The sequence below is a fragment of the Pseudomonas sp. PSE1(2024) genome, from assembly GCF_050990555.1.
Lineage (GTDB): Bacteria > Pseudomonadota > Gammaproteobacteria > Pseudomonadales > Pseudomonadaceae > Aquipseudomonas > Aquipseudomonas aphyarum.
Genome location: NZ_CP158967.1, coordinates 3,294,361 through 3,408,505, shown reverse-complemented (window position 1 = coordinate 3,408,505; position 114,145 = coordinate 3,294,361). Strand labels below are relative to the sequence as shown.

Here is a 114,145-nt window from a genome sequence, read left to right as displayed (position 1 = left end):
TTGACGGCGTCGAGCAAACCATAGCATGGGTGTGGGTTCTGGCAGGTGCGGGGGGCTGCAAACAAGAAACCTTGAGACTCTGTCAGCATCGACAAGACACTCAAGGTTTTTTTGTTTCTGAAAGATGGGCGTGTAGCTGGATCAGTTCTGGATTCGAAGCGTGCCTTCGGAGATCGTCACGGTTTTCGGAGGGCTATCACCGTTCTGGCCTAGGAACTCGAATTTGGATTCAATTATCCCCTTGTCCGAGCCGAGGGCAGGAACGCTGGTAAAGGTGACTTTACCTTGAGTTGCCCTGTAGAACGGATCAATGCCAACCGCCAGAGGCTCCACGAGTACCGCTCTGACCAGACCGGAATCCGAGATCAGGTCGTAGGAGACGTCCGTTTTAGCGTCCTGTGACACGTCCAGAACAATGCTCAGATCCCGCTTCGGCCGGCCATCAATCGACCAATCTCCCCGAGCCTTCCATGCTTGCTGATTGAAAGCCGAATCGAACTGTGCCGTAAGGTGGACGGTTTTCGTTGTGTAACTGTCTTCTACCGGTGGTTCGAGTCCTTTGACATTAGCGGTCAAAGTCCCTTCGGATTTTGCTTGTGCAACATTCATGGCTTGGCACTCCCTTGGTCGTTGGGCGCCAGATCAAGTTCCCCTTCAACAGTTACTTGCTCTTTTCCGTTCTGCGACACGGCAACGAAGTTGAACGTTGCCTTGGCCTCATCGGTGGTGGCGTTCACTGTGACAGTGACGGTACCGCTTTTCGCAAGGAAGGGGGGTTCGCCGGAGCCGGATGTACTTTTCCACCAGCTAGCCGAAGCCTGAGGATTAGCATCGGCGAAATCGAAAGTCTGGTTGTCGATGTCACCCTCATTCACGAATCTCAGGGAAATGTTTCTGCGTTCATTCTGCCAGTCCGGCAATGAGGCCCACCCTTGCAGGGAGCGTCCATTACCCGTTGAATAGAGCTTTTCCTCTGCAACAAACTTTAGGAGTTCGGGATCGCTTGTGTCGGCTGTAAATGTGCCCTTTGCATTGCGATTTGCATCGTCCTTTACATTCGTCATGAGAAGCTCCTGATTCAAGTCAAAACGCTAAGTCAAACGTGACAGGAGCTAGCCTAAGGGCTTGGGGCGATCGGCGAACCTGTCAAAGTTGACAGGTGTAAAAACCGATCGCCTTATAGCGAAATTTCATTTCTTGCCGGCCCATCGGGTTACGGCTTTCACCACCACCACAAAAAACACCGGCACAAAAATCACCGCCAACGTCGCGGTAATCATCCCGCCAATCACTCCGGTGCCGATGGCTTGCTGGCTCGCAGAACTGGCGCCCGTGGCAATCGCCAGCGGCACCACTCCCAGAATGAACGCCAGCGAAGTCATGACAATCGGCCGCAACCGCAGGCGCGCCGCTTGCAACGTGGCGTCAATCAGGTCGTGACCTTCGTCATAAAGACTCTTGGCGAACTCGATGATCAGAATCGCGTTCTTCGCCGACAGGCCGATGATGGTGATCAACCCGACCTTGAAGAACACATCGTTGGGCATCCCGCGCAGAGTCACCGCCAGCACCGCGCCGAGTACACCCAGCGGTACAACGAGCAGCACGGAAGTCGGAATCGACCAGCTCTCATACAACGCCGCCAGACACAGGAACACGATCAGCAGCGACAGCCCGAGCAGAATCGGCGCCTGGCTGCCGGACAAACGTTCCTGCAGCGACAGACCGGTCCATTCCTGGCCCAGACCCTTCGGCCCTTGGGCGACCAAACGTTCGATTTCCGCCATGGCTTCGCCGGTGCTGTGGCCGGGTTTCGGTTCGCCGGAAATCGAGATTGCCGGGTAGCCGTTGTAACGGGTCAGTTGCGCCGGGCCCTGGGTCCATGTGGCTCGGACGAACGCCGACAGCGGCACCATTTTCCCGGCGTCGTTGCGCACGTGCATTTTCAGCAGGTCATCGACCTGACTGCGCCGGTCGCCTTCGGCCTGCACGACAACGCGTTGCATGCGCCCCTGATTGGGGAAGTCATTGACGTACGAAGAGCCGATGGCCGTGGACAGTACGTTGCCAACATCGGCGAACGAAACCCCTAGGGCGTTGGCCTGTTTGCGGTCCACTTCCAGCTGTACTTGCGGCGCTTCGGCCAGCGCGCTTTCACGCACGTTCATCAGGATCGGGCTTTTCTCGGCGGCGGCCAGCAACTGGGTGCGCGCTTCCATCAGGGTCGCATGACCGAGGCCGCCGCGATCCTGCAAGCGGAACTCGAAACCGCTGGACGTACCGAGGCCGTCCACCGGCGGCGGCAGCACAGCGAAGGCCACGGCGTCCTTGATCTGGCTGAGGGCGATGTTGGCGCGGTCGGCAATCGAACTTGCCGAGTCATCGCTGCCACGCTGCGACCAGTCCTTGAGTGTGGTGAACGCCAGCGCGGCGTTCTGCCCGCTGCCGGAGAAGCTGAAACCGAGAATCACGGTGCTGTCGCCCACACCCGGTTCGCCAGCGTTGTGCGCTTCGATCTGCTCGACCACCTGCACCGTACGGTTCTTGCTCGCGCCGGGCGGCAGTTGAATGTCGGTGATGGTGTAACCCTGATCCTCGACCGGCAGGAACGAGGAGGGCAGGCGCGCGAAGCACAGGCCCAGGCCGACCAGCAACACAACGTAGATCAGCAGATAACGACCGGTGCGTTTCAGTGCGTAGCCGACCCAGCTCTGATAACGATCAGTCAGTTGCTCGAAGCGGCGGTTGAACCAGCCGAAGAATCCGGTTTTCTCGTGGTGCTCGCCCTTGGCGATCGGCTTGAGCAAGGTTGCGCACAGTGCCGGGGTCAAGGTCAGGGCAAGGAAGGCCGAGAACAGAATCGAAGTGGCCATCGACAGTGAGAACTGGCGATAGATGACGCCCACCGAACCCTGCATGAACGCCATCGGAATGAACACCGCCACCAATACCAGCGTGATGCCGATGATCGCGCCGGTGATCTGGGTCATCGCCTTGCGCGTCGCCTCTTTCGGTGACAGGCCTTCGGTGGCCATGATCCGCTCGACGTTCTCCACCACCACGATGGCGTCGTCCACCAGAATGCCGATGGCCAGCACCATGCCGAACATGGTCAGCACGTTGATCGAGAAACCCAGCGCAAGCATGGTCGCGAAGGTACCCATCAGCGCCACCGGCACCACCAGCGTCGGGATCAGTGTGTAGCGGATGTTCTGCAGGAACAGGAACATCACCGCAAACACCAGCAACATCGCCTCGCCGAGGGTGTAGACCACTTTGGTGATCGAGACTTTCACGAACGGCGAAGTGTCGTAGGGAATCTTGTATTCCACGCCTGCCGGGAAGTAGCGCGACAGTTCATCCATCTTCGCCCGGATCAAAGTGGCGGTGCTGAGGGCGTTGGCGCCCGGCGCCAGTTGCACGCCGACGGCGGTGGACGGCTTGCCATTCAGACGGGTGCCAAACTGGTACTCCTGGCTGCCGATCTCGACCCGCGCCACATCCTTGATGCGCACGGTGGAACCGTCCGGGTTGGCCTTGAGCACGATGTCGGCGAACTCTTCCGGTGTCGAAAGCTGACCCTTGACCAGAATCGTCGCGGTGATTTCCTGAGTGCTCGGGTTCGGCAGATCGCCGATGCTGCCCGCCGATACCTGAGCGTTCTGCGCGACGATGGCGGCGTTGACGTCGGCCGGCGTCAGGCTGAAACCGATCAGCTTCTGCGGATCGACCCAGATCCGCATCGCCCGTTCGGCGCCATACAACTGGGCCTTGCCGACGCCGTCGATGCGTTTGATCTCGTTCATCACGTTGCGCGCCAGGTAATCGCTGAGCGCCACGTCATCGAGCTTGCCGTCGCTGGAGGTGAGGGTGATCAGCAGCAGGAAACCGGCGGAGACTTTCTCCACCTGCAAGCCTTGCTGGTTGACCGCTTGCGGCAGACGCGACTCGACCACCTTGAGGCGGTTCTGTACATCGACCTGCGCCAGTTCCGGGTTGGTGCCCGGCTGGAAAGTGGCCTTGATCGTGGCGCTGCCGAGGCTGCTTTGCGATTCGAAATACAGCAGGTGATCGGCGCCGTTGAGCTCTTCCTCGATCAGGCTGACCACGCTTTCGTCAACGGTCTGCGCCGAGGCGCCCGGGTACACGGCATAGATTTCGATCTGCGGCGGCGCGACGTCGGGGTATTGCGCCACCGGCAATTGCGGGATGGCCAGCGCGCCGGCCAACAGGATGAACAACGCGACGACCCAGGCGAACACCGGGCGGTCGATAAAGAACTGCGGCATAGAAGAGCGTCCTGCTTACTGACCAGAGGTCTGGGCAAGTGGAAGAGGGGTGTCGTCGATCTGCACCACTTCGCCCGGACGGGCGTGTTGCAGGCCTTCGATGACAATGCGGTCGCCGGCCTTCAGGCCTCCGGTGACGATCCAACGGTCGTTCTGCACAGCGCCAAGCTGAACCGGCTGTTGGGCGACGCGCATCTGATCGTCGACGGTCAGGACTTGCGCTACACCGGCGCTGTCACGCTGCACCGCACGTTGCGGCACGGTCAGGCCGTGTTGAATCACGCCTTGTTCCAGGCGAACGCGAACGTAGCTGCCGGGCAGCAGATCGAGATCCGGGTTGGGAAACTCGCTACGCAGGATGATCTGACCGGTGCCCGGATCGACCGTGATGTCGCTGAACAGCAGTTTGCCCGGCAACGGATAGAGGCTGCCGTCGTCCTGGATCAGTGTGGCCTTGACCTGATCCTGGCCGACCTGTTGCAACTGGCCGGAACGGAAGGCGCGACGCAGCTCATTCAGTTCACGGGTCGACTGGGTGAGGTCGGCGTGGATCGGGTTCAGTTGCTGGATCAGCGCCATGGGCGTGGTTTCGTTCTGGCCGACCAGCGCACCTTCAGTCACCAGGGCTCGGCCGACACGCCCGGAAATCGGCGCGGTGACGGTGGCGTAGCCCAGATTCAGCTTCGCGCGCTCGACGGCTGCCTTGTTGGCGGCCACGTCGGCGGCGGTCTGCCGGGCATTGGCGCGAGCGTTGTCGTAGTCCTGAGCGCTGATGGCCTGGTCGTCGATCAACTGTGCGTAGCGCTGTTCCTGCAGCTTTGCCTGGAACGCGTTGGCTTCGGCCTTGCGCAGGGCGGCTTCGGCGCTATCGAGGTCAGCCTTGAATGGTGCCGGATCGATGCGGAACAGTACGTCGCCCTTTTTCACGTCGCTGCCTTCGCGATAGGTGCGTTGCAGCACGACGCCAGCCACTCGGGCGCGGACTTCGGCAATGCGCGGTGCGGCAATTCGCCCGCTGAGTTCGCTGCTGATCGACAGGGGGCGCGCCTCAAGGGTTTCGATCCGCACGGTGGCCGGCGGCGCCTGTTCCTCGGCGTTCGAGGATTTATCACAGGCACTCAGCGTCAGCGCCAATGCGATCAGGCCGAGCCCGGCCAGCAGATTCTTCGACATGTACAACCCCCAATATTGATCTGCGCATCCTACGGACAGTCGCCGAGGGTAGCGGTGAAGCTTTGTAGGCGCTGTGTGAAATTGTGTAAGGGTTTTGCTCAGGGACGAGTGAGGGCGTATATCCTTTACGCCTTGATATTTATTGCGACAGATAAAGCATCGCGAGCAGGCTCGCTCCCACAAGGGATTGCATTCCAAATGTGGGAGCGAGCCTGCTCGCGATAGCGGACGATGGGTCGCCACTGTATTTCTGGATCACCTAAATGCCCAACATCCTCTTGGTCGAAGACGACACCGCCCTCGCCGAACTGATCTCCAGTTACCTCGAACGCAACGGTTACTCCGTCAGCGTGATTGGCCGTGGCGACCATGTGCGCGAACGGGCGCGGCTCAATCCGCCGGATCTGGTGATTCTCGACCTGATGCTGCCGGGCCTCGATGGCTTGCAGGTCTGTCGCCTGTTGCGCGCCGACTCGACAACGCTGCCGATCCTGATGCTCACCGCCCGCGATGACAGCCACGATCAGGTGCTGGGCCTGGAAATGGGCGCCGACGATTACGTCACCAAACCCTGCGAGCCGCGCGTCCTGCTGGCGCGGGTCCGTACTTTATTGCGCCGCAGCAGCCTCGGCGAACCGATGACCGCCAATGACCGGATCCTGATGGGCAATCTGTGCATCGACCTGTCGGAGCGCACGGTGACCTGGCGCGAACAACCGGTGGAACTGTCCAGCGGTGAATACAACCTGCTGGTGGTGCTCGCCCGACACGCCGGCGAAGTGCTGAGCCGCGACCAGATCCTGCAACGTCTGCGCGGCATCGAGTTCAACGGCACCGATCGCTCGGTGGACGTGGCAATCTCCAAGCTGCGACGCAAGTTTGACGACCACGCCGGCGAGGCGCGCAAAATCAAGACCGTGTGGGGCAAGGGTTATCTGTTCAGCCGTTCCGAGTGGGAATGCTGATTCGATGTTCAGAATCCTGTTTCGCCTCTATCTGGTGACGATCGTTTCCTACAGCGCGGCGATCTATCTGGTGCCGGATCTGGTGGTGATGGCGTTCAAACAGCGATTCGTCACCTACAACCTCGACTATTCCCGTGGCCTGCAATCGCTGATCACCAAGCAGTTTCGCGCGGTGCCGCAGGATCAGTGGCCGGCGCTCGCGGCATCGATGGACAAGGATTTTCAGCCGCTGCACATCGTGCTCGCCCGTATCGATGACGCCGGGTTCACCGACATCGAGAAAGAACGTCTGCGGCGCGGCGAAAACATGGTGCGGGTCGGCGACTGGGGCTGGCGCACGCTGGCGGTCACGCCGCTGAACGACGAAATGGCGGTGCAGATGGTGGTGCCGCCGGATCCGATGGACGTGAACCTGTTGTACTGGAGCATCAACGTGCTGATCGGCGCCAGTCTGCTGGCGTGCCTGTTGCTCTGGTTTCGCCCGCACTGGCGCGATCTGGAACGCCTCAAGGGCACGGCCGAACGTTTCGGCAAGGGCCATTTGAGCGAGCGCACGCAGATTGGCGCAAGCTCCAACATCGGCAGTCTGGCCAATGTGTTCGACACCATGGCCGGCGACATCGAAAACCTGCTCAACCAGCAGCGTGACCTGCTCAACGCCGTGTCCCACGAACTGCGCACGCCGCTGACTCGCCTGGACTTCGGCCTCGCGCTGGCGCTGTCCGATGACTTGCCGCAAGCCAGCCGCGAACGCCTGCAAGGGCTGGTTGCGCACATTCGCGAACTGGATGAGTTGGTGCTGGAGTTGCTGTCCTACAGTCGCCTGCAGAACCCGGCGAAGTTGCCGGAGCAGGTCGAAGTGTCGCTGGACGAGTTCATCGACAGCATTCTGGGCAGCGTCGACGAAGAACTGGAATCCCCGGAAATCGTCATCGATGTGCTGCTGCACAACCAGCTGGAACGCTTCTCCCTCGACCCGCGCCTGACGGCCCGAGCGATTCAGAACCTGTTGCGCAACGCCATGCGTTACTGCGAGAAGCGCATTCAGATTGGCGTGCAGGTTTGTCCGAAGGGCTGTGAGATCTGGGTGGATGACGACGGGATCGGCATTCCGGAAGACGAGCGGGAGCGGATTTTCGAGCCGTTCTATCGACTGGATCGCAGTCGCGATCGGGCGACCGGCGGGTTTGGCCTGGGGCTGGCGATCAGCCGTCGTGCGCTGGAAGCGCAGGGCGGGACGTTGACGGTGGAGGGGTCGCCGTTGGGTGGGGCGCGGTTCAGGCTCTGGCTGCCAACCCCCGTTTAGCGCCCCTGATCGTTGATGATCGTTCCCACGCTCCGCGTGGGAATGCATACCGTGACGCTCCGCGTCACAGTGGACGCAGAGCGTCCATGGCGGCGTTCCCACGCGGAGCATGGGAACGATCAGTGCTCTGGATTAGATGATCTCAGTCGACTGGATCAATCCAACCCCGGCCACCTGCATCCGCTCGATCGCCGTCGCCAGCGAGCCATTCAAATCAATCGCCCGGCACGCATCCAGCACCACAAACGCATTGAACCCCGCCGCCCGCGCGTCCAGCGCGGAGAACATCACGCAGAAATCCAGCGCAAGACCGACCATGTACACCGTGTCGATCCCGCGTTCCTTCAGATAACCGGCCAGACCCGTGGTCGTGACACGATCCGCTTCCAGAAACGCCGAATAGCTGTCGATGTCCGGGTTGCAGCCCTTACGGATGATCAATTGCGCGTGGGGCAGATCGAGGCCCGAGTGAAACTCGGCGCCGCGTGAGCCCTGAATGCAGTGATCCGGCCACAGCGTCTGCTCGCCATACGGCAGTTGAATCACGTCATAAGGCTGGCGGCCGGGATGGCTGGAGGCAAACGAAGCGTGGCCCGCCGGGTGCCAGTCCTGAGCGATGACCACTTGCTTGAACTGCCCGGCGAGCCGGTTGATCAGCGGAACGATCAGGTCACCTTCTGGCACGGCCAACTGGCCACCGGGAATGAAGTCGTTCTGCACGTCGATGACCAGCAGGGCTGTGCGTGGCGAAATCGGCATAAATCCATCCTTCTTGGAAAATCACCCGAGCAGCATAGTGACAAAATTCTTTAAACGTTCAGCCGGGATTTAAACATTTTCGCCATGTCTTCCAGCTCGGAAGCCGGGTGATGGCCGATCAGCATCCAGGCATGTTCGCGTTCGGTCCAGTACACCACGTTCATCCCGTGCCGGCGCTCATGGGCCAGCGGCTGGCTACCGCTGTTGGTGCGCGTGACGCACAGCGCCAGCGGGCCGTGGGTGGCGTCGAGCCAGGTCATCTGGGCGATGGGCACGCCGTCGTATTCAAGCAGCTGCGCGCGTTTGAACTGCGCGCCGGGCAGTTTCAGTTTCGCCGGCGACAGGCTCACGCCGAGCCGCGCATCGACGGTTCGCAGCTGCGCCAATTGCGAGGCTTCATCAGTGGGCAGATGTTCGAGGGTCTGCGGCACATACAGCGCCATGTAATCGCCCACCAGCTCGCGCCAGTTGTGCGATTGCTGCGCTTGCCAGGCCAGAAACAATCGGTCCGCCGCGACACCTGCGAGCGCCACGCCCGCTGCCGCTGCGCCGATGAACCAGCGTCGGCTGAAACCGGGCTTCTGCGGTGACGGCGCGGCATCGAGCCGGGCCTGCAGCCGATCGAGCGGCGCCTGTTGCGCCAGTTCGTCGTAGGCAGCCTTGAATGGCAGGTTGCTGCGGCTCAGCCATTGCACCCGCAGACTCAGCAGCGGATCGTCGGCGATGAGGCTGTCGAGCTGGCTGCGCTGTTCGCGGTCCAGTTCATCGTCCAGATACGCCACCAGTTGCTCGTCGGAAGGCGCATTCATTGCCGGTCTCCTGCGGGGGTGTTCGGTACCGCTTGCAGCGGCGGGTATTCGGCCAGCTTCAGGCGCGCGGTGGCCAGCCGGCTCATGACCGTGCCGATCGGCACTTGCAGGATCTCGGCGACTTCGCGGTAGGACAGGCCCTCGACGTAAGCGAGATAAACCGTTTCACGCTGGGTTTCCGGCAGCGCATCGACCCGGCGGATCACCTGCGCTGCCATCACATGAGTCTGCGCGGCGTATTCGCCATCGAACGTCAGCTGGCTTTCGGCGTCCGCCACACCCTGGCCCTGGCGCACCCGGCGGGCGCGCACTTCGTTGAGCCAGATCGAATGCAGAATGCTCAGTAGCCAGCGATCCATACGCGTGCCGGCCACGTACTGGCTCGAACGCTCAAGCGCCCGTACGCAGGTGGCTTGCACCAGATCCTCGGCCACGTGCCGATTGCGCGACAGCAGCAAGCCGTAGCGCCACAGGCGCGCCAGGTGTTGCCCGAGTTCGGCTCTGAAGGCCTGATCGCTGAAAATGTTCGCCTCCGCTGTCGTGTCAGGTTTTCGATGGATCGTTGATGGCTTCGGCCAGGTCCCGGTATTCCTCGCAGGTCGTGCCGCAGATTTTCTGGATGTGCTGCAACTGTTCCTGCGCCAGATCGACGCGGCCCTTGATCACATAGGCTTCGCCCAGATACTCGCGGACTTGCGCGTACTGCGGATCAAGCTTCACCGATTGCAGGTAATAGCCGATGCCTTCGTCGGTGCGCCCCAGTTTGCGCGTGGCATAACCGCGATAGTTGAGGGCCTTGGCGGTGTTCGGTTGTTCCAGCGTGTCGAGCAGGGCCAGGGCTTCTTCATAACGGCCGGCCTTGGCCAGGCGGTAGGCGTAATCGGTGCGGTCGGCGTCGGGCACCAGATGGCTGGTCTGCATCACGCATTTCTGCGTTTTGGTGTCGAACACCTGGCCTTTGGGGCAGTTGGGTTTCTGTACCGGCGCCTCTTCATCGCCATTGGCGAAGGCGAGGGGGCTCGCGAAAGCGGCGGCCACCAGCAACGGGGCGGCGAACATAACGGAACGGATAGTCATGGGCAAGGCTCCACAGGGGGTCATGTTTCACTTTGAACACCACAGGGTGAAAATTTATTCATTGCTTTGTCAGGCTTTGTTAAAGGAAAGCCCTTTTTCCGGCGCTATGCTCGTCAGCATTCGTTGTCGATCTGCAGTTCTACCATGGGAGTTTGGCCATGAAAGATCAGGTTCACCACTCGGCCGCCAGCGGCTACAAAACCGCTGCCGACACCTACGTCAAAGGCCGGCCCGACTATCCGCCGGCCGTCAGCGAATGGCTGATGGGCACACTGGGCCTCGATGGCCACAAGACCGTTATCGACCTCGGCGCCGGCACCGGCAAGTTCACCGGACGGCTGGTGGCGACCGGTGCCCAGGTAATCGCCGTGGAACCGGTGGCGCAGATGCTGGAAAAACTGTCACTGGCCTGGCCGCAAGTGTTGGCCGTCAGCGGTACGGCAACGGATTTGCCGCTGCCCGATGCCTCGGTGGATGCCGTGGTCTGCGCGCAGGCCTTTCACTGGTTTGCCAGTCGCGAGGCGCTGGATGAAATCGCCCGGGTGCTCAAACCGGGCGGCAAACTGGGCCTGATCTGGAACCTGCGCGACACCCGGATCGACTGGGTGCCCAAGCTGGACGCCATCGTCAATGCGCTGGAAGGCGACACGCCGCGCTTCTACACCGGCGAATGGCGCAAGGCCTTTCCCCATCCGGCGTTCGGGCCGTTGCAGGCTCAACACTTTCAGCATGGCCACACCGGCTCGCCGGAAGATGTGATTTTCAACCGGGTGCGCTCCACCAGTTTTATTGCCGCGTTGAGTGACCTGCAGCGCGCAAGGATCGACGAACAGATTGCTGAACTGATTGCCAGCGAGCCGCAACTGCGGGGCAGGGAGGTGGTGACGGTGCCTTACGAGACCGCCGCCTTCGTCGCGGTGAAGAACGGCTAGAGTCCCGCATTTGGCCGAACCGCCGTGCTGATGCCTTGTTATAGTTCGGGCCTCATTTTCAGCCCGGTAAAGGATTTCTGCCATGACTCAATACACCGCCTTCAGCGTCGAACTGGCCGACAACATCGCCCATGTGCAGATCAATCGTCCGGAAAAGATCAACTCGATGAACGCCGCGTTCTGGAGTGAAATCGTCGAGGTGTTCCAGTGGATCGACGACACCGACGAAGTGCGGGTGGTGGTGCTCAGCGGCGCCGGCAAACACTTTTCCTCGGGCATCGACCTGATGATGCTGGCCGGCGTGGCCAATGAGCTGGGCAAGGACGTTGGCCGCAATGCGCGCCTGCTGCGCAAAAAGATCCTGACCCTGCAAGCTTCCTTCAATGCCGTCGATAATTGCCGCAAGCCGGTACTCGCGGCGATCCAGGGTTACTGCCTGGGCGGCGCCATCGACCTGATCGCCGCCTGCGACATGCGTTACGCTGCCGAAGACGCGCAATTTTCTATTAAAGAAATCGATATCGGCATGGCGGCTGATGTAGGCACTTTGCAACGGTTGCCACGGATCATCGGTGACGGCATGCTGCGTGAGCTGGCTTACACCGGTCGCACCTTTGGCGCCGAAGAAGCGCGCAGCATCGGTCTGGTCAATCGCGTCTACAGCGACAAGGACGGCCTGATCGAAGGCGTGATGGACATTGCCCGGGACATCGCCGGCAAGTCGCCGATCGCGGTCACCGGCACCAAGGAAATGATCAGCTACATGCGCGACCATCGCATCGACGACGGTCTCGAGTACGTTGCCACCTGGAACGCCGCCATGCTGCAATCCAACGATTTGCGCGTGGCCATGGCGGCCCATATGAGCAAACAGAAACCCGAATTTCTGGATTGAGAAACCATGACATCTCGCTGGACCACTGCAGTACTGGACACCGATCAACCCGGCGGCTGGGCCGTGGCGCGCAGCCCCGAGGGTTTCCTGTTCGATGACAACGGCGCGCTGTTCCCCCGGGAATGGCTCAAGCGTCAGGACTTGTCGATCCTGGCCGAGCACGGTATCGGTCATCTCGATGGCGAACCGGTGTATCTGCTGGAACTGCGCAGCACCAGCGAGGTGCCGGGTTGCAACTGGAAAGGCTTGCGGGCGTTCATGCTCGACGGCGATCACACGATCTACAAAGTACTGGGCTATGCCGCACAGATTGGCACTTGGGCGCGCGAACACCGTTTCTGCGGCAATTGCGGTCAGGCCATGACCCAGGTGCCGCGGGAGCGGGCGATGTATTGCCAGCCTTGCGATCTGCGCAGTTATCCGCGGATTTCGCCGAGCATGATCGTGCTGGTGACCCGTGGCGATGAAGTGCTGCTGGCGCGTTCACCGCGTTTCGTCACCGGGGTCTACAGCACGCTGGCCGGGTTTGCCGAGCCTGGGGAATCGGCCGAGGATTGCCTGATCCGCGAAGTGCGCGAGGAAGTGCAGATCGAGGTGAAGAACATTCAGTACATGGGCAGCCAGTGCTGGCCGTTCCCGCACTCGATGATGCTCGGCTTCCATGCCGAATACGCCGGTGGCGAGATTGTCTGCCAGGAAGACGAGATCGAAGACGCCCAGTGGTTCAACGTGCACGATCTGCCGCCGTTGCCGGCATCCAAATCGATTGCCCGTTACCTGATCGACGTCTATGTGGCGCGGCGCTTAGGCCACGCTGAACCAGTGTTGCCAGGCTAGACGCACGGTCAACCCCAGCACCACGGTGATGAACACCGGACGAATGAACTTGGCGCCGCCGCTGATCGCGGTGCGCGCCCCGAAGAACGCGCCGACCATCACCGACAGGCCCATGCTCAGGCCGATGATCCAGTCCACCTGCCCGGAAAACACGAACACCGACAGCGCCGCAATGTTGCTGACGAAGTTCATGCTGCGCGCCACGCCGCTGGCCTTGACCAGGTCGATCGGGTACAGCAGCAGGCTGCTGACAGTCCAGAACGCACCGGTGCCCGGACCGGCCACGCCGTCGTAGAAACCGAGGCTGAAGCCTTGGGTCGATTGCCACTTCTTCTTGATCGGTGCGTCGCTGTCCAGCGGCGCTTTCGGCGTGCCGCCAAACAACAGGTACAGACCGCAGGCGAACACAATCACCGGCAACATCTTGTTCAGCCATTCCGCCGGCAGATAGTGGGCGACGACGGCGCCGGTCAGCGCACCGACCAGCGTGCCGACGATGGCGTGCATCCACTGTTTGGGGTGGAACAGCTTGCGTCGGTAGAAGGTGAAACTGGCGGTCGCCGAGCCGAAGGTCGAACTCAGTTTGTTGGTGCCCAGCACCAGGTGCGGCGGCAGGCCGGCGGTGAGCAACGCAGGCGTGGTCAACAGACCGCCACCGCCGGCGATGGCGTCGATGAATCCGGCAATGAAAGCGACAAGGGCCAGAACGGCCAGGGTGGTGAGGTCAACGCTGAGTTCGAAAGGCATGGAATCGGCTTATTTCGGCAGGGCGCAGAACAGGGCTGCGGGGAGGGCAGTCATGTTACTCATTTCCAAGTGTTGCGGCGACCCATAAGGCCCGGGCACCGACTGTTCAACTGTTGCCCAGCCAACACGCACACAACAAATCACCCTCCCGTCATGCATCCCGATCACCTGAAGCCTCAATAAAACCGGGCTATCGAGGCTGGCACGCTTGCTGCTCTACCTCTCTCACCTTCATCAACTGTCCCGAGGACACGCCAATGAGTCAGCAAGCCGTGAAATTTGCCTACTGGGTGCCGAACGTCAGCGGTGGGCTGGTGGTCAGCAAGATCGAACAACGCACCGACTGGGGCATCGACTACAACCGCAAGTTGGCGCAACTGGCCGAGGCGGCGGGTTTCGAATACGCCTTGACGCAAATCCGCTTCACCGCCGGCTACGGCGCCGAGTTCCAGCATGAATCGGTGGCGTTCAGCCATGCGTTGCTCGCCGCCACCAGCAAGCTCAAAGTCATCGCCGCCATTCTGTCCGGCCCGTGGCAACCAGCACTGGCGGCCAAACAGTTGGCGACCATCGATCAACTCACCAACGGCCGGATCGCGGTGAACATCGTCAGCGGCTGGTTCAAGGACGAGTTCCAGGCCATCGGCGAACATTGGCTCGAGCACGACGAGCGCTATCGTCGCTCGGAAGAGTTCATCCGCTCATTGCGAGGGATCTGGAGCCAGGACAACTTCACTTTCCGTGGCGATTTCTATCGCTTCGACAACTACAGCCTGAAACAGAAGCCGCTGGGCCGCCCGGAAATCTTTCAGGGCGGCAGCTCTCGTGCCGCGCGGGACATGGCGGCGCGGGTATCGGACTGGTATTTCACCAACGGCAACAGCGTCGAGGGCATCAAGGCGCAGGTCGACGATATTCGCGCCAAAGCGGCGGCGAACCAGCATTCGGTGAAAGTCGGGGTGAATGCGTTTGTCATCGCCCGGGATACCGAGGAAGAAGCCAAAGCGGTGCTGGCGCAGATCATCGATCAGGCGGACCCGGAAGCGGTGAATGCGTTCGGTGATGCGGCGAAGCAGGCGGGCAGGGCGTCGCCGGAAGGTGAGGGTAACTGGGCCAAATCGACCTTTGAAGATCTGGTGCAGTACAACGACGGCTTCAAGACCAACCTGATCGGCACGCCGCAGCAGATTGCCGAGCGGATCGTGGCGTTGAAAGCGGTGGGGGTTGATCTGGTATTGGCGGGGTTCCTGCATTTTCAGGAAGAGGTGGAGTATTTCGGTCAGCGGGTGTTGCCGCTGGTGCGAGAACTCGAGGCCAAAGCGCAATCGGCCCGGGCTGCCGAAGTTGCCTGAAAATCCCTCCTGCACACTGTGCAGGAGGGATCGGCTACTTAATTACAGACCCAGCTCGGACAACCCCGGATGATCATCCGGGCGGCGGCCCAGCGGCCAGTGGAACTTGCGTTCGCTTTCCTTGATCGGCATGTCGTTGATGCAGGCGTAGCGCTGGAACATCAGGCCGTGCTCGTCGAACTCCCAGTTCTCGTTGCCGTAGGAGCGGAACCAGTTGCCCGAGTCGTCGTGCCACTCGTAGGCGTAGCGCACGGCGATGCGGGTGTCTGAATAGGCCCAGAGTTCCTTGATCAGGCGGTAATCCAGTTCCTTGGCCCATTTGCGAGTGAGGAAACCCTTGGCTTCTTCGCGGTTGTTGGCGAATTCGGCGCGGTTACGCCATTTGGTGTCCAGGGTGTAGGCCAGCGACACGCGTTCCGGGTCGCGGGAGTTCCAGCCATCCTCGGCCAGACGAACTTTTTCAATGGCCGATTCACGGTTGAACGGTGGCAATGGCGGACGAACTTCGGCTGCAGTAGACATGTTTGTCTCCCGATCTATTAACAGTTAAACAACTTGTCAGGCTTATTAAGGCGTTACAGGTCCAATAACTTTCGCGCCATGCATTGCGCATTATCGGCGGCACTGTGATCACCCATCACAAGCGCTACGGTAATGGCGCCGTCAATCAGGATCAGCAGCTGTTTGGCCAACAGTTGCGGGTCCTCGGCTCCATGTTCGGTACACAGCTCGCACAGGTAGTCGAGCAGTTTCTGTTTGTGGTCTTTGGCGACCAGGCGCACCGGATCCTCTGGATCGCCGGTTTCGCCACTGGTGTTGATGAAGGCGCAGCCCCGGAAACCTTCCGAGGCGAACCAGCCCTTGAGCACGGTAAACAGGTTGAGCAGGCGGTCGGCCGGGGTTTCGGCCTGATCGACGGCGCTTCTGTACCAGTGCATCCAGCGCACGTCGCGGCGTTGCAGGGCGGCGACGGTCAACTCCTCCTTGTTGGCGAAGTAGCGGTAGATACTCTTTCTGGAAACGCCGGCGGTTTTCACCAGAAGATCCATGCCGGTGGCCGCGATGCCACTTTTGTAGATCAACTTTTCGGTGACATCCAGAATGATGTCTCGGGTCGTGTCGTTGCTTGTGATTTCGTTCATGTGGCGAACAGTAGAACGATCGTTCTCCTTGGTCAAATGTTTTTTATTGATCGTTCCCACGTCGAGGCGTCGAACCGTCTGCGTGGGAATGCCTCAAGGGACGCTCTGCGTTCCAGCTCTGGAAGGGACGCGGAGCGTCCCGGGCTGCGTTCCCACGCAGAGCGTGGGAACGATCATTAAAGGAGCGTGGGAACGATCAATCAGGCGGGAAGACCCGAAGGAGTTGATGGTGTAAGCTCTCGGGTTCTTCGGATTCGACCCATTGCGAGCCCTATGCCGTTGCTTTTCAAACGCTCTCTGCTGCCCAAACTGCGCAGCTTTCCGCTGACCGCCGAGGCCGTGACGATCCTGCCCGGTGCCGCCGATTTCCGCCGTTGCCTGCTGGAGAAAATCGCCCAGGCGACCCAGCGCATCTACCTCGTCGCGCTTTATCTGCAAAACGACGAAGCCGGCCAGGAAATTCTCGATGCCTTGCACGCCGCCAAACTCAAGCGTCCCGAGCTTGAAATCGCGGTGGTCGTCGACTGGCTGCGGGCCCAGCGCGGCTTGATCGGCGCCGGCAAACAGCCGGGCAATTCGGCGTGGTATCAGGAAATGACCCGCACCCACCAGAGCGTGGTGCCGGTCTACGGCGTGCCGGTCCAGACCCGCGAGCTGTTCGGCGTGCTGCACCTCAAAGGCTTCGTGATCGACGATTGCGTGGTCTACAGCGGTGCGAGCCTGAACAACGTCTATCTGCACAAATTCGACAAGTACCGTTTCGACCGTTATCACGTGCTGCAAAGCCGCGAACTGGCAGACTCGATGCACCATCTGGTCAAGCACGGCCTGATCGAATCGAAAGCGGTGCATCGCCTCGACCTGCCGAACCTGCCGACCACCCGCAGCCTGCGCAACGACATCGGCGATCTGCGCAGCCGCCTTAAATATGCGGCCTACGACACCAGCGCCGGCAGCACGGCGCATACCGGTCTGTCGGTCAGCCCGTTGCTCGGTGTTGGCAAGAACAACCCGCTGAACCGGGTGATTCTGGAGCTGATCGCCAGCGCCCAGAAGCAACTGACCATCTGCACGCCTTACTTCAACCTGCCGCTGGGGGTGATCCGCGAGATCAACCGGGCGCTGGCGCGCGGCGTGAAGATCGACATCGTGGTCGGCGACAAGACCGCCAACGACTTCTACATTCCGCCGACCGAGCCGTTCAAGGTGATCGCCGCGCTGCCGTATCTCTACGAGATCAGCCTGCGCCGTTTCGCCAAGCGGCATCAGCGCAACATCGACAGCGGCCAGTTGAACCTGCACCTGTGGCGTGAAGGCGACAACAGCTATCACCTCAAGGGCATGTGGATCGACCAGCGTTATACGCTGCTGACCGGCAACAACCTCAATCCGCGGGCGTTCCGTCTCGATCTGGAAAACGCCTTGCTGATCGATGACCCGAAAGGCGAGTGGCTGGAACCGCGTCGCGTGGAGCTGGAGAACATCTTCGTTCACACCACGCGGATCGCACGTTTCCAGGACCTGGAAGCCTTGCCGGATTACCCGGCGGGCGTGGCCAAGTTCCTCAAGCGTGTGAGCCGGGTGCGGGTCGAGCGGTTGCTCTATCGCATTCTCTAAGATTCGAAATCTTTAGCGCGGCAAAAATAGCTATCGCGAGCAGGCTCGCTCCCACAGGGAAATGCATTCCAGTGTGGGAGCGAGCCTGCTCGCGATGAGGCACTACAAAACGCTATAGAACTCAGTTCAGACCCAATTTCCCACGCAACGTCGACAGGTCTTCCGCCAGGGTGTTGACCGGGCCGACCAGCGCCTTGCGGTCGTTGTCCTTCACCTTGTCGTAAGTCTCGAAGCCACCGTCCCTGGTCTTGTACTTGGCCAGGATCTTGTCCACGGTGGCGAAGTTCTTGTCGACTTTGGCGACGAAGGCCTTGTCCTGTTTCTCGATCTGCGGACGGAACAGGTCGACGATTTTCTTCGCGCCGTCGATGTTGCCCTGGAAGTCGTACAGGTCGGTGTGGCTGTAACGGTCTTCTTCACCGGAGATCTTGGTCGCGGCGACTTCTTCGAGCAGCGCAGCGGCGCCGCCGACGACTTTTTCCGGCGGGAAGGTCAGGCCGGCGACGCGGGTCTGCAGGTCTTTCACGTCCTTGTTCAGGCCGTCCGCCAGAGCGTCGAGATCCTTGGTGCTCTTTTCCGAGAACAGCGAGTATTCGATGCGGTGGAAACCGGTGAAGTCTTCGGCTTTCACGCCTTGCTCGTGGTCGTCGACGCGGGAGTCGATGGACGCGTCGAGGTCACTGAACAGCTCGGCAATCGGCTCGATCGACTCGTAATAAACGCGGGTCGGCGCGTAGAGCTTTTGCGCGGTGGCCAGGTCGCCTTTTTTCACCGCGTCGGTGAATTGCTGTGTGTGGCTGGCCAGTTCATCCAGTTGTTCGGTGACGTAGATCTTGTAGTCCGACACCGGCCCCACCAGATCCAGAGGCGCGGTCGCGGCGAACGCCGACAGCGGGGCGTTGAGCAAACCAAGGGTCAGCAATAACGCGAGTGGCGTCTTTTTCATGGGGGCGGCTCCTGTTGAATGCTATGCAGTTGTTTTTGGTTGAGTAGCGTTGAGCAGCGAGCGACCGATGAAGTCCTTGTCGCCCGTGACACCCGGCAGGGTGAAGAAGTAACCGCCGCCGACCGGCTTGAGGTATTCCTCCAGCGGTTCGCCATTGAGGCGGGTCTGCACGGTGATGAAGCCTTTTTCCAGGTCGGCCTGGTAACAGATGAACAGCAGGCCCATGTCGAGCTGGCCGTTCTTGTTCACGCCGTTGGAGTAGTTGAACGGCCGGCGCAGGATCAGGTTGGCCTGGCTCGCGGCGGTGCGCGGATTGGCCAGGCGAATGTGCGCATCAAGCTTGGTCAGCTTGCCTTCCGGGTCCTTGCTGTAATCCGGCACCTCGGTCTCATGGCTGGCGCCCATCGGCGCGCCGGTCGTTTTGACCCGGCCGATGATGCTTTCCTGTTCCTGCAACGGCGTGCGGTCCCAGCGTTCGACGAAGTTGCGGATGATCCGCACCGCCTGATAACTGCCGTGGGCCGCCCAGGCCGGTTCGTCACTCCCCGGTTGCACCCAGACGATGCGGTCCATGGCTTTGCCGTCGTTGGAATCCGGGTTGGCCGAACCGTCGCGGAAACCCAGGAAGTTACGCGCCGATTGCGCCGGCACACCGGGCTTGGCCGGGGCTTGCGGCGGCACGCTGCCTTCCTGTTTCCAGCGCACCAGCAGCAGATCCGGCAGGTTCTTCACGATGTCGCGCAGGGCGTGGATGTTGGTGTCTGCGGTGTTGGAGCAGAACTGCAGGCTCAGGTCGCCGTGGCAGCAATCGGCTTCCAGCGCATCGTTGGGGAAACCGACCATGCGCACCAGACGCTTGGGTTTGGCGGACGCGAGGCCGAAGCGCTCATCGAACAGCGATTCGCCCACCGATACGGTGATGGTCAGGTTGTCCGGTGTCACTACCGGGCCGAGGATCCCGGAATCCGGCGGCGGCAACTTCGGATCGATCTGCGCCACCGGGCCGCCCTTCATCAGGAACGCGATGCGCTCGTTGAGGGTGCGGAACAGACGCTCCAGGTCTTCACGGTCGCTGGCCAGCACATCGAACGACACCAGCATGCCGGCCGCCGGGCGTGGAGTGACGATGCCGCTCTGGTGTACGCCGTGAAAGTCGTGGTGATCCTGGGTCTTGTCGCTGCTCGGCGCTTCGGTGACTTGCGCAGGGGCGGCGGCCATTGCCGGGCAGCTCAAAGCGGTGCCGGCCAGTGCGACACCGGCGGCGCCCATGCCCATCAGTACGCGGCGACGTTGCAGGTTGAAGTGTTCGGAATCGTTCATCGGTATTCGTCTTCTGCTTACAGGCCGGAGAGGCCGAGGGCGGGATCAATGGCGTCGAGGGCGTCGGCCAGGGCCTTGGCCTTGTCGGCGATCTGCTTGCGTTGCTCACCGTTGACGGTGTCGTAACTGGCGTAGCCGTCCTTGACCTTGAAGCCGTTCAGCGTGGTATCGAAATCAGCCAGCGCGCTGTCGATTTTCGGCAGCAGGTCGGCGGCGGATTTGCTCAGCAGCGGACGCAGCAGTTCGACGACTTTGTGCGCCGTTTCCTGATTGGCCGCGAAGCCGTTGAGATCGCTGTGGCTGTAGCGTTCCTCTTCGCCGCTGGCGGCGCGCACGTCGGCGAGGGTGTTGAGGTTGCGCACGACGATTTCCACCAGTTGCTCCGGCGGCAGCGACTGGGCCAGCAGCTGTTGTTTCAGCGTGGTGACGTTGTCGAGCAAGCCCTGGGCAATCGGTGTCAGCCCATCGAGTTTGCGTTGCTGGAACAGCGCGTATTCGAGGCGGTGGAAACCGACGAAGGCCGGATCCTGCTCGCGTTTTTCGAAGTAATCGGCGCGGGCGTTGATGCTGTTGTCCAGCTCGGCCAAGCGTTGTGCGGCCGGGGCCAGACGCTGGTACGCGGCACGGGCCGGCAAATACAAAGCCTGGGCCTGGGCCAGATCGCCACTGTCGATGGCTTGATTCAGCGCCGTCACGGCTTTGATCAGCGCGTTGCCCTGGCTGGCCAGGTAGACGCGGAACTCCGACAGCGGCCCGACAAAGGCAACCATCGACGGCTTGGCCTTGGCGGCGGCATCGGAGGCGGCGGTCGGCGTCACGTGCAGGGTGCCGCGCGGGTTGCTCAGCAGGCCGCAGGTGATGGCGTAATCGCCGGGTTGCAGGTTGGCGTTGATCACCTGGCTCAGGCCCGGCGCGATGTTCTCGCGCTCTTCGATCACCAGCACGCCGTCGAGGATTTCCCATTCCACCGCCCGGTCGGAACGGTTGACGATGCGGAAACTGGCACGGCCGGCCGGGACGGTGAGGGCGTTCGGCTCGCAACTGTGCGGATGGATGTTCACCACCACTTCGTCACGATTGTGCTGACGTTTGGCGGCGGCCAGTTTCGAGGCGTAGTAGAACAGGCCACCGGCGGCGATCATCACGACCACCGAACCGGCCACCGCCCAGCGCAAGGCGCGGGGAGGCGAGGCCTGAGGAGTATTAGGCTTTGACATGAAGGCCCTTATTGGCTGGAAACGGAAGACGATTGGGCAGCGGGTTTGGGTGCCGGCATGAAGAACATGACCAGCGCCACCAGCAGATAAATCAGGTACGCGCCGAGGGTGCTGACGGTCGGTGCATCCTGATAACCGAACATGCCGGCCAGCACCGAGCCCAGCGGGCCGTCCATCGGCAACGTCGCGCTGAAGTCGAAGAGCACGGTTTGCAGGTGGTTCCACACCCCGGCTTCATGCAGGGCCTGCACCGAGTTGGCGAGAATCCCGGCGGCGACCACGAGGATGAACAGCCCGGTCCAGCGGAAGAACGCCGACAGGTTCAAACGCATGCTGCCGCTGTAGATCAGGAAGCCGACAATGATCGCCAGGATCAGGCCGAGCAGGGCGCCGATCGGCGCGGCCGGGCCTTCGCTCTGCTGGAACACGGCGAGCAGGAAGAACACGGTTTCCAGACCTTCCCGGGCCACGGCGAAAAACACCATCGCGATCAGCGCGATGACCTGATGTTTCGAAGACGTCAGCGCATGATCGAGGGAGGCTTGCAGCGAATGCTTGATCGAACGCGCCACTTTGCGCATCCAGAACACCATCGAGCTGAGAATGCCCACGGCCACCAGCCCGACCACGCCTTCGAACAGTTCCTGCTGTTTCTGCGGGAATTCGGCGCTGACCAGTTCCAGGCCACCGCCGACCAGCAAGGCCAGCGCAGCGGCGAGAAACACCCCGATCCACACCGCCGGCATCCACTGGCCACGGCCGGTCTGTTGCAGGTAGCTGGCGATGATGCCAACGATCAGCGCGGCTTCGATGCCTTCGCGCAACATGATCAAAAAGGGAACGAGCATTCGACGATCACTGTGTAACGAAATGAGGTTACAAGTTGTAACATAATGAAAGTCATTCTCACATGGCATCCATTGACATTTACCTGAACCTCAGCTGAACGAGTCTGAACATCCACGTCGCCCGGCCAGCTGCGCTAAGATGCCCGCCACTCGAACAACAACAGGATTGCGCGCGTTCCATGTCGGAAAAAGACACCATCGCCATTCAACTGGTGCGCGAAGCACTGCTGCAAAGTTGTGCCCCGGGCGTGGCCACGGAAGAAGTCTTGAGCAAGGTCGGAATTGATCCGGCGCTGCTGTCCACCGATGACGCGCGCGTCCCGGCCAGTCAGTACGCACGGTTATGGCGCCTGTTGGCGCGACGCGGCGATGACGAATTCTTTGGCATGGACCCGCGCAAGCTGAAATCCGGCAGCCTGGAATTCCTCTGCCGCAGCGCCATGGCCCAGCCGAACCTGGCTGCGGGGCTGAGCGCCGGTTTGAATTTCCTGTCGCTGATGCTCGAACGCATGCCGGCGCAACTGGTGCACCAGCAGAGTCTGGCGGAAATCGTCCTGCTGGAAGACGACCCGGAACCGCGCCGCGCCTTCACCTATTTCACTTATTGGATGATCGTCCACGGCGTGGCGTGCTGGCTGGCGGGGCGGCGGATTCCGATCCTGGCCATCGAGCTGCGCTGCCCGGCGCCGGATTTCTGCGATGACTATCGGGTGATGTTCTCGGAAAACCTGCGTTTCGACCGGCCCCGCACGCGGATGATCTTCGCCGCTGACGTGCTGGATCTGCCGATCAAGCGCAGCGCCGAGGAGTTGAAGCGCTTTCTGGCCCATGCCCCGGCCAACATTCTGGTGAAATACCGCGACCCGGAAAGCCTTGCGAGCCGGATCAAGCAGGATCTGCGGCAATTATCCGCAGATAAGTGGCCGGAAACCGACGCGCTGGCCCAGCAGTTGTGCATGTCGGCTTCGACCCTGCGTCGGCGTCTGGCTGAAGAAGGGCAGACTTATCAGGGCTTGAAGGACAGCGTGCGCAAGGAACTGGCGATCACCTGGCTGGCGGAACCTTCGATCAGTTTTGCCGACATCGCCACCCGCTTGGGGTTTGCCGATGCGAGCTCGTTCTACAAGGCGTTTCGCAAGTGGTCGGGGACCAATCCGGGGCACTATCGCAGCTTGATCCTCAACGAAGCGTCCTGACCCACCACCGCCAACTCTCGTTCCCACGCTCCGCGTGGGAATGCCTCAAGGGACGCTCCGCGTTCCAGCTCTGAAAGGGACGCGGAGCGTCCCGGGCTGCATTCCCACGCGGAGCGTGGGAACGATCAGCTGCAACCGGATTCTTGGCCAAACCAGTCATCCACTTTGAGGGCTTTGACCATTGCCGCCGCCGGCGTGCGGCGCGAGTATTCCTCTGTTGTTTACGGTTCCCCAACCTAATAAGAACAGAGGGATTCTGGCAATGCGCGATTACTTGTCTGCCACCGCACAGTTTGATTATCAGCACACCGTGGACGCCGCGCTCAGCGGCACGCTCGAGGCGCTCAACGCCTGCGTCGAATGTTGTGACCGGCACGCGCTGCCTGGACGCATCGCGCTGTTCTGGGAAGGCCGCGACGGCGCCAGTGCGACGTACACCTTCAGCGACCTGCAGGACAAAGCCGCGCGTTTCGCCAATTTCCTTCTCGCCCAGGGCGTGCAGAAGGGCGACAAGGTCGCCGGCCTGCTGCCGCGCAACATCGAATTGCTGATCACCGTGTTCGCCACTTGGCGCATCGGCGCGGTGTATCAACCGCTGTTCACCGCGTTCGGCCCCAAGGCCCTCGAACATCGCCTGAACAGCTCCGGCGCCAAAGTCGTGGTGACCGACGCCGCCAACCGGCCAAAACTCAGCGAAGTCGCCGACTGCCCGACGCTGGTCACCGTCGGCGGCCCGAAAGGCCAGGGCATCGTCCGTGGCGATTTCAGTTTCTGGGCCGAGCTGCCCAACCATTCCAATGTCTGCGAACCGGTGATGCTGACCGGCGAAGACCCGTTCCTGCTGATGTTCACCTCGGGCACCACCGGGCCGTCGAAAGCGCTGTCGGTGCCGCTCAAGGCCGTCGTGGCGTTCCAGAGCTACACCCGCGATGCCGTGGATCTGCGCCCGGAAGATGCGTTCTGGAACGTCGCTGATCCGGGCTGGGCCTATGGCATCTATTTCGGTGTGACCGGTCCGTTGTCGATGGGCCACCCGATCACCTTTTACGATGGCCCGTTCACCCTCGAAAGCACCTGCCGGGTGATCAACAAGTACGGCATCACCAACCTCACCGGTTCGCCCACCGCGTATCGCCTGCTGATTGCCGGCGGCGACGAGTTCGCCAAGTCGATCAAGGGCAAGCTGCGCATCGTCAGCAGCGCCGGCGAGCCGTTGAACCCGGAAGTGATCCGCTGGTTCGCCGACAACCTCGGCGTGGTCATTCACGACCATTACGGCCAGACCGAACTGGGCATGGTCCTGTGCAACCACCACGGCCTCGAACACCCGATCCACCTCGGCGCTGCCGGTTTTGCTTCGCCGGGCCATCGGATCGTGGTGCTTGACGATCAGTACAACGAACTCGGCGTCGGCCAGCCCGGCATCCTCGCCATCGACCGCACGCAGTCGCCGATGTGCTGGTTCGCCGGGTATGAAGGCGCGCCGACCAAAGCCTTCGTCGGCAATTACTACCTGAGCGGCGACACCGTCGAGTGGAACCCGGACGGCAGCATCAGCTTCGTCGGCCGCAGCGATGACGTGATCACCACGTCTGGCTACCGGGTCGGCCCGTTCGACGTGGAAAGCGCACTGATCGAACACCCGGCCGTCGTCGAGGCAGCGGTGGTCGGCAAGCCCGATCCGGAGCGCACCGAACTGGTGAAGGCCTTCGTCGTGCTCAACCCGCAATACCGCGCGGAACCTGCGCTGGCCGAAGAACTGCGCCAACACGTGCGCAAGCGTTTGGCCGCGCATTCGTACCCCCGTGAAATCGAATTTGTCAGCGAGTTGCCGAAAACCCCGAGCGGCAAATTGCAGCGCTTTATCTTGCGCAACCAGGAAATCGCCAAGGCTCAAGAGGCCGCGGCGCACAACGTTTCAGCTTGAATCCAAGGAAACAGTCATGCAGATCGAGAACAAGGTTTTTATCGTCACCGGCGGCGCGTCCGGCCTGGGTGCCGCCACCGCTGAATTGCTGGTGAACGCCGGCGCCAAAGTGATGCTGGTGGACATGAACGCCGACGCCGTTGCCGCCCAGGCCCAACGCCTCGGCGCGCAGAGCGTGGTCGCCGACATCAGCAACGAAGCCGCCGCCGAGGCCGCCGTGCAGGCAACGGTAAAAGCCTTCGGCAGCCTGAATGGTCTGGTGAACTGCGCCGGCATCGTTCGCGGCGAGAAAATCCTCGGCAAAAACGGCCCGCACGCCTTGTCCAGTTTCGCTCAGGTGATCAACGTCAACCTGATCGGCAGCTTCAACATGCTGCGTCTGGCAGCGGCAGCGATTGCCGAAAGCGAAGCCAATGCCGACGGCGAGCGCGGTGTGATCATCAACACCGCATCGGTTGCGGCATTCGACGGCCAGATCGGCCAGGCCGCGTACTCTGCATCCAAAGGCGCGATCGCCAGCCTGACCCTGCCTGCCGCCCGCGAACTGGCGCGCTTCGGCATCCGCGTGATGACCATCGCCCCGGGCATTTTCGAAACCCCGATGATGGCCGGCATGACCCCGGAAGTGCGCGACTCGCTGGCCGCCGGCGTACCGTTCCCGCCGCGCCTGGGCAAACCGGCCGAGTACGCCGCGCTGGTGCGGCATATCATCGAAAACAGCATGCTCAACGGCGAGGTGATCCGTCTCGACGGTGCCTTGCGCATGGCCGCCAAGTAAGGAGGATTTCCCATGACCATCTCCAACGATCCGATTGTCATCGTCAGCGCCGTCCGCACCCCGATGGGCGGTTTTCAGGGCGAACTGAAAAGCCTGACCGCGCCGCAACTCGGCGCTGCCGCGATCAAGGCTGCGGTCGAACGTGCCGGTGTGGCCGCCGATGCGGTCGATGAAGTGCTGTTCGGCTGCGTACTGCCAGCCGGTCTCGGCCAGGCGCCTGCACGTCAGGCTGCGCTGGGCGCCGGGCTGGATAAATCTACCCGCTGCACCACGGTCAACAAGATGTGCGGCTCGGGCATGGAAACCACGATTCTGGCCCACGACATGCTGCTGGCCGGCAGCGCCGATGTGGTGATCGCCGGCGGCATGGAAAGCATGTCCAACGCGCCGTATCTGCTGGATCGCGCCCGTGCCGGTTACCGCATGGGCCACGGCCGCGTGCTGGATTCGATGTTCCTCGACGGCCTCGAAGACGCCTACGACAAGGGCCGCCTGATGGGCACCTTCGCCGAGGATTGCGCTGAAACCAACGACTTCAGCCGCGAGGCTCAGGACGCCTTTGCCATCGCCTCGACCACCCGCGCCCAGCAGGCGATCAAGGACGGCAGCTTCAAGGCCGAGATCGTTCCTCTGACCGTGACCGTTGGCAAAGAACAGGTTGTGATCAGTAACGACGAGCAGCCACCAAAAGCCAAGCTGGACAAGATCGCTTCGCTGAAACCGGCGTTCCGCGAAGGTGGCACCGTGACCGCGGCCAACTCCAGCTCGATTTCCGACGGCGCCGCCGCACTGGTGCTGATGCGTCAGTCGCAAGCGCAGAAACAGGGTCTGAAACCGCTGGCGGTGATTCACGGTCACGCTGCCTTCGCTGACACCCCGGGCCTGTTCCCGGTGGCACCGATTGGCGCGATCAAGAAACTGATGAAGAAAACCGGCTGGTCGCTGGATCAGGTCGATCTGTTTGAAGTCAACGAAGCCTTCGCCGTGGTCGGCATGGCGGCGATGACCCACCTGGAAATCCCTCACGACAAGCTCAACATCCACGGCGGCGCCTGCGCCCTCGGTCACCCGATCGGTGCGTCCGGCGCGCGGATTCTGGTGACCTTGCTCTCGGCCCTGCGCCAGAAAGGCCTGAAACGCGGCGTCGCGGCGATCTGCATCGGCGGCGGCGAAGCCACGGCGATGGCCGTCGAGTGCGTCTGAACCGATTTAAGGATTTGCCATGATTCCCAATGACGACCAACAACAAATCCGCGACATGGCCCGGCAGTTTGCCGAGGAACGGCTGAAACCGTTCGCCGCCGAGTGGGATCGCGAGCACCGTTTCCCGAAAGAAGCCATCGGCGAAATGGCCGAACTGGGCTTTTTCGGCATGCTGGTGCCGGAGCAGTGGGGCGGTTGCGACACCGGTTACCTGGCCTACGCCATGGCTCTGGAGGAAATCGCCGCCGGCGACGGCGCCTGCTCGACGATCATGAGCGTGCACAACTCGGTGGGTTGCGTGCCAATCCTCAAGTTCGGCAACGACGACCAGCGTGAGCGCTTCCTCAAGCCGCTGGCCAGCGGCGAGATGCTCGGTGCTTTCGCGCTGACCGAACCGCAGGCCGGCTCCGATGCCAGCAGCCTGAAAACCCGCGCACGGCTGGAAGGCGATCACTACGTGCTCAACGGCTGCAAACAGTTCATCACCTCCGGGCAGAACGCCGGGGTCGTGATCGTGTTTGCCGTCACCGACCCGAGTGCCGGCAAGCGCGGGATCAGCGCCTTCATCGTGCCGACCGATTCGCCGGGCTACAAAGTAGCCCGCATCGAGGACAAACTCGGCCAACACGCCTCGGACACCTGCCAGATTCTGTTCGAAGACGTGAAAGTGCCGGTGGCCAACCGGTTGGGCGAGGAGGGCGAGGGCTACAAGATCGCCCTGGCCAACCTCGAAGGCGGCCGTGTCGGCATCGCTTCGCAATCGGTGGGCATGGCCCGTGCCGCGTTCGAAGCGGCCCGTGATTACGCCCGTGAACGTGACACCTTCGGCAAACCGATCATCGAGCACCAGGCCGTGGCGTTCCGCCTGGCGGACATGGCCACCCAGATCGCCGTGGCGCGGCAGATGGTGCATTACGCCGCCGCCCTGCGCGACAGCGGTCAGCCGGCGCTGGTCGAAGCGTCGATGGCCAAGCTGTTCGCCTCGGAAATGGCCGAGAAGGTCTGCTCAATGGCGTTGCAAACCCTCGGCGGTTACGGTTACCTCAACGACTTCCCACTGGAGCGCATCTACCGCGACGTGCGGGTCTGCCAGATCTACGAAGGCACCAGCGACATTCAGCGCATGGTCATTTCGCGCAATCTTTGAGAAGGAATCTGCACATGAGTTACGAAACGATTTTGCTGGAAACCCATGGCCGCGTCGGCCTGATCACCCTCAATCGCCCGCAGGCGCTGAACGCCCTCAACGCGCAACTGGTGAGCGAAGTGAACCGCGCGCTCGATGGATTTGAAGCAGACGCGAACATTGGCTGCATCGTCATCACCGGTTCGACCAAAGCCTTCGCCGCCGGCGCCGACATCAAGGAAATGGCTGATCTGACCTACCCGCAGATCTACATGGACGACCTGTTCAGCGACAGCGACCGCGTGGCCAACCGCCGCAAGCCGATCATCGCGGCGGTCAACGGTTTTGCCCTGGGTGGCGGCTGTGAACTGGCGTTGATGTGCGACTTCATCCTGGCCGGTGACAACGCCAAATTCGGCCAGCCGGAAATCAACCTCGGCGTGCTGCCGGGCATGGGCGGCACCCAGCGTCTGACCCGCGCCGTGGGCAAGGCCAAGGCCATGGAAATGTGCCTGAGCGGGCGTTTGATCGACGCGGTGGAAGCCGAACGCTGCGGCATCGTTGCGCGAATCGTGCCGAGTGCCGAGTTGTTGGATGAAGCGCTGAAAGTCGCTGCAGTGATCGCCAGCAAATCGCTGCCGATTGCGATGATGGTCAAGGAGAGCGTCAACCGCGCGTTCGAAGTGAACCTGACCGAAGGCGTGCGCTTCGAGCGCCGGGTGTTCCATGCGGCGTTTGCGACGCAGGATCAGAAGGAAGGGATGGCGGCGTTTGTGGCGAAGCGGCCTGCCGAGTTCCAGGGCAAGTAATAGCGTTCGCCCCCACGCATTGCGTGGGGGCGATCAGTCAGAGCTGATAGTTCTTCAACTCCCGAGCAATCACCATCCGCTGTATCTCGCTCGACCCCTCATAAATCTGGGTAATCCGCGCATCCCGGTAGTACTTCTCAACCGGGTAATCCTCCAGATACCCATACCCGCCATGAATCTGAATCGCTGACGAACACACCTTCTCGGCCATTTCCGAAGCAAACAGCTTGGCCTGCGAAGCCTCCGACAGACACGGTTTACCTGCCGTACGCAGCCGCGCCGCGTGCAGGATCATCAAGCGTGCCGCGTTGATCTGCATCTGCATGTCCGCCAGCAGGTTGGCGATGCTCTGGTGCTCGACAATCGCCTTGCCGAACTGCACCCGATCACGGGCGTAACCCAGCGCCGCTTCAAACGCCGCGCGGGCGATGCCCAGGGCTTGCGCCGCAATGCCGATACGTCCGCCTTCAAGGTTGGAGAGGGCAATCGCCAGGCCTTTACCGCGCTCACCCAATAGATTCGCTTCAGGAATGCTGCAATTGTTCAGCGTCACCGCGCAGGTATCGGAAGCGCGGATGCCCATCTTGTGTTCGGTGCGATCGACGATGAAACCCGGCGTATCGGTCGGCACCAGAAACGCCGAGATGCCACGCTTGCCGAGATCCGGATCAGTCACCGCAAACACGATCGCCAGTTTCGCCCGCTTGCCATTGCTGACAAATTGCTTGGCGCCGTTGATTACCCATTGTCCGTCGCGCAGTTCGGCGCGGGTGCGCAGGTTGTGCGCTTCGGAGCCGGCCTGGGGTTCGGTCAGGCAGAAGCAACCGATCACCGCGCCGCTGGCCAGATCCGCCAGCCAGGTCTGTTTCTGTTCTTCGCTGCCGTAGTTGAGCACCGGCCCGCAACCCACCGAGTTGTGGATGCTCATGAACGCGCCGGTGGCGCCGTCACCGGCGGAAATCTCTTCCACCGCCAGCGCGTAGGCCACGTAGTCGACGTACGTGCCGCCCCATTCCTCCGGCACCACCATGCCCAGCAGGCCGAGTTCGCCCATCTTTGCCACCAGACCGTCATCGATCCAGCCGGCCTTTTCCCAGGCTTGTGCGTGGGGCGCGATTTCGCCACGGGCGAAGTCCCGGGCCATGTCGCGGATCATTACCTGGTCTTCAGTCAATTCGAGATCGTGCATGGCTCAGCTCCCGCTCTCTTCGAAACCGTGAAAGAAACTCGCGATGTGCTCGGCGTGCAGCGCAGCCAGGGTCGGCGGGTTCCAGCGCGGTGATTTGTCTTTGTCGATCAGCAGGGCGCGCACGCCTTCGATCAGGTCGCCGCGTTCGAACCACTGGCGATCCAGATGCAGTTCGAGGGCGAAGCAGAGTTCCAGGCTCAGGTGCCGGCCGCGACGCAGCATTTCCAGGGTCACGCCCATGGCCAGCGGCGAGCGGGTTTCCAGCAGGTCGGCGGTGGTGGTCGCCCATTCGTGGCTGTCGGCGACGGTCACGGCGCGCAGTTGCTCGACGATACTCGGCACGTCAGGCAACGCGAAGAAATGGTCGATGGCCGGGCGCAAGGCTTCAAGCGGCGCATCCGGCAGGGTTTGCACGGCGTGGCGGGCCAGCAGGCTTTGCAGATCCTTCAGCGGCGTGTCGTGCCACTCCAGGTGATCGAGCTGTTCGTCGAGGGTGCCGAGTTTGCTGCTGTCCAGATACCAGTCGGCGAGGCCGCAATACAGCGCATCCGCCGCACGAATCTGCACGCCGCTGACGCCCAGATAAATCCCCAGCTCGCCGGGAATCCGTGGCAGGAAATAACTGCCGCCGACATCCGGGAAATAGCCGATCGCCACTTCCGGCATCGCCAGACGGCTCTTCTCGGTGACCACCCGCAGATCGGCGCCTTGCACCAGACCCATGCCGCCGCCGAGAACGAAACCGTCCATCAGCGCCAGCACCGGTTTGCGGTAGTGGTGGATCGTCAGGTCGAGGGCGTATTCCTCGACGAAGAAATCTTCGTGCAGCGTGTCGCCGCTTTTATGGCTGTCGTACAGGGATCGAATGTCGCCACCGGCACAAAAGGCTTTCTCGCCGGCACCGCGCAGCACGACGGCGTGGATATCGGCATCGGCGGCCCAGGCATCCAGGTGTTGCTGGAGCTGGCGCACCATGTCGAGGGTCAGGGCATTGAGGCCGGCGGGGCGGTTGAGGGTCAGATGACCGATGTGATTGCGAACCTCGGCCAGCACTTCGTGCGGCGTGGCATCCATGGACGAAGTCCGCGGGGATGAAGCCTGAGCAGTCATCACTAACTCCCTGCTTTTATTGTCTTTATTCGAGAAGCTCGCGCGCGAGCGTTACCGGATCGTAACAGTGCAAATTTGCCGTGTACAACGGGGATATGTGCACGGGCTGTCTGCATTTTTACCTTAGGCCAAATGCACAGGATCGCGGCTTCTTTTCAATCGACAACGCTGACAGGGACTGGCTCTGGACTCAGCGGAACACCTGGCCAATGCTGCGCCGCTTGGCATGCAGTTCACTGGCATGAATCAACTGCTCCAGATCCTCCGGCGTGACATCGATGAACGCCTCCATATCGGCCAGTGCCCGTTTCAGATCCTCGGCCGTAATGGACTGAATATCCACCGGCGCCACGGCCGGCGCCGGTTCGGCGGGGCGTTTCGGGTAGCGGATGCGGGTGAGGTTGTTGTAGGCCAGTGCGGCGAGCAGCAGGCAGGCGGCGCTGAGCATCACCGGTTCCAGGGCTTTCCAGTCCATGGCAATGGTCATCGGGTCGGCCAGCACCATCGTCAATGCGACGGCGCCGGCCGGTGGGTGCAGGCAGCGCAGCCAGCACATCAGGATCAGCGCCATGCCTGCGGCGAGGCAGGCGCTGCCGAGGGTTCGGCCGAGGACGTGGGCCACCAGCAACGCGACGACGCCTGCGCACAGGTAGCCGCCGATGATCGACCATGGCTGGGCGAGGGCGCCGGACGATACGGCGAACAGCAGCACCGCCGAAGCGCCCAGCGGGCCGATCAGGTGGTAGGCCACTTCAATGCCGAACACCTGACTGCACGCCCACACGCTGAACAACGTGCCCAGGGCCATGCCGATCGCGGCGCGGCTCCATTCGGTGGGACGGGTGTTGATGGCGGCGGGCAACCAGCGAGCGAGCATGCAGAATCGATCCTTTGCGAAATTCAGGGCAAAAAAAAGGACTTGTCCGTAAACGCGGAAAGTCCTTCGAAGTGTTCCAACTATTGGGGGAGGAACGCGCACAGTGTGCCAAGCAATCACGATGCTGACAAATTCATATAAATGCAGTTTCAGTGCATTATTTATGCAGTAAAGCCACGCGCCGCCCGCTCATGAAACACAGGAAGCCGCCCATCGCAGTCAATGCGCTGAGGGCATAGAACATGGTCGGCGCCGGCGTATGCATCAGCAGGAAGCCGCAGATCACCGGACTCAGCGCGCCACCCAGCGCCGCCAGATTCTGCGCGCCGTAATAGCTGCCGCGCAGTTCTTCCGGGGCCAGAGTGTCGACGAACAGGAATTCCGACGGGTAAATGATCATCTCGCCGAGGGTGAAGATGAACATCGCGATGCACCACGTCACCAGGCTGTCCGCCAGGCTGAAGCCGATCAAACCGAGGATGAACAGGCTGGTGCCAGCGGCGATCCAGTAGCGCAGTTTTTCCCGGTTGAGGAAGCGGCCGATCTGGTATTGCAGCAGGATCACTGCGATGGCGTTGCAGGCCAGCAGGGCGGCCATGGTTTGCAGGGCGCGCTGCGAGTCTTCGACCACCAGCAGGTATTGCGACAGGTACAGGGTGAAACGCCCGTGAACCACGGTGCTGAGCAGGCAACCGCAGGTGAACATGATCAGCGTGCGGTCGTTTTTCAGGGTGATCAGGGTTTTCAGAAAGCTTTGCGGCTGGCCGATGGCGGCGACGGGGCTGGCGTCCCTGGGAATACCGATCATCAGGAAGATGCTGCCGAAAGCGATGCCGGCAGCAATCAGGAACGGCGCAATCGGGTAGACCCCGGCGATCACCACGCCCAGCATCGGGCCGGTGGCGTAGCCGATGTTGGTCAGGGTATAGCGCAGGGAAAACGCTTTGGCCCGCTGGCCCATGGGCAGGTTTTCACTGAGGATCGCCTTGGAGCCGATCAGGAACAGCGCCGAGGCGGTTTCGGTGATGACCAGAGTCGCGGTGGTCAGGTACAGGTCTTTGGCGAAGGTCAGCAGCACGAAACCGATGGAGCTGGAGAGCATCGCCAGAATCAGTAACCGACGCTTTTCCAGCCGGTCGATGATGTAGCCGCCATACAGCGCAAGCAGGGTGGCGATGAACACCGCGATGCCCAGCAACAACCCGACGTCCTGTTGGTTGAGGCCGAGCTTGTTGCTCAAAAACAGGGTGAGCAACGGACTGGTGATGGCGCGGCTGACGACGATGGTCAGCGAGACGATCATCAGGCGGCGGATAACGAGCGAGTAGGTGGCCACGGAAAATCAAATGTCCTTATTCGGTTAACAGGTGCTCGAGATCGCGCACGGAATCCAGCGTTTGCAGTTGCCGCAGCTGCGCCAATAAAGGCTCGGCCTTGACCGGTGAAATCACCCGCAACGCCAGACTGAAAAACTTCTCCTCCAGCGCCGCCTCGCTCAGCGGATTGCCCGGCGCCCCCAGCGGCACCTCGACACACAGACTCGCCTGACGTCCGTCGCGGGTTCGCACAACGACCACCGGTTCGCCATCCTCCGACAGTCGCTCATCCACTTCAAGGCGAATGCGCGCCAGCCAGTGAGCGATGCACGGATCGTTGCGTGGCTGCTCATCGTAAGCCTCGAGTCGGCAATGACCGTGCACCAGTCGCGCGGCGAGGGCGTAGGGCAGGCTCATCTGCGCAGCGGCCAGACTTTTGATGTCGCGACCGCCGCACATGTCGAGCAGAAACCCGCACAGGTTGACCTGAATGTCTTCCACCTGATCCGCGCCGACCTGCAATTGCTCCAGCAACAACCCAAGCGCATCGATGGCCGAATGGGTGCCACGGCAAGCGGCGTAGGGCTTGATCGAACAGCGCGCGAGTTTCCAGACGCGCCCCAATTCGGCATCCAGCGCATCCGGCTGCGCGCTGCCCGGCGCCAGCGTCTTGAGAAATCCACCCCAGACATCCTCGAACAACACCGACGGCCCACTGACACCTTCACGAGCAAAACGCGCGGCGAGCAAACCACCTTCGGCCGCACGGCCACTGTGCAGTTTCTTGCTTTGCGAACCGTCGTGAATGAACGCCCACAACCCGCCACTGAAACTGCCGGCGATGCCGAGTGCCGACACGGTTTGCCCGACATTCAGCGCAAAGATCCGTGCACAGGCCGCCGCCGCGCCGAACACGCCGCAAGTGGCGGTCGAGTGCCAACCGGCGCCGTTGTGCGCCGAATAACTGCCGCAGGCTTCCAGCACCCGCCGGCCGATTTCGTAGCCGATCACCACGGCAGTGATGAACTCGTGACCGTCCACCGGCCGGTCCACCAGCGACAGCGCCGCCATCACTGCCGGCAACACCACCGCGCCGGAGTGATCGCAACCACCGGTGTCGTCCAGCTCCAGCGCATGGGCGGCGATGCCGTTGAGCAACGCCGCATGTCCCGCGCCGACCCGCAATGACGAACCCCAGACCAGCGCGGTGCCCGGCTCTGCGCCGAACACCTGCCGCGCCTGAAGCGCCACCGCGCTGTCGGCCCCGGCCAGTGCTGCGCCGAAGGTGTCGAGAATGTGTCGCTTGGCCTGCTCCACCAACGCTGGCGGCAGGTCTTCAAACCCTGTTTCGACGCAAAACCGCGCCAGCCGCTGCATGCGTTCCGTCATACGAGGTAGTCCCGATAATGGCGCTCATACACCGACGCCGGATGATCCTGCGCGACCGGCGCCGCCGTTTGCGCCCACCACTGCGCGACCTCAGCGCCGGTGGCGATCCACACATCGTCATGCTGCTGAATGCCTTGCAGCAATTCCCGCAGCACGCCGATGCGCCCCGGTGTGGCGATGATTTCCGGGTGCAGGCGCAGCACGTAGCACAGGCCGAAGCGGTGGAATCCGGCGAAGTCCATTTGCAGGTTGCCCAGGGTGTGGCTGTAGGAAGCGATCCGCGATTGCGCCGGCGGCACGGCCGGGCTCAGGTTGAAGGCGAAGTAAGGCTCGTCTTCCAGTTCGTAATGCAGCGGCAACTCGACCACCTCGGGGGCCGTCGGGTGCAAGAACGGCAGGTCATCGCCACGCCATGACGAAGACCAGAGAATGCCGTGATCTTTCAAGGCTTCTATGAATCCCGGCGCGCCGTTACCCGCCGGAATCCGGAAACCGGTTGGACGCACGCCAGTCAACGCTTCCAGTGCAGCACAACCCTTGGCGACTTCCGCGCTTTGCGCCGCCAGATCCAGCGTGTCGTAATCCTGATGGCGGTAACCGGCGCAGGCGATTTCATGGCCGTCAGCCAGAATCGCGGCGATGTGCTGCGGATTTTCCTCGGCGACGATGCCGGGCACGAACCAGCTGCTGCGCACCCCGAGTTCCCTGAACAGGCCGAGCAAACGCTCGACGCCCCGTTGCGTGCCGTAGCGCCACACCGACAGCGTCTTGTCGCGCCCGGCGACTTCCGGGGCCTGGGTGAGAATGCCGTGGATGTCGTTGTAATCGACGGTCAGCACCACCGCGCAGCGTTTGCCGGCGGGCCAGAGGTTGTCAGCGTCAGCCATGGTGATGCTCCTTCAGCCACCAGCGGGCGACGTCGCGGCAGGTGGCGAACCACACGTCATCGCGCTGGCGCATGTGTTCGAAGAGTTTCTCCAGCAACAGGATGCGCCCCGGTTTGCCGGTGATTTTCGGGTGGAACAGGGTGGTCAGGCACAGGCCTTCGTCCATCGCGCCGTCGTACTCGCGTTGCCAGTTGTCGAGGGTCAGCTCGTAGCTGGCGGTGCGGTCGAGCCCGGACGGAAAGTTCGGTGCGCGGGTGTAGGCGAGGGAGGCGTAGTCGTCCATTTCCCAGCGACCGGGGATTTCCACCAGCGGCGTGTCGTGGCCGGGGACGTTGACCAGATACGGGCGATCATCGCCGCGCATGCTGCTGGAATAGATGACGCCGTTGTCGGCCAGCATCGCCGGGGTTTCGGCACGCCAGTCGCCGGACGGGGTGCGAAAACCCTCGGCGCGGATGTGCAGGTATTGCCAGAACACGTCGCGGGATTTGTTCATCACGGCCTGCTGCTGGTCCAGCGTCAGGGCGTAGAAGGATTCGTGCTTGTAGCCGTGGTAGGCGACTTCATGACCGCGCTCGACGATGGCCTGACATTGTTTCGGCCAGTTTTCCACGACCCAGGCGGGGACGAAGAAGGTGGTCGGGATCTTGAAGGCGTCGAGCAGGTCGAGCAGGCGTGGCAGGGCGCGGTAGGGGCCGTAGCCGCCGAAACCGAAGTATTCGGGTTTGTGCCAGATCGAGTTGTTGAGCATGGCATCGCCGGTCGGGCCGTCGAGGTCGAAGGCCAGGGCGAGGCAGGCTTTGTGCTGGTCGGGCCAGGTGGGTTGCAAGGAGGACATCAAGGGCGCTCCAGCTGTTCATGAAAAAGCGCCGACCGGTTGGGTCGGCGCTGACCGGATTACTTGCCCGCGTTAATGGTCACGTCCTTGATCGCACCCAACTCCAGATCCCACTTCTTCAGAATCGCGTTATAGCTGCCGTCATCCACCATGCTCTGCAACGCCACTTTCACCGCTTCACTCAGCTCAGGCTTCTTCTTGCTCACACCCAGCCCGGTGAACTGCACGGAGATCGGCTGGCCGACCGTCTTGTACATGTCCTTTTCCTGGGTCTTGAGGTACGACAGAGTCTCGCTGCCCTGCATCGCCGCATCGATTCGGCTCTGGCGCAGTTGGGCGCGGGCGTCGGCCGAGCCTTCGGTGCCGATCACGTTGATCGCAGGTTTGCCGGCGGCTTCACAGTTTTCCTTGCTCCACGCGGCGATTTCCGCCGGGAAGGTGGTGCGGCGGCTGGTGCCGACTTTCTTGCCGCACAGGTCGATGATCTCGTTGGTCGCTGCATTTTTCTGCAAGGTGTAGAACTGCGGGCCACTGGTGAAGTAGTCGACGAAGGTCACGCTGGCCTGACGCTCGGCGGTGTCAGTCATGCCCGACAGAACCATGTCCACGCGGTCGGTGGTCAGGGCGTTGATCATTTGCTCGAAGCCGGTTTCCTGCCACTTGATCTTCACCCCGAGGCGTTCGGCCAGGGCGTTGCCCAGGTCGTAGTCAAGGCCGGTGAGCTTGTTGGTGGCCGGGTCCTTGAAATCCATCGGCGGATAGTTGGGCATGATCGCGACGACGATCTCGCCTTTCTCCTTGATGCTGGCCGGCAACTCGGCGGCCACGGCGAAACCGCAAGACATGAGGGAGGTGAGTACTGCTGGAATGACGAAGTTCTTCATGGACGTTCTCTTATGAATGTTGTGAAGGCCAAAGGGGCCTCAGGTTCGAACGGCAGAAATGAAGCTTTGGGTGCGCGGGTTTTGCGGACTTATTAGTATTTCTTCGGGGCTTCCAGCCTCCACGATCTGCCCGCCGTCCATGAACACCATGCGGTTGGAAACCTCCCGGGCGAAGCCCAGTTCATGGGTGACGACGATCATGGTCATGCCGGTCTGCGCCAGATCGCGCATCACCGACAGCACCTCACCGACCAGTTCCGGGTCGAGTGCCGAAGTGGGTTCATCGAACAGCATCAGCTTGGGTCGCATGGCCAGGGCGCGGGCAATCGCCACCCGTTGCTGCTGACCGCCCGACAGTTCAATCGGGTAGCTGTTGCGTTTGTCGGCCAGGCCGACCCGGGCCAGCAGTTCCAGGGCTTCTTCGTGCGCCTCCTTGGGCGAACGCTTGAGCACCTGGCACGGGCCTTCGATGATGTTTTGCAGCACAGTCATGTGCGGGAACAGGTTGAAGCGCTGGAACACCATGCCGGTGGCCAGGCGCTGACGGGCGATCTGCGACTCGTTGAGTTCGTGCAGCTTGTGCCCGACGACACGGTAGCCGACCAGTTCGCCGTCGACCCAGAGGCCGCCCTTGTCGATCTTTTCCAGCTGGTTGACGCAACGCAGCAGGGTGCTCTTGCCCGAGCCGGACGGGCCGATGATGCACAGCACTTCGCCTTGCTCGACCTCGATGTTGATGTCCTTGAGCGCGTGGTACTGGTCGTAATATTTGTTCAGGCTCACGGCCTTGACGATGCTTCTCATGACGAATTCCTCAAGAACGCTTGCCGGCGCCGCGAGCGAAACGACGCTCCAGACGGCTTTGACCAAAGGACAGGACGGTGACGGTGGCCAGGTACCAGATACCGGCGACGATCAGCAGCTCCATGACCCGGGCGTTGGCGTAGTAAATGTTCTGGGCGTTGTAGAGCAGTTCCGAGTACTGGATGACGCTCGCCAGCGAGGTCATTTTCACCATGCCGATGAACTCGTTGCCGACCGGTGGAATGATGATCCGCATGGCCTGGGGCAGGATGATCCGGCGCAGCGCTTGCAGGCGCGGCATGCCGATCGACTTGGCGGCTTCGTACTGGCCGGTGTCCACCGACAGCAGGCCGGCGCGCACCACTTCAGCGGTGTAGGCGCCCTGGTTGATGCTCAAGCCGAGCAGGGCAGCCACGAACGGGGTCATCAGGCTCACGGTGTCGAGTTCGAACAGACCGGGAATGCCGATGGTGGGGAAGATCAGCGCCAGGTTGAACCACAACAGCAGTTGCAGAATCAGCGGCGTACCGCGAAACAGCCAGGTGTAGGTCACGGCCACGTAGCGCAGGATCGGGTTGGCCGACATGCGCATGATCGCGGTGATCACCCCGAACACGATGCCCAGCGCCATGGCCAGCACGGCCATGACGATCGTGTTAAACAGGCCCCACATGATCGCTTCGGAGGTCAGGAACTGGCCGATGTACGACCATTCGATCTTGCCTTCGGCGAAAGCCCGCACCAGACCGATGATCGCGATGACGATCACGGTGGCAAAGAAGATCCGCCCGTAATAACGCCGTGGCACGTGCTGGTACTGGGTAATGTCGAACTGGTTTTCCGCCAGTTTGCGCTCCGCCTGGAGTCGTTCTGCCTGAGTCTGGCTCATGGTGTTTCTCCGTACACTGTACTTTTCGATCAACCCCCTCCCGGTGGGAGGGGGACCCGGCTTAGAGGCGGAAGCCCTGGTAGTTTTCGGTCCACTGTTGCTGCGCGGCGAGGGCGGTTTTCAGGCGGCCGATCTGCTCGCGCACCTGTTGCGGCGCGGTGCCGCCCCAGCCGCTGCGGGCAGCGATGGCGGCTTCCAGGGTCAGGCTGTCACGCACGTCTGCCGTGAGGCGCGGGTCGATCTCGGCCAGCAATGCCGGCGAGGCTTCCCACAATTCGAGGTCGTGTTTTTCGCAGGCCTGCACCAGTGCACCGGTGATTTCGTGCGCTTCCTTGAACGGCACGCCGCGCACCGCCAGCCAGTCGGCGACTTCGGTGGCGAGGGTGAAACCCAGTGGTGCCTGACGCCGCAGTTCCTCGACGTTGACAGTCATGGTCGCGACCATCCCGGCCATCGCTGGCAGCACCAACAACAAGGTATCGACGCTGTCGAGCACGCCGTTCTTGTCTTCGCTCAGGTCACGGTTGTACGACAGCGGCAGGGATTTGAGGGTCGAGAGCAGGCCGGTCAGGTTGCCGATCAGACGCCCAGCCTTGCCCCGTGCCAGTTCGGCGATGTCCGGGTTTTTTTTCTGCGGCATGATCGAGCTGCCGGTGGCGTAGGCGTCGTCCAGGTCGACCCAGCGGAACTGGCGCGACGACCACAGGCAGAACTCTTCAGCCAGACGCGAGATGTTGATCCCGAGCATGCTGGCGATGAACAGGAATTCGGCGACGTGATCGCGGCTGGCCACGGCGTCGATGGAGTTTTCGCAGACCCCGGCGTAGCCCATTTCCTTGGCCGACTGCTGCGGCTGGCGAGCGATCGCGGAACCGGCCATGGCCGCAGCACCGAGGGGCGACAGCGAAGTGCGGGTGTCCCAGTCCACCAGTCGCTGCACGTCACGCAACATCGATTGCGCGTGGGCCAGCAAGTGGTGGGCGAACACGATCGGCTGCGCCTGCTGCAGGTGAGTGAAACCCGGGCAGATGCTCTCGACGTGCTGCTCGGCCTGACCCACCAGCGCGGTTTGCAGGGCCAGCACTTCCACGGCCAGGGTGCGGACGTGGTCACGCAGGAACAGGCGTAGGTCGTTGGCGGTCTGGTCGTTGCGTGAACGGCCGGCGCGCAGCTTGCCGCCCAGTGCGCCGAGGCGCTCGGTCAGCAGGCGCTCGATGAAGGTGTGAACGTCTTCGTCGTCCAGCGTCGGGGCGATGCGCCCGGCAGCAAAATCGGCACCGATGCCGTCCAGGGCTTCGATCATCGTGCGGGTTTCCTGCTCATCCAGCAGGCCGGCACGTTGCAGTTCCCCGGCGTGGGCCTTGGAGCCGGCCAGATCGTACGGCGTCAGGCGGAAATAGCGCTCGGGGCAACGGGACAGGGCCGCCAGGGCTGCGGACGGGCCGCTTTTGAAACGGGCACCCCAGAGGCGGTCGGTGGTTTGAGACATTTGTTGTTTTCCTCGTCGGTAACGCGAACTGAAATCGGTGTGCATGGCCCTGAAAAATCGTGCCGAACAATCAGCAGACGGAATCAGGCCAAAGCAGTTTTCAAGAGGGCAGTTGCAAAGAGACAAGAGCTGATCGAAGTGTCAGCTTTTAATGTTTGGCGATCAGTGAGTTGGCACTGATGTTCGGGATTTTTTGGCGGTTGCCAAGGCTTGTTTTCTGTGATCATTATTATTAGCCGGCGATGTTTTTGTTGTTGGACACAGATTGTTGAACATTGCGCCAGAGGTAAATCAGCATTATGGAAACCCCACTTTCCAATTCCGGAAACCCACCGGTCAAAACCGCTCACCGGGCACCTTTGGCCCTCAGCGGACTGGATTTCAAACTGCTCAAGGTGTTCAAGGCGGTGGTCGAGGCCGGCGGTTTCAGCGCGGCGCAAAACGAGCTGAACGTGGGCCTGGCCGCGATCAGCAAGCAGATCTCCGACCTGGAAATCCGCATCGGCATGCGCCTGTGTACCCGTGGCCGCGAGGGGTTTCACCTGACCGAAGAAGGGCGTCTGGTGTATCAGGCGTCGATCGATCTGTTTGCCTCGGTCGACAACTTTCGTGATCGGCTTAGTTCGGCGCAGAACGAACTTATCGGCGATCTCGGGGTGGGGGTGATCGATAATACGATCAGTGACGATAATTCGCCGTTAGTTGCTGCGCTTAGAAAGATAAATGAACATTCACCGAAAGTAAGGTTTCAACTTCAAGCCACCCAGTTGGATGAAGTAGAAAGAGGCGTAGTAGAGGGGCGCCTAGTTGCGGGAATAGTCCCGGTTTATCAGAAGCGCGAAGAGTTCGATTATTACCCTCTCTACGAAGAACGCTCGCAGGCTTACTGCGCCGTCGGCCACCCGTTGTTCGAGATGCCGGCGGAGCAGATGGGCGGCAACGTGCTGCAGGAATACGAGTGCATCAACCACCGCTACGCGATCCATCGCGACAAGCTCAACTTCGCCCGCTACGACAGTTTTTCCGCGTCGGCGACCCAGGTCGAAGCCGTCGCGTTGCTGATCAAGACCGGGCGTTTCGTGGGCTTTCTGCCCCAGCACTACGCCGCCACGCTGGTGGCCGCCGGGCAGTTTCGCGCGGTGTGCCCGGAGCTGATTCACTTCGACACGCCGTTCAATCTGATCCTGCGGCACAACACCGTGCGCAGTCCGCTGGTCAAGGCGTTCGCCCAGGCGCTGGGGGTTGATCTCAAGCCGACGGCGTGAGTATCAGGCGCATGGCGCAACGTCGCTCGCCGGGCAATCCGTGAGCGATTTCATCGCGCAATACATGGTTCAGACGCGCGTCCGTGTCCTCGGTGTTCAATAGCGCAAAACCCACGCGTTGATAGAACGGCGCATTCCACGCCAGATCGCGAAACGTCGTCAGCGTCACCGCCCGAAGTTGCCACAGACGCGCCTGTTCAATCGCCGCCAACAGCAACTTGCGACCGACGCCCCGACCCTGAAAGTTTTGGCTGACGGACAGTTCCTCAATGTGCAACTGTTGGTCGACAGTCACCGCCCTTAAAAAACCTGCAAGTTGCCCGTCGTTGTTTTCCGCCACCCACAGTTCACCCCGGTCAATGGCCGGTAAATGCGCCGAGGCCTGCGGCACGGCGGCATCTGCAAGCCAGGCCAGCGAAGGGTCGAGGCGAAACAACCCGGCGGCCGAACGCTCGATGGCGGGGAGGGCGATGGCATCGGCTGCCAGGGCCTGTCGCACGGTAAAGGTCATCAGTCTGCGGTCCCTGTCGAAATCACGTCGCGCAGGTTAAGGCGTCAGCCACAGCAACACATAATCGTTTTTGTCGAAACGCCCGCTCAACACCGGCCGCAGCGTTCCGAGCGGCGTGCCTTGCAGGGCCTGCAAGTCGCTGCGGTCCATCATCAGCCACGCCGGCCCCTTGAGCGCTTCGAGTGCTTGCGTGGTTTCAGTGAACAGCGGTTGCAGATCCTGCTCGACGTTGACCATAAACTTGATCGCCTTGGCGTCCTTGCCCATGCCGTGCAGCACCAGCGGCGCAGGTTGCTCGTGGATGCGCGCGAGTGCCGCCTGGCTGAAGGTTCGCGTGTCATACAGCTGGCGCTCAACCGGCTCGAACACCAGCGCATACGCCGACCAGACCGCCAAAACAGCGCTGAACGCGAGGACTTCGGTTCGCCAGCGCGACAGCCACAACCGCGACAACGCGGCCAGTTGCAGCAATCCGAGCACGATCATTACCGGCGTCAGGTCGGTCAACGACTCGGGAAACCGTCGCTTCGCCACCCACAACAAGACGATCAACAACGCGGGAATCAACAACCACAATCCCTGCATGGCGACACGCAGCCAGGCAAACACCCGGCCGTGCAACACCTGAAACGGATACGCCGCAATGATCGCCGCCATGGGCAGCATCGGCAGCAGGTAACGGGCCTTTTTCGCCTGTGGAATCGACAGCCCGAGCATCACGATCAACCCCGCAACGGCGCAATACTGCACCAGTCGCAAAGCCGGGCCGCGTTGCCGGGGCTTGCTCAACCATGCCGCCGCCAGTGCCAGCAAGGCCAGCGGATACGCCAGCGCGTAGTTGCCCAGTGAGCTGGTGAAGTAATACAGCGAACCGCTGACGCCTTCGCTGCCGTCCATGCGCCCCATGAACTGCATGCGGATCACGTCCTGACGAAACGCCGGCCCACCGCTGACCTCCGCCAGCCACAACAACAGCCCGACGCACGCCACCAGCAGCAGCGAAGCCAGCACACCGAAGATCAACAGGCGCGACCATTGGCGATCCAGCAGGTAGTAACTGCACAGCATGCCGGTCGGCACCACCAGCCCGATCGGCCCGCGAATGCCGAACCCCAGCAGCAACAGAATGAACACCAGCGGCCAGCGTCGTCCGGCAGCGAAATGGTCGTGGGCATAGCCGAGGTAGAACACCGAAAACGCCACGGCGGCGAGCATCAGGTCCTGCGACACCGCACGGGTTTCGGTGATGAAAGTGCTGGTGAGCATCAGCAGCGCGATGCTGACCACCGCCCAGCGCACGGATGAAGGCGCGAGCAAGCGATACATCAACGTCACAATCACCGCGCCGGCGACAGCGCTCGGCAGCCACGCCGTCAGGCTGTTGACCGTCCCGAACGGCAACGAAAACAGCCAGATGAACAAGGTCGAGAGCGACGAATAATCGGCGTAAGGCTCACCATAAGTGGTGGGAAAAATACTGGGCCCGTGCCGGAGCATTTCCTGGGCGAACAACACGAAACGCGAGTCAAAACCGATGGGCGCCTGCCCGTACACGCCGGCGATGAACAGCAAAAACGCCAGCAGCCCTGCGATCAGGGACTGCCGGCGCAGGGCGGGAGTTAAACCGATCAAGCCACGTCCGAGGCGTGCGGCCATTGCTGCAACGGAATCGGCAGGGTGCGCGATTCGCCACGGCCCATCGGGAAGTAATGGAAACCGTTGCGGGCCAGGCGTTCGGCGTCGTACAGGTTACGACCGTCGAAGATTACCGGAGCCTTGAGGCGTTGCTGGATCAGGTCGAAATCCGGCGCCTTGAACTGCTGCCATTCGGTGCAGATGATCAGCGCGTCGGAACCGGCGAGCACCGATTCCGGGGTGCCCATCAGCATCAGTTTTGATTCTTCCGGGTACAGATGCTGGGTTTCCTGCATCGCTTCCGGGTCGAACGCCCGCACGCTGGCGCCGGCGGCCCACAGCGATTCCAGCAGAACACGGCTCGGCGCGTCGCGCATGTCGTCGGTGTTCGGCTTGAAGGCCAGGCCCCACAGGGCGAAGGTCTTGCCGCGCAGTTCGCCCTTGTAGAACGCATTAATGCGTTCGAACAGCTTGTGTTTCTGCCGCTGGTTGATCGCTTCCACCGCTTGCAGCAAATCGCTGGAGCAGTGCGCCTCTTCGGCACTGTGGATCAGCGCGCGCATGTCTTTGGGGAAGCACGAACCGCCGTAGCCGCAACCGGGGTAGATGAAGTGGTAGCCGATGCGGCTGTCGGCGCCGATGCCCTGGCGCACCGATTCGATGTCCGCGCCCAGGTGTTCGGCCAGTTCGGCGATCTGGTTGATGAAGCTGATCTTGGTCGCCAGCATGCAGTTGGCGGCGTACTTGGTCAGCTCGGCGCTGCGCAGGTCCATGAACATGATGCGGTCGTGGTTGCGGTTGAACGGCGAATACAGATCGCGCATTACGTCGCGCACTTCTTCGCGCTCGCAGCCGATGACGATCCGGTCGGGCCGACGGCAATCGGCGACCGCCGAACCTTCCTTGAGAAATTCCGGGTTGGACACGATATCGAACTGCAACAGGCGCCCGGCCTTGATCAGCGCTTTGTCCAGGTGGGTGCGCAAGGTGTCGCCGGTGCCGACGGGTACGGTGGATTTCTCCACCAGAATCAGCGGTTTTTCACGGTGACGGGCCACGGCGTCACCCACCGACAGCACGTAACGCAGGTCGGCCGAGCCGTCTTCTTTCGACGGGGTGCCAACGGCAATGAACGCGACCTTGCCGTGCTGCACCGCGAGTTTTTCATCGCAGGTGAATTGCAGGCGCCCGGCGTCCAGACCCTCGCGGACCAGGCTGGCCAGCCCCGGCTCGAAGATGCTGACATGGCCCTGGCGCAGCAGCTCGACTTTCTTCTCGTCGATGTCCATGCACACCACGTCATGGCCGACTTCGGCCAGCACGGCGGCCTGCACCAGGCCGACATAACCGCTACCAAACACTGTGATTTTCATGGCGAACTCCTCAATTCGGGCGCACGGGCCGGACGAGTGTTGATGGTGATGACCCCGAGCATGACCAGCGCCACGCCCAGTGATTTAGAGAAACTGAAGGATTCGTTGAACAGCGGCAGACTGGCCGCCAGCAGGTACACCAGCGCGTAGCTAATGCTCAGCAGCGAATAGGCCCGGCCCAGCGGCAGATCGCGCAGGGCGGCAAGCCAGCAAAGCATCGACAGCGCGTAAGCGAAGATCGCCGCGAGCACCACGGCCAGCGCACTCGAATCGACGCTGGGCATGGCCAGCCACTGATCCGGCCGGGGCAGACGCGTCATGCTCCAACGCATGCTCAGTTGCGCCACGCTGACCAGCAGCACGCTGGCCAGGGCGAAGAAGATTCCACGACGCTGGTTCATGACTGCTGCCCCAACAACGCCACGCCACCGATTACCAAAAACACGCCGAACCAGTGTTGAACGTCGACGGGCTCCTTGAACACAAAGCGGGCGATCAAGGTGATGATCACGAAGTTGAGGCTGAGCATCGGGTAGGCGATGCTGACCGGCAGGCGCTGCAACACCAGCAGCCACACCAGCAGACCGGTGCCGAGGGCAAACAGCGCCAGCCACAGCCACGGCGAGCGCACTTTGCGCGACCATGAAAGGCTCGCGCCGCGCCAGCTCTCGACGGCGAATTTCTGTGCGACCTGGCCCAGGCAGGTCAGCAGGCAGGCGAGCAAGAGCAGCCACAGGCTCATGACGCCTCCTGCGGAAGAATCACGATCACCAGATTGCCTTGCTCATAACGGACGCCGTCCTTGGGCAGTCTGTCGAGTTCGTCCAGTTCGTCTTGCCCCTTGACCCGCATCAGCACGCCGACCGAACCGGTCTTGCGGGCTTCGCGCATCCACTGTTGCACCTGATCGGGATCGACCCGTTGGTGAATGCCATCAGGATAGGCAAGGCCATATTTCAATTCGCCTATCGTGTTGTACATCGCCACCTGGGGGCGTTTGACCCGCCAGGACAGGGCCGACGCGGCGCCCAGGTCGTTGCTCAACAGGTGCGTGGTGGCCGCGAGCTCCGTCTGGTGGGCGAGGACGAACTGGTCGGGCATCTTGTTCGCCACCACCGATTTGGGCAGCGCTGCCGGCAGCAATGCGATCAGCAGCAGGCTCCCCACCGCCGGCGCCGCCCAGCATTGCAACGGGCGGAAGGCTTGCAGCAGGTTGCTGATGATCCAGCCGGTCAGGGCGATGAACACCAGCACCAGGCTGTGCAATTCGTGGTCGTACAGCGGACGCTTCAGTTGCACGTAAACCAGTCCGATCAGCGTGACCAGTCCCAGCAACAGGTTCAGCAGACCATTGAGGCCCAGCGCCCGGCCTTGCTCCAGGCGCAAGCGATCGGCCAGCGCATGGCCCAGCAGCAACGCCAGCGGCAGCAGGCACGGCAGGATGTAGGTCGGCAGCTTGCCGTTGCTCAGGCTGAAGAACAGCAGCGGCATCAGCAGCCACAGGCCGAGAAACGCGATGCCGGTTTCGCGGCGGGTCTGCCACGCCTGCTTGAATGCCACCGGCAACATCCCGACCCACGGCAGACTGAACGCCACCAGCAGCGGCAGGTAGAACCACCACGGCGCGTCATGCTGGGCATCGTCCCCGGCAAAGCGGCGGATGTGCTCGTGCCAGAAGAAGAACCGCCAGTAATCCGGTTCCTGACCGTGCACCGCCAACACCCACGGCAGGCTGACGATGATCGCCACCGCAATGGCCAGCGGGCCGTACAGCAGCAATTCCTTCCAGCGTTTTTGCCAGAGCATCCACGGCAAAGCGATCAGCACCGGCAGCAGCCAGGCGAGAAAACCCTTGGTCATGAAGCCCATGCCGCAGGCCAGGCCCAGCACCGCCCAACCGGCCAGGCGCTGACCGTTGGAGCGGCTGTCGAGGGCAAACCACAGCGCCACCAGACTCAGGTTGACCCAAAAGGTGAATTGCGGATCGAGGTTGGCGTAACCGGCCTGGCCGGCGACGATGACGAAGCTCATGTAGAGCAGGGCGCAGACGAAGCTTTTGCGTGGGTCATTCCACAAACGGCGAGCGATGAGGAAGCACAGCAGCACGCTCAGCCCGGTACTCAGGGCCGAGGCAAACCGCACGCCGAACAGGTTCTGCCCAAACACGGCCTGCCCGATAGCGATCATCCAGTAACCGGCCGCCGGTTTTTCGAAGTAACGCAGGTTCATGAAATGCGGCGACACCCAGTTGCCGCTCTGCAGCATTTCCTGGCTGATCTGCGCATAGCGGGTTTCATCGGGAATCCACAGACCATGACTGCCCAGCGGCAGCAGCCAGGCCAGCAGGAAAATCCCCAGCAACAGCGGCAATGCCCAGCGTTTGCTCATGCGCCTTGCACTCCCAGCCAGCCTTCGCGGCCTTCGAGGGCACCGCGCTGCACCCGGCCGACGGGCAGGGTGTTGAGAAACTCGGGCAGCAAGTCGCCCAGCGGTTGAAAGTTGATGTTTCGCTGGCGTGCGTCGGCCAGCAATCGACGAAAGTCTTCGGCCATCAGAATCCCTTCTACTTCGGCGTGAATGGTGTAGACGTTGAGGTTGTCCTGGCGGAACCGGTCGAGGATGAAGGCGTTGAAATCCTTCGCCACCACACTCGGCCCGACCACTTCATCGAAGGTCGGCAGGTCCACCGGAATCTGCGGCGCACCGACCGAGCCATCGGCCAGCAATGGCCGGAACAGCCGCTGCCCACGGCAATCGCTGTTGTAGCGAAAGCCGAAGGCCTGTTTGGCTTCGATCACACGCTCGTCCGCGCGCCAACCGGCGGCGGCCGAACACGTGACCTTTTCGCCGAGGATGTCGCTCAAGGTGTCGACGCCCTGACGGATCTGCTCGACCAGTTGCGCATCGCTCCAGCGCCCGGCATTGGCCTGCCAGCCGTGGTGATCCCAGGCGTGCAGGCCGACTTCGTGGCCGGCGGCCCGGGCCTGACGCATCAGGTGCCCGAGGTCGCGGCCGATCGGTTTGCCCGGCCAGGCGGTGCCGGCCAGCAGGATGTCCCAGCCGTACAGGCCGGCGGCGTTGGAGCGCAGCATCTTCCAGAGGAACTGCGGACGGATCAGGCGCCACAGGTGCCGGCCCATGTTGTCCGGGCCGACACTGAAGAAAAACGTCGCCTTGATCTGCGCCTCGTCGAGGATGTCGAGCAGACGCGGCACGCCTTCGCGGGTGCCGCGAAAGGTGTCGACATCGATGCGCAAACCGGCCTGCATTAACGCTTGCTCTCGATTTCGGCCATTGCCTCACGCAAGAAGAAATCCAGCGTGTTGCCGATGGTCTCGCGCATTTCCACGGTCGGCGTCCAGTCCAGCAGGCGCTTGGCGTTGGCGATGCTCGGTTTGCGGTGCTCGACGTCCTGGTAACCGGCGCCGTAGAACGCCTTGCTTTCCACGTCGCGGAAACCGGCGAACGGCGGGAAGTTGGAACGCAACGGGTGAGCCTCGAACTGACGCAGCAGTTCTTCGCCCAACTGACGAATGCTCGCTTCGTTGTCCGGGTTGCCGATGTTGATGATCTGGCCGTTGCAGACGTCGTTGTCGTTATCAATGATCCGCGCCAGCGCCTCGACGCCATCGGCGATGTCGGTGAAGCAGCGTTTCTGTTCGCCGCCGTCGAACAGGCGGATCGGTGTGCCTTCCACCAGATTGAGGATCAACTGGGTGATGGCCCGGGAGCTGCCGATGCGCGCTGAGTCGAGGCGATCCAGCCGTGGGCCCATCCAGTTGAAGGGACGGAACAGGGTGAAGTTCAGGCCTTTGGCGCCGTAGGCCCAGATCACCCGGTCCAGCAGTTGCTTGGACACCGAGTAGATCCAGCGCTGTTTGTTGATCGGGCCGACGATCAGGTTGGAGCTGTCCTCGTCGAAGTGCTTGTCCTGGCACATGCCATAGACTTCCGAGGTCGACGGGAAGATCACGCGCTTGTTGTATTTGACGCAGTAGCGCACCAGTTTCAGGTTTTCTTCGAAGTCGAGCTCGAACACCCGCAGCGGGTTGCGCGTGTATTCGATCGGCGTGGCGATGGCCACCAGCGGCAGGACCACGTCGCATTTCTTGATGTGGTACTCGATCCACTCCGAGTGAATGCTGATGTCGCCTTCGACGAAGTGGAAACGCGGATGGCTGCGCAGGCGGTCGATGGCGTCGGAGCCGATGTCCAGGCCATAGACTTCGTAGCGCTCGTCACGCAGCAGACGCTCGGACAAATGATTGCCGATGAAGCCGTTGACGCCGAGGATCAGCACCCGTGTACGGCGCGGGCCACGGCCGGATTCGGCACCGCGCAGCAGCGAGCCGTCCACCAGACCGAGTTCATTGGCCAGTTGCGGGCCGCTCAGGTACAGGCCGTTGTCGTTGCGCTGGCCGGCGTTGATCACCAGCGAATCTTCACCGCAGGCGATGCGCAGCGGATCGACACTGATGACCCGGCCCGGCGCCTGACCTTCGTTGCCCTTGACCACATCGGCGCTCCACACGATCAGCTTGTGCTCGCCCACAGCGCAGAAGGCGCCGGGGTAAGGCTGAGTCACGGCCCGCACGAGGTTGAACAGTTTTTCCGCCGGTTGGGCCCAGACCAGTTTGCCGTCTGCCGCGGTTCGACGGCCGAACACCGTGGCCTGGGATTCGTCCTGCGGGGTTTCTCGCAGTTTGCCGTGCAACATCGCCGGCAGTGCATCGCGCAGCAGGTCGCTGGCAGCGATCCGCAGTTTGCCGTGCAGGCTCAGCGCGGTGTCGCTGCGTTCGATGGCCACGCGTTGCTGGGCCAGGATGGCGCCGGCATCGGCGCGCTTGACCATGCGGTGCAGGGTGACGCCGGTCTCGGTTTCGCCGTTGACCAGCACCCAGTTGGCCGGGGCGCGGCCACGGTAGCGCGGCAGCAATGAGCCGTGCAGGTTGAACGCGCCTTTTTTGGCGGTGGCCAGCAAGGGCTCGCTCAGCAGGTTGCGATAGTAGAAGGAGAAGATGTAATCCGGATCGAGCTTGGCAATCCGCTCGATCCACAACGGGTGGTTGGCGTCTTCCGGTGCATGAACCGCGATGCCTTTGTTGGCGCACAGTTGCGCGACCGAGGCGTAGAACGCGTTTTCCTGCGGGTCATCGGCATGGGTGAACACGGCCGCAATGTCGTAGCCGCTGTCGAGCAGGGCTTGAATGCCGGCGCAGCCAATATCGTGGTAGGCGAAGACAACAGTTTTTGCGCTCATGAGAGAACCTGATCGGACGTGGAGTTGGAAGTGAGGCCGTCAACGGTGATGGCGGGGGCCGGCGTGGCGGGATGCCCGCGCAGGACCTTTTCGATGAAGAAACGCGGGCGGGCGCGCACATCGCTGTACATACGCCCCAGGTATTCGCCCAGCAGGCCCATGCCGATGAATTGGCCACCGGTGAACACGAACAGCACGGCGAACAGCACGAACAGGCCATCGCCGGCCCATCCGGCGCCAAAGGCCAGGCGCATGACGATCAACGCCGCCGCGAACAGCACGCCGAGCCCGGCCATGGCGAAGCCGACGATGCTCAGCAGGCGCAGGGGCGTGGTGGTCATGCAGGTGATCAAGTCGAACATCAGGTTGATCAGGCGCATCGGGCTGTATTTAGAATCGCCGTGTTCGCGCTCGGCGTGGGCCACGGTGATTTCCGTGGTGTGGCGGGCGAAGCTGTTGGCGAGGATCGGAATGAACGTGCTGCGTTCGCGGCAGGCGAGCATCGCGTCGATGATGGTGCGGCGGTAGGCGCGCAGCATGCAGCCGTAGTCGCTCATGGCGACGCCGGTGGAACGCTGCACGGCGAGGTTGATCAGTTTCGACGGATAACGGCGCAGGGCCGAATCCTGACGGTTGCCGCGCACGGTGCCGACCACGTCAAAGCCCTTTTCGGCCTCGGCCACCAGGCGCGGGATTTCTTCCGGCGGGTTCTGCAGGTCAGCGTCGAGGGTGATCACCACGTCGCCCTTGCACTGTTCGAAACCGGCCATGATCGCCGCGTGCTGACCGTAGTTGCGGTTGAGGATGACCGCCACGAACGGGCTGTCTTCGACTGACGCGGCGTCTTCGAGCAATTGTGCGGAGGCGTCGCGGCTGCCGTCGTCGACCAGCACGATTTCGTAGTCATGCCGCAATTGCTGGCAGGCGGCCTGGGTGCGGCGCAGCAGCTCCGGCAGGCTGTCTTCTTCGTTGTAGACCGGGATGACGATCGACACGCAATGAATCGGATAAGGTCTCACGGGCGTTTCCCCATCAGGTGTTCAATGGCCCCGACGACCCGGTCCAGATCCTGGTGGGTCATGTCGGGAAACAAGGGAATCGAGCACAGCCGCGCCGAGTTCCACTCGGTGTCGGGCAGGGACAGGTGCGGATCACGCTGGCGATACCAGGTGTGCAGGTGGGTGGCGATGAAGTGGATGCCGGTGCCGATGCCTTGCTCCTGCAAACCCTTCATGAAGGCTTCGCGATCGATCCCGCAGTGCTCGCTGTCGATGCGCAGGATGAACAGGTGCCAGGCGTGTTGTTGGGCGTACTGCGGCACGGCCAGCGGTTGCACCGGCAGGCCTTCGAGTTTTTGCAGGTATTGCGTGGCCAGTTCGGTGCGGCGGGCGTTGATTGCGTCCAGACGCTCCAGTTGCACCAGCGCAATCGCGGCGTTGATGTCGGCCAGGTTGTACTTGAAACCGGGCTCGATCACCTGGGCCTGGGGTTTTCGGCCGTGGGTCAGGCGGTCGTAGGCATCGACGCCCAGGCCATGAAACTTGAGCATGCGCACACGGTTGGCCAAGGCTTCGTCGTCGGTGACGAACATCGCGCCTTCGGCACAGGTCATGTTCTTGATCGCGTGGAACGAGAAGATCGCGGTGCCTTGCGAACCCACGTGGCGGCCCTTGTAGCGAGTGCCAGCGGCGTGGGCGGCGTCTTCGATCACGGCGATGCCGTGTTTGTCAGCCAGTGCGTACAGCGGATCAAGGTCGAACGCAGCGCCGGCGTAATGCACGGGAATGATCGCTTTGGTGCGCGGCGTGATGGCGGCTTCGATGCGCGCGGCGTCGGTCATCAGGGTGTCGCGGTCGACATCGACGAACACCGGCGTGGCGCCGAGCAGGGAAATCATGTTGGCGGTCGACACCCAGGTCTGCGACGGGGTGATGACTTCATCGCCGGGGCCGATCCCCAGCGCCAGTAAAGTTACATGCATGGCACCGGTGGCCGAGGAAAGTGCTACGGCGTGCCGACTACCGACATAGTTGCCGAAGTGTTCTTCCAATGCCTGATTCTTCGGCCCGGTGGTGATCCAGCCCGAACGCAATACTTGTTCGACGGCGGCAATTTCTTCTTCACCGATACTGGGGCGGGAAAACGGGAGAAACGCTTGACTCATAAGAACCTCGGGGCGACAGCCATCCTTCAGCCAATTGTCTGAAAAACACGTGTTTTCAAGGGTTTGAAGTACCACCCGGGGAATGCCTGATTGACTTTTGCGTCCCCGGACGGCACGTTGTGAGCCATTCGGGGCCCACCGGATGCATTTAAGGTTATGCGCGTTTTTGTGAAAGGAACATGAAAAAGCGGTTGGTGATTCGTCTATCTGAAACTTATACAGCCACCGTTCAGACTTCTTCCGTTCATCGGCGTTTTTAGTAGAAAAGTCCTACAGAAGTGCCCCGTCTTATTTAAGTTTTGTTGCCGTTTTTAGTTGTTTTGTTGAACTGTTTCTTATTCAAGGCCGTTTCGTTTGATTGACTTGTCGAGTACTGAATCCTCACCCTCCAACAGCAATCCGCTGACTGTTTATCTGGCGCGCCTGGCGCCCTCCAGCCAACTGACCATGCGTTACGTGTTGCAGGACGCTGCCGACCGTCTCGGTTTTGAAGACGTGAACCTTGAGGACATTCCCTGGCACGGGCTGCAACCGGATGACGTCGTTGCGTTAGTCGCTGCATTGCGCGCCGACAATTACGCACCGAACACTTCTTCGCTGTATGTAAACGCGATTCGCGGTGTGATGAATGAAGCGTGGCGCATGAGCCTTATCAGCCAGGACCATCTGTTGAAGATGCGCTCGGTCAAAGGCATTGCCGGCACGCGACTGTCTCAGGGGCGCAATCTGAAGCGCACGCTGATTCATGAATTGATGGAAGTTTGCGCGGCCGATCCGCGACCACAAGGTTTGCGCGATGCGGCGGTGATTGCGCTGTTGTACGGCACCGGCATGCGCAAGTCGGAGTCGGTGGATCTGGACCTGAATCAGGTGGACTTCACCGAACGCAGTCTGTGCGTCACCGCCAAGGGCAACAAACAACTGATCAAGTACGCGCCGGCCTGGGCGTTCGCCAAACTGAATGCGTGGCTGGAGTTCCGTCGCTCGGAACTCAAGGAAGGCGAAAGCGACGACGCGTTTCTGTTCAACCGTATTCGCCGTGGCAGCCACATCACCCGCGAGCGTATCACCAAGCATGCGATCTATTACATCGCCCGCCAGCGCGGTACTCAGGTCGGGGTGAAGATCATGCCCCATGATTTCCGGCGCTCGTTCATCACCCGGGTGATCGAAGAGCACGACCTGTCGATCGCCCAGAAGCTGGCCCATCACAGCAATATCCAGACGACCGCCAACTATGACGTGCGGGACGACAACGAGCGGCGCCTCGCGGTGGATCGCTTCGACCTGTAGTCAGGGTGTTGCAAAGACGTGGGCCGCTCCCAGAATGGACAACTGCACAGCGCTGCCGGCGGGTGGCGCGTGCATGCCGGAGCTGCGCACCAGCAGTGAGCGCCCGGGGCTGGCCTGGGAGCGAAGTTCCACCGTCAGGGTGCAGACGTTACCGCCAAAGTCCCGATCAGTGACCACTGCGTGACAGCCGTCCGGATCGGCGGGGATGTCCGACAGTTGCAGCTGTTCGGGCCGCAGCATGATCTGCGCGGCGCCGGAAAAACCGTTGGTGTTGACCGCCACCCGACCCAGATCGCAATGGGCCCAACCGGCTTCGATCCGGGCGGGCATGACCACGGCTTCGCCGAGAAAACGCGCGGTCTGTTCGTCGTCTGGGTAGCGATAGAGGTCCATCGGATGCCCCGACTGCACCAGCCGCCCATCACGCATGACGGCCAACTGGTCGGCGAACGACAGTGCTTCGCCCTGATCGTGGGTCACCAGAATCGTGGTCACGCCGGCATCTTCCAGCAGGCGCGCGACCATTTTGCGCATGGCGCCGCGCAGGCCGGTGTCGAGGGCGGAAAAGGGCTCGTCGAGCAGCATCAGGCGCGGCCGCTGGGCCAGTGCCCGGGCGAGTGACACTCGCTGCTGTTGACCGCCGGACAGTTCGTGGGGCCAGCGCGCGGCCATGTCGGCGTTCAGGGCGACGCTGTCCATCAGCGCCTGAATGCGCTCGGTTCGGGTACTGCCGGTTTCCGCCAGCCCGAAGCCGATGTTGTCGGCCACGGTCATGTGCGGGAACAGCGCGCCGTCCTGCGGCACGTAACCGATCTGCCGTTGATACGCGGGCACGGCGTGGGTGCTGTCGACCAGGGTCTGGCCGTTGAGCGTCAGGCTGCCGGCGTCGGGGAATTCGAACCCGGCAATCATCCGCAACAGGGTGGTCTTGCCGGAGCCGGACGGACCGACGATCACCGTGCGGCTGCCGGTCGGAACGGACAGGCAGATGTTGTCCAGTGCCGTTTGCGCGCCAAAGGATTTGCTTAAGGAAATGATGTCGAGAGCGTTCATCGGCCGGCACTGCGCCTGGATTGGTGATAGAGGATGGCCGTGAGCGGCAGCGACAGCAGCACCATCAGCAGTGCATAAGGCGCTGCGGCGGCATAGTCGATTTCGCTGGTCATGGCCCAGAAACCGGTGGCCAGGGTGCGCGTGCCGTTGGGCGCGAGCAGCAGGGTCGCGGTCAGTTCATTGGTAATCGCCAGAAACACCAGCGCCGCGCCCGCCGCCGCACCGGGCGCCGCCAGACGCAAGGTGATCAGCCACAGGGCGCGCAACGGCGAGCGACCGAGGCTTTGTGCGATGTTCTCCAGCTCCACCGGCGCCTGTGCAAACCCGGCGCGCAGGCTGACCAGCGCCCGGGGCAGAAACATCAGCAGGTAGGCCAGCAGCACGGTGATCGTGGTCTGGTAGATCGGTCGGGCGAAGTGGATGGTCACGGTGACCAGCGCAAGGGCAACCACGATTCCCGGCAAAGCGCTGGTGATGTAGTTGCAGCCTTCGAGCAGGCGTTGCAGCTTGCCGGGGGCGCGGATCGACAGCCAGGCAATCGGGATCGCCGCGAGGCTGGTCAACAGTGCGCCGGCCACGCCGAACGACAGTGTTTGCAGCAACGCCGGCAGCAGTTCATTGCCTTGCCAGACTTCGGCGCCACCGGCGATCAGCCATTTGCCGAGGGTCAGCAACGGCACGCCGAGGGCCAGCAGGCAGGTCAGGCCTTGCAGGCATAAACCCAGCGCGGCGGTGCGTCGTTGCAGGCGCACGGTGCGTTGCTCACGAGCGCTGCCGGAGCCGACGCGGGCGTACCGCGCATGACCACGGGCGCCGGATTCCACCACCAGCATCGCCAGGCAACACAGCGCCAGAACGCTGGCGAGCATGTTGGCGGCGGGGCCGTTGAAGGTCGATTTGAACTGGTCGAAAATCGCCGTGGTAAAGGTGTCGAAACGGATCATCGCGTACAGGCCATACTCGGCCAGCAAATGCAGGCCGACCAGCAACGCACCGCCGCAGATCGCCAGGCGCAGTTGCGGCAACACCACCCGGAAAAACACCGCCCATGGCTTGAGGCCGAGGGATTCGGCGACGTCTTCAATCGCCGGATCGAGACGACGCAACGTCGCCGCAATCGGCAGATAGAGGAACGGAAAATAGGCGATCACCGATACCAGCACCCCGGCCGGCAATCCATTGATCGACGGAATCAGACTGACCCACGCGTAACTGTGCACGAACGCCGGCACTGCCAGCGGCGCGACCGCCAGCAATGACCACAACCTTCGCCCCGGCAGGTCGGTGCGCTCGGTCAGCCACGCCAGGGTGGTGCCGAGCACGATGCAGATCGGCAGCGTGATCAACACCAGCAGCACGGTATTGATCAGCAGTTCGGCGACCCGAGGGCGGAAGACCAAGGCTTCGATGGTCGCCCAGCCGGTGTACCACGACACGCCGATCACGAAGCCGATCGGCACCAACGACAGCAGCGAAACCCCGATGGCCAGCACGACCACCCACGGACTCCCGCGCCCATTGAGGGCGCGGGTCCGGCGTGACAAATGGGCGGAGGGCGCCGCAGCGATCTCCGCAGGCAGCGGTTCAGGCATCAATTACAGCAGTCCTGCCTGGGTCATCAGTTCGACGGCTTTCTTGCTGTCGAGCTTCGATGCATCGACTTTCGGCGCGTCCAGATCCTTCAACGGCACCAGTTTGGGGTTGGAAGCAGCGTCCTTGCCCACCGCGTATTCAAAGGATTTGCCGGTGCGCAGCACTTCCTGGCCTTGCTTGCCGGTGATGTACTGGAGGAATTTCTGCGCGTCCTCCTGATGTTTGCTGGAGGCCAGCACGCCACCGCCGGAAATGCTCACGAACGCGCCCGGATCCTGATGCTTGAAGTAGTGCAGGGCGGTGTTCTTGCTGTTTTCACCGGTCTTGGCCTGATCGACGAACGCGTAGTAGTGGTAGATCACGCCGCTGTCGACTTGCCCGGCGTTCACTGCTTTGAGCACCGAGCTGTTGCCACGGTAAGCGGTGAAATTGGCTTTCATGCCCTTGAGCCATTCGAGGGTGGCGGCTTCGCCTTTCTGCTCCAGCACGGCGGCGACGATGGCCTGGAAATCCGCACCGGCAGGCGACGCGGCCCAGCGACCTTTCCAGGCTGGGCTCGCCAGATCCATCAGGGATTTGGGCAGGTCTTTTTCCGGCAACTTGGACGGGTTATAGACGAACACCGTGGAGCGCGCGGCGATACCGACCCATTGGCCGTGGGCCGGGCGATACGCAGCGTCGACTTGCTCAAGTGTCGCCGGAGCCACGGGCGCGAACAGCTTGGCGTTGTCCACCAGCACCATGGCCGGGGAGTTTTCTGTCAGGAACACATCCGCTGGCGATGCCGCGCCTTCCTGCACGATCTGATTGCCCATTTCCGTGTCATCGCCGTTGCGCACCGTGACCGGAATCCCGGTTTCCTCGGTGAAACCGGCGACCCAGGCCTTGGTCAGGGTTTCGTGCTGGGCGTTGTAGACCACCAGACCGACGGAATCGGCGGCAAACGCCTGCCCGGCAGCGAGCAGCGCAGTCGCCAGCGCGGCCTGTTTCAGAAAGGACGGAACGGATGGACTCATGGCGGGGCAGCTCCTGTTTTTAGACGTTATGGTTTGCGAGCACCCGCAGGGGATTCAAATGCGAATGCTTTGCAAAAATAGAGTCGCGGCAATGTAGGGTGGCAAACGAGAAAAATACGTCAAAGAAATCGTTAATAAATGTCATTGCCATTCAGATTAGCAGCGTCTGGCCGCTTGCACGGCGGCCGTACGTCATGCCGACTGGAGGAGGGATCAGGAGGAGGGTGGGCAGCCGCGTGAGCCGGTGGCGGCCTGACTGATCAACGCAGCCAGGCGCTTGACGTTGTTCTGCTGGGCGACCACCAGATCGTCGATGGTCGGCCCGGACGGGGTTTGCAGCAGCGAACGGCAGGCGATCAGGGCGTCGTCCCCGGTGTTGGCCTGGCGCAGGCGCCATTTGACGTCGATCAGCCCGTATTGCCCGGGAATCGAATCGAAGCGTTGCACATCGATGCGCACCGAGGTTTTACGCGGGCCGCCGGCATTACTCAGTTGATCCACCAGTGCGCTGCGCAATTCATCACTGAGGCTCGCGCCCCACCATTCGGTCTCGAGGATCGCCAGGCCGCTGTTGCCCTGGCGGATGACGATCTGTGGCCGATCAACCTGCGGCGGCACGCTGATGCCCTCGATGGCGATTTCCGAACCGGCGCGGCCGGCCATCGGTTGCGTCGGCGTCAGGGTGTGAAAGCTGATCGGGGCGCTTTTGCAGGCGCCCAGCAGCAGGCCGATCGCGAGCACGGTGAACTTCAGCTTTAAAGCCATGGGACAGCTCCTGTGCTCAATTGCGCGGCGGCCCTTTGAGGTCCAGCGGCGCGGCGTTGTCGGGGCGGCCGCGAATCAACGATTCCGGATGCCGGCCCAGATAATCGGACAGCTCACGCAACGAACGGGACATGCGCCCGAGTTCGTCGAGGGTCTCGGTCAGTTGTTCGCGTTGCGGCGAGTCTTCGGCCAGGGTCGAACTGGCCGATTGCAGGGTCTTGCTCACGTCGGCGAGGGTGTTCTGCACGCCGGGCAGGGTCTTGGCGTTGAACTGGGTCAGGCCTTTGCGCAATTCCACGAGGTTGCTGTCGAGGTTGCCGGCAATCCGTTCCACCGGCAGCTTGTTGAGCTTGTCGATCATCGCTTCGAGTTTTTCCTGCAACTGTTCGAGGCTGCCGGGAATCGTTGGAATACTGATCGGGCGAGCCGTTGGATCAAACGCGACTTTCTCGGCTTTCGGGTAGAAGTCCAGCGCGATGTACAACTGGCCGGTCAGCAGGTTGCCGCTGCGGGCCTGGGCGCGCAGGCCGTTGTCGATAAAGGTGCCGATCAGGCGCACGGCGGCGGCTTCGTCCTCCGGATTGTGATTGAGCACCTTGAGCATCTTCACGTGGGCCTGGCCGAGACGTGCCGGGTAGATCACGATCCCGACGTTGAGCGGGAAGCTGCGTTTTTTCGCATCGAAGTCCAGGTTGACGCTGACCACCCGGCCGATTTCCATGCCGAGGAATTCCACCGGCGCATCGACTTTCAGCCCGCGCAACGCCTGATCGAAACGCAGGCTCAGGTACTGCGCCTTGCCGTTGGGCGGGGCGAGGGCGGTTTGCTGGTCCTCAAACAGGTCGTAAGTCCTTTCTTCGGCGGCGGCAACGTCGTTGGGGCTGTACTCCGGCGCGCGGAAGGCGATGCCGCCGACCAGCAAGGTCGACAACGATTCGGTTTTCACCGCAAAACCGTTGGCACCGACGTTTACGTCAATGCCGCTGGCGTTCCAGAACCGGGTGTTTTCGGTGACGTAGGCGTCGTTTGGCGCATGGATGAACACCTCGATGTTCACCCCTTTGCCATCGGCGTCCAGCGCGTAGGCCACCACCTGGCCGACCGGGATCTTGCGGTAATAGACCGGCGAACCGATATCCAGTGAACCGAGGTCCGAGGCGTGCAGATTGAAGCGTTTGCCCGGCTCGCCGTAGGTGATCGGCGGCGGGTTCTCCAGACCTTTGAAGTGCTTGGCGCGCGAGTTGGACTGACCGATATCGGCGCCGATGTAGTCGCCGGACAGCAACGTGTCGATGCCCGAGACACCGCCCGCACCGATGCGCGGACGGACGACCCAGAACTGCGAGTCTTCGCGGGTAAAGGTTTCGGCCTGCTTGGCCAGTTTGATCGTGGCGTTGACGCTTTTCTGGTCGTCGCTCAGCTCGACGTCCGTGACCTGGCCGATGACCACGTTGCGGTATTTGACTTCGGTCTTGTTGGCGGTCAGGCCGCTGCCGGTCTTGAAGGTGACGACGATGCTGGGGCCTTCCTGCATCAGGTTGTGCACCACCAGCGAGATGCCCACCAGCACCGCAATGATCGGCACGATCCACACCAGCGAGATGCTGAAACGCCGGGTCTTGACCGGCGCCTGGCCGGGCGCTCGCGGTTGATCGGCGGCTGACGACTCCATCCATGACCTCCAGGGTGTGTTGGGCACTGAGCGTCAGGAACGCAAAAGCACTTCATCAATATAGAAGTGCTTCGCGATAGAGCAAATGTGCAGGACGCATTAACCGCGACGCGTCATCCCAGCACTTCCCGCAGGCGATACCAGAACATGCCCAGTGCCAGCAGTGGCGAACGCAGCGCCGGGCCGCCGGGGAAGGTCATGTGCGGCACGTTGCTGAACACGTCCATGCCCTGACTGTGACCGGCATGAATCGCCTCGCCCAGCAGCTTGGCGCACCAGTGCGTGACGTTCAGGCCGTGGCCGGAATAGCCCTGGGCGTAGAACACGTTCGGGTGCTGCTTCAGTCGACCGACCTGCGGGAAGCGGTTGGCGGTGATGCCGATCTTGCCACCCCACTGATAGTCGATGCGCACATCCGCCAGTTGCGGGAACACCTTGAGCATCTTCGGTCGCATGTAGGCGGCGATGTCTGCCGGATCCCGCCCCGAATAATGGCAGGCGCCGCCGAACAGCAAGCGTCGGTCCGCTGAGAGCCGGTAGTAATCGAGGCCGACTTTCTGGTCGCACAGCGCCAGATTTTGCGGAATCAGTTCGGCGGCGCGTTCCGCCGACAGCGGTTCGGTGGCGATGATGTAACTGCCGGCGGGCAGGACCTTGCCGCTGAGTTGCTGTTCGAGTTCGTCCAGGTGCGCGTTGCAGCCGAGCACCAGACTGCCGGCGCGCACGGTGCCGCTCTGGGTGCGCACCTGAACGGTCGGGCCGTGGACGATTTCCAGCACCGGGCTCTGTTCGAAAATACGCACCCCGAGGGAGGCTGCCAGCCGCGCTTCGCCCTGCACCAGATCCAGCGGATGCAAGTGGCCCGAGCCCATGTCGATCAGGCCGCCCTTGTAGACACCCGCGTTCACCACTTGCTGACGAATCAGCTCAGGGGCGACCAGCCGCGTTTCATGGCGGTAACCCAACTGCGCCAGGCTTTCCTGCTCGGTCTTGAAGGCGTCGAACTGCGCCGGGGTGTTGGCCAGCTCGCAGAAGCCCCAGCGCAGGTCGCACTCGATGGCGTTGTCGGTGATGCGCTGGCGCACCAGCTCCACCGAATCGATCCCGGCCCGGTGCAGGTAGCGCACGCCTTCACTGCCGACATGCCGGGCGAAGCCTTCGACGTCATGGCCGATGCCGCGAATCAACTGCCCGCCATTGCGCCCGCTGGCGCCCCAGCCAATGCGCCGGGCTTCGAGCAGAATCACCGAGAGCCCGCGCTGTGCCAGTTCAATGGCGGTGTTGACGCCGGTGAACCCGCCGCCGATCACGCAGACATCGGCGATCAGGTCGCCCGCCAGTTCGGGATAAGGTGTGCTGGCCCGGGCCGACGCGGCGTAATAGGAGAGGGCGTGTTCCTGGGTGTACTGATTCATTTGTTCGACTTCACTTTGCTCCAGGACCGGGTCATCAGACGCATGATCGACTGGGGCGGGGTAGAGGAGATGTAGAGCTTGTCGAGGACTTCCTGGGACGGATAGACCTCGGGATTGTTGACCAGCTCCGGATCCATGTATTGCTTGGCCGCCGGGTTCGGGTTGGCGTAACCCACCGAGGCGCTGACCTTGGCGATCACTTGCGGATCGAGCAGGTAATTGATGAAGGCGTGGGCTTCCTTGGTATTGCCGGCGTCGGCGGGAATCGCCAGCAGGTCGAACCACAGGTTCGCGCCTTCCTTGGGAATCGAGTAGGCGATGTTCACGCCGTTCTTGGCTTCCTTGGCACGGTTGGCAGCCTGGAACACGTCGCCGGAATAACCGAAGGCCACGCAGATGTCGCCGTTGGCCAGGTCGGACACGTATTTCGAGGAGTGGAAATAGGTGATGTACGGCCGGATGCTCAGGAGTTTCTCTTCGGCCTTCTTGTAGTCCTCGGGTTTCTCGCTGCGCGGGTCCATGCCCATGTAGTTGAGGATCGCCGGGAACACCTCATCGGCCGAGTCCATCATCGACACACCGCACTGGGTGAGTTTTTTCAGGTTTTCCGGTTCGAACAGCACGGCCCAGGAATCGATGTGATCGATGCCCAGCACTTGCTTGACCTTGTCGACGTTGTAACCGATGCCGTTGGTGCCCCACAGGTACGGCACCGAATGCTCGTTGCCCGGGTCGTTTTTCTCAAGCAGGGCCAGCAGTTTCGGGTCGAGGTTTTTCCAGTTCGGCAGCTGCGAGCGGTCCAGTTTGAGGAAGGCGCCAGCCTTTACCTGACGGGCGAGAAAGTGGTTGGACGGTACAACCACGTCGTAACCGGTGCGACCGGCGAGCAGTTTGCCTTCAAGGGTTTCGTTGGAGTCGAAGACGTCGTAGATCACCTTGATCCCGCTGGAGGACTGGAAGTCGGCGAGGGTGGTTTCGCCAATGTAATCGGTCCAGTTGTAGACGCTGACCTGGGGTTGGGCGAGAGCACCGGCACTGCACGCCAGGGCCAGCGCGGCGGGGATCATGGATTTCAACAGACGCATATCGACACCTCTTCGAATTATTGGATTTTTCAGGCGACTCTTGCTGATCGTTCCCACGCTCCGCGTGGGAATGCCTCAATGGACGCTCTGCGTCCGCTTTGTGACGCGGAGCGTCACGGGCTGCATTCCCACGCGGACGGTTCGACGCCTCGACGTGGGAACGATCGTGGGTTGGTTTTTGTTGTTTTAATCAGACGCTCAGCAACAGGAACTCCCGCTCCCAGGAACTGATCACGCGCTTGAAGTTTTCATGCTCGGCGCGTTTCACCGCGACGTAGCCGCGCACGAACTTGCTGCCCAGGTATTGCGCGACGGTGTCGCACTCTTCCATCTGGGTCAGGGCTTCTTCGATGGTGATCGGCAGGCGCAGGTTGCGGCGCTCGTAAGCCCGGCCTTCGACGGCGGCGCTCGGTTCGATGCCTTCGACCATGCCGATGTAGCCGCACAGCAGGCTCGCCGCGATGGCCAGGTACGGGTTGGCGTCGGCGCCGGGCAGACGGTTTTCAACCCGCATCGCCTCAGGCCCGGAGGTCGGCACCCGCAGGCCGACGGTACGGTTTTCTTCGCCCCACTCGACGTTGACCGGGGCCGAGGTGTCCGGCAGGAAGCGGCGGAACGAGTTCACGTTCGGCGCGAACATCGGCAGCACTTTCGGGATGTACTTCTGCAGGCCGCCGATGTGATGACGGAACAGGTCGCTCATGCTGCCGTCGGCATTGGCGAAAATCGGTTGGCCGCTGGCGATCTCGACCACGCTCTGATGCAGGTGCATCGCGCTGCCGGGCTCGTCACCGATCGGCTTGGCCATGAAGGTCGCGGTCACGTTGTGCTTGAGCGCGGCTTCACGCAGGGTGCGTTTGAACACGGTGATCTGGTCGGCCAGATCGAGCGCGTCGCCGTGGCGGAAGTTGATTTCCATCTGCGCCGGACCGTCTTCGTGGATCAGCGTGTCCAGGTCCAGGCCTTGCAGTTCGCACCAGTCGTAGACGTCTTCGAACAGCGGATCGAATTCGTTGGCGGCGTCGATGGAGAACGACTGACGACCGCTTTCGGCGCGACCGGAACGGCCCAGCGGTGCCTTGAGCGGCAAGTCCGGGTCTTCGCAACGCTGGGTCAGGTAGAACTCCATTTCCGGCGCCACGATCGGCTTCCAGCCTTTGTCGGTGTACAGCTGCAGGACTTTCTTTAGCACGTTGCGCGGCGACAGTTCGATCGGGTTGCCGAACTTGTCGAAGGTGTCGTGGATAACGATGGCGGTCGGCTCGATGGCCCACGGGATCACGTACACCGCATCGCTCACCGGCTTGCAGACCATGTCGATGTCGGCCGGGTCGAGCAGGTCGTAGTAGATGTCGTCGTCGACAAAATCCCCGGTTACCGTTTGCAGCAGCACACTTTCCGGCAGGCGCATGCCTCGCTCATGCAGGAACTTGTTGGTCGGTGCAATTTTGCCGCGGGCGATGCCGGTCAGGTCGCTGACCACGCATTCCACTTCGGTAATCTTGTGATCTTTCAGCCACGTGAACAGCTGATCGAAAGGGGCATTCATAAAGACCTCGTCGTTGGTTTTGTTGACGCGGGGGAAGGCGATTTCATCTTTCGCAGACTTCCCCTGAGGCGCGTTGACGACTATCTTGGGCGGGCCTTGACGTTCCATCTATCCACTTTCAGCAGCACCAAAGCGCACCAAAAGAGTGCGCAAGGTCTCCCATGACAACGTGTAATCCGCTACAGGTTCAAGCTTTCAACACCGCCGATGTCACCGAACAGATCCGCGCCACGCCGGGTTGGGTTCAGCATTACCAGCAGATGTCGCCGGGGCATTTCGCCGGGCAGATCCGCTATCTGGATTTGCAGGGTGTGGAGGTTTACGAAGAACAGATGAACACCCGGGTCGAGCAGAATTTCAGCGCGCCGGAAGGGTCGCTGGCGTTCTGTTTCGATCGCAGCGACAACGCGCTCTATCTGCTCAATGAAGAGAGCCGCAACATCTGGATCACCCCGGAGAACTATCAGGAAATCGCCGTGGTGTTCGGCCCGGAATTCGTCCGGCGCAACGGCCTGGACGTGGCCAGGCTGGAAGGTCTGTTCATGGCGCCGCTCAATGGCGCGCAGAACGGATTGTTCAGTCGCTGGTTAAGCTCGACCCTCACGAAGTTGTCGCAAACCCTTGACCAACCAAGCAAAGAAGCACTGACTCAACAGTTGCTGGAGGACTGTCTGTTCATCCTCGACAACGCGAGCGTGTGCCTGGACGGCGGTGGTTTACAGCGTCGCGCCGAAGAGCGAATCACCCTCAAGCGCGTGGGCGAGTGGGCGGCGGATTCGCCGGAAGAAACCCTCAATCTGCTGGAACTGTCGCGGGTGGCCGGGGTTTCCTTGCGGCAGTTGCAGCAGACGTTCAAGGCGTACACGGGGATGTCGCCGAGCCATTGGCTGCGTTTGCGCCGGCTTAACAGTGCGCGGCGGGAATTGCTCAAATGCTCGCCGGCAGATACCACGGTGGCGGAGGTCGCGATGAACTGGTCGTTCTGGCATTTGGGCCGTTTTTCAAGCAGTTACCGGGCGATGTTCAAGGAGTTGCCGAGCGAGACCTTGAAGCGCTCATCGTCCATGTGACGAGCGCTCTTCGCCTCAAACAAAAAAGGCGGGAGAGGTTTCGGTATTCACCGAAACCTCTCCCGCCTTTTTCACCTGCCGATTTTGCAAAGCTTGTTGCACTACCGATTAATCGACTCTGAGACGATTGAAGGAAGATGAAAGCGATCTTTTCATCAGTCTGGCCATCGGGGTTTCTATTTCTTTATGGATGACATGGGACGCACCTATCATCAACGCGATGGTGCCCCAGAGCAGCAAATGTGGATTGATGGCCGGATAAGCCATATTGAAGATCATGAAACCGATCATTTGATGCAGCAGGTAAAGCGGGTAAGTCAGGGCGCCCAATGCTGTCCAGTCGAACTTCCCGATGGCTGACGTTTTGTGCGTCGCGATAAAAAGAAACGTCATGAAAAACAGGGCAATGACACCGCAGATGATCAAGGCGTCGTATTCGGTCGAATATTTCAGTTCGATCGACTCGGCCCAGGTGATCGCGTTGTAGCTGGCCAATGCCTGTGCAGCGGCCAGCAGGGAAATACGCGCTTTGGTAAAACCCTTGTCCCATATGATGTAAAACGTCGCACCGGCGATGAAATAGGCCGCGTAGTCGGTGATCAATACCGAGCGCAACTTTTCGAAAGCAAAGACTTCCGCTGTGGCTGAAACCAGCAGCCAAAGTACAAGGAACGTTTCTATTTTCTCTATCTTCTTGAAAGCCAACAGAATGGCGATCATCAGGTAGAACTTTATTTCGACGAACAGTGACCAGTAGACCCCGTCTATGGGCGGCACACCGAGCACGTCACCGAGGAATGTCATGTTGATCACGTATTGATAAAGGTCAGCCGAAAATCTTGGCTGCCCAATGGCCAGCGTGACCAGAAAAGTGATCGTGCAGCACACCCAGAATGCCGGGCAAAGGCGGATGACGCGGGAAATGAAAAACACTTTGAGGTTGTTGCTCGAAGCCGTCATCAGGATCACGAATCCACTGATCATGAAAAACAGCTCGACCCCCAGATAACCGTATTTGGCCACGTCAGCCAGCAGCGGGTAGGGCATTACAGACATATCGCCCCTCGCATACCCGCGAAACGCATAGTGAAAAAACACCACGGCGATCGCTGCGAGGAAGCGCAACAAGTCCAGCTCGTTCAGTCGCCGGTTGTTCATGTACAGGCGCTCCAGACTCGTCAGCGCGGATCGATAACTGAGGACTGTGTCGTGTGAAATTCGACTCAAGGCCAAAGCGGTGTAGGGTTGCTCAAGGACTGCGTAGCCACATGCGGATGTAATCGACTTCGAACGTGGAGGGCAGGTCAGCATCGTCGACCACGCCGAACCATTTCCACATGGCCTCACTGTCAAAGACGATCTGCATGGGGTAGAAAAAGTGGTTGTTCTTCGACTCCCTGACCAGCACGCCATCGACGTACCAGCGCAGGGTATCGGGCTGCCAGTCGAAGCCGTAGACATGAAAGTCACTGGCCAGCCGCCAGGGGCTGGTCCAGGTGCTGCCGTTGGCGATATGTTCGGTGCTCTGTGGCGTGGCCCAAAGGTGGGCGTTCATGTTGTAGGCGCGGTCTGAAGCCGCTTCTTTGGTCTTGCCGCCGATTTCAAAGATATCGATTTCGGTGGCGTTGTCGGCCATCCCTGTCCACGCCAGCCAGAATGCGCTGGAACCCGCAGAGTTCATGGGTTTGGCACGGGCTTCGTAATAGCCGTAGAAGCCACGTTCGAGGGTACGAACCATGGCTGAGGTGTAATCCTTGAAACCGAGCTGGACGTACTTCGGTGGCAAGGTTTCCTTGCGAAAGACAATCTTCAGATGGCCGTTGCTGACGCTGGCATTGCGCTCGGTGAACAACGCCGGCTTGCGTCCCAGCGACTCGTTGCCGATAGCATTGTTGACGTGCCAGCGCGTGCGATCGAGGGTGGTGCCATCGAACTCGTCGGACAGAGTCGTGTTGAGCAACCAGCGGCCGGCATTGGCCTGGTCGGACAACGGCAGATCGGTATGGATGTGGGACGGCAGAGCGTCCAGGGGACCGACACGTGTCCAGGTATCGGCCTGAACCGGTATGGCCACGGACCACTTGTCTGCCAGGTACCGAAATACGCGCTGGCGCTCCGCGAGCGAGGCAAGCGGGCGGTCATACACCAGGACTTCGGCGATGTCGCCGCGAAAGTTTTCGGCATTGCCGACGGCATTGCGCCCCACGCCATACGGTCCCAGTGGCACGTCCTGCAGTTCAAGGACAGAAACCGTCGGTTCATAGGCACCGGTTTGCGGCAGGCTGACAGCGAGATTCGGCAGCACGTTATCGTTGCTGGCGGCTTGCGGCCGCGAACTGAACAACCGTTGCCAGGGATCGACCCCGGCCTGCTCTGGCAACCGGCGGGACACGATCAGTACGGTCGCAGACCCTTTGGCCGTGCGCAGTGCCCGGCCCAGTAATCCCGAGTTACCGCTCAAGCGCACCACCGCCTGGCCATTGAGGCTGTTCTCCATCCGTTGTGGCGGCGAAGAAGCGCCATCGACTGTCGCATCATTGGCCTTGCCTGATTTGTCGCTCCAGCGCTGGAGACGGTTCTGCGCATCCAGGCTCATCGTCGACGCGTCGGCGGCGTCCAGCCACAACACGAGCCCGGTACTCGGCACAGCAGAAGGCGCCTGCGCGGCGTTGCTTGCCAGCGAAACCGAAAACAGCGCGGCCAGCAGACATTCCTTGAACATCGGCATCACTTCACCGCAACGGGTGCCGGAATCTTGAATGAAGATTGATACCCCTGCGGATTGCACGACTGCCAGCGCCAGGTATCGGTGATCATTTGTTCCAGGCCGCGCTGTGCGCTCCAGCCCAATTCGCGTCCTGCCTTGCCCGGATCGGCCCAGCATTTGGCGATGTCACCGAGACGTCGAGGGGCGAAGCGGTAGGGAATGCTGATGCCGGTGATGTCCTCGAAACTGTGGATGATCTGCAGCACGCTGTAGCCAACGCCCGTGCCGAGGTTCCAGAAGTGAATCCCGTTGTTGTGCTGCAGCACTTGCAGTGCCTTGAGATGCCCGATGGCCAGGTCGACCACGTGGATGTAGTCGCGCACGCAGGTCCCGTCCACGGTGGGATAGTCGCTGCCGTACACCGTGAGTTCGGGTATCCGGCCTATGGCAACCTGGGTCAGGCACGGCAACAGGTTGTTGGGGCGGCCTCTCGGGTCTTCGCCGATCATTCCGCTTTCGTGGGCGCCGATCGGGTTGAAGTAGCGCAATAACCCGATGCTCCAGCGTGGATCGGAGTCGCACAGATCCGTCAGCAGCTCTTCGATCATGAGCTTGGTGCGGCCGTAGGGGTTGACCGGTTTGCCAGTGCCGAAGTCTTCGGCAATCGGAGTATTTTCCGGCTCTCCGTACACCGTGGCCGAAGAACTGAATACCAGTTGGAATACGTTATTGCGGGCCATCGCCTGACACAGGCCAAGCGTGCCGGCAACGTTGTTGACGTAGTAGTCCAGCGGCTTGCGCACGCTTTCCTCGACGGATTTGAGACTGGCAAAGTGCACCACGGCCTCGATGTCGTACCGGCTGAAGATATCGTCGAGCAGCACCGGATCGCGAATATCGCCCTTGATGAAGTCGACGCGGGTCAGGGTCAGTTGTTCAAGGCGCCGGATGCACTCTCGACAGCTGTTGCACAGGTTGTCGAGCACCAACACCTTGTGGCCGGCGTTAATGAGGGCCAAAGCCGTGTGCGAGCCGATGTAGCCGGCCCCGCCAGTAATCAACGTGGTTTTGCGCATGATGAGGTCTTCCTGTCTCGAGGGACTGAACTCAGCGGGAGGTGAAAACCGATTTGAATTCCTGTGGCCAGTGCGGGTGCATGACGCTGTAACCCACGGCATAACTCAGCACGCCGACCACGATGCTGCCGATCAAGTGCAGATAGCCCTGTAGTCCCAGCTGCGGTAGCACGACCAGCACGGTTGCCGCCATGACCAGTGAAGCGATAACGCTGCGGTAACTGGCTTCGAAAAAGCCGCGCCAGCTGTAACCGACCGCCGTGTTGAGGCCACGGATCTGCAGCGGCGTGATGACCAGCATTCGCGCAAACAGAGCGCCGGCTGCGGCCATGCCGCCGTACAGATTGCCGAGGGTGTAGACCAGCGCCAGGGCCAGCGCGGTGGTCAGCACTTCGGCCTTGATTGTGAGGTGGCTGCGGTTGACCGCCACTAGTGCGGTGGTGGCGTACATGGCGCTGTTGCCGATGGCTGCCGTGCAGGCCAGCACTTGCAGCAGAGGAATGGCTTCGGCCCATTTGCCGCCGAAGATCAGCAGGATCAGATCGTTTGCCGTGAGTGCGATGCCGATGAACAGCGGCGTCAGCAGAAAACCGCTGACAGCGGTTGAATCGCCAATGATCCCGATCAATCGTTTGGGCTCTGCGCTGCGCCGGGAGAACGCCGGCAGCGCATAGCTCAGCAAACCGTTGTAGATGGCGGTGCGTGGCAGTTCGATGATGCGCATCGCCATGTTGAACATGCCGACCGCGTTCGCTCCGGCGGTGATGCCCAGAACCACGTTGACCCCGCGTTGCAAGGTTTGCGAGCTCAGCGCGTTGATGGCCACCGGTGCGCCTGACCTCAACAACTCGCGCAGGATCGGACCGTCGATGTGAAACGGGATGCGCCGCGGGTCTGCACACATCAACACAATGATCGACACCAGCTCCATGATCAGCGCCTGGGCAATGACCGCCCACGCACCCAGTCCCCAAAGCGCAACGGCAATGCCGCCGACGCCACCCGCCACCTTGCCCAGCAGCGTGCGCGACGCCAGCATCCTGAAGTTGCTGCTGCGGCGCATCTGCGCCACATAGACCCGCGCCATCATGGTGAACAGGATCTTCAGCGAGGCGACCGCCGTCATCCATTGCAGCACCGGATCCGGGGTGTACAGCATGACGGCGCCCGAAATAACGCCGATGCTTACCAGACTGACGAGCACCGCCGCCCAGTAGGCTGTGCTGATGTGTTTGTCTTCCAGCCGCTCAAGTCGTACCAGCGGGTCTTCCAGCACCGACGAATACACCAGACCGATCAGCTCGACGATGGCAATGATCACCGTGCCCACACCCAGTTCGGCTGGCGACAGCAGCCTGGCGTAAGCGACAAAGGTAATCATCGACAGCAGGATCAGGCCGAATTTTTCGGTGAAGATCCAGGTCAATGTCATCAGGCGATGGTTGGCCATGGCGGATACCGGTTCAATGAGCCGTGGTTGACGCCGTTGTCTTGCGCAAGGTTCTGGCGCGGGCATAGAGGTAGCGCAAGGTCGGTTTGCCGCTGGCGAAGATCAGGGCCTGCCAGGAGCAATCGAGCATTCGCCGGTACACGCCGAGGACCTGGTCATGCTCGCCACGTCGGGAAAATGCTTCGAGAAAATCGGTGTGGTTGCCCAGCTCGAAATCGATCCGCTGCTGGCGGGTCAGTTGCGTGCCGTAGCGGGCGAGGTACACCTCGATGAAGCGGATTTTGTTCTGGTAGTACTTTTTCGGATTCGCGGTCATGTTGCCGCCATTGACCGTGCGCTCCAGCAGCACCTCCGGCACCGTGTGGATCTCCCAGTGCTCGGCGATCCGGGTCCACATGAAGCGGTCTTCGGAATAACGCAGGCTGGCATCGAAGCCGCCGAGTTGCATGATCACGTCACGTTTGACCAGCGCGGTCGAGACGCCATTGACGACGTTGGCGTGGATGAAATCGTAGAAATGCCTGCCGTGCTTGAGCCGGTCGTCCAATTGGCGCCTGCCGTCGCTGTAATTGACTTGCGCGTAGCAGTCGATCAGCCCCACCGGCCGGCCCTGGCGGGTGAGTTCGTCATACAGTGCCAGCTGCAATTCCAGCTTGCGCGGGTGCCATTGGTCATCGGCATCGAGCATCGCCACAAACGTCTCTGCGGAGTGCCGCATTCCATGATTACGGGCGCTGGCCTGGCCTTCGTTGGCTTGCTGCAACAGCGTCAGGCGAAACGGCGCGACGAAGTCTCTGACCCGTTGGGGTCCGTCATCGGTAGAGCCATCGTCGATGACGATCACGTGATCGGGCAGTCGGGTTTGCCGGGCCAGGGACGTCAGTGTCTGCTCGATGCTGTCGGCGCCGTTGTACATCGGAATGACGACGCACACTGAATCTGCTGAACGGGGAGCTTGGTTTGGCACGGTGATTCTCCTTGGGTTACGCGCTGGCGGAATCGCGCGGTAGTGCGCTGCCCGACGAACGCTGACGCAGCGCTGCCGGTGAGGATTCGGGATAGGTCGCGTGGTGGTGCCGGAAGGTCAGGGCCAGCGTGCAGAACACCAGGAACTCGGCGGAGCGGTAGTTGGGAATCACGTAGGCCACATAATTGGTGATGGCGAACAGACCGATGATGACCAGCGCACTGGCGCGAAACCGGGCTGCCTGATTCGCCGTCACGGCGCGGTATTGCTTGAACAGTGCTTCACCGAACATCAGCGCCAGCGCCGTCAACTGGATGAGGCCGCCGTTGAGCAGGGTTTCCATGTAGCCGCTGTGGGCGTTGCCGATGTAACCCCAGCGGGTGATGAACGCATCGGCATCAGGGCTGGACCAGAAGGCGCCGAAGCCGTAGCCCTTGAGAAACTGGCTGTCGATGAAAGGCGCGAGCAGTTCCCAGATCAACGTGCGATCGGTCAGTGACGGGTCGCGACCGGCCATTTCCAGCAGTACCGCAAAGTTGCTGTACAGAAACAGGCAGACCAGCAGGTAGAGCAGGGTGCATCCGAGGAACAGCAGCTGTGAGCGATTGATGCCCAGGCGGATCATCGTGAGGAAGTACCAGTAGCTGATCGTGCCGGAAATGATCAGCGCCACGCCTGTGGCTGACTGGGCAAGCAGGATCGCGACCAGCGAAAAGAATGAACAGAAGAGTGCCCAGCGATTGCGCTGCCGGATCATCGGCAGCAACAGTACGATGGCGATCGCGTTGAGCCGGGCGCCAGCATTCTTTTCGGCGAAAACGCCTTTGAATGCGCCATCGCGAATGCCCCCGGAGAGGAACGCCACTTCGGGCATGACTACGGCGAGCAACAACCCGATCAATGCCGCTATGCCGATGGCGCAACCGAGCATGAAGGTGATTTTTTCAAGGGAGTAGTTATAGGCAAGAAAACCGGCAAAAAACACCACGCCGAGCAGGGCGATGAACCGCTTGAGACTGAGCATCGGGTCGTGGGACCAGCCGATCGACGCAATGACGCAGAGCAGGAACACCAGCAGGAAGAAGTTGCTGCGATAAAAGGTCTTGCTGAGGAATACCTTGTTGCGGATAAAAAAGAACAGCGGCACCAGCAGGGTGATGAGGCCGCAGACCTGATTGGCGACGTTGCCTTCGAGGTCCTTATTGATATCGCCAAAGCTCGCGGCACTGCCCAGACCGAGCACAAAAGTGATCACCTGTATGTAAAACAGGATGCCGAACACGGTGAAGGCGTCGCGTAACGTCGAATACCTGATCGTCAGTGTGCTCATGATGACGGGCTCCCGATCAACGCTCTGAGGTAGGTCTGCACCGCGCTGGCACTCATGAATCGCGCGGCTGCATCGAGGCGTGACTGACGCTGCAGATCGCGCGGTATGGACAGTTGCTCGGCGATGGCCTGGGCCAGGGCGATGGGATCATCGACAGCGACCAGCGGCGCCACCAGACCGCCGACGAGGATGTCTTGCGGACCATGAGGGCAGCGGGTCGCCACCACCGGTGTGCCGGTGGATAACGCCTCGACCAGCGCGTTGGGACTGCCCTCGAAACGCGACGACAGTACGAAGCAATCCGCTGCGGCCACTTCTGCCAGGGGATCATTGGCATAGCCCGGCAGATCGAAGCGCTCCGCCACCCCCAGCTGTTTCGCCTGTTCCAGCAGTGCGGCCCTGAGGGCGCCTTCGCCAAAAATGATCAGGCGGGCACGGCGATCCGGCAGTGCCGCGAACGCTGTGATCAGCGTGTCGAAACCTTTTTGTGGCGCCAGACGCCCCACGGCGACAATCACCGTGCCGGACTTTTCCAGCAGCCAGCGGTGGCGGGGCAGTCCCGGCGTCTTCTCGCGGAAATCGTTGTCGAGCACCGGATTGTCGGCAATGGTCACGTCCTGCCGCCGGGCGAGGGTGGTATCGACCAGATCCTGGGCGACACCGCGCGATACACAGATCACCGGGTTGGGGATCAGCCGATACAGCAGCGGTGCCACCCGATAAGCCATCCGCACCATGAAGTCGGGGTTCACGTGCCGGTCATGGGAAAAGGCATTGCGCTCGCTGACGTGCAGCCGGGCCAGCGTGCCGGACAGGGCCGCCGCGACGATCGCCACCACGTTGACGTGGGTGAGGGCCGCCAGTTGGGCGTCAAAGCGATTGGCACGCAGAAATCGCGTAAGAGCCGGCACCGCACGGACGCTGCGCGGGCTGTGCAATTCAACCTTTTTCACCCGCGGGTCGAGATGGGCTGCGTGAATGCCGCCGCCGGTGAGCATCAGCAATGTCACGTCATTGCCCGCATCCACCAGCGCTTTGGCGAGGCGCGCCATCATTTTTTCAGCGCCGCCGGCGCTGAGGTCATGGAGGATGATCAGTAACTTTTTCATTGATTCCAGACCTGGTAATACGCCTGCGCTGCGTGCTGGCTGGTGTAAGGGCGCAGGGTGTCAGTGAGCGTCTTGTCGTTGGATGTAACGTCATTGCGCGGGGTCAGGTTGCGCAGCATGCCGTCGGCCAGTGCCTGTACGTCGTTGACGATTACCAGTTGACCGAGTCGGCCGTGGTCCAGCAGTTCTCTGGGCCCGGTCTCGCAATCGCACGCGAGCACCGGCGTGCCCAGCGCCAACGCCTCGATCAGCACGGTCGGCATGCCTTCTTGCAGGGAGCTCAAAATGAACAGCCGGGCGTGCCTGAGCACGGGATAGGGATTGCTGAGGAAGCCGCTGAAGTGCACCCGTTGCGCGATACCCAACTGATTGGCCTGAGTGACCAGTGCTTCGCGCAACGGGCCATCGCCGACGATCACCAGATCCGGCAGCGCTCCGCTGCGTAGCGCCAGCGCATAAGCGTCCAGCAGCAGGTGAAACCCTTTGGGCTCGACCAGACGCCCCAGGCCCAACCAGTAGTTGCGGGGGAAACCGGCGGGTTGCGGTGCCTGGGCGGCCTCGAACAGTTGATCGGTGACGACGGCATTGGGGCAATAACGGATGCGCTGCCGCCCCCAAGGCACGGCATCGGCGAGGGTCTGGCGCAGGGCCGAGGAAACCGTCACGACCTTGCCGCTGCCACACAAGTACAAGGTGTAGAGCAGGCGCAGGCTTGAGGGGCCGGTTTTCTGTTCGCTGCAATCGAGTGTCGCGTGGCGGCTGTAGATGACCTTGCAGGCACTGCCCAGGGTGGCGAACCACGTGCAGAGGTTCGCCTGTTCCTTGGCGGAAATGAGGTGGGTGACGCCTTCACGCTGTATGAGCCGGCGCAGCAATACGATGGACTTGAACAGGCCGGCAATGCCGCTGCCACCACCGCTGAAGCATTGAATGTCCCGGGTGTCGGGCATGTCTGCGTTCATGACGAAAAAACTCACACGCCGGCCGTCCTTGAGAAACTGCTCGGACAACCGTTGCTGAACGCGCTCGACGCCACCGCCGGGCTTGAAATCCTTGAGGATAAACAGGATGTGCATGGTCATTCCCCAACGCTGATGGCGACTTTGTGTCGAACGATCATGTTCAGCAGGTGCAGGAAGTTGGTGGGGTAATCGATGAGGTAGCGCTTGATCGTGTGGGGCTCGCGGTACATCCGATAAAACGCACGCAGGTGCAGTCGATTGATCAGTGCCGGGTAGTACTGCCGCGTCGCCAGGGCTTCTTGCCGGATGAACCCGCCACAGGTGAAGGCGACCCCGCGAAAGCCTGCGCGCAGGGCATCCAGCTCGAACTGCTCTTGACGTCCGGCGCCCAGGCCGACGATCAGAATGTCCGCTGCACTGCGACAGATGTCAGCCCGAATGCCTTCGGCCTGGGCGGCGTCGAAATAGCCGTTGTGATAGCCGGCGATGCTCAGTTGCGGATAAAGGGTCTTGATCTTGCTGATGAACAGATCAAGTTCAGCTTGTCGGGCGCCGACGAAATAGACGCGTTTGCCCTGTTGCTCGGCGCTGCGCAGCACGACGTCGGCTATCGAGGTGAAGTCGAAGCTGACCCGGCCAATCGTTCTGCCGGTGACGCGAGACATGAAGGTTGACATCAGCATGCCGTCGCAAAAATAGGCAACGGTGCTCGGGTTCTGCTCGAAAAGGCTGCCGATCGAGGCAAAGTTGATGAAGGAATAGGCCTGGTTGGCCTCCAGTAATTTCGCCGAGTAATGCCCGACTATTTCCAGTTTGAACATGGCGCGGCTCCTTTCAGAGGACTGAAGGGGTCTGCCGACCCACGGAGACGTAGGTGAAACCGCGTTTGCTCAAACGCTGCGGATCGAACAGATTGCGTCCGTCGAAAATCAATGGCTGTTTGAGCAACTGGCTGAGCCGGTCGAAGTCCGGCGCCCGGAACGATTGCCATTCGGTGACGATGATCAGGGCGTCGGCATTTTTCAGCGCCGCCTCCTTGGTGCCTGTCAGGGTCAGGTCATCGCGCGAGCCGTATAGGCGCTGGGCCTCTTCCATGGCTTTGGGATCGAACGCCTGCACGCTGGCGCCGGCTTGCCACAACGCCTCCATCAGCACGCGGCTGGGGGCTTCGCGCATGTCGTCGGTGTTGGGTTTGAAACTCAACCCCCACAGGGCAAACGTCTTGCCGCGCAGGTGACCGTCGAAGTGATCGAACACTTTGCGGAACAGGCTGGCCTTCTGCTCCTGATTGCGCGACTCCACGGCCTTGAGCACCCGGGCGTCGATGTCTACACCGTTGGCCGCCTGTATCAGTGCCTTCACGTCTTTGGGAAAACACGAGCCGCCGTAGCCGAGACCGGGGTAGATAAACTGGTAACCGATGCGCGGGTCGGCACCGATGCCGTGGCGCACCTTTTCGATGTCGGCACCGAGCTTTTCGGCGAGGCAGGCCATTTCGTTCATGAAGCTGATTTTGGTTGCCAGCATGCAATTGGCGGCGTACTTGGTCAGTTCAGCGCTGCGAACGTCCATGACGATGATTTTTTCGCGGCTGCGATTGAACGGCTCATACAGTTCGCGCATGACCTCTTCGGCACGCGGGCTGTCGGTCCCGATGATGATCCGGTCCGGGCGCATGCAGTCTTCTACCGCGCAGCCTTCCTTGAGAAATTCCGGGTTTGAAACCACGTCGAACGTCAGGTCACTGCGACCGTTGTCGGCCAGTACCTGCCCGATACACGCTCGCACCCGGTCACCCGTACCGACCGGCACGGTGGATTTGTCGACGATGATCTGATGCCGATCCATGTTCAGCGCGATGGTCTGCGCCACGCTCAGCACGTATTTGAGATCCGCCGAACCGTCTTCGTCGGGCGGCGTGCCGACGGCGATCAACAGCACATCACCATGGTGAACGGCGTCCACCAGGTCTGTGCCGAACCGCAGCCGGCCGCTTTGATAATTGTCGCGTACCAGACTCTTGAGGCCGGGCTCGTAGATCGGCAGCGTGCCTTCTTTCAGCGCCTCGACCCTGCCCGCGTCGACGTCGACGCAGAGCACGTTGTGCCCGACCTCGGCCAATGCAGCACCCTGGACAAGGCCTACGTAACCAATACCGAATACGCTCACATTCATGGTCGAACCTCAGGTCGTCGTGACGGTTATCAACGGTCGGGCAGGGAAGCGGCAGACGCGGGAAACGGCTCAATAGATGTTTTTCGAGAACAGCGTGAAGGGGGTCTTGATAAGGATTTTGATGTCGAGCCACAGCGACCACTGGTTGATGTAGTTGAGGTCCTGGGCAACGCGCAGCTGCATTTTTTCCACGGTCTCGGTTTCGCCACGGTGGCCGGTGATCTGGGCCAGGCCGGTGATCCCCGGCTTGAGGCGATGCCGTGCCATGTAGGCGCGCACCTTGCCGGTGTAATAAATGTTGTGGGTGACGGCATGCGGGCGCGGGCCGACCAGGGCCATCCGGCCGGACAGGACGTTGAACAGCTGTGGCAATTCGTCGATGGAACTGCGGCGCAGAAAGCCCCCGATCGGCGTGAGGCGGTCATCGTTGCGGGTGGCCTGGCGAACCTCGTGGTCGTCGTGAACGTGCATCGAGCGAAACTTCCAGACCTTGATCACTTCGCCGTTGCAACCATGACGGTTTTGCTTGAACAGCACCGGGCCTGCGGAGGTCAGCTTGACGGCAACGGCCACCACCAGCAGCACGGGGCTGAGCAGAAAAATGGCCAAGGCGGCGAGGCTGCGTTCAAACAGATCCTTGCAAAACAGGCTGGCAGGGTGCGAGCTGAGCAGGCTCTCGTTGAGGTAGATGGCCGGCATCCGCTCGATTTCCGAGATCGAATGGTTGAGCAACACCATGCTGCCGAAATCCGGAATCCACACCACGTCGACATTCATGTCCAACAGGTCGATGTAGAGCGCTTCGATCGTTGCGGCATGGGCCATCGGCAGCACGATATAGACGCGACGCACTTCCAGGCTCGTGATGATCTCGCGGATGGCGGAAACGTGGCCTAGCAACGGCAGAATGCTGGGTGCGGGGCCACTGCTGTCGGCAGCGGCGATGAAGCCCAGCACCAGCGCGCGGTTCGGCAGTGACAGTTTTTTCGCCAGTTCATGGGCCGTCGGGCAGGTACCGATGATCACCGAGCGGCGTCCGTTGCAGACCCTGCGCGAATACAGGCGGGCCAGGTAATGCAGGGGCAGAAAGCTCAAGGCCTGAACCACGAAACCCAGCACCGCCCAGACCATGATCACCTGACGTGAATAAATGGCGCTGGTCTGGGTGAAGAACGCAATCGCCGCCAGTACCGCCAGCAGGATCAACCAGCCGGCCAACAACCTGCCAAGCCCGACCAGCAAGCCATGGCGCTTGTGGTAGACCTGCATCACGCTGTAGATCGGCACCGAGCCGAGCACGGTCAGAATGATCAGGATGCGGTATTCGCTGGTCAGACTGCCGACGCGCCACTGCACGAGCAGCATCAAAAGCGCTGTCACCAGCGACAGTGCGCACAGCCACTGGCCCCAGAACGTCAGGCCTCGGCGGTGTGTCATGTGAGCGGTATAGAGCGAAGTCATAGGCTTAACCTCAAGACAGCATTCATGCATCAGCGCGAATCGAGCAGACACGACGTGTCTCCCGATGGCTTTTCCGTAGCTCGGCGGAGGTGAAGCGAGTGGTGCGTTGGCAGAAGAGGGCGTAGCGGCGGGCGTATGCGCCCGATGGTTACCTGGGCGCGAAATCGTAGTTATAGAACGCCCGGGAGTGGTGGTAGCCGTACTTGCGCGCCTTGCGCAGGTCGACCTGGTTGAGCACCGTGCCAAAGACCGGCACATGGCTTTGTTGCAACATGGCAATCCCTCGCTGAACCTGGCTGATCGAGGTGCTGTCAGCCTTGACGACATAGATCACCGCATCGGAATGTCTGGCCAGCAACAGCGCGTCACTGATCATCTCCGCAGGGGGTGAGTCGATAATGATGTGGCGATAACGTGATCTGAGCGCCTCGAGCATGCGCGCCATGCGCGGCGAGCTGAGCAAATCCTGTGGCGGTGGCTGAACCGGGTTGAGCGGATCGCCAGGGGACGGCAGGCGCGGCGCAACGAACATATCCAGCGACGGCGGCAAGACCTTCCCGGCCGGCAGCATGTCCAGATTGCCCACTGAAACAATGCAGTCTTCAAGCCTGGCCGTGCCGGCAATGACATTCGCCAGTCCGGGGCTGTCCGGCGGAAAATCAAAGTTCAGCGACAGGGTTGGCTGACGCATGTCGGCATCGATCAGCAGCACGCGTTCCAGCGGTGTCAGCGAACTGGCGAGGTTGGTGGCGATGGTGCTTTTACCCTCGCCGGCAACCGTGGAGGTCACGAGCACCACTTGTGACGGTTTTTCGCTGCTTTGCAACATCAACCAGGTGCGCAGGTTGCGAATGGTCTCGGAAAAACGCGGGTTGTCGTTGTCCTCGAACAGGCGCGCCAGTTGCCGGCGACTTTTCTTTATCACCAGCGGCACGACGCTGAGCAGTGGAACATTCAACACGCTCTCGACCGTCTCATCGGTTTTGAAGGTATTGCTCAGACTCTCGAAGAGCAGTGCCAGCCCGACGCCGATGACCGCAGCGACCAGCCCGACGATTGCGACAATCAATGTCTTGCGGGGATTGCTTGCGTCGACTGGAACGATGGCCGGGTCGACGATGCGCACTTTCGTCGAGTCCATGTCGGCGGTGGCCGTGGTTTCTTTCAGACGGGTGACGAAGGTTTCATACAGCGCGCGTGTGCTGTCGACCTCACGCTGGAACTCGCGCAACTGGAATTCTTTGCGCGCGATGTCCTGGATTTGCGCCTTGTTGCTATTGAAGGATTGACGCAGCGACGCTTCACTCGCCGTGGCGAGCTGGTATTGCCGCTCGATACCGGCCACCACTTGCTGTACCTGCAATTGCAGGCTGGTGGTGGCAGTGCGCAACTCGGTTTGTGCGGAAATCAGGCTCGGGTGCTTCGGACCATAGCGCCCCGCCAGTTCATCGACCTTGGCTTGAGCCACAGCGCGATCGGCCTGGAATTTCTGCACCAGGGGATTGCTCAAGACCGCAGGCACGCTGGAGAGCCGGCTCAGATCGCCGTTGCCCAAGGCCTTGGCCTGCCGGTACTCGCTCTCGGCTTCAGCGCGGTTGCGACGGGCGTCGACCATGCGGTTACCGGTCATTTCCAGTTCGTTGGCGCTGATGGTGGCGACGCCTCCAACATCCACCAGACCTTGTTCTTCGCGGTAACCCTGCAGTTTTTTCTCGGCCGCACGCAGGTTATCGCGCAGCTTGATCAGGCGAGTGTTCATCCACGCCGTGGTGGTTTGCGATGATTTCTCGCTGGTATCGAGCTGGCTGTCGGTAAAGCCCTGAGCCAGTGCGTTGGCCGCCGCCGCTGCGAGAACAGGGTCTGGCAACTCGACTTCGATTTCGAGCAACTGGCTTTTGCCAACGAACTTGACGCTGGTGTGCAGCATGAGGTTCTGCGTGACCTGATTGAAGACCTCTGCTTCAGTGAGCTCCTCTTTCTTCGGCGGTAAAAATCGACCCAATCCCGGGATCCATTGATCAAGGTCCAGATTGGCCAGCCATTGGCGCGGAGCAAACCAGGGCTTTGGCTGCTGGCGCGGGTCGGTGACCGGGTGGGTCGTCAGGCCGAGTTTTTTCACCGCGCGTTCGGCAAGGTCCCGTGATTGCAGGAGCGCCTGCTGGGTCTGCAAGTAATCAGTGGCGTTGCCGCCTGAGTCCTTTACTTGCTGGAAGGACATCAGCGGAGGTGTCTTGTCGTTGAACAGCAGGGTGGTGCTGCCAATGTATTGCGGCGTGATGCTGGAGACCACAGCGGCCGCCAATGCGCAGCTCAGCAGAACCAGCCACCCGATGCTCCATTTGGCGCGCCAGATGACCCTCCACAGATTGAGCAGATCCAGGGTGTCCTTGTCTTCGCCGTGCTGCGGATGCAGATGCGCTTGAAGAGGACGTTCGACGTAGTTGCTAGGGCTGTTGTCCATGATCAGAAAAAGCCTTGTGCAATGGAAATGGTATCGCCGGGGGCAATCGTGGTGCTTCGCGTAACGTTATCGGTCACGGTCGCGCCACCATCGCCGCGCAAGATGGTCACTCGCTTCATCGAGGCGCGCTCGGTCAGGCCGCCGCCCAGCGCGATGGCTTTCTCCAGTGTCAGTCCGGGCACGAACGGGTAGCTGCCGGGCTTTTTCACTTCGCCATTGATGTAGAACGAGCGGTATTCGATCTGGCTGAGACTGACTTTCGGGTCGATCAGATAACCCTGCTTGAGCCCGTCGACGATGATTTTCTCGACCTGGCCGGGAGTCAGCCCCTTGGCGGAAATCTCGCCCAGAAACGGATAGGAAAAGGTGCCGGCGTCACTGAGCCGGATCTTTTTCATGCTTAATTCCGGCTCACCGAAAACGATGATTCGTAACACGTCGCCAGCAGCCAGTTTGTATTGCGTGTCGGGATCTGCCGCGTAGGTGTGGGGAGTGAGAAACAACGCGAACAAAATAAAAACCAAGCGAGCGTTCATGTCGAAACCCTCTTAAAGGCTGACGTTGAAGCTGATCTGGAACACGTTGCGGGTGAAGCTTTCATCGTCGGCATCGGAATCGTTGTCGCGATATCGATAACCCAGTTCGATATCCAGCCAACGGCGCATGGCGTACACCACGGCCAGGTTGTAGTCCTGAAGATTGTCGGTACGGCTTTGGCCTTCGTAGACATAGCGGCCGTAACCGGCCTGTGCCACCGTGGTGATCCGTTCGGTCCAGCCGTGACGCCAGCCGACCTGGGTGAAGGTCGACTTCACGGCATCAGCGCCATCGTCACCCTCGGCGAGGGCCTGGCGAGCGACGAAGGTAAACGTCGAATAGGTTCGCGGTTTCCATTGCAAGTCCACTTGCCAGGTCGGGTTATCGAGGTCCTTTGATTCGCTGTTGTCGAAGTTCTTTTTCTCGTAACCGACGCGGACTTTACCCGTCGTGCGTGCCGTGAAATCCCATACGGCACCGGCCATGACGGCGTCGGATTTACTGCTGCGCGGGCTGTTGGCCTGCTGGTAGTCAAAGTAGGTGTGGTTATATTCCACCAGACCCCGGGTGTTGCTGCCGATGCGGTGATACCAGGTGCTCGTCAGGGCAGTGGTATTGCGTTCCTTGTCGTCGTTGATGCCATCGGCGTTGTCGTAGCGCAGTTGTGCGTAACTGGCCCCGAGATCGATTTGATTGTCAGCGCTTTTCGCCCCGAAGGTGTAGAGCCCCCCCACGCGTTTGTTGTTGAGCTTGTCGTTGACGCCTTCGACTGCCGTCGATTCCGTGCGCTCCCATTTCCGGTACTCGGCATCAAGCTTCAGACGATGCCGGTCGGTGAACTCCATGATGCTGTCCGCTCGCACGCGTTGTGCCGTGTTCGAGGCATCCGACTCATCGTGATAAATGTAGCGAGTAGGTTGCCAGATGAGCCGGGTGGCGCTGTTGCGATCCTCGGCCTTGAGCTCGAAAGAGGGCGCCAACTTGGTGACCATGGAGGACTGCTTGCTGTTTTCCAACTCGCGAAAGTTGTCGTCATAACTTTCTGAAAACAGGAAGGATGGCGTGAAATCGAATCCGTAAACATCAATGGCTTGCGGATTGATGCTCCAGGCCATTTCCGGATAGAGGCAGGCCATCATCAGTGCGACAGGGCATCGTGACTTTAAAGCCATGTTAGAGCTCCTGAGCAAAGGCATGTAAGGCAAAGTCGTTAGTTATAGGTGTGAAAACCGGCTTGTTGACGTTCAATCACGCTGAGTGGCAAACAGACAGGCTGCTCACGGTTAAGAAACTGCAGGAGGATCATGACGCGGTCGGTACCGTGCAACCCCAGGAACACACCTTCCAGTGGCGCGAGCGGACCGCTGACGATCTGCAGGTTTTCTCCGGGTTTCAGCGCTTCATCCGGCTCCGACAACGTTGATTCAAGGCAACGTGCACGCAGATGCTCGATGACGTGCTCCGCCACTGTCGCGGGACCATGGTTGAATTCGACAAAGCGACTGACCCCTCGAGTGGAGCGCAAGGGTGCCCAGTTGTCGTCACGACTGAGTTGGATGAACAAGTACCCGGGGAAGAGGGATTCCTGGACTCGCTGTCGTTTCCCGCGAATGACGCGCTCACTGACGAGTTGGGGGTGAAAGACCACGTAGTTCTGTTGAAGCAGGTTGAGGTGGGCACGCTCATCCTGACGTGGCTTGCATTGTAAAAGGTACCAATTAGGTTGGTCCGAGCTGATGACTGGCATGCTTGTAAACTCTTTGATGATCGAAAGTTTATGGCAGGCAGAAGCTCTAATGAGGGCTAAGTAATGGCAGGCAGTGAAAGTGCATTCTTATTGTTGTGGGTGGAGTGAAGTGTTTCAATCATGAATCACAAGTGTTTCATTGGTGTACATCGCGCGTTGAAGTTGTGACTGTTATGCGGCGTCTTCGGGTCATTGTCGGCTTAACTTTTTAGAAGACAAAGCTACCGCACGGTCTGTTCGTCGCAGCCTTAAGGTTAGGTAACTAAGTAGTTGCCCCTGAAGCGACAGGGCGCGAGTAAGTGATTGCTCGCGCCCTGTAAAAAATCAACCTTGGTAGTTATCGGCCAGACTTTGCGGTCTGTCAAACGTTACCAGTCAAAAAACACGCCATCCATCCAGTAATGAATTTGCCAGTATTCAACTTATTGTTTTCCAATGGTTTTTCCTTTTGTCTGAATGGCAGAAACTTTTTCTGGTTACTACGGTCGAGGCTGTCATTTAGATCAGAAACTATCCCCAATATTGGGTGTTGTTATAAAGGCTGGACTCAATAAGTCGACCGAGGCTATAACTAATCGCCTGTCGGCTTAAGTGGAGCAGGGATTATGACCATTCTTGTTACAGGTGCTGCGGGCTTCATCGGGTATCACACGGTCAAACGACTGAGCCTCCAAGGACAGGAAGTTGTCGGTATCGACAACCTCAATGATTACTACAGCGTGGATCTCAAACGGGCGCGACTTGAACAGTTGAGTGGTCTGCGGGGTTTCAACTTTGAAACACTGGATATTGTCGACAAGCCTGCCTTGATGGCGTTGTTCAAAACGCATGATTTCACCGAGGTTGTGCATCTGGCTGCTCAGGCGGGTGTGCGCTATTCGCTCGACAACCCGGATGCCTATGCGCAATCGAACCTGGTGGGGTTTCTGAATGTGCTGGAAGCCTGCCGACATTATCCGCCCGCGCATCTGGTCTACGCGTCGAGCAGCTCGGTATATGGGGCCAACAGCAAGTTGCCATACAGCGTCGATGATGCGGTCGAGCACCCTGTGTCCCTGTATGCCGCCACCAAGCGTGCCAATGAACTGCTTGCCGACAGCTACTGCCATCTTTACGGTTTGAAGGCCAGCGGCCTGCGTTTTTTCACCGTTTACGGGCCTTGGGGCAGGCCGGATATGGCGCTGTTCAAGTTTACCGAGGCCATTCTTCAAGGGCGGCCGATCGATATCTACAACCAGGGTCAGATGGCGCGGGACTTCACTTACGTCGATGACATTGTCGAAAGCATCGTCCGGCTGTGCCCAAAGCCTCCAGAACCGGACAAGGAGGCGCAGGGCGTCAACCGGATTTTCAACCTGGGGCGCGGCAAACCGGTAGCGTTACTGGATTTCGTCGACTGCCTCGAGCAGGCATTGGGCATCAAGGCCCAACGCAACTTGTTACCGATGCAGGCCGGCGATGTCATCAAGACCTGGGCTGATGTTTCAGCACTGGCGCAATGGATCGGGTTATCTCCCCAGGTGGAAGTTGAAGAGGGCGTGGCGCAGTTTGTGAGTTGGTATCGCCAGTATTATCGGATTTGAGCACCGGCTCGTGCTCTCGGTCCGATGGCGTCCGGTCATGAGCCGAATCCTGCCCTGTTATCGCGCATGATCGAGAAATTCAGCGCCGCAGCGACACATAGCCAGGCCAGATAGGGAAACAGGATCAACCCGGTGATCACATCCAGGCGCAAGGCCAGGACCACCATCGCCGCGACGACCAGCCACAGCAGCACGAGAATGATCATCGCAGCGACAATCCGCTGCGCACCGAAAAACACCGGCGTCCACAGCGTGTTCAGGGCAATCTGCGCCGCCCACAATGCGAGCACCATTTCGCTGCCGGGAATCATCGTCAAGCGGTAGCCAACCCAGGCCAGCAGCAGATAGATCGTCGTCCAGGCCACCGGAAACACCCAGTTGGGCGGGGTGAACTTCGGTTTGTTGAGCTGCGCGTACCACTGGCCGGGTTTGAAAACCATGCCGGTGGTTGCGGCTGCACCGCAGGCGATCAGGAAAATCAGGAAAGTCACCATTTATCACTCCTTGGCCGCAGCCAGTCTGCTTGGGTTGCTATTTGGCTCTCGATGACATCAGGTCAATCACCCGCGCCACCAGCGTGTCGACCGCGAAGGGCTTGGTCAGCACCTGCATGCCGGGGCCAAGTTGGCCGGCGCCGATCACTGCGTTTTCTGCGTATCCGGTAATGAAAAGTGTCGTCAGGTTCGGCCGGATCTCCCGGCCGGCGTCGGCCAGTTGCCGGCCGTTCATGCCACCCGGCAGGCCGACGTCGGTGATCAGCAAGTCAATATGCACGTTCGATTGCAACACCTTAAGCCCGGCAACGCTGTCGCCTGCTTCGAGCAGGTTGTAGCCGAGATCGCCAAGCACTTCGGTCAACAAGGCGCGCACGGTCGGTTCATCGTCCACCACCAGAATGGTCTCGTTGGCCTTGGGGGCTACGGCCGGTGCGATGTGCTGGTCATCGGGACTTTGCACGGGTTCGCCACAGTGACGCGGCAGGTAGATGCACATCGTGGTGCCCCGGTCGACTTGCGAGTGCACGCGCACCTGGCCGCCGGACTGCTTGGCGAATCCGTAGATCATCGACAGCCCGAGCCCCGTGCCCTGGCCCAGCGGCTTGGTGGTAAAGAACGGGTCGAAGGCCTTGGCGATGACATCCGCCGACATGCCGGTGCCGGTATCGCTGACGCACAGACACACATACTCTCCGCCGGGAATCTCCAGCGTGCTGGCGGTTTCGGCATCCATGGTGCGATTGGCCGTCTCGATGGTGATGCGTCCGCCATCGGGCATCGCATCGCGGGCGTTGATGCACAGGTTGAGCAATGCGTTTTCCAGCTGGCTGGCATCCACCAGTGTCGGCCAGAGCTCCGGCGAGCCAATGGTTTCCAGAAGAATGCTCGGGCCCACGGTACGCTGGATCAGTTCGGTCATGCCGGTCATCAGCATGTTGACGTCGGTGGGCCGGGGATCGAGGGTCTGGCGTCTGGAGAACGCCAGCAGGCGGTGGGTGAGGGCGGCGGCACGCTTGACCGCGCCCTGTGCGGTGACCATGTATTTGTCGACTTCGCTCAACCGGCCCTGACTGATCCGCGTCCCCATCAGTTCCAGCGCACCGGAAACGCCGGCCAGCAAATTGTTGAAGTCATGAGCCAGGCCGCCTGTCAGTTGGCCGACCGCTTCCATCTTCTGCGACTGACGCAGTTTTTCCTCCGCTTGCATCAACTCGGCGGTGCGCGCTGACACCCGCTGTTCCAGTGTGTCGTTGAGCGCACGCAAGGCGGCGATAGCCCCGTCGCGCTCTGCCTCGACGGTGCGGCGTTCTTCGACGTCGATCAGTACGCCGGGGAAGCGCAATGGTTTGTTGTCATCGGCCCACTCAACGCGACCGTTGGCTTCGATCCACTGGTATCTGCCGTCCGCGCGGCGCACACGGTACTGATGGGAATAGGCGCCACCGCGGCCAATGGCTTCGTCGATCGCTGTGGTCAGCCCGTCCCGATCGTCGGGGTGCACGCTGGTGATCACTTGTTCGAGACTGAGGCCTTCGCGCCCCAGACTCGGGTCGAGGTTGAACACCTGGGCGAAGCCTTCGTCGATGGCAAAGCGATCGGTCAGCAGGTCCCAGTGCCAGGTGCCGATAATCGCGCCGGCGGCGAGGGCCAGTTGCACACGTTCGACGTTCTCCCGGGCAATCGCCTCACTGGCGCGCAAGCGCTCCTCGGCGTCGCGCCGTTCGGTGACGTCGTTGAACAGGATCGCGATCTGCCGGTCGGCCGGATCGCCGACCCGCACGGCGCGCACATCGAACCAGCGTTCAAAGGTATTGGCGTAATTCTCGAAGTTCGCCGGTTCCCCGGTCTTGGCCACGTGGCCGTAGGTTTCGAACCAGAAGCGTTCCAGATTGGGCGCGAATTCGGTCACCCATTTGCCGCGCAGGTTGACCCCGCACTGGCGCTCGAACGCCGGGTTGGCCTCGACGAAGTAATAGTCGACAGGCTCGTCGTTGGCGTCGAATTTGACTTTGACGATGGCAAACGCCGACTCGATGGTTTCCAGAATCGTGCTGAAGCGCTCCTCACTGCGGGCGAGCGCAGCTCTGCTGGCCTGCAGTTGGGCCGCCACATTTTGCTCAGTGTCGACTTCATTGCTCAGCAGCGCGGCGCGTAATCGCTTTACCTCGGACTCAAGTGCTTCGCGATCAAGGTGTTTGAGGGTATCCATTTCACCTGCTTTGTCAGGTTTTTCAGGGGCCGGATTCATGGGGCGGACAGGCCGGACTGGGGCAGTGGTCATCTCGAAGCGGTCTGGCTGGATGGTTGTTCATTCGTTGACCGGTGGCGTCGTCGGTAAGTTTCACGGATGGCCCCGGGCGAACGCTGATTTCAGATCGACTCCCCGTTATCCAGGCGGGCCAGCAGCATCTGGCCGCGTTGCCAAAGTGCCTCTTGCTTGGCCTGAGGCATGCGGTCGAGGTTCTTGTACATCATGGCCATGCGCTGATTGCCGCGCAGCAGCTCGCCGTGGCGCATCAGGAAATGCCAGTAGAGTGAATTGAACGGGCAGGCATTGTCCGCCGTGCTTTCGCTGACCTTGTACGCGCAACCGCGGCAGTAATCGGACATGCGATTGATGTACTGGCCGCTGGCGCAATAGGGTTTTGAACCGAGATAACCGCCATCGGCGTGCATGACCATGCCCAGCGTGTTGGGCAGCTCGACCCAGTCAAAGGCGTCCATGTAGATCGCCAGATACCACTCGCAGATTTGGCTCGGTGCGATGCCGGCGAGCAGGGCGAAGTTGCCGGTGACCATCAGCCGCTGAATGTGATGCGCGTAGGCGTGTTGCAAGCTTTGCCCGATGGCGTGGCGCATGCAGTTCATTTGCGTATCGCCGGTCCAGTAGAACTCAGGTAACGCCCGGGTGTTGCCGAACGAGTTGCCCTGCGCGTAATCAGGCATCTTCAACCAGTACACGCCCCGCACATATTCACGCCAGCCAATCAGTTGCCGAATGAAACCTTCGGCGGCATTGAGCGCAACGCTGCCGGACCAGTACGCCGACTCCACGTCGCTGCACAGCTGGCGCAGATCCAGCAGTCCGATGTTGAGCGCGGCACTGATGCGCGCATGAAACAGGAACGGCTCATCACTGGCCATGGCGTCCTGGTAATCGCCAAACCCGGCCAGACCGTAATCGAGAAAGTACGCCCAAAGAGCCTGCGCATCGGCATGGGTGACGGGATAGTTGAAGTCATCGAGCGCGCCGTAGTGCTGGCTGAAACGCGCCTTGACCAGCGCAAGTACTTCGCTGGTGATGGCATCGTTACTGAAGCGTGCCGGGTAGGGGGCTTTCACGTTTTTGGGCAGGGCCTTTCGATTGTCGGCATCGAAATTCCACGCACCACCCACCGGCGAGCCGTCGCCATTGAGCAACAACCGGCTCTTGCGGCGCATCTCCCGGTAGAAAAACTCCATGCGCAGCTGTTTCTTGCCTTCGGCCCATGCAGCGAACTCTTCGCGACTGCACAGAAAACGCGTATCGACGTGCCAGTGAATCGGCAAGCCGCATTCCTTCATCGAGTGCTCCAGCCGCCAGTCGCCACACTCGGTGACGTGCACTTCCTCGGCCTGCAACAGCGCTTGCCAGCGATGTAACTCACCGGGCACCGAACCGCTGTTTTCCGGATCATCCAGAGTGACGTATTGAACACGCACACCCTGGTCTCGCAGCGCCTGGGCGAAATGGCGCATGGCACTGAAGATCAGGGCAATCTTCTGCGGATGGTGGGGCACGTGGCTGGCTTCTTCCATGACCTCAACCAGCAACACCGTGTCGCGTTCGGCATCGAGTGCCTGCAAGGAAGCCAGGTCGAAGGACAACTGATCGCCCAGTACCAGGCACAAGCGGCGGGTAACGTTCATTCAATGGAGCTCTGGGTTGTACGGTTCATTGGTTGGCTTCGGCGCCTTGGCGGCGAAAGAACAAGGTCACCTGACCGACTTCCACCCCGAACTTGGACATGCTGGTGCGGTTGATCAACGTGTCCTCGTCCATCAAGTACATCCAGTCGTCCATGCTCACTTCATAGGTCGAATCGTCGACCGCCAGGTTCAGGCGATAAACCCAGTGCACGGCGTTCCCGGCAACCTGGCCCTGGGCAGCGCCGATCACATCGCCGGCGCGACCGCTCCAGCGTCCCTGGCCCTCGGGCGTCAATGTCCATACGCGGTGTTGGCGGGTGCCGTCGCTGTACAGGAAGCGCTCGTCGAGAATCAGGTTGTTGCCTTCGCGGCGGCTGACGATGGTGACTTCAAAACGCTTGGTCACTTCGCCGCCGGGCTTCTGGAATATCCCCCAGGCTTTGACGGGCTGGCTGAAAAAGCGCTCCAGACTCAGTGCCGGTTGTTGATCGGCATAACGTGTGACATCCACGTTGCTGCAGCTTGCGAGGTTGAGCATCAGTGCCAGTAACAGCAGTATTCGAGTCATTGCCTTGCTCCCTGATCGCGGGTGTTGAGGGAGAACGTTCGAAGCATTTTCTTGTACGCAGTGAGGGGCGCGTACAGGGTTATGGGCGTCTCCATTAAGGTATCTCGCGACGGAGTCTCGCGTGGGAGCGTATCCGTAGTAAAAGAAATTGTACGCAGCTAATGAGTTTGTATAGGTTTTAATCAAGATAGGCGGAAAAATGCCAGCTGACAATGAAGCGGCATTTTTTCGTGCAGAGAGGAAGACTCACTTCACAGCGTGAAGCTTTTCTTGAGTAGAGGGGGAGAGAGGCGAATATTGATCATTGCGCTGCCTGGTGCCATTGCCTGCACGCAGAAAAAGGCCCGGATTCATCCGGGCCAGTCATGCACGTCAGCGTGAATCCGCCTTGCTGACAACCTCGGCGGATGATCTTTTCCGGCGTCTCTGAAGCCAGCTATGGAACGCATGTACGGGATGGAGGATGGCGGTCAGTACGCCAATCAGCAGGATGATGAAGAGGATGATCAGCGGGAGGCTTTCGTGCGAGAACATGGTGGGTTACTCCTGTAGTCACAATGTCGTAACCCGCAGACTAGACGCATCGAAGCCTGTTTTCGATGAATGAATGTTCATCCTTGAACGCTGCTGGTGTGCTACGGCGAATCTTCCGGGTGCATTGTCAGAATGATTTTCCCGACATTCCTTGAAGACTCCATTCGCCGGTGGCTTAAGCCAGTTGCACGGTACCGGACTGAATGCCGCGCATCCCTGGCTGCGCGGCGAGATATTGTTTCGATACTCGCGAAGCGATCGCGAGATGAACGGCGTTTTTACACAGCAAACGTAGTCCCGCGAGTATTCACAAAAAGCGAGTAGATCGAGTGACTACTTGCCATGAACAGCCTGTTCCCTTCGCGCCCCCCAAAGCACAGGTTCGGGCAGCGCTCTGGCAGCGAAATATGGCCGATGGCCTTGCCCTGTGGATTGAAAACACGCACGCCGTCGAGTTTTTCCAGATCGGCCCTGGGATCTCCATTGCCGCCCCAGCCGCACCACAGGTTGCCCGCTTCGTCGCACTTGATACCGTCGATTGCCGCGTAGTCCAGCCCCTCGATGTGCTTGCGGCGCTCGCCCAGTGTGCCGTCTTCCTTCACGGCAATGGCCCAGATCAAGCGATTGGGTTTGGCGCGACCTTCGACGACATACAGGGTTTTTTCGTCGGGACTGAAGCACAGGCCATTAGGGCCATTAAGGTCGTCGATCACCCGAGTGACCTTTCTGCTCTCGCCGTCGATGCGGTAAACGGCGTGGGGTTGGCTCGGGGTGATTTTGTGGCCTTCGTAGTTGTTGCCGGTCTGGAATGGCGGGTCGGTAAACCAGATCGATCCGTCACTTTTGCAGACGATGTCGTTGGGCGAGTTGAAGGGCTTGCCCTCAAAGCTGTCGGCCAGCACGGTGATCGTGCCGTTGTATTCGGTGCGCGTGACGCGGCGGCCTTCGCTGGTGGTGGTAGAGCCTTCGCAGACGATAAGACGCCCCTGGCGATCCCGGCACATCCCGTTGGAGAAGTTCGAGTGTTCACGGTACACGGTGAAGGTCTCGGTGATTTCGTCCCAACGCATGATGCGATTATTGGGGATGTCGCTGACCAGCAAATAGCGGCCATCACCGACCCAGACCGGTCCTTCGGCCCAGCGCATGCCGGTGGCGAGTTTTTCAACGCTGGCGTTGAAAATACGTAGCTCGAGGAAGCTGTCGTCGAGGATATGAATCAGTGGATCCGGGTAGCGTTGACTCAATGGTTCGGCAGCTTCAGAGAGACTGGGCAGCAAGGCGCTGCCGGTGGCAAGCGTGGCGGAAACAGCGAGGGACTTCTTCAGGAAGCTTCGGCGTGTATTGCCTTTTACCTGTTCGAGGTTGTCAGGCTTGGCGGACAGGGATGAGTCCATGTAGCGATCTCCGTGGTTTTATTTTTTTTTTGGAGACGCAGTAATAGCCTGTGATAGGACATCGTACAAGTGAATTATTATCCAGCTCTGGTCGAGCTTGGAGATGAAGGCCTTCGCTCCATGGTGGTGGAATCCATATAGCCTAAGCGAAGCTTTTTATGCATAAAACGAAGTTCATATTAATTTTATAGTGCGTTTTAATCTAAACAGGTTTTTCCTGATTGGAGCATTCGCACTTGAAGATCCCGACACATTTGACACTTGGCCTGGCGCTCGCCGTCAGCTGCGCTGCAGCATTCGCGGGGCCCACTCTTGATCGCGTGACGCAAAAAGGTGAGCTCACCGGTGTCCTGATGGAGAGTTACCCGCCGTTCTCTTTTCTCAATGACCAGAACCAGCTCGACGGCTTCGATGTGGATGTCGCTAAAGCTGTGGCCGAACGTCTTGGGGTCAAGCTGAAACTTGAAACGCCTTCCTGGGACGTGATTGCCGCCGGGCACTGGAACGGTCGATACGACATCTGTGTGTGCTCGATGACACCGAGCAAGGCGCGGGCCGAAGTGTTCGACTTTCCCGTGGAGTATTACCAGTCACCGGCGGTGATCGTGGTCAATGCGAAGGACAAGGACATCGCCACTGGCAAAGATTTGTCCGGCAAAAAAGTCGGTGTGATCAGTGCGTCGACCTATGAGGCCTATCTGAACAAGGATCTGGTCATTGAAGGCGCCGAGGACAAACCGTTGAGCTATCCGTTCGACAATGTCCAGATCGCGCCTTACGACAACGAAACCGTCGCCTTCCAGGACCTCGCACTGGGGACCGGCGTGCGCCTGGACGCCATGGTCACCAACCTGATCACCGCGCGTGAACGCATCGCTCAGGATCCGCGCTTCAAGATTGCCGGAGAGCCACTGTATGCCGAACCGAACGTCGTGGCGGTCGAAAAAGGCGATCCGCAATGGAATGCGAAAGTCACCGAGGTCATCGCACAACTCAAGACTGACGGCACGCTGAGCAAAATATCCCGCAAGTGGATCGGTTCTGATATCAGCCAATGACAGCCATCAACCCGCATCCGGCCAAAGCGGCTGTCAGCCCGCAAAAGCAGCCGCCACTGACACGTCAGCTATTCGGTTTTCGCACGCGCCTGTATCTGACGTGGGCGGCGCTGTCGGGTCTGGGCGTGTGGTTTTTCATGCGCTTCGATCTGAAGTTTTCGATCATTCTGGAAAAGTGGCCAAACCTGGTCGGCCTGCATCTGGGGCCGAACGGATTCTTGCAGGGCGCCGCGCTGACGATATTCCTGTGTTTCTGCTCGATCTGGTTTTCTTTATTGCTGGGCTTTGTCACCGCGTTGGCCAGGCTGTCGAGCAGCGCCGTGGCGTTTGGTATCGCCAGCTTCTATGCCTCGTTCTTTCGCGGCACGCCGCTGTTGATCCAGATCCTGCTGATCTATCTGGGGCTACCGCAGCTGGGTGTGGTGCCAGGCGCAATCAGCGCCGGGATCATCGCGCTGTCGCTCAACTACGGGGCTTATCTCAGTGAGATTTTTCGTGCGGGTATCCTCGCGGTTGCCCCGGGTCAGCGCGAAGCAGCCGCCGCACTGGGCCTGAGACCGGCCGCGACATTCATCCATATCATCCTGCCGCAAGCCATGCGCACGATCATTCCGCCGACCACCAGCCAGTTCATTTCGATGCTCAAGGACTCGTCCCTGATTTCGGTCATGGGGGTTTGGGAAGTGATGTTTCTGGCGCAGTCGTACGGGCGTTCGTCCTACCGCTACATTGAAATGCTGACCACCGCAGCCGCCATCTATTGGCTGTTATCCATCGGTCTCGAACTGATCCAGCATCGCCTCGAACGCCATTACGGCAGAGGCTTCAAGCATCAGCGCTGAGCCATTCCGTTGAATGATTTCTTGCAGGAACCACGATGTCCGATCCTAAACCTCTGCTGTTTGCACTCTATGAACAAGCCAGCGTCGGCTGCGGCGGTGCGCCGAGCCTCTGGACGCACCCGGCTGACGAACGCCTGGCGATCAACTCGCTGGGCTACTGGTCAAACCTGGCGCGGATTGCCGATCAGGCGCACCTCGATATGCTGTTCTTTGGTGATGTGCTGGGCTTTTACGATGTGCTGGGTGGCAACGCCGATGCGGCGGTGAAATGGGCGGTGGAAGCGCCGGCCAACGATCCGTTGATGATCATTCCGGCGTTGGCGGCCGTGACGGAAAACCTGGCGTTTGGTGTCACGGTGACCACCAGTTATGAGCACCCGTTTACCCACGCCCGGCGCTTCAGCACGCTTGATCACCTCACCAATGGGCGAGTGGGCTGGAACATCGTCACCTCTTACCTGTCCAGCGCCGCCCGCAATTTCGGGCTGGAGCAAATGATCAAGCATGACGATCGCTATGAGCGCGCCGAAGAGTTTCTCGATGTGGTGTACAAACTGTGGGAAGGCAGTTGGGCCGACGACGCCGTGGTTGCCGACAAGGCCCGCCAGCTGTATGCCAGAGGCGACCGGGTGCGACCGATCAATCACGAGGGTGCGCACTATCGCGTGGCCGGGCCGCATCTGACCGCACCGTCCCCGCAGCGCACACCGTTGCTGATTCAGGCGGGCTGGTCGGGACGCGGTCGAGAGTTCGCCGCCAAGCACGCGGAGCTGATCTTCATCGCCAAATCCAACCCGCAGGAAATCCGTCAGGGCCTGGAAGACATCTGGGCCCAGGCTGAGGCGCGGGGGCGTCAACGTGAAGACGTGAAATCGTTGACGGTGTTGCGCATCGTCACGGCTAAAACCGAAATCGAAGCCCAGCGCAAATACGACGAGTTGCAAAGCAACTATCACTTGCAGGCACAACTGGTCAGTTACGCGGGCGACACCGGCATCGACATCAGCCGCTACGCCGACAGCGATGCGCTATCGACGCACACCGAAGGCCTGACCTCTTACGTGATGCGCCCCGATGGCAGTGGTCAGCCGCTGACGGCGGGTGACGTGAAAAAGCGCTTCGCCAGCGTCACCCGTGGCAGCGACCTGATTCTCGTCGGTACACCGCAGCAAGTCGCCGATCGCATCGAAGAACACGCGCGAATTTCCGGCACCAGCGGCTACATGCTCAACCCGTTGCTCAGCCCAGGCAGCCTTGAGGACTTTGTCGAACTGGTGATTCCCGAACTGCAAAAGCGTGGGCTGTACCGGACTCAACCGCAAAGCGGCACTTTCCGTTCGCGGTTGCGGGCAGATCAGTCCAGCCACCTGCCTGCCTCGGCCTATGGGGCTTCGTTCCGCTTCGACAAGGCGCTTTATGGCTGACGCTATTTGACCGCATACACTTTGCGTACATAGCGCGTGCTTTTCCAGGCGCACGGCGCACCCCGCGCAACAAACACGCTGTCACCGGTATTGACGGTCACACTCAAACCCTCAGGCGTCTGCAACGTTACGCTGCCTTCGATCAGGTACATCAACTCATTGAGCTTGTGCGGGCGACCGTGACGTTCATAGGGCGTCGAGTCCCACACGCCGACACGCAGATCGGTTGTGGCGTCTTCGAAGGCATTACCTGACCGGCATTGCGGTGTCGGACCGATCAGAATCTGTTGCTCCGGCGCGGCGGAGGGGGACAGGTGTGCCAGCGGGTCGAGCGGGGTCAGGCCGGGCGTCGCGGCTTTGGTGGCCATGGCGCAAAACGCCCACCGGGTGCCGGTCTGTGCTTCGATCCGTACGTCCGTGCCCCGGCCGATGACCGCGCTGGCGCCGACGGCCAGTTGCAGTGTCCGCTCCCGGGATTTCAACGTCACGTGCCCCGCATGAACCACGATCACCTCGGTGTGCGGGAAGTCCTTGATATCAAGGCTTTCGCCTGCTTCGACGATGCCTGCGGATATGCCGTCGCTCCCTGACCAGGCGATCTGACGTCCGCTCGAGAAGGGGTCTGCAGCGTTCAAGGATTGCTGCTTGAAAGGGGTGTCGACGCGACTGCCATCGGCACGAGCCAGCAGCATGATGCAAGGTTCGGACATACGGGTGACGCTCCAGGTATTGAGAGGATTTATTGAGGGGCGGCAAGCGCCAGCACGATAGTCAGCCGATGGCTTGAGTGACCAGGGCAAACTGCCGAACGCCATTGTTTGCTTGCGGTGCTGCACCGCGGGACATTTGGGCCACGGTGTCGACCTTTTTCAGGCCGGCGGCTTCCAGCCAGTCGGAAAGGCCACAATCCGCTGGAATATCAATGCGCACAAAGGCATCCGGTATCCCGGCCAGCAATGTGGCGATCAGGTGTTGGGCTTGCTCAAGGTTTTCGGCGATCAGCGGGCCGATGCAACGGCCGCGACCGAATGGGCGCAGCAGGGCGAAGGCGTGCAATTGACCGTCACGCACAATGCCCACCGAATGCTCGACGACAGAGAACAGATCGCTGAGCACCGCTCGCCGATCCAGTCCGCTCCCGGCATTGGCCAGTTCCAGCACCCGCGCATGATCCGACTCGCGCAGTGGGCGGCATTCTTCACCGTCTGCCAATGGCCCGGGCAAAGGGGCTTGCGCCTGGCCCTGGTGCTGCTGAATCCGGCCAAACTCAACAAAACCCTGACTGGCATACAGCGGTGCGCCGGCCACGGTTGCATTCAACATCGCCGTGCTCGACTGACAAGCCTGCAGCGCGTGGTCCATGAGCTTTCGCCCGATGCCCTGGCCCTGGTAATCGTCACTGACAATGACCAGGCCAATGGTCGTGAAATCACCTTGCGGACAGGCGAACGCAGTGCCGATCAAACGCTCTCCATCGAGTACGACAAAGCCCTTGCTGACCCGTTGCAGCATGGCCCAGTCGTCAAGTCGATGAGGCCACTTCAATTGCACGGACAGTGCATGAGCCTTGGGCAGGTCGTCGGCAGTCATCGGCCGATAGACGTAGGAAGGGAGCGGGGTGGACATGGCGATTCTCCGATCAAGAGTGTGCGCTGGCGCCGGGTTTTGCGGCGAGGTGAAGCCTGTATCCCATCTGGATGAAAGCCTGACAAGGGGGCAGGGAATATTCGGCAGATTCCGCGAAGCACAGCCCCGAGCACCACACTTACTACTTAATCCGGGCCTTGTGTCGGCAGCAAATGCTTGGGCCTTTTTACCCTATAAAAGGCTTGTACCGAGTCTCGTCGCTAGGCGCAGGATGCAGGTTCAATCGCCTCAATTCAGATCCGGGCTGACAGACGCCGCAGCAATTGATGCCAAGCCTGCGATGGGGCGCAGTTTCTGCGGGCAAAGTCGCTGTCGGAAATCAAAAGCGCCAGATAAAGGCCCATAAGTGCGCATAAACAGGGGCTTTGCCCAAGGCTGGAGCGCACCGCAAAGTCTGCTGAGTGGAATGACCAAAACGGTGATTTGTATCGAACGGAGGTCGCTTTTAACGCCATCTGCTGATTTCACGGTGTTGTAATGACGGTGTGCTGCAGCGTTGCATCGCTACTGCGCAAACCAGGCAAATGCTTGTAGCGCCATTGACCTCAACGAACTTCAGGAACGCACTCAATGAGCTTTCTTCGCCCCAAATTCATTACCTTCGACTGCTACGGAACGCTGACCAATTTCCACATGGGCACGATGACCCGCGAACTCTTCGCCGATCGCGTTCCCGCTGAGCAGATGGATCAGTTCGTCAAGGATTTCTCGGCCTATCGCCTGGACCAGGTCATGGGCGACTGGATGCCGTATGACGAGATTCTCAAGACCGCTCTGGCGCGTACCTGCAAGCGTTGGGGAATCGAATACCGCGACGAAGGCCAGCTGTATTACGACGCTGTTCCGACCTGGGGCCCGCACCCGGACGTACCGGCCGGCCTGTCGAAAATCGCCGACAAGATTCCCTTGGTGATTTTCTCCAACGCCAGCAACAGCCAGATCATGTCCAACGTCGAAAAACTCGGCGCACCTTTTCACAAAGTCTTCACGGCCGAACAGGCACAAGCCTACAAACCTCGTCTGGCGGCGTTCGAGTACATGCTCGACAACCTCAACTGCGGCCCGGAAGACATCTTGCATGTGTCCTCCAGCTTCCGTTACGACCTGATGCCGGCCCACGACATGAAGATCAAGAACAAGGCCTTCGTCGCCCGTGGTCACGAAGTACCGGGCAACGCCTTCTACAGCTACCACCAGATCCCGGACATCGGCGGTCTGGCCGGACTGGTCGGCCTGTAACGACATCCTCATTGGCAAAGGCGGGATTGAACATGGGCAGTGAATCCTACTGGCTCGACAGCGCACCGGCCTTCACCGGCGCACAGCTCGGCGGTTTGCCCGGGCAAGTCGATGTGGCCATCGTCGGTGGCGGTTTCACCGGTCTGGCGGCGGCCCGGGCCCTGGCGCTCAAGGGCGCCAGTGTGGTGGTGCTGGAAGCCGGGCGCGTGATCGGCGAGGCTTCGGGACGCAATGGCGGGCAGTGCAACACGGGGGTGGCGCAGGATTACGCCAGCCTCAGCGCCAGTCTCGGTGCCGACCGGGCGAAAGCCTATTACCAGGCTTACGAAAGTGCCGTGCAAAGCGTTGTGTCGCTGGTCGAGCAGGAGCAGATCGCCTGTGACCTGCTGCGCAACGGCAAGCTGAAACTGGCGGCAAAACCGCTGCACTACGAAGGCCTGGCCCGCACCTGCGAGCTGATCCGCAACGAAGTCGATGCCGATGTTGAATTGCTTTCGGCCGAACAGACCCGCACCGAAGTCAACTCTGCGCAGTTCCATGGCGGCCTGTTGCAGCGCAATGGCGTGCAGATGCACGTCGGGCGTTTCGGCATCGGTCTGGCAGAAGCGGCGGTGCGTCACGGCGCGCTGATCCATGAGGGCACCTCGGTGCTCGACTGGAAAGCCCGGGCCGGCGGTTATCAGGTCAACACCAGCAAGGGATCGCTGCACGCCGGGCAGGTTCTGCTGGCGACTGGCGCCTGTCAGCACGGTGGTCTGGGCTGGTATCGGCGGAGAATCGTGCCGGTGGGCAGTTTCGTGATTGCCACCGAGGTCCTGCCACGGGCGTTGATCGATCAGTTGCTGCCGGGGCGCCGCGCTTATGTCACCAGCCGAATGATCGGTAACTACTTCCGCTTGACCCCGGATAACCGTTTGCTGTTTGGCGGGCGCGCGCGGTTTGCCATGTCCGACAGTGTCAACGATGCCAAGAGCGGCAAGGTGCTGCAGGCGGCGATGGTCCAGATGTTCCCGCAACTGGCCGGCGTCAGGATCGATTACTGCTGGGGCGGCCTGGTAGACATGACCTCCGACCGTTTGCCGCGAGCCGGCCAGCACGGCGGCGTGTTCCACTCGATGGGTTACAGCGGCCACGGCGTGCAGATGTCGGTGCACATGGGGCAGGTGATGGCCGATGTGATGGCCGGCAATGCCGAGGCCAACCCCTGGCGTGAACTCGACTGGCCGGCGATCCCCGGGCATTTCGGCAAGCCGTGGTTCCTGCCTTTCGTGGGCGCCTACTACCGCTTTCAGGACTATTTGCATTGAGCTGATGTTGTGGCTTTACCGTCGTTTGCGTTTCCAGGACGTTCCGGCCAACCGGAACACTTGAGCCTTCTTAATTTCGACAGGTAGCACTGAAATGACTGATCACAAGAACGACTCACCATTGATCTCAGGCGAAGCAAGCCTGCGGGTATTCGAAGGCCTCAATCGCGGCATGTCACGCCGTCACGCGTTACAAATGCTCGGTGTGGCCGGCGTAGCGGCTGCCGGCGCCGGCAGCCTGTTTGGTGCTGCCGGCAAACTGTTGGCCGACGATACGGCGACGCCGGGCAAAGGCAAGCCGGGTGGGCGGATACGTGTCGCCGGCATGTCCAGCTCCACCGCCGACACCCTCGATCCGGCCAAAGGCGCGCTGTCCACCGATTATGTGCGGCACTACATGTTCTACAACGGCCTGACCCGTTTTGACGCGCACCTGGTGCCGCAACTGGAGCTGGCCGAACGCATCGACAACACCGACGCGACCCTGTGGACGATCACCCTGCGCAAGGACGTGACTTTCCACAACGGCAAAGCCCTCAGCGCGGCCGACGTGGTGTTCTCGCTGTCACGACACAAGGATCCGCTGACCGGCTCCAAAGTCATGCCGCTGATGGAGCAGTTCGCCGAAATCAAGGCCACGGGGGCCAACGAAGTACAGATTCGCCTGACTGCACCGAACGCCGAATTGCCGTCGATTCTGGCCGTCTCGCATCTGCTGATCGTTCCCGAAGGCACCACCGACTTCAACCAGGGCATTGGTACCGGACCGTTCAAGGTCAAGGAGTTCAAACCGGGCGTACGTTCGGTGGCCGCACGCAACACCGGCTACTGGAAGCCTGGCCTGCCGTACCTCGACGAAATCGAATTCATTGCCATCGGCGACGAGCCGTCGCGGGTCAACGCGCTGCTGTCCGGCGACGTGCACATGATCAACGAGGTCAACCCGCGCTCCACCGACCGGATCAAGGCCAGCGCCAAACACCGGGTCGTTGATGCGCCATCGGGCAACTACACTGATTTGATCATCCGTCAGGATCAGTTGCCGGGTCAGAACGCCGATTTCACCCAAGCGATGAAGTACCTGCTCGATCGCGAACAGATCAAGTCGGCGGTGTTTCGCGGCTTTGCCGTGGTCGGCAACGATCATCCGATCGCGCCCGGCTCGCGCTACTACAACAGCGACCTGCCGCAAACGGTCTACGACCCGGAAAAAGCCAAGTTCCTGCTGAAAAAAGCGGGCATGGAAAACATCAGCATGGAGCTGTTTGCGTCGCCTGCCGCAACGGGTTCCGTCGATATCGCAGTGCTGTTGCAGCAGTCGGCCAAACAGGCCGGGCTCAAACTCGACGTCAAGCGCCTGCCGAGCGACGGCTACTGGTCCAACCACTGGATGAAGCACCCGATCAGCTTCGGCAACATCAACCCACGTCCGAACGCCGACGTGATGTTCTCGCAGTTCTTCCAGTCGAAGGCGCCGTGGAACGAGTCCGGCTGGAAGAACGAGCAGTTCGATCAGTTGCTGATGCTCGCCCGCGGCGAAACCGACGATGCCAAGCGCGGCAAGATGTACGCGGACATGCAGACCCTGGTGCACGACCACTGTGGCATCGGCATACCGGTGTTCATCAGCAACATCGACGGCGTCGATCAACGGATCAAGGGCTACGGCAGCAACCCGCTCGGCGGCTTCATGGGTTACATGTTCGCCGAGCAGGTCTGGCTGGACGCTTGAACAGAGCCGTCGAAATGAACGGCAAGCCAGGTTGCAGGAGGGTAGGCGATGAATAGCAACACACTGTGGTTGATCGGACGGCGGCTGGGCGCCGCGATCGTGACTTTGTTGATCGTATCGATGGTCGTGTTTGCGATCACGGCGGTACTGCCTGGAGACGCGGCACAACAATCCCTTGGCCAGTTTGCCACCCCGGAACAGGTGGCAGCGCTGCGCCTGAAACTGGGGCTCGATCAACCCGGTGTGGTGCGTTACCTGCACTGGTTGATGAGCCTGCTCAGTGGCGATATGGGCGTGTCGGTATCGAACGCGATGCCGGTTGTCGAGCTGATGGCCGGGCGCGTGCCCAACACCTTGATGCTGGCGGCCGCCACGGCGCTGGTGTCGGTGCCGGTGGCGCTGGTTCTGGGCATCGGCTCGGCGATGGGCCGGGGCGGGCGGATCGACAGTGTTCTGAGTTTCACCACCCTGGCCATGGTCGCGGTGCCAGAGTTTCTGGTGGCGACCCTCGCGGTGCTGATCTTTGCGGTGAACCTGGGTTGGTTGTCGGCGCTGTCCTATGCCAGCGACATCACTTCACCGTGGCAATTCATGCGCACCTACGCCTTGCCGGTGATGACGCTGTGCTGCGTGATCGTTGCGCAAATGGCGCGGATGACACGCGCGGCAGTGATCGATCAGCTCGACAGCCCCTACGTGGAAATGGCCCGGCTCAAAGGCGTCAGTCCGATGCGCATCGTACTGCGTCACGCTTTGCCCAATGCCATCGGGCCGATCGCCAATGCGATTGCGCTGAGCCTGTCGTATCTGCTCGGCGGGGTGGTGATTGTCGAAACCATCTTCAACTATCCCGGCATCGCCAGCCTGATGGTCGATGCCGTGACCAACCGTGACATGGCACTGGTGCAGGCCTGCACCATGTTGTTCTGTACGGCTTATCTGGGTCTGGTGCTGATTGCCGACCTGTGCGCGATTCTGTCCAATCCGAGGCTGAGAAACCAATGAACAATCTCATTGTGAAATCGACGCCCGCAGCCCCCGATCTGTCAGCCGGCAAGGTGTCTCACGGACCCGTATGGCTGGGACTCATCGGTGCGGCCATCTGCGTTATCTGGTTGCTGGTTGCATTATTCGGCCCGTGGCTGGCGCCGCATCCGGTCGGCGAAGTGGTCTCGGGCAACGTGTTCGACAACATCAGCGCGGTGTACCCGTTCGGCACTGATTATCTGGGCCGCGACATGCTCAGCCGGGTGCTCGTCGGCGCTCGCTTCACCGTGGGCCTGGCGTTGATTGCGGCGGTGCTGGCCAGTGCGCTGGGCACCGGTTGCGCGCTGCTGTCGGTGGTGTCGCCGAAGTGGCTGGACGAAGTGATCAGCCGCTTGATGGACGCCTTTATCTCGATCCCGAGCAAGATGCTCGCGTTGATCATGGTTTCGGCGTTCGGCTCTTCAGTGACCCTGCTGATCAGCACGGCGGTGTTGAGCTTCGCCCCGGGCGCGTTCCGTATCGCCCGCAGCATGGCGGTGAACATCGAAGCGCTGGAGTATGTGCAGGTCGCCCGAACCCGTGGCGAGCGGCGTTTGTACATTGCTTGCGTGGAGATCCTGCCGAACATGCTCAATCCGGTGCTGACTGACCTGGGCTTGCGGTTTGGTTTCATCGTGCTGCTGCTCAGCGGCATGAGTTTTCTCGGGCTGGGCGTGCAACCGCCGGATGCCGACCTCGGTTCGCTGGTGCGGGAAAACATCGGCGGCCTCAATCAGGGCGCCCCGGCCATCGTCATCCCGGCGCTGGCCATCGGCACCCTGACCATCGGCGTGAATCTGTTCATCGACAGATTGTCGTCGCGACGTAGTCGCCGCACGGGAGGCCATTGAAATGACCCAATTGATTCGAGTTGAAGACCTGCGCGTGGTTGCTTGCGGCGAGCATGGAGAAACGGAGATCGTCAAAGGGGTGAGCTTTGCCCTGGAACAAGGTGAAGTGCTGGCGTTGATCGGCGAATCGGGCTCTGGCAAGACCACCATCGCCCTCGCTTTGTTGGGGTATGCCCGACGGGGCTGTCGGTTGTCCGGCGGCGTGGTACAGGTCGGCGAGCACGACATGCTCGCGCTCAGCGAGCAGCAATTGCAGGGCCTGCGCGGTAATCGGGTGTCGTATATCGCGCAGAGCGCTGCGGCGGCTTTCAACCCGGCAAAGAAGCTGATCGACCAAGTGGTGGAGGGCGCCTTGATTCACGGCCTCGGCACCCGCGCCACCCTTGAGGCCAAGGCCATTGAGCTGTTCCGCGATCTGGCCCTGCCAGACCCGGATCACATCGGTCAGCGTTACCCGCACCAGGTGTCCGGGGGGCAATTGCAGCGGGTGATGGCGGCAATGGCGCTGATCAGTGATCCGTTGCTGGTCATCCTCGACGAGCCGACCACGGCGCTCGATGTGACGACCCAGATCGACGTGTTGCGTGCGTTCAAGCGCGTGGTACGTGACCGTGGCGCGACAGCGGTGTATGTGTCCCATGACCTGGCCGTGGTGGCGCAAATGGCCGATCAGATCGTCGTGCTCAATGGCGGCCAGATCTTCGAGCAAAGCGCCACGGCGGCGCTGCTCAAAGGCCCGAGTCATGAATACACGCGCAGTCTGCTGGCGGCCGCGCGGCCGGACACGACCATCCGTCCACCTTGCGGAATTGCCGAAGAAACTCCGCTGCTGACCATTCGCGGACTGACCGCCGGTTACGGCAACAAGAACACCCAGGGCATGCCGGCCATTCGTGTACTGGAAGATATTGATCTGACCGTGCGCCGGGGCCAGGCGATTGGCGTGATCGGCGAGTCGGGTTCGGGCAAGTCAACGCTGGCCCGCGTGGTGGCCGGCTTGCTCACGCCAGCATTGGGCGGGCTGACCTTCGACGGGCAACCGCTGGGCGGTTGTCTGTCCGAACGCACCGACGAGCAATTCCGGCGAATCCAGATGGTGTTCCAGAACGCCGACACGGCGCTCAATCCGATGCATACCATCAGCACGATTCTGAGTCGGCCGCTGAAGATGTATTTCAACCTCAAAGGCGCGGCGTTGCGCGAGCGTATCGGCGAATTGCTGGATCTGGTGCGTCTGCCGCGAGCCCTGGCCGAACGTCGTCCGAACGAGTTGTCCGGCGGGCAGAAGCAGCGGGTGAACCTGGCGCGGGCCCTGGCGGCCAAACCCGATCTGATCCTCTGCGATGAAGTGACCTCGGCGCTGGATACCGTGGTCGGTGCAGCGATTCTTGAATTGCTCCGCGATTTGCGTCAGCAGCTCGGCGTGTCCTACCTGTTCATCAGTCATGACATCTCCACCGTGCGCGCGCTGTGCGACGACGTGGTGGTGATGTACAGCGGCCACAAGGTTCAGGCCGGCAGCCGCCAGTCATTTGCGCAGGCACCGTACCATCCCTACACCGATCTGTTGATTCACTCGGTGCCGGAGCTGCGCCAGGGCTGGCTGGAAACCTGCGGGACGACTTGCGGCGAACTGCCGCCCATCGGGCCCAAAGCCAATGTCGCCGAGCTGTGCACCTTCCTCAATCGCTGCCCGGTGCGCGTCGATGGCCTGTGCAACCGTACGGCACCCGAGCGCCGAATCATCGACGGTGGCAGTGAAATTCTCTGCCACCACGACAGCGTAGAACTGCTGAAAACCCAGCGGGACGTGACCACCTTGAATCAGGGAGCCTATGCATGAGCGCTCGTTTTGTGAGACTGGCCGAGCAGGGCCGGGTGACCGTCGGGTTGACCGTGGATGGCGTGCCCATCAAGGCGTTGCAGGGCGACACATTGATGGTCGCATTGCTCACTCAGGGCAATGCGCTACGCCAGTCGGAGTTCGATACCGGTCGACGTGCCGGGTTCTGCCTGATGGGTGCCTGCCAGGATTGCTGGGTGTGGACGCGCAGCGGCGAACGTCTGCGTGCGTGCTCCAGTGAAGTCCGTGAAGGGCTGGATCTCGTCACCACACAACCGGAGGCGACATGGCCACTGCACGGGTAGTTATCGTCGGCGCCGGCCCTGCGGGGATTCGCTGCGCCGAGACGTTGGTGAAGGCCGGCTTCAAACCGGTCCTGATCGATGAAAATCGCCGCGACGGCGGCCAGATCTATCGGCGCCAACCCGAAGGTTTCACCCGCGACTACCGCGCGCTGTACGGGACTGAAGCGGCCAAGGCGCGCGACCTGCACGAGAGTTTCGAGCGCTTGCGCCCACACATCGATTACCGGCCCGACACGCTGGTGTGGAATCTGGTGCCCAGGCAGTTGAGCTGCGTCAGTCAGGGTCACCATACGACGGTGGACTTCGATGCGTTGATCCTGTGCACCGGCGCCACGGACCGTTTGATGCCCGTTGAAGGCTGGCAGCTGGCGGGCACCTACAGCCTCGGCGGGGCGCAGATCGCGCTCAAGTCGCAGGCGGTTTCCATCGGCCATCGCGTGGTGTTCATGGGCAGTGGTCCACTGCTGTATCTGGTGGCCAGCCAGTACGTGAAGGCCGGCGCCAACGTCGCTGCGGTGCTTGATACATCGCCGATGAGCAAACGCATTGTCGCACTGCCGAAGATGCTCGCGCGGCCCGGGGTGTTGCTCACCGGGATGAAACTGTTGGCGCAGTTGTATCAGGCGAAAATACCGGTGCATCTGGGGATCAAGCCGGAGCTCATATCGGGAGATGCCACCCACGGCGTCAGTGGCGTGCGCGTGCGCACAGCCAAGGGCGAAACCCTGGACATCGATTGCGATGCCGTGGCCCTGGGGTATCACTTGCGTCCGGAAACCCAGCTGGCCGATCTGGCCGGGTGCCGCATGCGTTTTGATGAAGCGTCCGACCAATGGTGGCTGGCGCTTGATGAAGAGGGCCGCACTTCGGTCAGCGGTGTGTATGCCGCCGGCGACGGCGCAAAGATTCGCGGTGCCGATGCGGCTGAACATGCCGGACGTCTGGTGGCGATGGCGCTGCTGGAGGATCAGCAACAACCGGTGGATGCCGGTTTGCGCGCAGAGCAACGGCGTGCACTAGCGGTGATGGATCAGTTCCGCCTCGGTCTGGCGCAGGCATTTCCCTGGCCCGCCGAACAGGCCGGGGCCTTGCCGGATTCGGCGATCGTCTGTCGCTGCGAGATGATCAGCGCGGGCGAACTGCGCCGTACGGTCAGTGAAAAGGGCGCGTGTGAAGTCAATCGGGCCAAAGCCTTTAGTCGGGTCGGCATGGGCCGTTGCCAGGGCCGCTACTGCTCGCAGGCCGGCGCCGAAGTGATTGCCGCCGCGGCCGGCGTCAGTGTTCAGCAAGTCGGCCGCCAACGCGGTCAGGCCCCCGTCAAACCGTTGCCGATGGTCATCATCGAGGAACCGACATGAACCCGCAGAAAAGTGATGTATTGATTATCGGCGGCGGCATCATGGGTGCGGCGTCAGCGTTTTTTCTGCGCCAGCGCGGGCACTCTGTGACCCTGCTCGAGCGCGACCAGATTGGCCAATACGCCAGCGGTGTCAATTTCGGCAACGTACGGCGTCAGGGTCGTTATCTGGGGCAACTGGAATTGGCCAACCGTTCGTTTGCACTGTGGAAGCGCTTGCCGGAGCTGATTGACGACGATCTGGAGTTCATCGCCAGCGGCCACATGCGCGTGTGTTACCGCGAAGACGAAATTGCCGAGCTCGAAGCGTATGCCGCTGCGCCGGAAGCATCGCAACTGGATCTGCAGGTCTATCGCGGCGCTGAACTGCATCGGCGCTTTCCGTTTCTGGGGCCGGACGTGAAGGGGGGCTCTTACGCTCCGCACGACGGTCACGCCAACCCGCGTTTGGCGGCGCCGGCATTTGCCCGGGCGGCGCGGCGAATCGGTGCGCGTATCGAAGAACAGACCGAAGTGGCCCAGGTGCAGAAAACCGCAGGCGAGTTCAGCGTCACCACCACCGATGGCCGGCAATATCGCGCCGCACAACTGCTGATCACCGCCGGCGCCTGGGGCGAGAAACTGTCCGCGCAGTTCGGCGAACCGGTTCCGCTGGACACCCATGGCCCGCAGATGGCGGTGACGGAACCGGTGCCATACGCCTTGCCGACGGTGATTGGGGTGTTCACCAAAATCCCTGAGGAAGTCATTTATTTCCGGCAGATTCCGCGCGGCAACATCATCATTGGCGGCGGCTATCGCAGCAAACCGGACATGCTCAATCGCCGCGCTTATGTCGAGCCGCGCAGCATCCTCAACCAGATCCGGCAAATGCGCCGACTGCTGCCGGGTGTCGGCAATCTGAACATCATCCGGGTCTGGAGCGGCATCGAAAGCTATCTGCCGGACTCGCTGCCGATCATGGGGCCAAGCGGTACGGTCGATGGCCTGTATTACGCGTTCGGCTTCTGTGGTCATGGCTTCCAGTTGGGGCCGGGCGTCGGTGACGTCATGGCTGAGCTGATCAGCACCGGCAGCACTTCCACGTTGATCGAACCCTTTTCCATACGCCGGTTCGCCCCCTTGGCCGAACAACGGAGCAAAGCCTCATGAAACCCCGTGTACTGGAGATTCTCAAACGATTGATTGCGTTCGATACCGTGTCGTCGGAATCGAACATGGCGTTGATCGAGTACGTTCGCGAGTTGCTGCTGAGCAAGGGCATCGAGTCGCTGATCGTCAAGGACGAAAGCGGCAAGAAGGCCAATCTGTTTGCCAGTACCGGTCCGAAAGACCAACCGGGCATTCTGCTGTCCGGGCACACCGACGTGGTGCCAGCAGCGGGGCAGGCGTGGACGGTTCCACCGTTTCAGGTGACGGAGCAGAACGGGCGGATTTACGGGCGCGGCAGTTGCGACATGAAAGGCTTTATCGCGCTGGCCATCGACGCGATGCTTGACGCTGCTGAACATTCCCTCAGCCGTCCGCTGCAGCTGGCGCTGTCACACGACGAGGAAATCGGCTGCGTTGGCGTGCGGCGTTTGCTCGATGTGCTGCACCTGGCGCCGGTGCGGCCGTTTCTGTGCCTGATCGGCGAACCGACCAACATGCAGTTTGTGCTGGGGCACAAGGGCAAGGGCTCGTACCGTACCTATTGTCGGGGGCTGGAGGCGCATTCTTCGCTGGCGCCGCGCTCGGTCAACGCAATCCACGTGGCCTGCGATTTCATTGCAGCGTTGCGTGAATCCCAGCGTCAACTGCAGGAGCAGGGCGCCCGGGATGCCGATTACGACGTGCCTTACACCACCGTGCACGTGGGCCAGATCGGCGGTGGCCGGGCGCTGAATATCGTGCCGAATCTGTGCACGGTGGATTTTGAAGTGCGCAATTTGCCGGCCGATGATCTGGAACAGATCCTCGCGCAGATGCAGGAGCGTGCCGAGGTGATCGTGCGCGAGGCGCAGAAGCTCTCGAGCGTGGCGGCCATCGAGATTGAAACGGTCAACGTCTACCCCGGACTGGACACCCACCCGAGCGTCGAAGCGGTACGGTTCCTGAAAAATTTCGCGGCGCCGGATACCGCGACGTCCAAGGTTTCGTTCGGTACGGAAGGCGGGTTGTTCAAGCAGCGTCTGGATGTGCCGGTGGTTGTCTGCGGGCCAGGTTCGATCGAGCAGGCGCACAAGCCCGACGAGTTTATCGAGATCAGTCAGATGGAGGCGGGGGAGCGCTTTCTGGAGGGTTTGCTCGGTTCGCTGAAACGATAGAAAACAGCAGTTCTGCTGTTCCACCGCCAATTTCAGCAGCCGACACTGTCCGCTACGCGCTTTCAGCATCCTCATCCGTCGAGTCTCCCTAGACTGGAATCTGTCTCGGATCAGGACTCGACCATGCTCAAGAATCGTTTGAAAGACCCCGGTCTTCTCGCAGAACTCGCTTATGTGAACGGCCAGTGGATCGGCGCAGATGACCGCGCGACCCTGGATGTCGTCGACCCGGCCAGCGGCGAATTGATCGGCCGCGTGCCCGCCATGCAAGGCGTGGAAACCCGACGCGCCATCGATGCCGCCGAACGGGCCTGGCCCGCCTGGCGAGCACGACCGGCCGCCGAACGTGCGGCGCTGCTGGAGCGTTGGTATCAGGCGATGATCGACAACCTCGACGATCTGGCGCTGATCATGACCTGCGAACAAGGCAAGCCGCTGAACGAAGCCAAAGGTGAAATCCGCTACGGCGCGGGTTTCGTCAAATGGTTTGCCGAAGAGGCGCGGCGGATTTACGGCGAAACCATGCCGGCGCCCAGCGGCGACCGCCGACTGTTGACCCTCAAGCAACCGGTGGGTGTCTGCGCGGCGATCACGCCTTGGAACTTCCCCAACGCAATGATTACCCGCAAGTGTGCACCGGCCCTGGCGGCGGGGTGCCCGATCATCGTCAAACCGTCGGATCTGACGCCGCTGTCAGCGCTCGCATTGGCGGTGTTGGCTGAGCGCGTCGGCATCCCGGCCGGGGTGTTCAATGTGCTGACCGGTATGCCCGCCGGGATTGGCGAAGAGCTGACCGGCAACCCGACGGTGCGCAAGATATCCTTCACCGGTTCCACGGCGGTGGGCCGTTTGCTGATGCGCCAGAGTGCCGAACACATCAAGCGGTTGAGCCTGGAACTCGGCGGCAACGCACCGTTCATTGTGTTTGACGACGCTGATCTTGAGCAGGCGATTACCGGGATCATGCTGAGCAAGTTTCGCAACGCCGGGCAGACCTGCGTCTGCGCCAATCGGATTCTGGTACAGAACGGCATTTACCCGCGTTTTGCCCAGCGTCTGGTCGAGGAAGTCGGCAAGCTCAAGGTCGGCAATGGCCTGCAGGACAACGTGACCATCGGCCCGCTGATCAACAAGGCGGCCGTGAGCAAGGTGGCCCGCCACATCGATGATGCCTTGAGCCAGGGTGCGCAGCTGCTTTGCGGCGGCGTTCCGCAGGGCGACAGTCAATTTGTGCAACCGACGGTGCTTGGCGATGCCCACGCCGGCATGCTCCTGGCCAACGAAGAAACCTTCGGACCGGTCGCGCCACTGATGCGGTTCACCGACGAAGCCGAAGCCTTGGCGCTGGCCAATGCCACACCGTTTGGCCTTGGCGCTTATTACTTCACTCAAGACTTGCGTCGCTCATGGCGTTTCGGCGAAGCGCTGGAATTCGGCATGGTCGGCCTCAACACCGGAATCATCTCCATGGAAGTCGCGCCGTTCGGCGGCATCAAGCAATCGGGGCTGGGCCGTGAAGGCAGCAAATACGGTCTTGACGAATACCTTGAAGTCAAAGCCTTCCACATCGGCGGCTTGTAACTTCACAACAACGGGGAGCCATAACTGATGAGCAAGGTCTTCAAGATCGCCGCGATTGCCGGCGACGGGATTGGCAAGGAAGTGCTGCCCGAGGGGCTGCGGGTTCTGGAGCAGGCCGCGAAAAAATGGCAGCTGGACTTGAGCATTGAAGTGCTCGACTGGGCGCATTGCGATTATTACCTGGAACACGGGCAGATGATGCCCGAGGACTGGTTCGAACAGCTCAAAGGCTTCGACGCGATTTACTTCGGCGCCGTGGGCTGGCCGGAGAAAGTGCCGGACCATATTTCCCTGTGGGGGTCGCTGCTGAAATTCCGTCGCGACTTCGACCAGTACGTGAATATCCGCCCGGTGCGCTTGTTCCCCGGAGTGCCATGCCCGTTGGCCGGGCGCGAACCGGGGGACATCGATTTCGTGGTGATTCGCGAGAACACCGAAGGCGAGTATTCATCGGTCGGCGGCAAGATGTTCGAAGGCACCGAGCATGAGTTCGTGCTGCAGGAATCGGTCTTCACCCGCCGGGGTGTCGACCGGATTCTCAAGTTTGCCTTCGACCTGGCCCAGACCCGGCCACGCAAGCGCTTGACCGCAGCGACCAAGTCCAACGGCATTTCGATCAGCATGCCGTACTGGGACGAGCGCACCGCGCTGATGGCTGCGCAGTACCCGGAAGTGACGTGGGACAAGCAGCACATCGATATCTTGTGCGCGCGCTTCGTTCTGCAACCGGATCGGTTCGATGTGGTGGTGGCGTCCAACCTGTTCGGCGACATCCTCTCCGACCTGGGGCCGGCGTGTGCAGGAACCATCGGCATTGCGCCGTCGGCCAATCTTGATCCGCAGCGACGCTTTCCCTCGCTGTTCGAGCCGGTGCATGGTTCGGCGCCGGACATCTATGGGCAGAACATCGCCAACCCGATTGCGATGATCTGGTCCGGGGCGCTGATGCTCGATTTCCTGGGCAACGGTGACGAGCGTTATCGCGCAGCACACGACGGGATCCTGCAGGCAATCGAGCGGGTGATCGCCGAGGGACCGATTACCCCGGACCTGGGCGGGAAGGGCTCGACCCAGGATGTCGGCAGGGCCATCGCCGAGTTCCTCTGAAGCGTCGTCATCCTCTGCATGAGTGAGCCTGCTCGCTCGTGCAGAGGGTCTGAATCAGTAACCTTTGTTGCGGTCGATCTGACCGCTCATGGACTCGCCGCGTTCGAAGCGGCGGATATTTTCCAGCAGGACAGCAAATGCACTATCCGGCTGGGTCATTGCCGCGATATGCGGCGTCAGCAGAATCTGCGGGTGGCCCCAGAAAGGATGATCCGCCGGCGCCGGTTCGTTCTGCACCACATCCAGCACCGCGCCGCTGAGTTGCCCGCTGTCCAGCGCTTCGAGCAAGTCTTCTTCCACCAGATGCCCACCGCGCCCCATGTTGATCAGTGCCGCGCCACGCGGTAATTGGCGAAAAAACTCACGATTGAGAATGCCACGGGTCTGCTCGGTCAGCGGCAATACGCACATCACAATGTCGCACTGGCTCAGAAACGCCGGCAGTTGCTCGCGACCGGCAAAGCACTCGACGCCGGCAATCCGATGCGCACTGCGCGCCCAGCCCTTGAGGGCAAAACCCAGGGGCTGCAAGGTGGCGAGAATCTGCTGCGCCTGAGTTCCGAGGCCCATCACCCCCACCCGACGCTGATGCGCCGGCTGCAACAGGTGCGCCTGCCAGCACCGCGCCATCTGCTGCTGGCGATAGCGCAACATATCCCGGTGCAAAGCGAGCACGGCAAAACTGGCGTACTCGCACATGCCTTGAGTGATCCCGGGATCGAGCAGGCGCACCACTGGAAGATTCGGCGGGATGCGGCTCAGATCCAGTTGATCGACGCCGGCCGACAATGCAAACAACACCTGCAGATTCGGCAGCACCGTCTGCAGATCTTCCGGCGCCTGCCACGCCGCCAGGTACTTGATGTCTGTGGGATCGCCGATGTCCGGCCAGGCGCGCCATTCGATGTCCGGGGCATGTTCGGCGAACAGTGCTTTCCACCGTTCGCCGCGCACGGGGTCAGCTTTGTAGAGCAGGGCCATGGTCAATTCCTGAGGAGGTTGAAGGTGCTCCCATGATCGCCCAACGCCAGAGCAGGATCTGTCGAAAGCAGCGCTGCGAACACTGCGCGTCACCTCATATACGCACGCGGCCGGCAGATTCGGCGGCCTGAAGGAATCTGCCGTTTGGCAGGGTGAAAACAGTCGATCCGGATTTCTCAGGGGGCAAGTTCGGCGTTGTTCGTTCCGCACAAGTCTTAATCTTAAGATCCTCTGTAACCACCTCCTGCATTCACTCCGGGCTGCCGGATTCACGAAGGGAAATGCCATGAACAGCCAAGTCGACCAAACGCCTCATTTACTCCGTCAGCGTGATCAGTTCGTGCCACGCGGACTGGTCACCGCTCATCCACTGGTGATTGATCGCGCCCAAGGGGCTGAATTGTGGGACGTGGACGGCCAGCGTTACCTGGATTTCGTCGGCGGCATCGGCGTGCTGAACATCGGCCATAACCATCCCAAAGTGGTTGCAGCGGTGCAGGCCCAATTGCAAAAAGTCTCGCACGCCTGCTTTCAGGTGGTGGCCTACAAGCCGTATCTGGATCTGGCCCAGCGTTTGTGCGAAATGATAGGTGGCGAGGAACATTACAAAGCAGCGTTCTTCACCTCCGGCGCCGAAGCCGTGGAGAACGCGGTGAAAATCGCCCGCGCTCACACCAACCGCTCTGCGGTGATCTCCTTCCGCGGCGGTTTCCATGGACGCACCTTGCTCGGCACCACGCTGACCGGCATGAGCCAGCCCTACAAACAGAACTTCGGGCCATTCGCGCCGGAGGTATTTCACACGCCATATCCAAATGCCTATCGCGGCGTTACCAGCGAAATGGCGCTCAAGGCGCTGGACGAGTTGCTCGCCACTCAGGTTGCGCCGGAGCGGGTTGCGGCGATCATCATTGAACCGGTGCAGGGCGACGGTGGCTTCCTTGCGGCGCCGGCACAGTTCCTTCAGGCATTGCGCGAGTTGACCCACAAGCACGGCATCGTGCTGATCCTCGATGAAATCCAGACCGGATTCGGCCGCACCGGCAAGTGGTTCGGTTTCCAGCACGCCGGCATCCAGCCTGACCTGGTCACCGTCGCCAAGAGTCTGGCCGGGGGGCTGCCGTTGTCGGGCGTGGTCGGCAGAGCTGAAATCATGGATTCGCCGTTGCCCGGAGGCCTCGGCGGCACCTACGGCGGCAATGCACTGTCCTGCGCCGCGGCCCTGGCGGTGATCGACGCTTACGAAGAAGAGAAACTGCTCGAACGTGGCGATGCATTGGGCAAGCGCCTGCGTGAAGGTCTGCTGCAGTTGCAGCGCCGTCACCCGCAGATCGGTGACGTACGCGGCACCGGTTTCATGCTGGCCATCGAGCTGGTCAAGAATGATGAAGCGCGCTCCCCGGATGCG

Annotated in this window: 101 protein-coding genes (1 of these 101 cut by a window edge); 33 read left to right on the top strand and 68 right to left on the bottom strand. The window is 61.1% G+C overall.

The genetic code is table 11. From position 1 onward, the window contains the following. Positions 1 to 141: 141 nt before the first annotated feature. The 4 genes from ABTV87_RS15315 to ABTV87_RS15300 all read right to left on the bottom strand — a co-directional run bounded on the left by ABTV87_RS15315 (position 142) and on the right by ABTV87_RS15300 (position 5,462). Positions 142 to 609: a hypothetical protein gene (locus ABTV87_RS15315; RefSeq protein ID WP_221534902.1), complete on the bottom strand. Its 468-nt coding sequence runs from the start codon at positions 607 to 609 to the stop codon at positions 142 to 144. Beyond that, positions 606 to 1,064, bottom strand: coding sequence for a hypothetical protein (locus ABTV87_RS15310; RefSeq protein WP_221534903.1), 459 nt, complete (start codon positions 1,062 to 1,064; stop codon positions 606 to 608). Before ABTV87_RS15310 ends, ABTV87_RS15315 begins: the two co-directional genes overlap by 4 nt. Positions 1,065 to 1,190: 126 nt before the next feature. Beyond that, entirely contained in the window at positions 1,191 to 4,289 is a 3,099-nt protein-coding gene (locus ABTV87_RS15305) for an efflux RND transporter permease subunit (protein WP_221534904.1), read from the bottom strand. A 15-nt stretch (positions 4,290 to 4,304) separates the two neighbouring features. After that, complete coding sequence (locus ABTV87_RS15300) at positions 4,305 to 5,462, bottom strand: efflux RND transporter periplasmic adaptor subunit (protein WP_221534905.1); 1,158 nt, start codon at positions 5,460 to 5,462, stop codon at positions 4,305 to 4,307. Positions 5,463 to 5,725: 263 nt separating this feature from the next. Between ABTV87_RS15300 and ABTV87_RS15295 the strand changes: the two genes are divergently transcribed. Continuing rightward, positions 5,726 to 6,427, top strand: coding sequence for a response regulator transcription factor (locus ABTV87_RS15295; RefSeq protein WP_221534906.1), 702 nt, complete (start codon positions 5,726 to 5,728; stop codon positions 6,425 to 6,427). Between the two features lie 4 nt (positions 6,428 to 6,431). Beyond that, positions 6,432 to 7,733, top strand: a complete 1,302-nt coding sequence (locus ABTV87_RS15290) for an ATP-binding protein (protein ID WP_221534907.1) — start codon at positions 6,432 to 6,434, stop codon at positions 7,731 to 7,733. Between the two features lie 132 nt (positions 7,734 to 7,865). On the opposite strand, the gene pncA is transcribed toward ABTV87_RS15290, so the two are convergent. The 4 genes from pncA to ABTV87_RS15270 form a co-directional block, all read right to left on the bottom strand. Then, on the bottom strand, positions 7,866 to 8,492 hold the full coding sequence (gene pncA, locus ABTV87_RS15285; RefSeq protein ID WP_221534908.1) for a bifunctional nicotinamidase/pyrazinamidase: 627 nt from the start codon (positions 8,490 to 8,492) through the stop codon (positions 7,866 to 7,868). 50 nt (positions 8,493 to 8,542) lie between these two features. Then, complete coding sequence (locus tag ABTV87_RS15280; protein WP_085603411.1) at positions 8,543 to 9,301, bottom strand: anti-sigma factor family protein; 759 nt, start codon at positions 9,299 to 9,301, stop codon at positions 8,543 to 8,545. Then, positions 9,298 to 9,756: a sigma-70 family RNA polymerase sigma factor gene (locus ABTV87_RS15275; protein WP_433899862.1), complete on the bottom strand. Its 459-nt coding sequence runs from the start codon at positions 9,754 to 9,756 to the stop codon at positions 9,298 to 9,300. Before ABTV87_RS15275 ends, ABTV87_RS15280 begins: the two co-directional genes overlap by 4 nt. A gap of 88 nt (positions 9,757 to 9,844) precedes the next feature. Beyond that, positions 9,845 to 10,378 carry a tetratricopeptide repeat protein gene (locus ABTV87_RS15270; protein ID WP_433897850.1) on the bottom strand — a complete coding sequence of 178 codons (534 nt, stop codon included), beginning with the start codon at positions 10,376 to 10,378 and terminating at the stop codon, positions 9,845 to 9,847. 158 nt (positions 10,379 to 10,536) lie between these two features. Here ABTV87_RS15270 and ABTV87_RS15265 point away from each other — a divergent pair, with 158 nt between their 5' ends. From ABTV87_RS15265 to nudC, 3 genes are all read left to right on the top strand, one after another. After that, positions 10,537 to 11,310 (top strand): methyltransferase domain-containing protein, encoded by a 774-nt coding sequence (locus ABTV87_RS15265; RefSeq protein ID WP_433897849.1) that lies wholly within the window; start codon positions 10,537 to 10,539, stop codon positions 11,308 to 11,310. A gap of 82 nt (positions 11,311 to 11,392) precedes the next feature. Continuing rightward, the gene (locus ABTV87_RS15260; RefSeq protein WP_011334292.1) at positions 11,393 to 12,205 is read left to right on the top strand and encodes a crotonase/enoyl-CoA hydratase family protein; all 813 of its coding nucleotides are present in this window, start codon (positions 11,393 to 11,395) and stop codon (positions 12,203 to 12,205) included. A 6-nt stretch (positions 12,206 to 12,211) separates the two neighbouring features. Beyond that, positions 12,212 to 13,042, top strand: a complete 831-nt coding sequence (gene nudC, locus ABTV87_RS15255) for an NAD(+) diphosphatase (protein WP_039768669.1) — start codon at positions 12,212 to 12,214, stop codon at positions 13,040 to 13,042. Here nudC and ABTV87_RS15250 read toward each other — a convergent pair. Continuing rightward, positions 13,010 to 13,789 (bottom strand): TSUP family transporter, encoded by a 780-nt coding sequence (locus ABTV87_RS15250; RefSeq protein WP_207982832.1) that lies wholly within the window; start codon positions 13,787 to 13,789, stop codon positions 13,010 to 13,012. The genes nudC and ABTV87_RS15250 overlap by 33 nt on opposite strands. A 257-nt stretch (positions 13,790 to 14,046) precedes the next feature. Between ABTV87_RS15250 and sfnG the strand changes: the two genes are divergently transcribed. Beyond that, on the top strand, positions 14,047 to 15,141 hold the full coding sequence (gene sfnG / locus ABTV87_RS15245) for a dimethylsulfone monooxygenase SfnG (RefSeq protein ID WP_433897848.1): 1,095 nt from the start codon (positions 14,047 to 14,049) through the stop codon (positions 15,139 to 15,141). A 42-nt stretch (positions 15,142 to 15,183) separates the two neighbouring features. Here the strand turns inward: sfnG and ABTV87_RS15240 are convergent, their stop codons facing one another. Both ABTV87_RS15240 and ABTV87_RS15235 read right to left on the bottom strand, forming a co-directional pair. Then, on the bottom strand, positions 15,184 to 15,663 hold the full coding sequence (locus tag ABTV87_RS15240) for a DUF1348 family protein (RefSeq protein WP_007951263.1): 480 nt from the start codon (positions 15,661 to 15,663) through the stop codon (positions 15,184 to 15,186). A 53-nt stretch (positions 15,664 to 15,716) separates the two neighbouring features. Further along, complete coding sequence (locus ABTV87_RS15235; protein WP_007951264.1) at positions 15,717 to 16,283, bottom strand: TetR/AcrR family transcriptional regulator; 567 nt, start codon at positions 16,281 to 16,283, stop codon at positions 15,717 to 15,719. Between the two features lie 273 nt (positions 16,284 to 16,556). Between ABTV87_RS15235 and pssA the strand changes: the two genes are divergently transcribed. Next, positions 16,557 to 17,900, top strand: coding sequence for a CDP-diacylglycerol--serine O-phosphatidyltransferase (gene pssA / locus ABTV87_RS15230; RefSeq protein WP_041475284.1), 1,344 nt, complete (start codon positions 16,557 to 16,559; stop codon positions 17,898 to 17,900). A 121-nt stretch (positions 17,901 to 18,021) separates the two neighbouring features. Here the strand turns inward: pssA and efeO (ABTV87_RS15225) are convergent, their stop codons facing one another. From efeO (ABTV87_RS15225) to efeU, 4 genes are read right to left on the bottom strand one after another with little or no spacing between them, the layout of a single operon-like run. Continuing rightward, entirely contained in the window at positions 18,022 to 18,846 is an 825-nt protein-coding gene (efeO, locus tag ABTV87_RS15225; RefSeq protein WP_433897847.1) for an iron uptake system protein EfeO, read from the bottom strand. Positions 18,847 to 18,867: 21 nt separating this feature from the next. Then, on the bottom strand, positions 18,868 to 20,166 hold the full coding sequence (gene efeB / locus ABTV87_RS15220) for an iron uptake transporter deferrochelatase/peroxidase subunit (RefSeq protein ID WP_433897846.1): 1,299 nt from the start codon (positions 20,164 to 20,166) through the stop codon (positions 18,868 to 18,870). A gap of 17 nt (positions 20,167 to 20,183) precedes the next feature. Further along, entirely contained in the window at positions 20,184 to 21,383 is a 1,200-nt protein-coding gene (gene efeO, locus ABTV87_RS15215) for an iron uptake system protein EfeO (RefSeq protein WP_433897845.1), read from the bottom strand. An 8-nt stretch (positions 21,384 to 21,391) separates the two neighbouring features. Beyond that, positions 21,392 to 22,231, bottom strand: a complete 840-nt coding sequence (gene efeU, locus ABTV87_RS15210; protein WP_102688071.1) for an iron uptake transporter permease EfeU — start codon at positions 22,229 to 22,231, stop codon at positions 21,392 to 21,394. 179 nt (positions 22,232 to 22,410) lie between these two features. Here efeU and ABTV87_RS15205 point away from each other — a divergent pair, with 179 nt between their 5' ends. The 6 genes from ABTV87_RS15205 to ABTV87_RS15180 all read left to right on the top strand — a co-directional run bounded on the left by ABTV87_RS15205 (position 22,411) and on the right by ABTV87_RS15180 (position 29,270). Then, positions 22,411 to 23,427, top strand: a complete 1,017-nt coding sequence (locus ABTV87_RS15205; protein WP_433897844.1) for an AraC family transcriptional regulator — start codon at positions 22,411 to 22,413, stop codon at positions 23,425 to 23,427. Between the two features lie 262 nt (positions 23,428 to 23,689). Then, positions 23,690 to 25,354: an AMP-binding protein gene (locus ABTV87_RS15200; protein ID WP_433897843.1), complete on the top strand. Its 1,665-nt coding sequence runs from the start codon at positions 23,690 to 23,692 to the stop codon at positions 25,352 to 25,354. A 16-nt stretch (positions 25,355 to 25,370) separates the two neighbouring features. Then, the gene (locus tag ABTV87_RS15195) at positions 25,371 to 26,132 is read left to right on the top strand and encodes an SDR family NAD(P)-dependent oxidoreductase (protein WP_227232633.1); all 762 of its coding nucleotides are present in this window, start codon (positions 25,371 to 25,373) and stop codon (positions 26,130 to 26,132) included. 12 nt (positions 26,133 to 26,144) lie between these two features. Then, positions 26,145 to 27,335, top strand: coding sequence for an acetyl-CoA C-acyltransferase (locus ABTV87_RS15190; protein WP_085745585.1), 1,191 nt, complete (start codon positions 26,145 to 26,147; stop codon positions 27,333 to 27,335). A gap of 19 nt (positions 27,336 to 27,354) precedes the next feature. Further along, complete coding sequence (locus ABTV87_RS15185; protein WP_127798246.1) at positions 27,355 to 28,482, top strand: acyl-CoA dehydrogenase; 1,128 nt, start codon at positions 27,355 to 27,357, stop codon at positions 28,480 to 28,482. Between the two features lie 14 nt (positions 28,483 to 28,496). Next, positions 28,497 to 29,270 (top strand): enoyl-CoA hydratase, encoded by a 774-nt coding sequence (locus tag ABTV87_RS15180; protein WP_085603440.1) that lies wholly within the window; start codon positions 28,497 to 28,499, stop codon positions 29,268 to 29,270. 37 nt (positions 29,271 to 29,307) lie between these two features. Here ABTV87_RS15180 and ABTV87_RS15175 read toward each other — a convergent pair whose 3' ends face one another. The 11 genes from ABTV87_RS15175 to argH all read right to left on the bottom strand — a co-directional run bounded on the left by ABTV87_RS15175 (position 29,308) and on the right by argH (position 40,942). Beyond that, positions 29,308 to 30,459: an acyl-CoA dehydrogenase family protein gene (locus ABTV87_RS15175; RefSeq protein WP_039768643.1), complete on the bottom strand. Its 1,152-nt coding sequence runs from the start codon at positions 30,457 to 30,459 to the stop codon at positions 29,308 to 29,310. 3 nt (positions 30,460 to 30,462) lie between these two features. Next, a complete protein-coding gene (locus ABTV87_RS15170; protein WP_085603444.1) occupies positions 30,463 to 31,569 on the bottom strand; it encodes an enoyl-CoA hydratase/isomerase family protein in 1,107 nt (368 codons plus the stop codon). Positions 31,570 to 31,759: 190 nt separating this feature from the next. Beyond that, positions 31,760 to 32,446 (bottom strand): HPP family protein, encoded by a 687-nt coding sequence (locus ABTV87_RS15165; RefSeq protein ID WP_236188453.1) that lies wholly within the window; start codon positions 32,444 to 32,446, stop codon positions 31,760 to 31,762. A 157-nt stretch (positions 32,447 to 32,603) separates the two neighbouring features. Next, positions 32,604 to 33,782, bottom strand: coding sequence for an MFS transporter (locus ABTV87_RS15160; protein WP_258711779.1), 1,179 nt, complete (start codon positions 33,780 to 33,782; stop codon positions 32,604 to 32,606). A gap of 16 nt (positions 33,783 to 33,798) precedes the next feature. Further along, positions 33,799 to 35,151 (bottom strand): MmgE/PrpD family protein, encoded by a 1,353-nt coding sequence (locus ABTV87_RS15155; RefSeq protein ID WP_433897842.1) that lies wholly within the window; start codon positions 35,149 to 35,151, stop codon positions 33,799 to 33,801. Further along, entirely contained in the window at positions 35,148 to 36,038 is an 891-nt protein-coding gene (locus tag ABTV87_RS15150; RefSeq protein WP_433897841.1) for a polysaccharide deacetylase family protein, read from the bottom strand. The genes ABTV87_RS15155 and ABTV87_RS15150 overlap by 4 nt, the downstream gene beginning before the upstream one ends. Continuing rightward, positions 36,031 to 36,879 (bottom strand): polysaccharide deacetylase family protein, encoded by an 849-nt coding sequence (locus tag ABTV87_RS15145; RefSeq protein WP_181457909.1) that lies wholly within the window; start codon positions 36,877 to 36,879, stop codon positions 36,031 to 36,033. Before ABTV87_RS15145 ends, ABTV87_RS15150 begins: the two co-directional genes overlap by 8 nt. Positions 36,880 to 36,935: 56 nt before the next feature. Then, entirely contained in the window at positions 36,936 to 37,760 is an 825-nt protein-coding gene (locus ABTV87_RS15140; RefSeq protein ID WP_085603455.1) for an ABC transporter substrate-binding protein, read from the bottom strand. A 39-nt stretch (positions 37,761 to 37,799) separates the two neighbouring features. Then, the gene (locus ABTV87_RS15135; RefSeq protein ID WP_007951284.1) at positions 37,800 to 38,564 is read right to left on the bottom strand and encodes an amino acid ABC transporter ATP-binding protein; all 765 of its coding nucleotides are present in this window, start codon (positions 38,562 to 38,564) and stop codon (positions 37,800 to 37,802) included. A 10-nt stretch (positions 38,565 to 38,574) separates the two neighbouring features. Then, a complete protein-coding gene (locus ABTV87_RS15130) occupies positions 38,575 to 39,453 on the bottom strand; it encodes an amino acid ABC transporter permease (protein WP_221534919.1) in 879 nt (292 codons plus the stop codon). Positions 39,454 to 39,514: 61 nt separating this feature from the next. Then, a complete protein-coding gene (gene argH / locus ABTV87_RS15125; RefSeq protein WP_085603458.1) occupies positions 39,515 to 40,942 on the bottom strand; it encodes an argininosuccinate lyase in 1,428 nt (475 codons plus the stop codon). 299 nt (positions 40,943 to 41,241) lie between these two features. Here argH and ABTV87_RS15120 point away from each other — a divergent pair, with 299 nt between their 5' ends. Then, positions 41,242 to 42,207 carry a LysR family transcriptional regulator gene (locus ABTV87_RS15120; RefSeq protein ID WP_433897840.1) on the top strand — a complete coding sequence of 322 codons (966 nt, stop codon included), beginning with the start codon at positions 41,242 to 41,244 and terminating at the stop codon, positions 42,205 to 42,207. Here ABTV87_RS15120 and ABTV87_RS15115 read toward each other — a convergent pair. From ABTV87_RS15115 to arnB, 10 genes are read right to left on the bottom strand one after another with little or no spacing between them, the layout of a single operon-like run. Then, positions 42,191 to 42,718, bottom strand: coding sequence for a GNAT family N-acetyltransferase (locus ABTV87_RS15115; RefSeq protein WP_433897839.1), 528 nt, complete (start codon positions 42,716 to 42,718; stop codon positions 42,191 to 42,193). The two genes, ABTV87_RS15120 and ABTV87_RS15115, sit on opposite strands and share 17 nt — an antisense overlap. Before the next feature lie 36 nt (positions 42,719 to 42,754). Further along, positions 42,755 to 44,374 carry an ArnT family glycosyltransferase gene (locus ABTV87_RS15110; protein ID WP_433897838.1) on the bottom strand — a complete coding sequence of 540 codons (1,620 nt, stop codon included), beginning with the start codon at positions 44,372 to 44,374 and terminating at the stop codon, positions 42,755 to 42,757. Then, entirely contained in the window at positions 44,347 to 45,726 is a 1,380-nt protein-coding gene (locus tag ABTV87_RS15105; protein ID WP_085603465.1) for a UDP-glucose dehydrogenase family protein, read from the bottom strand. Before ABTV87_RS15105 ends, ABTV87_RS15110 begins: the two co-directional genes overlap by 28 nt. Next, positions 45,723 to 46,127, bottom strand: coding sequence for a 4-amino-4-deoxy-L-arabinose-phosphoundecaprenol flippase subunit ArnF (gene arnF / locus ABTV87_RS15100; protein WP_433897837.1), 405 nt, complete (start codon positions 46,125 to 46,127; stop codon positions 45,723 to 45,725). Before arnF ends, ABTV87_RS15105 begins: the two co-directional genes overlap by 4 nt. Next, positions 46,124 to 46,468, bottom strand: coding sequence for a 4-amino-4-deoxy-L-arabinose-phosphoundecaprenol flippase subunit ArnE (gene arnE, locus ABTV87_RS15095; RefSeq protein WP_262159537.1), 345 nt, complete (start codon positions 46,466 to 46,468; stop codon positions 46,124 to 46,126). The genes arnF and arnE overlap by 4 nt, the downstream gene beginning before the upstream one ends. Further along, positions 46,465 to 48,114, bottom strand: a complete 1,650-nt coding sequence (arnT, locus tag ABTV87_RS15090; RefSeq protein WP_433897836.1) for a lipid IV(A) 4-amino-4-deoxy-L-arabinosyltransferase — start codon at positions 48,112 to 48,114, stop codon at positions 46,465 to 46,467. The genes arnE and arnT overlap by 4 nt, the downstream gene beginning before the upstream one ends. Beyond that, positions 48,111 to 48,995, bottom strand: coding sequence for a 4-deoxy-4-formamido-L-arabinose-phosphoundecaprenol deformylase (arnD, locus tag ABTV87_RS15085; protein WP_433897835.1), 885 nt, complete (start codon positions 48,993 to 48,995; stop codon positions 48,111 to 48,113). Before arnD ends, arnT begins: the two co-directional genes overlap by 4 nt. Next, positions 48,995 to 50,986: a bifunctional UDP-4-amino-4-deoxy-L-arabinose formyltransferase/UDP-glucuronic acid oxidase ArnA gene (gene arnA, locus ABTV87_RS15080; RefSeq protein ID WP_433897834.1), complete on the bottom strand. Its 1,992-nt coding sequence runs from the start codon at positions 50,984 to 50,986 to the stop codon at positions 48,995 to 48,997. The genes arnD and arnA overlap by 1 nt, the downstream gene beginning before the upstream one ends. Further along, positions 50,983 to 52,005, bottom strand: a complete 1,023-nt coding sequence (gene arnC, locus ABTV87_RS15075) for an undecaprenyl-phosphate 4-deoxy-4-formamido-L-arabinose transferase (RefSeq protein ID WP_230731001.1) — start codon at positions 52,003 to 52,005, stop codon at positions 50,983 to 50,985. Before arnC ends, arnA begins: the two co-directional genes overlap by 4 nt. Next, the gene (gene arnB, locus ABTV87_RS15070) at positions 52,002 to 53,150 is read right to left on the bottom strand and encodes a UDP-4-amino-4-deoxy-L-arabinose aminotransferase (protein WP_433897833.1); all 1,149 of its coding nucleotides are present in this window, start codon (positions 53,148 to 53,150) and stop codon (positions 52,002 to 52,004) included. Before arnB ends, arnC begins: the two co-directional genes overlap by 4 nt. Before the next feature lie 447 nt (positions 53,151 to 53,597). Between arnB and ABTV87_RS15065 the strand changes: the two genes are divergently transcribed. Continuing rightward, the gene (locus ABTV87_RS15065) at positions 53,598 to 54,443 is read left to right on the top strand and encodes a site-specific integrase (RefSeq protein WP_260404351.1); all 846 of its coding nucleotides are present in this window, start codon (positions 53,598 to 53,600) and stop codon (positions 54,441 to 54,443) included. Here ABTV87_RS15065 and ABTV87_RS15060 read toward each other — a convergent pair whose 3' ends face one another. The 8 genes from ABTV87_RS15060 to ABTV87_RS15025 all read right to left on the bottom strand — a co-directional run bounded on the left by ABTV87_RS15060 (position 54,444) and on the right by ABTV87_RS15025 (position 64,591). Beyond that, positions 54,444 to 55,496 (bottom strand): ABC transporter ATP-binding protein, encoded by a 1,053-nt coding sequence (locus ABTV87_RS15060; protein ID WP_221534929.1) that lies wholly within the window; start codon positions 55,494 to 55,496, stop codon positions 54,444 to 54,446. After that, a complete protein-coding gene (locus ABTV87_RS15055; protein ID WP_433897832.1) occupies positions 55,493 to 57,088 on the bottom strand; it encodes an ABC transporter permease in 1,596 nt (531 codons plus the stop codon). Before ABTV87_RS15055 ends, ABTV87_RS15060 begins: the two co-directional genes overlap by 4 nt. A 3-nt stretch (positions 57,089 to 57,091) precedes the next feature. Further along, on the bottom strand, positions 57,092 to 58,105 hold the full coding sequence (locus ABTV87_RS15050) for an iron ABC transporter substrate-binding protein (RefSeq protein WP_207982804.1): 1,014 nt from the start codon (positions 58,103 to 58,105) through the stop codon (positions 57,092 to 57,094). Positions 58,106 to 58,318: 213 nt separating this feature from the next. Beyond that, positions 58,319 to 58,870, bottom strand: a complete 552-nt coding sequence (locus ABTV87_RS15045) for a PqiC family protein (protein ID WP_433897831.1) — start codon at positions 58,868 to 58,870, stop codon at positions 58,319 to 58,321. Between the two features lie 16 nt (positions 58,871 to 58,886). Beyond that, complete coding sequence (locus ABTV87_RS15040) at positions 58,887 to 60,542, bottom strand: intermembrane transport protein PqiB (protein ID WP_007951303.1); 1,656 nt, start codon at positions 60,540 to 60,542, stop codon at positions 58,887 to 58,889. Between the two features lie 113 nt (positions 60,543 to 60,655). Further along, the gene (locus ABTV87_RS15035) at positions 60,656 to 61,957 is read right to left on the bottom strand and encodes an NAD(P)/FAD-dependent oxidoreductase (RefSeq protein WP_433897830.1); all 1,302 of its coding nucleotides are present in this window, start codon (positions 61,955 to 61,957) and stop codon (positions 60,656 to 60,658) included. Next, complete coding sequence (locus ABTV87_RS15030) at positions 61,954 to 63,042, bottom strand: polyamine ABC transporter substrate-binding protein (RefSeq protein ID WP_007951305.1); 1,089 nt, start codon at positions 63,040 to 63,042, stop codon at positions 61,954 to 61,956. The genes ABTV87_RS15035 and ABTV87_RS15030 overlap by 4 nt, the downstream gene beginning before the upstream one ends. Before the next feature lie 190 nt (positions 63,043 to 63,232). After that, positions 63,233 to 64,591 (bottom strand): glutamine synthetase family protein, encoded by a 1,359-nt coding sequence (locus ABTV87_RS15025; RefSeq protein WP_007951306.1) that lies wholly within the window; start codon positions 64,589 to 64,591, stop codon positions 63,233 to 63,235. Between the two features lie 161 nt (positions 64,592 to 64,752). Here ABTV87_RS15025 and ABTV87_RS15020 point away from each other — a divergent pair, with 161 nt between their 5' ends. After that, positions 64,753 to 65,661: a helix-turn-helix domain-containing protein gene (locus tag ABTV87_RS15020; protein ID WP_433897829.1), complete on the top strand. Its 909-nt coding sequence runs from the start codon at positions 64,753 to 64,755 to the stop codon at positions 65,659 to 65,661. 108 nt (positions 65,662 to 65,769) lie between these two features. Here ABTV87_RS15020 and ABTV87_RS15015 read toward each other — a convergent pair whose 3' ends face one another. The 15 genes from ABTV87_RS15015 to rfaH form a co-directional block, all read right to left on the bottom strand. After that, positions 65,770 to 66,819 (bottom strand): acyltransferase family protein, encoded by a 1,050-nt coding sequence (locus ABTV87_RS15015; RefSeq protein ID WP_085603513.1) that lies wholly within the window; start codon positions 66,817 to 66,819, stop codon positions 65,770 to 65,772. 91 nt (positions 66,820 to 66,910) lie between these two features. Then, the gene (locus ABTV87_RS15010) at positions 66,911 to 68,389 is read right to left on the bottom strand and encodes a family 16 glycosylhydrolase (protein ID WP_433897828.1); all 1,479 of its coding nucleotides are present in this window, start codon (positions 68,387 to 68,389) and stop codon (positions 66,911 to 66,913) included. Further along, on the bottom strand, positions 68,389 to 69,444 hold the full coding sequence (gene galE, locus ABTV87_RS15005) for a UDP-glucose 4-epimerase GalE (RefSeq protein WP_433897827.1): 1,056 nt from the start codon (positions 69,442 to 69,444) through the stop codon (positions 68,389 to 68,391). Before galE ends, ABTV87_RS15010 begins: the two co-directional genes overlap by 1 nt. A gap of 31 nt (positions 69,445 to 69,475) precedes the next feature. Further along, positions 69,476 to 70,894, bottom strand: coding sequence for an oligosaccharide flippase family protein (locus ABTV87_RS15000; protein WP_433897826.1), 1,419 nt, complete (start codon positions 70,892 to 70,894; stop codon positions 69,476 to 69,478). 13 nt (positions 70,895 to 70,907) lie between these two features. Further along, entirely contained in the window at positions 70,908 to 71,861 is a 954-nt protein-coding gene (locus tag ABTV87_RS14995) for a glycosyltransferase family 2 protein (RefSeq protein ID WP_433897825.1), read from the bottom strand. Positions 71,862 to 71,877: 16 nt separating this feature from the next. After that, positions 71,878 to 73,191, bottom strand: coding sequence for an O-antigen ligase family protein (locus tag ABTV87_RS14990; protein ID WP_433897824.1), 1,314 nt, complete (start codon positions 73,189 to 73,191; stop codon positions 71,878 to 71,880). Then, a complete protein-coding gene (locus tag ABTV87_RS14985) occupies positions 73,188 to 74,300 on the bottom strand; it encodes a glycosyltransferase (RefSeq protein ID WP_433897823.1) in 1,113 nt (370 codons plus the stop codon). The genes ABTV87_RS14990 and ABTV87_RS14985 overlap by 4 nt, the downstream gene beginning before the upstream one ends. Next, complete coding sequence (locus ABTV87_RS14980) at positions 74,297 to 75,376, bottom strand: glycosyltransferase (RefSeq protein ID WP_433897822.1); 1,080 nt, start codon at positions 75,374 to 75,376, stop codon at positions 74,297 to 74,299. The genes ABTV87_RS14985 and ABTV87_RS14980 overlap by 4 nt, the downstream gene beginning before the upstream one ends. A 2-nt stretch (positions 75,377 to 75,378) precedes the next feature. After that, a complete protein-coding gene (locus tag ABTV87_RS14975; protein ID WP_433897821.1) occupies positions 75,379 to 76,083 on the bottom strand; it encodes a WecB/TagA/CpsF family glycosyltransferase in 705 nt (234 codons plus the stop codon). Between the two features lie 13 nt (positions 76,084 to 76,096). Further along, a complete protein-coding gene (locus tag ABTV87_RS14970) occupies positions 76,097 to 77,437 on the bottom strand; it encodes a UDP-glucose dehydrogenase family protein (RefSeq protein ID WP_085603536.1) in 1,341 nt (446 codons plus the stop codon). 69 nt (positions 77,438 to 77,506) lie between these two features. After that, positions 77,507 to 78,898 carry an undecaprenyl-phosphate glucose phosphotransferase gene (locus ABTV87_RS14965; protein ID WP_433897820.1) on the bottom strand — a complete coding sequence of 464 codons (1,392 nt, stop codon included), beginning with the start codon at positions 78,896 to 78,898 and terminating at the stop codon, positions 77,507 to 77,509. Between the two features lie 148 nt (positions 78,899 to 79,046). After that, the gene (locus tag ABTV87_RS14960) at positions 79,047 to 81,359 is read right to left on the bottom strand and encodes a GumC family protein (protein ID WP_433897819.1); all 2,313 of its coding nucleotides are present in this window, start codon (positions 81,357 to 81,359) and stop codon (positions 79,047 to 79,049) included. A 2-nt stretch (positions 81,360 to 81,361) separates the two neighbouring features. Next, the gene (locus tag ABTV87_RS14955) at positions 81,362 to 81,895 is read right to left on the bottom strand and encodes a polysaccharide biosynthesis/export family protein (RefSeq protein WP_085603545.1); all 534 of its coding nucleotides are present in this window, start codon (positions 81,893 to 81,895) and stop codon (positions 81,362 to 81,364) included. Positions 81,896 to 81,907: 12 nt separating this feature from the next. Then, the gene (locus ABTV87_RS14950; protein ID WP_433897818.1) at positions 81,908 to 83,068 is read right to left on the bottom strand and encodes an outer membrane beta-barrel protein; all 1,161 of its coding nucleotides are present in this window, start codon (positions 83,066 to 83,068) and stop codon (positions 81,908 to 81,910) included. A gap of 38 nt (positions 83,069 to 83,106) precedes the next feature. Continuing rightward, positions 83,107 to 83,643: a transcription/translation regulatory transformer protein RfaH gene (gene rfaH / locus ABTV87_RS14945; protein ID WP_007951327.1), complete on the bottom strand. Its 537-nt coding sequence runs from the start codon at positions 83,641 to 83,643 to the stop codon at positions 83,107 to 83,109. A gap of 605 nt (positions 83,644 to 84,248) precedes the next feature. Here rfaH and ABTV87_RS14940 point away from each other — a divergent pair. Then, complete coding sequence (locus ABTV87_RS14940) at positions 84,249 to 85,226, top strand: NAD-dependent epimerase (protein ID WP_433897817.1); 978 nt, start codon at positions 84,249 to 84,251, stop codon at positions 85,224 to 85,226. A gap of 35 nt (positions 85,227 to 85,261) precedes the next feature. On the opposite strand, the gene tspO is transcribed toward ABTV87_RS14940, so the two are convergent. The 6 genes from tspO to ABTV87_RS14910 form a co-directional block, all read right to left on the bottom strand. Next, on the bottom strand, positions 85,262 to 85,720 hold the full coding sequence (tspO, locus tag ABTV87_RS14935) for a tryptophan-rich sensory protein TspO (protein ID WP_433897816.1): 459 nt from the start codon (positions 85,718 to 85,720) through the stop codon (positions 85,262 to 85,264). A 37-nt stretch (positions 85,721 to 85,757) separates the two neighbouring features. Further along, a complete protein-coding gene (locus ABTV87_RS14930) occupies positions 85,758 to 87,932 on the bottom strand; it encodes an ATP-binding protein (protein ID WP_433897815.1) in 2,175 nt (724 codons plus the stop codon). Between the two features lie 161 nt (positions 87,933 to 88,093). Next, a complete protein-coding gene (locus tag ABTV87_RS14925) occupies positions 88,094 to 89,632 on the bottom strand; it encodes a cryptochrome/photolyase family protein (RefSeq protein ID WP_433897814.1) in 1,539 nt (512 codons plus the stop codon). Between the two features lie 25 nt (positions 89,633 to 89,657). Then, positions 89,658 to 90,200 (bottom strand): DUF3833 domain-containing protein, encoded by a 543-nt coding sequence (locus ABTV87_RS14920; RefSeq protein ID WP_433897813.1) that lies wholly within the window; start codon positions 90,198 to 90,200, stop codon positions 89,658 to 89,660. A 372-nt stretch (positions 90,201 to 90,572) separates the two neighbouring features. Next, positions 90,573 to 90,734, bottom strand: a complete 162-nt coding sequence (locus ABTV87_RS14915; RefSeq protein ID WP_164872148.1) for a hypothetical protein — start codon at positions 90,732 to 90,734, stop codon at positions 90,573 to 90,575. Between the two features lie 278 nt (positions 90,735 to 91,012). Further along, positions 91,013 to 92,131, bottom strand: a complete 1,119-nt coding sequence (locus ABTV87_RS14910; RefSeq protein WP_085603566.1) for an SMP-30/gluconolactonase/LRE family protein — start codon at positions 92,129 to 92,131, stop codon at positions 91,013 to 91,015. A gap of 236 nt (positions 92,132 to 92,367) precedes the next feature. Here ABTV87_RS14910 and ABTV87_RS14905 point away from each other — a divergent pair, with 236 nt between their 5' ends. Genes ABTV87_RS14905 through ABTV87_RS14895 form a run of 3 tightly spaced genes read left to right on the top strand, consistent with a single transcriptional unit; the run spans position 92,368 to position 95,455 of the window. Then, on the top strand, positions 92,368 to 93,189 hold the full coding sequence (locus ABTV87_RS14905) for an ABC transporter substrate-binding protein (RefSeq protein WP_085603569.1): 822 nt from the start codon (positions 92,368 to 92,370) through the stop codon (positions 93,187 to 93,189). Next, entirely contained in the window at positions 93,186 to 94,031 is an 846-nt protein-coding gene (locus ABTV87_RS14900; protein WP_085603571.1) for an amino acid ABC transporter permease, read from the top strand. Before ABTV87_RS14905 ends, ABTV87_RS14900 begins: the two co-directional genes overlap by 4 nt. Before the next feature lie 35 nt (positions 94,032 to 94,066). After that, complete coding sequence (locus ABTV87_RS14895; RefSeq protein ID WP_085603574.1) at positions 94,067 to 95,455, top strand: LLM class flavin-dependent oxidoreductase; 1,389 nt, start codon at positions 94,067 to 94,069, stop codon at positions 95,453 to 95,455. Positions 95,456 to 95,457: 2 nt separating this feature from the next. Here the strand turns inward: ABTV87_RS14895 and ABTV87_RS14890 are convergent, their stop codons facing one another. Together ABTV87_RS14890 and ABTV87_RS14885 are read right to left on the bottom strand one after the other, a co-directional pair. After that, entirely contained in the window at positions 95,458 to 96,165 is a 708-nt protein-coding gene (locus ABTV87_RS14890) for a cupin domain-containing protein (protein WP_433897812.1), read from the bottom strand. Between the two features lie 61 nt (positions 96,166 to 96,226). Next, positions 96,227 to 97,081, bottom strand: a complete 855-nt coding sequence (locus ABTV87_RS14885; RefSeq protein WP_433897811.1) for a GNAT family N-acetyltransferase — start codon at positions 97,079 to 97,081, stop codon at positions 96,227 to 96,229. Positions 97,082 to 97,672: 591 nt separating this feature from the next. Between ABTV87_RS14885 and ABTV87_RS14880 the strand changes: the two genes are divergently transcribed. The 12 genes from ABTV87_RS14880 (at position 97,673) to ABTV87_RS14825 (ending at position 111,756) form a co-directional block, all read left to right on the top strand. Beyond that, the gene (locus ABTV87_RS14880) at positions 97,673 to 98,341 is read left to right on the top strand and encodes a haloacid dehalogenase type II (RefSeq protein ID WP_085603584.1); all 669 of its coding nucleotides are present in this window, start codon (positions 97,673 to 97,675) and stop codon (positions 98,339 to 98,341) included. A 32-nt stretch (positions 98,342 to 98,373) separates the two neighbouring features. After that, positions 98,374 to 99,648, top strand: coding sequence for an NAD(P)/FAD-dependent oxidoreductase (locus ABTV87_RS14875; RefSeq protein ID WP_085603587.1), 1,275 nt, complete (start codon positions 98,374 to 98,376; stop codon positions 99,646 to 99,648). Between the two features lie 94 nt (positions 99,649 to 99,742). Then, a complete protein-coding gene (locus tag ABTV87_RS14870) occupies positions 99,743 to 101,380 on the top strand; it encodes an ABC transporter substrate-binding protein (RefSeq protein ID WP_433897810.1) in 1,638 nt (545 codons plus the stop codon). A 48-nt stretch (positions 101,381 to 101,428) separates the two neighbouring features. Beyond that, a complete protein-coding gene (locus tag ABTV87_RS14865; protein WP_085603594.1) occupies positions 101,429 to 102,385 on the top strand; it encodes an ABC transporter permease in 957 nt (318 codons plus the stop codon). Further along, complete coding sequence (locus ABTV87_RS14860; protein ID WP_085603597.1) at positions 102,382 to 103,257, top strand: ABC transporter permease; 876 nt, start codon at positions 102,382 to 102,384, stop codon at positions 103,255 to 103,257. The genes ABTV87_RS14865 and ABTV87_RS14860 overlap by 4 nt, the downstream gene beginning before the upstream one ends. A gap of 1 nt (position 103,258) precedes the next feature. Further along, positions 103,259 to 105,100 (top strand): ABC transporter ATP-binding protein, encoded by a 1,842-nt coding sequence (locus tag ABTV87_RS14855; protein ID WP_375747162.1) that lies wholly within the window; start codon positions 103,259 to 103,261, stop codon positions 105,098 to 105,100. Further along, the gene (locus ABTV87_RS14850; protein ID WP_433897809.1) at positions 105,097 to 105,405 is read left to right on the top strand and encodes a (2Fe-2S)-binding protein; all 309 of its coding nucleotides are present in this window, start codon (positions 105,097 to 105,099) and stop codon (positions 105,403 to 105,405) included. Before ABTV87_RS14855 ends, ABTV87_RS14850 begins: the two co-directional genes overlap by 4 nt. After that, positions 105,387 to 106,763 carry an FAD-dependent oxidoreductase gene (locus ABTV87_RS14845; RefSeq protein WP_433897808.1) on the top strand — a complete coding sequence of 459 codons (1,377 nt, stop codon included), beginning with the start codon at positions 105,387 to 105,389 and terminating at the stop codon, positions 106,761 to 106,763. The genes ABTV87_RS14850 and ABTV87_RS14845 overlap by 19 nt, the downstream gene beginning before the upstream one ends. Continuing rightward, positions 106,760 to 107,914 (top strand): NAD(P)/FAD-dependent oxidoreductase, encoded by a 1,155-nt coding sequence (locus ABTV87_RS14840; RefSeq protein ID WP_085603610.1) that lies wholly within the window; start codon positions 106,760 to 106,762, stop codon positions 107,912 to 107,914. Before ABTV87_RS14845 ends, ABTV87_RS14840 begins: the two co-directional genes overlap by 4 nt. Next, entirely contained in the window at positions 107,911 to 109,068 is a 1,158-nt protein-coding gene (argE, locus tag ABTV87_RS14835; RefSeq protein ID WP_433897807.1) for an acetylornithine deacetylase, read from the top strand. The genes ABTV87_RS14840 and argE overlap by 4 nt, the downstream gene beginning before the upstream one ends. 123 nt (positions 109,069 to 109,191) lie before the next feature. Next, positions 109,192 to 110,649 carry an NAD-dependent succinate-semialdehyde dehydrogenase gene (locus ABTV87_RS14830; RefSeq protein ID WP_221533246.1) on the top strand — a complete coding sequence of 486 codons (1,458 nt, stop codon included), beginning with the start codon at positions 109,192 to 109,194 and terminating at the stop codon, positions 110,647 to 110,649. Between the two features lie 27 nt (positions 110,650 to 110,676). After that, the gene (locus tag ABTV87_RS14825; protein WP_074690552.1) at positions 110,677 to 111,756 is read left to right on the top strand and encodes a tartrate dehydrogenase; all 1,080 of its coding nucleotides are present in this window, start codon (positions 110,677 to 110,679) and stop codon (positions 111,754 to 111,756) included. Positions 111,757 to 111,810: 54 nt separating this feature from the next. Here the strand turns inward: ABTV87_RS14825 and ABTV87_RS14820 are convergent, their stop codons facing one another. After that, entirely contained in the window at positions 111,811 to 112,737 is a 927-nt protein-coding gene (locus ABTV87_RS14820; RefSeq protein ID WP_221533247.1) for a 2-hydroxyacid dehydrogenase, read from the bottom strand. A 286-nt stretch (positions 112,738 to 113,023) separates the two neighbouring features. Here ABTV87_RS14820 and gabT point away from each other — a divergent pair, with 286 nt between their 5' ends. Continuing rightward, positions 113,024 to 114,145, top strand: partial view of a 4-aminobutyrate--2-oxoglutarate transaminase gene (gene gabT / locus ABTV87_RS14815; RefSeq protein WP_085603622.1) — the 5' portion only. The gene runs 171 nt beyond the window's last position; 1,122 of the gene's 1,293 nt are visible here — the first part of the coding sequence; it begins with the start codon at positions 113,024 to 113,026; its stop codon lies off the right edge, out of view.

What these genes read in the sequence shown, in the direction of transcription:
- ABTV87_RS15205 (WP_433897844.1), top strand. Translation starts at nt 22,411, where the DNA reads ATGTCGGAAAAAGACACCATCGCCATTCAACTGGTGCGCGAAGCACTG.
- ABTV87_RS14960 (WP_433897819.1), bottom strand. Translation starts at nt 81,359, where the DNA reads ATGGACAACAGCCCTAGCAACTACGTCGAACGTCCTCTTCAAGCGCAT.
- ABTV87_RS15190 (WP_085745585.1), top strand. Translation starts at nt 26,145, where the DNA reads ATGACCATCTCCAACGATCCGATTGTCATCGTCAGCGCCGTCCGCACC.
- ABTV87_RS14870 (WP_433897810.1), top strand. Translation starts at nt 99,743, where the DNA reads ATGACTGATCACAAGAACGACTCACCATTGATCTCAGGCGAAGCAAGC.
- ABTV87_RS15235 (WP_007951264.1), bottom strand. Translation starts at nt 16,283, where the DNA reads ATGAACGAAATCACAAGCAACGACACGACCCGAGACATCATTCTGGAT.
- ABTV87_RS15250 (WP_207982832.1), bottom strand. Translation starts at nt 13,789, where the DNA reads ATGCCTTTCGAACTCAGCGTTGACCTCACCACCCTGGCCGTTCTGGCC.
- ABTV87_RS15240 (WP_007951263.1), bottom strand. Translation starts at nt 15,663, where the DNA reads ATGTCTACTGCAGCCGAAGTTCGTCCGCCATTGCCACCGTTCAACCGT.
- ABTV87_RS14940 (WP_433897817.1), top strand. Translation starts at nt 84,249, where the DNA reads ATGACCATTCTTGTTACAGGTGCTGCGGGCTTCATCGGGTATCACACG.
- arnT (WP_433897836.1), bottom strand. Translation starts at nt 48,114, where the DNA reads ATGAGCAAACGCTGGGCATTGCCGCTGTTGCTGGGGATTTTCCTGCTG.
- ABTV87_RS15135 (WP_007951284.1), bottom strand. Translation starts at nt 38,564, where the DNA reads ATGAGAAGCATCGTCAAGGCCGTGAGCCTGAACAAATATTACGACCAG.
- ABTV87_RS15130 (WP_221534919.1), bottom strand. Translation starts at nt 39,453, where the DNA reads ATGAGCCAGACTCAGGCAGAACGACTCCAGGCGGAGCGCAAACTGGCG.
- ABTV87_RS14965 (WP_433897820.1), bottom strand. Translation starts at nt 78,898, where the DNA reads ATGACTTCGCTCTATACCGCTCACATGACACACCGCCGAGGCCTGACG.
- ABTV87_RS15170 (WP_085603444.1), bottom strand. Translation starts at nt 31,569, where the DNA reads ATGACTGCTCAGGCTTCATCCCCGCGGACTTCGTCCATGGATGCCACG.
- ABTV87_RS15115 (WP_433897839.1), bottom strand. Translation starts at nt 42,718, where the DNA reads ATGACCTTTACCGTGCGACAGGCCCTGGCAGCCGATGCCATCGCCCTC.
- ABTV87_RS15315 (WP_221534902.1), bottom strand. Translation starts at nt 609, where the DNA reads ATGAATGTTGCACAAGCAAAATCCGAAGGGACTTTGACCGCTAATGTC.
- ABTV87_RS14850 (WP_433897809.1), top strand. Translation starts at nt 105,097, where the DNA reads ATGAGCGCTCGTTTTGTGAGACTGGCCGAGCAGGGCCGGGTGACCGTC.
- ABTV87_RS15195 (WP_227232633.1), top strand. Translation starts at nt 25,371, where the DNA reads ATGCAGATCGAGAACAAGGTTTTTATCGTCACCGGCGGCGCGTCCGGC.
- ABTV87_RS14970 (WP_085603536.1), bottom strand. Translation starts at nt 77,437, where the DNA reads ATGAATGTGAGCGTATTCGGTATTGGTTACGTAGGCCTTGTCCAGGGT.
- galE (WP_433897827.1), bottom strand. Translation starts at nt 69,444, where the DNA reads ATGCGCAAAACCACGTTGATTACTGGCGGGGCCGGCTACATCGGCTCG.
- ABTV87_RS15280 (WP_085603411.1), bottom strand. Translation starts at nt 9,301, where the DNA reads ATGAATGCGCCTTCCGACGAGCAACTGGTGGCGTATCTGGACGATGAA.
- ABTV87_RS15290 (WP_221534907.1), top strand. Translation starts at nt 6,432, where the DNA reads ATGTTCAGAATCCTGTTTCGCCTCTATCTGGTGACGATCGTTTCCTAC.
- sfnG (WP_433897848.1), top strand. Translation starts at nt 14,047, where the DNA reads ATGAGTCAGCAAGCCGTGAAATTTGCCTACTGGGTGCCGAACGTCAGC.
- ABTV87_RS14990 (WP_433897824.1), bottom strand. Translation starts at nt 73,191, where the DNA reads ATGAGCACACTGACGATCAGGTATTCGACGTTACGCGACGCCTTCACC.
- ABTV87_RS15010 (WP_433897828.1), bottom strand. Translation starts at nt 68,389, where the DNA reads ATGCCGATGTTCAAGGAATGTCTGCTGGCCGCGCTGTTTTCGGTTTCG.
- ABTV87_RS15305 (WP_221534904.1), bottom strand. Translation starts at nt 4,289, where the DNA reads ATGCCGCAGTTCTTTATCGACCGCCCGGTGTTCGCCTGGGTCGTCGCG.
- ABTV87_RS14830 (WP_221533246.1), top strand. Translation starts at nt 109,192, where the DNA reads ATGCTCAAGAATCGTTTGAAAGACCCCGGTCTTCTCGCAGAACTCGCT.
- ABTV87_RS14985 (WP_433897823.1), bottom strand. Translation starts at nt 74,300, where the DNA reads ATGAAAAAGTTACTGATCATCCTCCATGACCTCAGCGCCGGCGGCGCT.
- efeU (WP_102688071.1), bottom strand. Translation starts at nt 22,231, where the DNA reads ATGCTCGTTCCCTTTTTGATCATGTTGCGCGAAGGCATCGAAGCCGCG.
- ABTV87_RS15260 (WP_011334292.1), top strand. Translation starts at nt 11,393, where the DNA reads ATGACTCAATACACCGCCTTCAGCGTCGAACTGGCCGACAACATCGCC.
- pncA (WP_221534908.1), bottom strand. Translation starts at nt 8,492, where the DNA reads ATGCCGATTTCGCCACGCACAGCCCTGCTGGTCATCGACGTGCAGAAC.
- ABTV87_RS14890 (WP_433897812.1), bottom strand. Translation starts at nt 96,165, where the DNA reads ATGTCCGAACCTTGCATCATGCTGCTGGCTCGTGCCGATGGCAGTCGC.
- ABTV87_RS15120 (WP_433897840.1), top strand. Translation starts at nt 41,242, where the DNA reads ATGGAAACCCCACTTTCCAATTCCGGAAACCCACCGGTCAAAACCGCT.
- nudC (WP_039768669.1), top strand. Translation starts at nt 12,212, where the DNA reads ATGACATCTCGCTGGACCACTGCAGTACTGGACACCGATCAACCCGGC.
- ABTV87_RS15035 (WP_433897830.1), bottom strand. Translation starts at nt 61,957, where the DNA reads ATGAATCAGTACACCCAGGAACACGCCCTCTCCTATTACGCCGCGTCG.
- arnF (WP_433897837.1), bottom strand. Translation starts at nt 46,127, where the DNA reads ATGAACCAGCGTCGTGGAATCTTCTTCGCCCTGGCCAGCGTGCTGCTG.
- ABTV87_RS14925 (WP_433897814.1), bottom strand. Translation starts at nt 89,632, where the DNA reads ATGAACGTTACCCGCCGCTTGTGCCTGGTACTGGGCGATCAGTTGTCC.
- ABTV87_RS14980 (WP_433897822.1), bottom strand. Translation starts at nt 75,376, where the DNA reads ATGCACATCCTGTTTATCCTCAAGGATTTCAAGCCCGGCGGTGGCGTC.
- tspO (WP_433897816.1), bottom strand. Translation starts at nt 85,720, where the DNA reads ATGGTGACTTTCCTGATTTTCCTGATCGCCTGCGGTGCAGCCGCAACC.
- ABTV87_RS14860 (WP_085603597.1), top strand. Translation starts at nt 102,382, where the DNA reads ATGAACAATCTCATTGTGAAATCGACGCCCGCAGCCCCCGATCTGTCA.
- argE (WP_433897807.1), top strand. Translation starts at nt 107,911, where the DNA reads ATGAAACCCCGTGTACTGGAGATTCTCAAACGATTGATTGCGTTCGAT.
- ABTV87_RS15025 (WP_007951306.1), bottom strand. Translation starts at nt 64,591, where the DNA reads ATGAATGCCCCTTTCGATCAGCTGTTCACGTGGCTGAAAGATCACAAG.
- ABTV87_RS14820 (WP_221533247.1), bottom strand. Translation starts at nt 112,737, where the DNA reads ATGGCCCTGCTCTACAAAGCTGACCCCGTGCGCGGCGAACGGTGGAAA.
- efeB (WP_433897846.1), bottom strand. Translation starts at nt 20,166, where the DNA reads ATGAACGATTCCGAACACTTCAACCTGCAACGTCGCCGCGTACTGATG.
- arnB (WP_433897833.1), bottom strand. Translation starts at nt 53,150, where the DNA reads ATGAGTCAAGCGTTTCTCCCGTTTTCCCGCCCCAGTATCGGTGAAGAA.
- efeO (WP_433897845.1), bottom strand. Translation starts at nt 21,383, where the DNA reads ATGTCAAAGCCTAATACTCCTCAGGCCTCGCCTCCCCGCGCCTTGCGC.
- ABTV87_RS14825 (WP_074690552.1), top strand. Translation starts at nt 110,677, where the DNA reads ATGAGCAAGGTCTTCAAGATCGCCGCGATTGCCGGCGACGGGATTGGC.
- ABTV87_RS15040 (WP_007951303.1), bottom strand. Translation starts at nt 60,542, where the DNA reads ATGGAGTCGTCAGCCGCCGATCAACCGCGAGCGCCCGGCCAGGCGCCG.
- ABTV87_RS15200 (WP_433897843.1), top strand. Translation starts at nt 23,690, where the DNA reads ATGCGCGATTACTTGTCTGCCACCGCACAGTTTGATTATCAGCACACC.
- argH (WP_085603458.1), bottom strand. Translation starts at nt 40,942, where the DNA reads ATGTCTCAAACCACCGACCGCCTCTGGGGTGCCCGTTTCAAAAGCGGC.
- ABTV87_RS14895 (WP_085603574.1), top strand. Translation starts at nt 94,067, where the DNA reads ATGTCCGATCCTAAACCTCTGCTGTTTGCACTCTATGAACAAGCCAGC.
- ABTV87_RS15270 (WP_433897850.1), bottom strand. Translation starts at nt 10,378, where the DNA reads ATGACTATCCGTTCCGTTATGTTCGCCGCCCCGTTGCTGGTGGCCGCC.
- ABTV87_RS15300 (WP_221534905.1), bottom strand. Translation starts at nt 5,462, where the DNA reads ATGTCGAAGAATCTGCTGGCCGGGCTCGGCCTGATCGCATTGGCGCTG.
- ABTV87_RS14845 (WP_433897808.1), top strand. Translation starts at nt 105,387, where the DNA reads ATGGCCACTGCACGGGTAGTTATCGTCGGCGCCGGCCCTGCGGGGATT.
- ABTV87_RS15140 (WP_085603455.1), bottom strand. Translation starts at nt 37,760, where the DNA reads ATGAAGAACTTCGTCATTCCAGCAGTACTCACCTCCCTCATGTCTTGC.
- ABTV87_RS14920 (WP_433897813.1), bottom strand. Translation starts at nt 90,200, where the DNA reads ATGACTCGAATACTGCTGTTACTGGCACTGATGCTCAACCTCGCAAGC.
- ABTV87_RS15055 (WP_433897832.1), bottom strand. Translation starts at nt 57,088, where the DNA reads ATGCCTGAACCGCTGCCTGCGGAGATCGCTGCGGCGCCCTCCGCCCAT.
- ABTV87_RS14910 (WP_085603566.1), bottom strand. Translation starts at nt 92,131, where the DNA reads ATGGACTCATCCCTGTCCGCCAAGCCTGACAACCTCGAACAGGTAAAA.
- ABTV87_RS15030 (WP_007951305.1), bottom strand. Translation starts at nt 63,042, where the DNA reads ATGCGTCTGTTGAAATCCATGATCCCCGCCGCGCTGGCCCTGGCGTGC.
- ABTV87_RS14885 (WP_433897811.1), bottom strand. Translation starts at nt 97,081, where the DNA reads ATGTCCACCCCGCTCCCTTCCTACGTCTATCGGCCGATGACTGCCGAC.
- ABTV87_RS15165 (WP_236188453.1), bottom strand. Translation starts at nt 32,446, where the DNA reads ATGCTCGCTCGCTGGTTGCCCGCCGCCATCAACACCCGTCCCACCGAA.
- arnD (WP_433897835.1), bottom strand. Translation starts at nt 48,995, where the DNA reads ATGCAGGCCGGTTTGCGCATCGATGTCGACACCTTTCGCGGCACCCGC.
- ABTV87_RS15050 (WP_207982804.1), bottom strand. Translation starts at nt 58,105, where the DNA reads ATGAGTCCATCCGTTCCGTCCTTTCTGAAACAGGCCGCGCTGGCGACT.
- efeO (WP_433897847.1), bottom strand. Translation starts at nt 18,846, where the DNA reads ATGAAAAAGACGCCACTCGCGTTATTGCTGACCCTTGGTTTGCTCAAC.
- ABTV87_RS14875 (WP_085603587.1), top strand. Translation starts at nt 98,374, where the DNA reads ATGGGCAGTGAATCCTACTGGCTCGACAGCGCACCGGCCTTCACCGGC.
- ABTV87_RS15180 (WP_085603440.1), top strand. Translation starts at nt 28,497, where the DNA reads ATGAGTTACGAAACGATTTTGCTGGAAACCCATGGCCGCGTCGGCCTG.
- ABTV87_RS15045 (WP_433897831.1), bottom strand. Translation starts at nt 58,870, where the DNA reads ATGGCTTTAAAGCTGAAGTTCACCGTGCTCGCGATCGGCCTGCTGCTG.
- ABTV87_RS15185 (WP_127798246.1), top strand. Translation starts at nt 27,355, where the DNA reads ATGATTCCCAATGACGACCAACAACAAATCCGCGACATGGCCCGGCAG.
- ABTV87_RS14955 (WP_085603545.1), bottom strand. Translation starts at nt 81,895, where the DNA reads ATGAACGCTCGCTTGGTTTTTATTTTGTTCGCGTTGTTTCTCACTCCC.
- ABTV87_RS15310 (WP_221534903.1), bottom strand. Translation starts at nt 1,064, where the DNA reads ATGACGAATGTAAAGGACGATGCAAATCGCAATGCAAAGGGCACATTT.
- ABTV87_RS14865 (WP_085603594.1), top strand. Translation starts at nt 101,429, where the DNA reads ATGAATAGCAACACACTGTGGTTGATCGGACGGCGGCTGGGCGCCGCG.
- ABTV87_RS15015 (WP_085603513.1), bottom strand. Translation starts at nt 66,819, where the DNA reads ATGAACAACCGGCGACTGAACGAGCTGGACTTGTTGCGCTTCCTCGCA.
- pssA (WP_041475284.1), top strand. Translation starts at nt 16,557, where the DNA reads ATGCCGTTGCTTTTCAAACGCTCTCTGCTGCCCAAACTGCGCAGCTTT.
- ABTV87_RS15020 (WP_433897829.1), top strand. Translation starts at nt 64,753, where the DNA reads ATGACAACGTGTAATCCGCTACAGGTTCAAGCTTTCAACACCGCCGAT.
- ABTV87_RS14855 (WP_375747162.1), top strand. Translation starts at nt 103,259, where the DNA reads ATGACCCAATTGATTCGAGTTGAAGACCTGCGCGTGGTTGCTTGCGGC.
- ABTV87_RS15150 (WP_433897841.1), bottom strand. Translation starts at nt 36,038, where the DNA reads ATGGCTGACGCTGACAACCTCTGGCCCGCCGGCAAACGCTGCGCGGTG.
- ABTV87_RS15000 (WP_433897826.1), bottom strand. Translation starts at nt 70,894, where the DNA reads ATGGCCAACCATCGCCTGATGACATTGACCTGGATCTTCACCGAAAAA.
- rfaH (WP_007951327.1), bottom strand. Translation starts at nt 83,643, where the DNA reads ATGCCAGTCATCAGCTCGGACCAACCTAATTGGTACCTTTTACAATGC.
- ABTV87_RS14975 (WP_433897821.1), bottom strand. Translation starts at nt 76,083, where the DNA reads ATGTTCAAACTGGAAATAGTCGGGCATTACTCGGCGAAATTACTGGAG.
- ABTV87_RS15110 (WP_433897838.1), bottom strand. Translation starts at nt 44,374, where the DNA reads ATGGCCGCACGCCTCGGACGTGGCTTGATCGGTTTAACTCCCGCCCTG.
- ABTV87_RS15295 (WP_221534906.1), top strand. Translation starts at nt 5,726, where the DNA reads ATGCCCAACATCCTCTTGGTCGAAGACGACACCGCCCTCGCCGAACTG.
- ABTV87_RS15065 (WP_260404351.1), top strand. Translation starts at nt 53,598, where the DNA reads ATGCGTTACGTGTTGCAGGACGCTGCCGACCGTCTCGGTTTTGAAGAC.
- ABTV87_RS14900 (WP_085603571.1), top strand. Translation starts at nt 93,186, where the DNA reads ATGACAGCCATCAACCCGCATCCGGCCAAAGCGGCTGTCAGCCCGCAA.
- arnA (WP_433897834.1), bottom strand. Translation starts at nt 50,986, where the DNA reads ATGAGCGCAAAAACTGTTGTCTTCGCCTACCACGATATTGGCTGCGCC.
- ABTV87_RS14880 (WP_085603584.1), top strand. Translation starts at nt 97,673, where the DNA reads ATGAGCTTTCTTCGCCCCAAATTCATTACCTTCGACTGCTACGGAACG.
- ABTV87_RS15175 (WP_039768643.1), bottom strand. Translation starts at nt 30,459, where the DNA reads ATGCACGATCTCGAATTGACTGAAGACCAGGTAATGATCCGCGACATG.
- ABTV87_RS15155 (WP_433897842.1), bottom strand. Translation starts at nt 35,151, where the DNA reads ATGACGGAACGCATGCAGCGGCTGGCGCGGTTTTGCGTCGAAACAGGG.
- ABTV87_RS14840 (WP_085603610.1), top strand. Translation starts at nt 106,760, where the DNA reads ATGAACCCGCAGAAAAGTGATGTATTGATTATCGGCGGCGGCATCATG.
- ABTV87_RS14915 (WP_164872148.1), bottom strand. Translation starts at nt 90,734, where the DNA reads ATGTTCTCGCACGAAAGCCTCCCGCTGATCATCCTCTTCATCATCCTG.
- ABTV87_RS15105 (WP_085603465.1), bottom strand. Translation starts at nt 45,726, where the DNA reads ATGAAAATCACAGTGTTTGGTAGCGGTTATGTCGGCCTGGTGCAGGCC.
- ABTV87_RS15060 (WP_221534929.1), bottom strand. Translation starts at nt 55,496, where the DNA reads ATGAACGCTCTCGACATCATTTCCTTAAGCAAATCCTTTGGCGCGCAA.
- ABTV87_RS15265 (WP_433897849.1), top strand. Translation starts at nt 10,537, where the DNA reads ATGAAAGATCAGGTTCACCACTCGGCCGCCAGCGGCTACAAAACCGCT.
- ABTV87_RS14950 (WP_433897818.1), bottom strand. Translation starts at nt 83,068, where the DNA reads ATGGCTTTAAAGTCACGATGCCCTGTCGCACTGATGATGGCCTGCCTC.
- arnE (WP_262159537.1), bottom strand. Translation starts at nt 46,468, where the DNA reads ATGAGCCTGTGGCTGCTCTTGCTCGCCTGCCTGCTGACCTGCCTGGGC.
- ABTV87_RS14930 (WP_433897815.1), bottom strand. Translation starts at nt 87,932, where the DNA reads ATGGATACCCTCAAACACCTTGATCGCGAAGCACTTGAGTCCGAGGTA.